General features: G+C 73.2%; 97 protein-coding genes, 1 tRNA gene, 1 rRNA gene, 1 other RNA gene and 1 riboswitch (1 of these 101 cut by a window edge). Of the genes, 29 read left to right on the top strand and 71 right to left on the bottom strand.

Annotated elements, in window-relative coordinates:
• From ACGF13_RS30035 to clpS, 6 genes are all read right to left on the bottom strand, one after another.
• Nucleotides 1–260 carry the 5' portion of a MoaD/ThiS family protein gene (locus ACGF13_RS30035; RefSeq protein WP_030257420.1) on the bottom strand. Its footprint begins 19 nt before the window's first position, so 260 of the gene's 279 nt are visible here — the first part of the coding sequence; it begins with the start codon at nt 258–260; its stop codon lies beyond the left edge, outside the window.
• A gap of 119 nt (nt 261–379) precedes the next feature.
• Nucleotides 380–499, bottom strand: a complete 120-nt coding sequence (locus ACGF13_RS30030; RefSeq protein WP_310593142.1) for a putative leader peptide — start codon at nt 497–499, stop codon at nt 380–382.
• Nucleotides 500–638: 139 nt separating this feature from the next.
• Nucleotides 639–1,070 carry a Mov34/MPN/PAD-1 family protein gene (locus ACGF13_RS30025; RefSeq protein WP_392881019.1) on the bottom strand — a complete coding sequence of 144 codons (432 nt, stop codon included), beginning with the start codon at nt 1,068–1,070 and terminating at the stop codon, nt 639–641.
• Between the two features lie 55 nt (nt 1,071–1,125).
• Nucleotides 1,126–2,577 carry an amino acid permease gene (locus ACGF13_RS30020; RefSeq protein WP_392881358.1) on the bottom strand — a complete coding sequence of 484 codons (1,452 nt, stop codon included), beginning with the start codon at nt 2,575–2,577 and terminating at the stop codon, nt 1,126–1,128.
• 242 nt (nt 2,578–2,819) lie between these two features.
• Nucleotides 2,820–3,395 (bottom strand): DUF2017 domain-containing protein, encoded by a 576-nt coding sequence (locus ACGF13_RS30015; RefSeq protein WP_392881017.1) that lies wholly within the window; start codon nt 3,393–3,395, stop codon nt 2,820–2,822.
• 129 nt (nt 3,396–3,524) lie between these two features.
• Nucleotides 3,525–3,818, bottom strand: a complete 294-nt coding sequence (gene clpS / locus ACGF13_RS30010) for an ATP-dependent Clp protease adapter ClpS (protein ID WP_049654313.1) — start codon at nt 3,816–3,818, stop codon at nt 3,525–3,527.
• Nucleotides 3,819–3,958: 140 nt separating this feature from the next.
• On the opposite strand from clpS, the gene ACGF13_RS30005 reads away from it, so the two are divergent.
• Together ACGF13_RS30005 and ACGF13_RS30000 are read left to right on the top strand one after the other, a co-directional pair.
• Entirely contained in the window at nt 3,959–5,293 is a 1,335-nt protein-coding gene (locus ACGF13_RS30005; RefSeq protein WP_392881015.1) for a nicotinate phosphoribosyltransferase, read from the top strand.
• 224 nt (nt 5,294–5,517) lie between these two features.
• Complete coding sequence (locus tag ACGF13_RS30000; RefSeq protein WP_392881014.1) at nt 5,518–6,108, top strand: isochorismatase family protein; 591 nt, start codon at nt 5,518–5,520, stop codon at nt 6,106–6,108.
• Nucleotides 6,109–6,154: 46 nt separating this feature from the next.
• On the opposite strand, the gene ACGF13_RS29995 is transcribed toward ACGF13_RS30000, so the two are convergent.
• Nucleotides 6,155–7,159 carry a hypothetical protein gene (locus ACGF13_RS29995; RefSeq protein WP_392881012.1) on the bottom strand — a complete coding sequence of 335 codons (1,005 nt, stop codon included), beginning with the start codon at nt 7,157–7,159 and terminating at the stop codon, nt 6,155–6,157.
• A 256-nt stretch (nt 7,160–7,415) separates the two neighbouring features.
• Here ACGF13_RS29995 and ACGF13_RS29990 point away from each other — a divergent pair, with 256 nt between their 5' ends.
• Together ACGF13_RS29990 and ACGF13_RS29985 are read left to right on the top strand one after the other, a co-directional pair.
• Entirely contained in the window at nt 7,416–8,105 is a 690-nt protein-coding gene (locus ACGF13_RS29990; protein ID WP_392881010.1) for a hypothetical protein, read from the top strand.
• 586 nt (nt 8,106–8,691) lie between these two features.
• A complete protein-coding gene (locus ACGF13_RS29985; protein WP_392881007.1) occupies nt 8,692–9,132 on the top strand; it encodes a hypothetical protein in 441 nt (146 codons plus the stop codon).
• Nucleotides 9,133–9,183: 51 nt separating this feature from the next.
• On the opposite strand, the gene ACGF13_RS29980 is transcribed toward ACGF13_RS29985, so the two are convergent.
• Nucleotides 9,184–9,756, bottom strand: a complete 573-nt coding sequence (locus ACGF13_RS29980) for a DinB family protein (protein WP_392881005.1) — start codon at nt 9,754–9,756, stop codon at nt 9,184–9,186.
• A 179-nt stretch (nt 9,757–9,935) separates the two neighbouring features.
• On the opposite strand from ACGF13_RS29980, the gene ACGF13_RS29975 reads away from it, so the two are divergent.
• Nucleotides 9,936–10,499, top strand: coding sequence for a GNAT family N-acetyltransferase (locus tag ACGF13_RS29975; protein WP_392881003.1), 564 nt, complete (start codon nt 9,936–9,938; stop codon nt 10,497–10,499).
• Here ACGF13_RS29975 and mycP read toward each other — a convergent pair.
• From mycP to ACGF13_RS29955, 4 genes are all read right to left on the bottom strand, one after another.
• Complete coding sequence (mycP, locus tag ACGF13_RS29970; protein ID WP_392881002.1) at nt 10,493–11,596, bottom strand: type VII secretion-associated serine protease mycosin; 1,104 nt, start codon at nt 11,594–11,596, stop codon at nt 10,493–10,495. The two genes, ACGF13_RS29975 and mycP, sit on opposite strands and share 7 nt — an antisense overlap.
• Nucleotides 11,597–11,775: 179 nt before the next feature.
• A complete protein-coding gene (locus ACGF13_RS29965) occupies nt 11,776–13,233 on the bottom strand; it encodes a WXG100 family type VII secretion target (protein ID WP_392881000.1) in 1,458 nt (485 codons plus the stop codon).
• A gap of 37 nt (nt 13,234–13,270) precedes the next feature.
• Nucleotides 13,271–13,720 carry a hypothetical protein gene (locus ACGF13_RS29960; RefSeq protein WP_392880999.1) on the bottom strand — a complete coding sequence of 150 codons (450 nt, stop codon included), beginning with the start codon at nt 13,718–13,720 and terminating at the stop codon, nt 13,271–13,273.
• Nucleotides 13,721–13,815: 95 nt separating this feature from the next.
• Entirely contained in the window at nt 13,816–14,529 is a 714-nt protein-coding gene (locus tag ACGF13_RS29955) for an endonuclease V (RefSeq protein ID WP_392880997.1), read from the bottom strand.
• Nucleotides 14,530–14,754: 225 nt separating this feature from the next.
• Here ACGF13_RS29955 and ACGF13_RS29950 point away from each other — a divergent pair, with 225 nt between their 5' ends.
• Nucleotides 14,755–15,027 (top strand): hypothetical protein, encoded by a 273-nt coding sequence (locus ACGF13_RS29950; RefSeq protein ID WP_392880994.1) that lies wholly within the window; start codon nt 14,755–14,757, stop codon nt 15,025–15,027.
• A 36-nt stretch (nt 15,028–15,063) separates the two neighbouring features.
• Here the strand turns inward: ACGF13_RS29950 and ACGF13_RS29945 are convergent, their stop codons facing one another.
• The gene (locus ACGF13_RS29945) at nt 15,064–15,831 is read right to left on the bottom strand and encodes an RDD family protein (RefSeq protein ID WP_392880991.1); all 768 of its coding nucleotides are present in this window, start codon (nt 15,829–15,831) and stop codon (nt 15,064–15,066) included.
• Nucleotides 15,832–15,905: 74 nt separating this feature from the next.
• Nucleotides 15,906–17,678, bottom strand: a complete 1,773-nt coding sequence (locus ACGF13_RS29940) for an RDD family protein (RefSeq protein WP_392880989.1) — start codon at nt 17,676–17,678, stop codon at nt 15,906–15,908.
• Between the two features lie 406 nt (nt 17,679–18,084).
• Between ACGF13_RS29940 and ACGF13_RS29935 the strand changes: the two genes are divergently transcribed.
• The gene (locus ACGF13_RS29935) at nt 18,085–18,501 is read left to right on the top strand and encodes an SsgA family sporulation/cell division regulator (RefSeq protein WP_392880986.1); all 417 of its coding nucleotides are present in this window, start codon (nt 18,085–18,087) and stop codon (nt 18,499–18,501) included.
• Between the two features lie 159 nt (nt 18,502–18,660).
• On the opposite strand, the gene ACGF13_RS29930 is transcribed toward ACGF13_RS29935, so the two are convergent.
• From ACGF13_RS29930 to ACGF13_RS29920, 3 genes are all read right to left on the bottom strand, one after another.
• Nucleotides 18,661–20,061: a glycosyltransferase 87 family protein gene (locus tag ACGF13_RS29930; protein WP_392880984.1), complete on the bottom strand. Its 1,401-nt coding sequence runs from the start codon at nt 20,059–20,061 to the stop codon at nt 18,661–18,663.
• 384 nt (nt 20,062–20,445) lie between these two features.
• Nucleotides 20,446–22,011 (bottom strand): sensor histidine kinase, encoded by a 1,566-nt coding sequence (locus tag ACGF13_RS29925; RefSeq protein WP_392880981.1) that lies wholly within the window; start codon nt 22,009–22,011, stop codon nt 20,446–20,448.
• Nucleotides 22,008–22,712, bottom strand: coding sequence for a response regulator transcription factor (locus tag ACGF13_RS29920; protein ID WP_392880979.1), 705 nt, complete (start codon nt 22,710–22,712; stop codon nt 22,008–22,010). The genes ACGF13_RS29925 and ACGF13_RS29920 overlap by 4 nt, the downstream gene beginning before the upstream one ends.
• Before the next feature lie 134 nt (nt 22,713–22,846).
• On the opposite strand from ACGF13_RS29920, the gene ACGF13_RS29915 reads away from it, so the two are divergent.
• Nucleotides 22,847–23,395, top strand: coding sequence for a hypothetical protein (locus tag ACGF13_RS29915; RefSeq protein ID WP_392880976.1), 549 nt, complete (start codon nt 22,847–22,849; stop codon nt 23,393–23,395).
• Between the two features lie 37 nt (nt 23,396–23,432).
• Here the strand turns inward: ACGF13_RS29915 and ACGF13_RS29910 are convergent, their stop codons facing one another.
• On the bottom strand, nt 23,433–23,996 hold the full coding sequence (locus tag ACGF13_RS29910; RefSeq protein ID WP_392880974.1) for a VOC family protein: 564 nt from the start codon (nt 23,994–23,996) through the stop codon (nt 23,433–23,435).
• 207 nt (nt 23,997–24,203) lie between these two features.
• On the opposite strand from ACGF13_RS29910, the gene ACGF13_RS29905 reads away from it, so the two are divergent.
• Nucleotides 24,204–24,770, top strand: a complete 567-nt coding sequence (locus ACGF13_RS29905) for an Lrp/AsnC family transcriptional regulator (RefSeq protein WP_392880971.1) — start codon at nt 24,204–24,206, stop codon at nt 24,768–24,770.
• A 152-nt stretch (nt 24,771–24,922) separates the two neighbouring features.
• A complete protein-coding gene (locus ACGF13_RS29900) occupies nt 24,923–25,693 on the top strand; it encodes an IclR family transcriptional regulator (protein WP_392880969.1) in 771 nt (256 codons plus the stop codon).
• Between the two features lie 59 nt (nt 25,694–25,752).
• Here the strand turns inward: ACGF13_RS29900 and ACGF13_RS29895 are convergent, their stop codons facing one another.
• The 3 genes from ACGF13_RS29895 to ACGF13_RS29885 form a co-directional block, all read right to left on the bottom strand.
• Nucleotides 25,753–26,559 carry a S16 family serine protease gene (locus ACGF13_RS29895; protein WP_392880966.1) on the bottom strand — a complete coding sequence of 269 codons (807 nt, stop codon included), beginning with the start codon at nt 26,557–26,559 and terminating at the stop codon, nt 25,753–25,755.
• A 38-nt stretch (nt 26,560–26,597) separates the two neighbouring features.
• A complete protein-coding gene (locus tag ACGF13_RS29890; protein WP_049654777.1) occupies nt 26,598–27,248 on the bottom strand; it encodes an IclR family transcriptional regulator in 651 nt (216 codons plus the stop codon).
• A 389-nt stretch (nt 27,249–27,637) separates the two neighbouring features.
• A complete protein-coding gene (locus tag ACGF13_RS29885; protein ID WP_392881355.1) occupies nt 27,638–29,470 on the bottom strand; it encodes a DEAD/DEAH box helicase in 1,833 nt (610 codons plus the stop codon).
• Nucleotides 29,471–29,781: 311 nt separating this feature from the next.
• On the opposite strand from ACGF13_RS29885, the gene ACGF13_RS29880 reads away from it, so the two are divergent.
• Nucleotides 29,782–30,207 carry an SsgA family sporulation/cell division regulator gene (locus ACGF13_RS29880; RefSeq protein WP_392880963.1) on the top strand — a complete coding sequence of 142 codons (426 nt, stop codon included), beginning with the start codon at nt 29,782–29,784 and terminating at the stop codon, nt 30,205–30,207.
• 76 nt (nt 30,208–30,283) lie between these two features.
• Here ACGF13_RS29880 and ACGF13_RS29875 read toward each other — a convergent pair whose 3' ends face one another.
• Genes ACGF13_RS29875 through ACGF13_RS29865 form a run of 3 tightly spaced genes read right to left on the bottom strand, consistent with a single transcriptional unit; the run spans nt 30,284 to nt 34,814 of the window.
• Nucleotides 30,284–32,854 (bottom strand): rhomboid family intramembrane serine protease, encoded by a 2,571-nt coding sequence (locus tag ACGF13_RS29875; protein ID WP_392880960.1) that lies wholly within the window; start codon nt 32,852–32,854, stop codon nt 30,284–30,286.
• Complete coding sequence (locus ACGF13_RS29870) at nt 32,851–34,176, bottom strand: alpha/beta hydrolase (protein WP_392880958.1); 1,326 nt, start codon at nt 34,174–34,176, stop codon at nt 32,851–32,853. The genes ACGF13_RS29875 and ACGF13_RS29870 overlap by 4 nt, the downstream gene beginning before the upstream one ends.
• The gene (locus ACGF13_RS29865) at nt 34,173–34,814 is read right to left on the bottom strand and encodes a class F sortase (RefSeq protein ID WP_392880955.1); all 642 of its coding nucleotides are present in this window, start codon (nt 34,812–34,814) and stop codon (nt 34,173–34,175) included. Before ACGF13_RS29865 ends, ACGF13_RS29870 begins: the two co-directional genes overlap by 4 nt.
• A 404-nt stretch (nt 34,815–35,218) precedes the next feature.
• Between ACGF13_RS29865 and ACGF13_RS29860 the strand changes: the two genes are divergently transcribed.
• Nucleotides 35,219–36,508 (top strand): hypothetical protein, encoded by a 1,290-nt coding sequence (locus ACGF13_RS29860; protein WP_392880952.1) that lies wholly within the window; start codon nt 35,219–35,221, stop codon nt 36,506–36,508.
• 3 nt (nt 36,509–36,511) lie between these two features.
• Here ACGF13_RS29860 and ACGF13_RS29855 read toward each other — a convergent pair whose 3' ends face one another.
• Entirely contained in the window at nt 36,512–37,951 is a 1,440-nt protein-coding gene (locus ACGF13_RS29855; protein WP_392880950.1) for an MFS transporter, read from the bottom strand.
• An 82-nt stretch (nt 37,952–38,033) separates the two neighbouring features.
• Nucleotides 38,034–38,348, bottom strand: a complete 315-nt coding sequence (locus tag ACGF13_RS29850) for a DMT family transporter (protein WP_392880948.1) — start codon at nt 38,346–38,348, stop codon at nt 38,034–38,036.
• A 44-nt stretch (nt 38,349–38,392) separates the two neighbouring features.
• Nucleotides 38,393–38,458, bottom strand: a riboswitch (guanidine-III (ykkC-III) riboswitch).
• A gap of 84 nt (nt 38,459–38,542) precedes the next feature.
• Between ACGF13_RS29850 and ACGF13_RS29845 the strand changes: the two genes are divergently transcribed.
• Nucleotides 38,543–38,614 (top strand) — tRNA-Cys (locus ACGF13_RS29845).
• Nucleotides 38,615–38,699: 85 nt separating this feature from the next.
• On the opposite strand, the gene ACGF13_RS29840 is transcribed toward ACGF13_RS29845, so the two are convergent.
• The 6 genes from ACGF13_RS29840 to ACGF13_RS29815 form a co-directional block, all read right to left on the bottom strand.
• Entirely contained in the window at nt 38,700–41,027 is a 2,328-nt protein-coding gene (locus ACGF13_RS29840; protein ID WP_392880946.1) for a xanthine dehydrogenase family protein molybdopterin-binding subunit, read from the bottom strand.
• Complete coding sequence (locus tag ACGF13_RS29835; RefSeq protein WP_392880943.1) at nt 41,024–42,286, bottom strand: 2Fe-2S iron-sulfur cluster-binding protein; 1,263 nt, start codon at nt 42,284–42,286, stop codon at nt 41,024–41,026. The genes ACGF13_RS29840 and ACGF13_RS29835 overlap by 4 nt, the downstream gene beginning before the upstream one ends.
• Nucleotides 42,283–43,149, bottom strand: a complete 867-nt coding sequence (locus ACGF13_RS29830) for an FAD binding domain-containing protein (protein WP_392881353.1) — start codon at nt 43,147–43,149, stop codon at nt 42,283–42,285. The genes ACGF13_RS29835 and ACGF13_RS29830 overlap by 4 nt, the downstream gene beginning before the upstream one ends.
• Before the next feature lie 302 nt (nt 43,150–43,451).
• A complete protein-coding gene (locus tag ACGF13_RS29825) occupies nt 43,452–45,062 on the bottom strand; it encodes a beta-N-acetylhexosaminidase (RefSeq protein WP_392880940.1) in 1,611 nt (536 codons plus the stop codon).
• A 91-nt stretch (nt 45,063–45,153) separates the two neighbouring features.
• Complete coding sequence (locus tag ACGF13_RS29820; RefSeq protein WP_392880938.1) at nt 45,154–45,432, bottom strand: DUF3039 domain-containing protein; 279 nt, start codon at nt 45,430–45,432, stop codon at nt 45,154–45,156.
• A 63-nt stretch (nt 45,433–45,495) separates the two neighbouring features.
• Complete coding sequence (locus ACGF13_RS29815) at nt 45,496–46,080, bottom strand: YqgE/AlgH family protein (RefSeq protein ID WP_392880935.1); 585 nt, start codon at nt 46,078–46,080, stop codon at nt 45,496–45,498.
• Between the two features lie 300 nt (nt 46,081–46,380).
• On the opposite strand from ACGF13_RS29815, the gene murA reads away from it, so the two are divergent.
• Nucleotides 46,381–47,721, top strand: coding sequence for a UDP-N-acetylglucosamine 1-carboxyvinyltransferase (gene murA, locus ACGF13_RS29810; protein ID WP_392880932.1), 1,341 nt, complete (start codon nt 46,381–46,383; stop codon nt 47,719–47,721).
• 73 nt (nt 47,722–47,794) lie between these two features.
• Here murA and ACGF13_RS29805 read toward each other — a convergent pair whose 3' ends face one another.
• The 8 genes from ACGF13_RS29805 to ftsE all read right to left on the bottom strand — a co-directional run bounded on the left by ACGF13_RS29805 (nt 47,795) and on the right by ftsE (nt 56,809).
• Nucleotides 47,795–48,079, bottom strand: a complete 285-nt coding sequence (locus ACGF13_RS29805; RefSeq protein WP_030242980.1) for an HU family DNA-binding protein — start codon at nt 48,077–48,079, stop codon at nt 47,795–47,797.
• A 508-nt stretch (nt 48,080–48,587) separates the two neighbouring features.
• Nucleotides 48,588–50,060, bottom strand: a complete 1,473-nt coding sequence (locus ACGF13_RS29800) for an NAD-dependent malic enzyme (protein ID WP_392880930.1) — start codon at nt 50,058–50,060, stop codon at nt 48,588–48,590.
• Between the two features lie 355 nt (nt 50,061–50,415).
• Nucleotides 50,416–52,719, bottom strand: coding sequence for a HelD family protein (locus ACGF13_RS29795; protein WP_392880928.1), 2,304 nt, complete (start codon nt 52,717–52,719; stop codon nt 50,416–50,418).
• A 152-nt stretch (nt 52,720–52,871) separates the two neighbouring features.
• Nucleotides 52,872–53,253, bottom strand: a transfer-messenger RNA (tmRNA) gene (gene ssrA, locus ACGF13_RS29790).
• Nucleotides 53,254–53,339: 86 nt separating this feature from the next.
• Entirely contained in the window at nt 53,340–53,816 is a 477-nt protein-coding gene (gene smpB, locus ACGF13_RS29785) for an SsrA-binding protein SmpB (RefSeq protein ID WP_045695776.1), read from the bottom strand.
• Nucleotides 53,817–53,880: 64 nt separating this feature from the next.
• Nucleotides 53,881–55,017 carry a S41 family peptidase gene (locus ACGF13_RS29780; protein WP_392880925.1) on the bottom strand — a complete coding sequence of 379 codons (1,137 nt, stop codon included), beginning with the start codon at nt 55,015–55,017 and terminating at the stop codon, nt 53,881–53,883.
• Nucleotides 55,018–55,130: 113 nt separating this feature from the next.
• Nucleotides 55,131–56,042, bottom strand: a complete 912-nt coding sequence (gene ftsX / locus ACGF13_RS29775) for a permease-like cell division protein FtsX (protein ID WP_392880923.1) — start codon at nt 56,040–56,042, stop codon at nt 55,131–55,133.
• A gap of 77 nt (nt 56,043–56,119) precedes the next feature.
• Nucleotides 56,120–56,809, bottom strand: a complete 690-nt coding sequence (gene ftsE / locus ACGF13_RS29770; protein WP_030059730.1) for a cell division ATP-binding protein FtsE — start codon at nt 56,807–56,809, stop codon at nt 56,120–56,122.
• Nucleotides 56,810–57,159: 350 nt separating this feature from the next.
• Between ftsE and ACGF13_RS29765 the strand changes: the two genes are divergently transcribed.
• Nucleotides 57,160–57,354 (top strand): hypothetical protein, encoded by a 195-nt coding sequence (locus ACGF13_RS29765; RefSeq protein WP_359904255.1) that lies wholly within the window; start codon nt 57,160–57,162, stop codon nt 57,352–57,354.
• 159 nt (nt 57,355–57,513) lie between these two features.
• Here the strand turns inward: ACGF13_RS29765 and prfB are convergent, their stop codons facing one another.
• The 3 genes from prfB to ACGF13_RS29750 form a co-directional block, all read right to left on the bottom strand.
• A complete protein-coding gene (gene prfB / locus ACGF13_RS29760) occupies nt 57,514–58,629 on the bottom strand; it encodes a peptide chain release factor 2 (RefSeq protein ID WP_392880921.1) in 1,116 nt (371 codons plus the stop codon).
• 116 nt (nt 58,630–58,745) lie between these two features.
• Nucleotides 58,746–59,999, bottom strand: a complete 1,254-nt coding sequence (locus ACGF13_RS29755) for a serine/threonine-protein kinase (RefSeq protein WP_392880919.1) — start codon at nt 59,997–59,999, stop codon at nt 58,746–58,748.
• Between the two features lie 268 nt (nt 60,000–60,267).
• The gene (locus ACGF13_RS29750; RefSeq protein ID WP_392880917.1) at nt 60,268–62,175 is read right to left on the bottom strand and encodes a protein kinase; all 1,908 of its coding nucleotides are present in this window, start codon (nt 62,173–62,175) and stop codon (nt 60,268–60,270) included.
• Between the two features lie 381 nt (nt 62,176–62,556).
• Between ACGF13_RS29750 and ACGF13_RS29745 the strand changes: the two genes are divergently transcribed.
• Both ACGF13_RS29745 and hemC read left to right on the top strand, forming a co-directional pair.
• Nucleotides 62,557–65,385 (top strand): FtsK/SpoIIIE domain-containing protein, encoded by a 2,829-nt coding sequence (locus ACGF13_RS29745; RefSeq protein WP_392880915.1) that lies wholly within the window; start codon nt 62,557–62,559, stop codon nt 65,383–65,385.
• A 741-nt stretch (nt 65,386–66,126) separates the two neighbouring features.
• Nucleotides 66,127–67,062 carry a hydroxymethylbilane synthase gene (hemC, locus tag ACGF13_RS29740; RefSeq protein ID WP_392880913.1) on the top strand — a complete coding sequence of 312 codons (936 nt, stop codon included), beginning with the start codon at nt 66,127–66,129 and terminating at the stop codon, nt 67,060–67,062.
• Here hemC and ACGF13_RS29735 read toward each other — a convergent pair.
• The 3 genes from ACGF13_RS29735 to ACGF13_RS29725 form a co-directional block, all read right to left on the bottom strand.
• Nucleotides 67,059–68,027: a hypothetical protein gene (locus ACGF13_RS29735; RefSeq protein ID WP_392880911.1), complete on the bottom strand. Its 969-nt coding sequence runs from the start codon at nt 68,025–68,027 to the stop codon at nt 67,059–67,061. The two genes, hemC and ACGF13_RS29735, sit on opposite strands and share 4 nt — an antisense overlap.
• A gap of 78 nt (nt 68,028–68,105) precedes the next feature.
• Nucleotides 68,106–68,657 carry a hypothetical protein gene (locus ACGF13_RS29730; RefSeq protein ID WP_392880908.1) on the bottom strand — a complete coding sequence of 184 codons (552 nt, stop codon included), beginning with the start codon at nt 68,655–68,657 and terminating at the stop codon, nt 68,106–68,108.
• Nucleotides 68,658–68,669: 12 nt separating this feature from the next.
• Nucleotides 68,670–69,083, bottom strand: a complete 414-nt coding sequence (locus ACGF13_RS29725) for an ATP-binding protein (RefSeq protein ID WP_392880905.1) — start codon at nt 69,081–69,083, stop codon at nt 68,670–68,672.
• 248 nt (nt 69,084–69,331) lie between these two features.
• Between ACGF13_RS29725 and ACGF13_RS29720 the strand changes: the two genes are divergently transcribed.
• The 3 genes from ACGF13_RS29720 to ACGF13_RS29710 all read left to right on the top strand — a co-directional run bounded on the left by ACGF13_RS29720 (nt 69,332) and on the right by ACGF13_RS29710 (nt 72,194).
• Nucleotides 69,332–70,522, top strand: coding sequence for a helix-turn-helix domain-containing protein (locus ACGF13_RS29720; protein WP_392880903.1), 1,191 nt, complete (start codon nt 69,332–69,334; stop codon nt 70,520–70,522).
• The gene (locus ACGF13_RS29715) at nt 70,519–71,094 is read left to right on the top strand and encodes an HD family hydrolase (protein ID WP_392880901.1); all 576 of its coding nucleotides are present in this window, start codon (nt 70,519–70,521) and stop codon (nt 71,092–71,094) included. The genes ACGF13_RS29720 and ACGF13_RS29715 overlap by 4 nt, the downstream gene beginning before the upstream one ends.
• Nucleotides 71,095–71,369: 275 nt before the next feature.
• Nucleotides 71,370–72,194, top strand: a complete 825-nt coding sequence (locus tag ACGF13_RS29710) for a hypothetical protein (RefSeq protein ID WP_392880898.1) — start codon at nt 71,370–71,372, stop codon at nt 72,192–72,194.
• A 5-nt stretch (nt 72,195–72,199) separates the two neighbouring features.
• Here the strand turns inward: ACGF13_RS29710 and ACGF13_RS29705 are convergent, their stop codons facing one another.
• The 16 genes from ACGF13_RS29705 to ACGF13_RS29630 form a co-directional block, all read right to left on the bottom strand.
• Nucleotides 72,200–73,126: a CU044_5270 family protein gene (locus tag ACGF13_RS29705; RefSeq protein ID WP_392880896.1), complete on the bottom strand. Its 927-nt coding sequence runs from the start codon at nt 73,124–73,126 to the stop codon at nt 72,200–72,202.
• Nucleotides 73,123–73,698 carry an RNA polymerase sigma factor gene (locus tag ACGF13_RS29700; protein WP_392880893.1) on the bottom strand — a complete coding sequence of 192 codons (576 nt, stop codon included), beginning with the start codon at nt 73,696–73,698 and terminating at the stop codon, nt 73,123–73,125. Before ACGF13_RS29700 ends, ACGF13_RS29705 begins: the two co-directional genes overlap by 4 nt.
• 198 nt (nt 73,699–73,896) lie before the next feature.
• Nucleotides 73,897–74,733 carry a hypothetical protein gene (locus ACGF13_RS29695; protein ID WP_392880891.1) on the bottom strand — a complete coding sequence of 279 codons (837 nt, stop codon included), beginning with the start codon at nt 74,731–74,733 and terminating at the stop codon, nt 73,897–73,899.
• 80 nt (nt 74,734–74,813) lie between these two features.
• A complete protein-coding gene (locus ACGF13_RS29690) occupies nt 74,814–75,614 on the bottom strand; it encodes a hypothetical protein (RefSeq protein WP_392880889.1) in 801 nt (266 codons plus the stop codon).
• 124 nt (nt 75,615–75,738) lie between these two features.
• Nucleotides 75,739–76,680, bottom strand: a complete 942-nt coding sequence (locus ACGF13_RS29685; protein WP_392880887.1) for an enoyl-CoA hydratase-related protein — start codon at nt 76,678–76,680, stop codon at nt 75,739–75,741.
• Nucleotides 76,677–77,948 carry a cytochrome P450 gene (locus ACGF13_RS29680; protein ID WP_392881350.1) on the bottom strand — a complete coding sequence of 424 codons (1,272 nt, stop codon included), beginning with the start codon at nt 77,946–77,948 and terminating at the stop codon, nt 76,677–76,679. Before ACGF13_RS29680 ends, ACGF13_RS29685 begins: the two co-directional genes overlap by 4 nt.
• Before the next feature lie 215 nt (nt 77,949–78,163).
• On the bottom strand, nt 78,164–79,543 hold the full coding sequence (locus ACGF13_RS29675; RefSeq protein ID WP_392880885.1) for a cytochrome P450: 1,380 nt from the start codon (nt 79,541–79,543) through the stop codon (nt 78,164–78,166).
• 71 nt (nt 79,544–79,614) lie between these two features.
• Entirely contained in the window at nt 79,615–80,205 is a 591-nt protein-coding gene (locus ACGF13_RS29670) for an ATP/GTP-binding protein (RefSeq protein ID WP_392880884.1), read from the bottom strand.
• On the bottom strand, nt 80,180–80,554 hold the full coding sequence (locus ACGF13_RS29665; RefSeq protein WP_392880881.1) for a DUF742 domain-containing protein: 375 nt from the start codon (nt 80,552–80,554) through the stop codon (nt 80,180–80,182). The genes ACGF13_RS29670 and ACGF13_RS29665 overlap by 26 nt, the downstream gene beginning before the upstream one ends.
• A complete protein-coding gene (locus tag ACGF13_RS29660) occupies nt 80,551–80,952 on the bottom strand; it encodes a roadblock/LC7 domain-containing protein (protein WP_392880879.1) in 402 nt (133 codons plus the stop codon). Before ACGF13_RS29660 ends, ACGF13_RS29665 begins: the two co-directional genes overlap by 4 nt.
• Nucleotides 80,949–82,214 carry an ATP-binding protein gene (locus tag ACGF13_RS29655; RefSeq protein ID WP_392880877.1) on the bottom strand — a complete coding sequence of 422 codons (1,266 nt, stop codon included), beginning with the start codon at nt 82,212–82,214 and terminating at the stop codon, nt 80,949–80,951. The genes ACGF13_RS29660 and ACGF13_RS29655 overlap by 4 nt, the downstream gene beginning before the upstream one ends.
• Nucleotides 82,215–82,657: 443 nt before the next feature.
• Entirely contained in the window at nt 82,658–87,604 is a 4,947-nt protein-coding gene (locus tag ACGF13_RS29650) for an NAD-glutamate dehydrogenase (RefSeq protein ID WP_392880875.1), read from the bottom strand.
• Between the two features lie 285 nt (nt 87,605–87,889).
• Nucleotides 87,890–89,515 (bottom strand): L-glutamate gamma-semialdehyde dehydrogenase, encoded by a 1,626-nt coding sequence (gene pruA / locus ACGF13_RS29645; protein ID WP_392881349.1) that lies wholly within the window; start codon nt 89,513–89,515, stop codon nt 87,890–87,892.
• A gap of 139 nt (nt 89,516–89,654) precedes the next feature.
• Complete coding sequence (locus ACGF13_RS29640; RefSeq protein WP_392880872.1) at nt 89,655–90,311, bottom strand: HAD family hydrolase; 657 nt, start codon at nt 90,309–90,311, stop codon at nt 89,655–89,657.
• A gap of 47 nt (nt 90,312–90,358) precedes the next feature.
• Nucleotides 90,359–90,868: a DUF6912 family protein gene (locus ACGF13_RS29635; RefSeq protein ID WP_392880869.1), complete on the bottom strand. Its 510-nt coding sequence runs from the start codon at nt 90,866–90,868 to the stop codon at nt 90,359–90,361.
• A 91-nt stretch (nt 90,869–90,959) separates the two neighbouring features.
• The gene (locus ACGF13_RS29630) at nt 90,960–92,147 is read right to left on the bottom strand and encodes a patatin-like phospholipase family protein (protein ID WP_392880866.1); all 1,188 of its coding nucleotides are present in this window, start codon (nt 92,145–92,147) and stop codon (nt 90,960–90,962) included.
• Nucleotides 92,148–92,482: 335 nt separating this feature from the next.
• Here ACGF13_RS29630 and ACGF13_RS29625 point away from each other — a divergent pair, with 335 nt between their 5' ends.
• Entirely contained in the window at nt 92,483–92,977 is a 495-nt protein-coding gene (locus ACGF13_RS29625) for an Rv3235 family protein (protein ID WP_392880863.1), read from the top strand.
• A gap of 101 nt (nt 92,978–93,078) precedes the next feature.
• Here the strand turns inward: ACGF13_RS29625 and secA are convergent, their stop codons facing one another.
• Nucleotides 93,079–95,841, bottom strand: a complete 2,763-nt coding sequence (secA, locus tag ACGF13_RS29620) for a preprotein translocase subunit SecA (protein WP_392880860.1) — start codon at nt 95,839–95,841, stop codon at nt 93,079–93,081.
• 257 nt (nt 95,842–96,098) lie between these two features.
• On the opposite strand from secA, the gene ACGF13_RS29615 reads away from it, so the two are divergent.
• Both ACGF13_RS29615 and ACGF13_RS29610 read left to right on the top strand, forming a co-directional pair.
• A complete protein-coding gene (locus ACGF13_RS29615) occupies nt 96,099–96,656 on the top strand; it encodes a GNAT family N-acetyltransferase (protein ID WP_392880857.1) in 558 nt (185 codons plus the stop codon).
• 76 nt (nt 96,657–96,732) lie between these two features.
• Nucleotides 96,733–97,938, top strand: a complete 1,206-nt coding sequence (locus ACGF13_RS29610) for a winged helix-turn-helix domain-containing protein (RefSeq protein ID WP_392880854.1) — start codon at nt 96,733–96,735, stop codon at nt 97,936–97,938.
• Nucleotides 97,939–97,971: 33 nt separating this feature from the next.
• Here ACGF13_RS29610 and ACGF13_RS29605 read toward each other — a convergent pair whose 3' ends face one another.
• On the bottom strand, nt 97,972–98,724 hold the full coding sequence (locus ACGF13_RS29605; protein WP_392880851.1) for a response regulator: 753 nt from the start codon (nt 98,722–98,724) through the stop codon (nt 97,972–97,974).
• Between the two features lie 225 nt (nt 98,725–98,949).
• The gene (gene hpf, locus ACGF13_RS29600) at nt 98,950–99,645 is read right to left on the bottom strand and encodes a ribosome hibernation-promoting factor, HPF/YfiA family (RefSeq protein WP_392880848.1); all 696 of its coding nucleotides are present in this window, start codon (nt 99,643–99,645) and stop codon (nt 98,950–98,952) included.
• 370 nt (nt 99,646–100,015) lie between these two features.
• Between hpf and ACGF13_RS29595 the strand changes: the two genes are divergently transcribed.
• Nucleotides 100,016–100,744: a ComF family protein gene (locus tag ACGF13_RS29595; RefSeq protein ID WP_392880845.1), complete on the top strand. Its 729-nt coding sequence runs from the start codon at nt 100,016–100,018 to the stop codon at nt 100,742–100,744.
• A gap of 93 nt (nt 100,745–100,837) precedes the next feature.
• Here the strand turns inward: ACGF13_RS29595 and ACGF13_RS29590 are convergent, their stop codons facing one another.
• The 3 genes from ACGF13_RS29590 to mtrA all read right to left on the bottom strand — a co-directional run bounded on the left by ACGF13_RS29590 (nt 100,838) and on the right by mtrA (nt 105,486).
• Nucleotides 100,838–102,727: an LpqB family beta-propeller domain-containing protein gene (locus ACGF13_RS29590; RefSeq protein WP_392880842.1), complete on the bottom strand. Its 1,890-nt coding sequence runs from the start codon at nt 102,725–102,727 to the stop codon at nt 100,838–100,840.
• Complete coding sequence (gene mtrB, locus ACGF13_RS29585) at nt 102,702–104,684, bottom strand: MtrAB system histidine kinase MtrB (RefSeq protein WP_392880838.1); 1,983 nt, start codon at nt 104,682–104,684, stop codon at nt 102,702–102,704. The genes ACGF13_RS29590 and mtrB overlap by 26 nt, the downstream gene beginning before the upstream one ends.
• A 124-nt stretch (nt 104,685–104,808) precedes the next feature.
• Nucleotides 104,809–105,486 (bottom strand): MtrAB system response regulator MtrA, encoded by a 678-nt coding sequence (gene mtrA / locus ACGF13_RS29580; RefSeq protein ID WP_030247322.1) that lies wholly within the window; start codon nt 105,484–105,486, stop codon nt 104,809–104,811.
• 298 nt (nt 105,487–105,784) lie between these two features.
• On the opposite strand from mtrA, the gene ACGF13_RS29575 reads away from it, so the two are divergent.
• The 5 genes from ACGF13_RS29575 (at nt 105,785) to ACGF13_RS29555 (ending at nt 111,335) form a co-directional block, all read left to right on the top strand.
• Nucleotides 105,785–106,966 carry a glycerophosphoryl diester phosphodiesterase membrane domain-containing protein gene (locus ACGF13_RS29575; RefSeq protein WP_392880835.1) on the top strand — a complete coding sequence of 394 codons (1,182 nt, stop codon included), beginning with the start codon at nt 105,785–105,787 and terminating at the stop codon, nt 106,964–106,966.
• A gap of 5 nt (nt 106,967–106,971) precedes the next feature.
• Entirely contained in the window at nt 106,972–107,685 is a 714-nt protein-coding gene (locus ACGF13_RS29570) for a DUF4129 domain-containing protein (RefSeq protein WP_392880833.1), read from the top strand.
• Nucleotides 107,682–108,908 (top strand): DUF4350 domain-containing protein, encoded by a 1,227-nt coding sequence (locus tag ACGF13_RS29565; RefSeq protein ID WP_392880830.1) that lies wholly within the window; start codon nt 107,682–107,684, stop codon nt 108,906–108,908. Before ACGF13_RS29570 ends, ACGF13_RS29565 begins: the two co-directional genes overlap by 4 nt.
• On the top strand, nt 108,905–109,915 hold the full coding sequence (locus tag ACGF13_RS29560; protein ID WP_392880827.1) for an AAA family ATPase: 1,011 nt from the start codon (nt 108,905–108,907) through the stop codon (nt 109,913–109,915). Before ACGF13_RS29565 ends, ACGF13_RS29560 begins: the two co-directional genes overlap by 4 nt.
• A 109-nt stretch (nt 109,916–110,024) precedes the next feature.
• Complete coding sequence (locus tag ACGF13_RS29555) at nt 110,025–111,335, top strand: DUF58 domain-containing protein (RefSeq protein ID WP_392880824.1); 1,311 nt, start codon at nt 110,025–110,027, stop codon at nt 111,333–111,335.
• Nucleotides 111,336–111,371: 36 nt separating this feature from the next.
• Here the strand turns inward: ACGF13_RS29555 and ACGF13_RS29550 are convergent, their stop codons facing one another.
• From ACGF13_RS29550 to rrf, 3 genes are all read right to left on the bottom strand, one after another.
• Nucleotides 111,372–112,529 (bottom strand): RNA polymerase sigma factor, encoded by a 1,158-nt coding sequence (locus tag ACGF13_RS29550; RefSeq protein ID WP_392881346.1) that lies wholly within the window; start codon nt 112,527–112,529, stop codon nt 111,372–111,374.
• Nucleotides 112,530–112,537: 8 nt separating this feature from the next.
• Nucleotides 112,538–112,945 carry a YciI family protein gene (locus tag ACGF13_RS29545; protein WP_392880821.1) on the bottom strand — a complete coding sequence of 136 codons (408 nt, stop codon included), beginning with the start codon at nt 112,943–112,945 and terminating at the stop codon, nt 112,538–112,540.
• Nucleotides 112,946–113,128: 183 nt separating this feature from the next.
• Nucleotides 113,129–113,215, bottom strand: a 5S ribosomal RNA gene (gene rrf / locus ACGF13_RS29540); the annotation flags it as partial.

The raw sequence follows: 113,215 nt of genomic DNA, 5'->3' as shown, positions 1-113,215 counted from the left end.
ACGGCGGGCAGGATGGTGACGCTGTCGCCATCGGCGAGGGCGGTGGAGATGCCCTCCAGGAAGCGGACGTCCTCGTCGTTCAGGTAGACGTTGACGAAGCGGCGCAGCTCGCCGCCCTCGACCAGGCGGGCGGCGATGCCCGGGTGGCGGGCGTCGAGGTCGGCGAAGAGTTCCCCGAGGTTGCTGCCGTTGCCCTCGACGGCCTTGGCGCCGTCGGTGTAGGTGCGGAGGATGGTCGGGATGCGGACCTCGATGGCCATGAGTGCGCTCCTGTGCGGGTCGTGGAGTGGGTGGGCCGCTGCGGACGCGGCAGGGCGGAAGGGTGCCCGGGGCTCGGCGTCGCCGGTGGGCGGCGGGCCCGGGTGAGGTGAAGCGGCTCTCAGCGCGAGCGCGCGGGCGTGCCGGGACAGATCGCACCGGCGTGCCGGCACAGGTCGATGTGCAGGCGCGCCACGAGGCGGGTGCCCGGGGCCTGAGTGCTCACATCGACGGAACGCATGGACTCATCGTATAGATTCCCGGGTCCGCTCCGACATGCCCGTCTCGGGATCCGGATGTTCCCGTTCCCAGGGCTGAGACGACGGCGGCCCGCCGCCCCCTCGGGAGGGGTCGGCGGGCCGGGTCCGCGGGCGGGCCGGTCAGGCCGGGTGGGCCTCGACGACCTGAACGTCTTCCTCTGTGATCTCGCCGTCCACGATGCGGAACGAGCGGAACTGGTAGGGGTCGTCCTCGCCGTTGCCCTCGGCGGTGGAGACCAGGACGTAGTGGGCGAACGGTTCGGAGGCGTAGCTCACGTCGGTGCGCGAGGGGTAGGCCTCGGTGGCGGTGTGCGAGTGGTAGACGATCACCGGCTCCTCGTCGCGGTCGTCCATCTCGCGGTAGAGCTTGAGCAGGTCGCCCGAGTCGAACTCGTAGAAGGTGGGCGAGCGGGCGGCGTTGAGCATCGGGACGAACCGCTCGGGTCGGCCGCTGCCGGCCGGTCCGGCGACCACGCCGCAGGCCTCGTCCGGGTGGTCGGCGCGGGCGTGGGCCACGATCCGGTCGCGGAGTTCTCGGGTGATGGTCAGCATGCGGCTCAGGATAGCCACGCCCCGGCGGATGGCCGCCGGGGCGTCCGGGGCGCGGTCAGTGGGTGTCCACGTTCCCGTCGCGGGCGTCCGCGGCGGCGCCGGCGGCGGGCTCCGGGTCCTGGACGCCGCCGCGCAGGGCCCGCGGGTCGCGGCGCTTGAGCACCTGGTAGCCGACCACCAGCAGCAGGGCCCAGCCCGGGAAGACGAACAGCGAGATCCGGTTGTCCCGGTCCAGGCCGATCAGCACCACGACCAGGGCGAGGAAGGCGAGCGCGGCCCCGTTGACCCAGGCGCCGCCGGGCGCCTTGAAGGTGGGCGGCGGCAGGTGGCCGGCCTGCCAGGCCCGCCGGTAGCGGATCTGGGAGATCAGGATCATCGCCCAGGTCCACAGGCCGCAGACCGTGGCGACCGAGGTGATGTACTCGAACGCCCGCGCCGGGACGAGGTAGTTGAGGACCACGCCGACGCCCATCAGCAGGCTGGAGACGGTGATCGCGAAGGCCGGGGTGCGGCGGGAGTTGAGCCTGGTGAGGCGCCCCGGGGCCTGGCCGCTCAGCGCGAGGTCGCGCAGCATGCGGCCGGTGGAGTACATCCCGGAGTTGCAGGAGGAGAGCGCCGCGGTGAGCACCACGAAGTTGATGATGCCGGCCGCCGCCGGGATGCCGATCTTGCCGAAGGCGGCGACGAACGGGCTGACGCCGGGCTGGAATTCGGTCCACGGCACGAGCGAGAGGATGACCACCAGGGCGCCGATGTAGAACAGCATGATCCGCCAGGGCAGCGTGTTGATGGCGCGCGGCAGGGTCTTCTCGGGGTTCTCGCTCTCGCCCGCGGTGACGCCGACGAGTTCGACGCCCAGGTAGGCGAACATCACGATCTGGAGGGTCATCACGGTGGAGCCGATGCCCTGCGGGAAGAAGCCGCCGTCCTGCCAGAGGTGGCCGAGTGACGCGGTGTCACCGGCCTTGCTGAAGCCGAGAGTCAGCACCCCGACGCCGATCAGGATCATGCCGATGATGGCGGTGACCTTGACCATGGAGAACCAGAACTCGATCTCGCCGAACAGCTTCACCGAGATCAGGTTGGCCGCGTAGAGCACGACCAGGAAGGTCAGCGCGCTGATCCACTGCGGTATGTCGGGCGCCCAGAACCGTACGTAGACGGCGGCGGCGGTGGTCTCCGCCATGCCGGTGACGACCCAGAACAGCCAGTACGTCCAGCCGGTCACGTAGCCGGCGAAGGGGCCGAGGAACTCCCGGGCGTACTCGGCGAAGCTGCCGGAAACCGGGCGGTAGGTGAGCAGTTCGCCGAGCGCCCGCATGATCACGAAGATCACCAGACCGGCGACGGCGTAGGAGAGGATCAGGCTCGGGCCGGAGCGGGAGATCGCGGTGCCCGCGCCGAGGAACAGGCCGGTGCCGATGGCTCCGCCGATCGCGATCATCTGGATCTGGCGGCTGCCGAGCCCGCGCTCGTAGCCCTCCGCATCCGGTGGATTGTCGACCATTTCGTCGTACAACTTCTCGGCCACTGTGCACCGTCCTGGTCGGTCTCGGGGGTGGAGAAGTCGTACCACGTGGGGTTCGGATAGCGGTGTCCATCTGAGCGTTATTTGAGCATGACCTGGTATGGTTTGCCCGATTTTCATAAGAAATGCCCCGGCCGATCGTCCATACTCTGGACAAAACGGCCGGGGCTTGCCCGGAATCGGGCAGGATCACTCCCCCAAGGGGGTCAGCCCGCGCGGAATCAGTCCGCCATGGCCTCCAGCAGCGACTCCTGCAGAGCACCCAGCCACAGGTACGCCATCACCAGCGGCTTGCGCTCGTCACCGTCCGGCAGCTCGTAGAGGCCGTCCTCGTCGTCCTCGGTGACCTCCAGCCGAACGCCGACGGCCAGCCGCAGGTCGTTCAACGCGCCCAGCCAGCGCAGGCAGTCGGGCACGGCCAGCTTGAGCACCCCGCCGCCGTCGCCGAGGCCGTCCAGCGCCCGGACGACGAACAGCGCGTCGTCCCGCTTGCGGGCCCGCAGGTCCAGCTCGGTGAAGCGGCGGAACTCCCCGGACGCGACCTTCGCCTCCTCGTCGCTCGGCTTCTCCGGGTCGCCGTAGGCGTCCGGGAAGAGCCGGGCCAGCACCGGGTCGGCGGGCGCCTCGGTCGGCCCCTCGGCGAACAGCGCGGCCAGCGGGTCGTCGCCGCCCCCGCCCGGGCCGGGGCCGATCAGCTCCAGCAACTGCACTTCCAGCGAGCGCAGGATGGAGGCCTCCCACTCGTCCAGCGCGATCGCCGCGCCGCCACCGCCGGTGCTCTCGAACAACCCAGCCATCTGTATCGGTCAGCCCGTCTTCGTCGTCTTCGGTCGTACGGCCGGCGGCCCGGCACCGATCGGGTCGGTACCGGCCGCCCGTGCCCGGTCGCGCCGGCGTCCGTCCCACCGGCACCGGTCGGCCCGGCGTCAGTCGTGCTGCAGCGTCGCCCAGAGGCCGTAGCCGTGCATCGCCTGGACGTCGCGCTCCATCTCCTCGCGGGAGCCGCTGGAGACCACCGCCCGACCCTTGGTGTGGACGTCCATCATCAGCTTCCTGGCCTTGTCCTTCGGGTAGCCGAAGTAGGCCTGGAAGACGTACTGGACATAGCTCATCAGGTTGACCGGGTCGTTGTGCACGATGGTCACCCAGGGCGTGTCCGGCTCGGTCACCGGTACCCCTTCGACCTCCGGGCGCTCGATCTCCACGGGCGCGACGCTCACGCCGGATCCTCCTCGCTGCACAGTCGTCCGTAACCCCTCACGCCCCATGCTGCCATCCGGGCGACACCCGGGCGATTCCGGCCCGGCATGCTCCACGAGAAATCGTCACTCTGACGCTAAGTGGTAGTAGCATCATCCGTATGGACGCCACTTCAGTGCGCGCGGCCGGCTCGACCGCGCTGCTCACCGACCGCTACGAGCTCACCATGCTGCAGGCCGCCCTGCGCAGCGGGGCCGCGCACCGCCGCTCCGTGTTCGAGGTGTTCACCCGCCGCCTGCCGAGCGGTCGCCGCTACGGCGTCATGGCCGGCACCGGCCGGGTGCTGGACGCCGTCGAGAACTTCCGCTTCACCACCCCCCAGCTGGACTGGCTGGCCGACCAGGACGTGGTCGACGAGGACACCCTGCGCTTCCTCGCCGACTACCGCTTCCGCGGCGACGTCCACGGCTACCCCGAGGGCGAGGTCTACTTCCCCGGCTCGCCGCTGCTCACCGTCGAGGGCAGCTTCGCCGAGGCCGTGATCCTGGAGACGGTGATCCTCTCGATCCTCAACCACGACTCGGCCATCGCCGCGGCCGCCTCCCGGATGACCGCCGCCGCCGGCGGCCGCCCGGTGATCGAGATGGGCGCCCGCCGGGCCCACGAGCACGCCGCCGTCTCCGCCGCCCGGGCCGCCTACGTGGCCGGCTTCGCCGCCACCTCCGACCTGGAGGCCGGCTTCACCCACGGCATCCCGACCACCGGCACCGCCGCCCACGCCTTCACCCTGGTGCACGACAGCGAGCGGGACGCCTTCAAGGCGCAGATCGCGTCCATGGGCCGGGGCACCACCCTGCTGGTCGACACCTTCGACCTGCGCGAGGCCGTGCGCACCGCGGTCGAGGTGGCCGGCCCCGAACTGGGCGCCGTCCGGATCGACTCCGGCGACCTCACCCTGCTGGCCCACCGGGTCCGCCGCCAGCTGGACGACCTCGGCGCCGACCGGACCAGGATCATCGTCACCTCGGACCTGGACGAGTACGCGATCGCCGCCCTGGCCGCCGCCCCGGTGGACGGCTACGGCGTCGGCACCAGCCTGGTCACCGGCAGCGGGCACCCGACCTGCGCGATGGTCTACAAGCTCGTCGCCCGCGCCGAGACCGACGGCGGGCCGCTGGTGCCGGTGGCCAAGCGCGCGGCCGGCGGCAAGACCAGCATCGGCGGCCGCAAGTGGGCCGCCCGCCGGCCCGACGCCGACGGCGCGGCCGAGGCCGAGGTGGTCGGCACCGGGCCCGTCCCGGAGGAGCTGCGGCCGCACCTGGTGCAGGTGCCGCTGGTGCTGGCCGGCGAGACCGTCGGGCGGGAGCCGCTGAGCGCCGCCCGCGACCGGCACGTGCGCGCCCGCGCCGCGCTGCCGCTGTCGGCCACCCAGCTGTCCAAGGGCGACCCGGTGCTGCCGACCGAACTGGTGCTGCCCGCCGGGCCGGCCCGCTGAGCCGAGCCCGGGGCCGGTCCGGCGTTCCGGCCCCGGGCGCCGGACCCGCCCCGGGGCTTCCGCCCCCGCGCGCCACTCCCTAGAGTCAGCCGTAGAGTTCCCCGAGTTCCCCCGGAGCTCCCCGAGGACCCCCCGCGCCCGGCACGGCCGGGCCGCGCGCTCCCGAGGGCTCCCCCACCGGGGCGCCGCCTCCCGCGGGCCCCCGAGATCCGAGGTTGCGAGCCATGTACCGGGCACTGATCGTCGTCGACGTGCAGAACGACTTCTGCGAGGGCGGCAGCCTGGCCGTCGCCGGCGGCGCCGAGGTGGCCGCCGCCATCACCGACCTGATCGCCGAGTCCTCCCCCGGCTACCGGCACATCCTCGCCACCCGCGACCACCACATCGACCCGGGCGCCCACTTCTCCGCCGAGCCGGACTACGTCGACAGCTGGCCGCCGCACTGCGTGGCCGGCACCGAGGGCGTGGGCTTCCACCCCAACTTCGCACCCGCCGTCATCTCCGGCGCGGTCGAGGCGGTCTTCGACAAGGGCGCCCACTCGGCGGCGTACAGCGGCTTCGAGGGGCTGGACGAGAACAACCGCGGTCCGGTGGAGTGGCTGCGCGAGCGGCAGGTCGACCGGGTCGACGTGGTCGGCATCGCCACCGACCACTGCGTCCGGGCGACCGCGCTGGACGCCGCCCGGGCGGGCTTCACCACCCGCGTGCTGCTGGACCTCACCGCCGGGGTCGCCCCGGAGACCACCGCCGCCGCGCTGGCGGAGCTGCGGGCGGCCGGGGTCGAGCTGGTCGGCGAACCGGTGGTGCGTCCGTAGCGGCTCCGGTGGACGCGGGCGCGGTGCCCGCGGAGCCGCCGTCCGCTCAGACCACCAGCAGCTCCACCACGTCCGTCCCGCCGGCCCGGTACGCCTCGCGCAGTTCGCCGCCGACCGCGTCCGGGTCGGCGGCCAGCCGCGCCCCGCAGACGTACACCACCCGGACGCCCAGGTACTCCATCCGCTGCCGGCCGCCGCGCACCCAGGCGGCCTCGCCCTCGCTCACGCAGCGCAGCTCCGGGTCCACCTCCACCGCGACGCCCCGCTCCGGCCAGTAGAGGTCCGGGACGGCGATGTAGGTGCCGCCGCCCATCCGCAGCTCCGGGGCGTTCAGCGGGGCGGGCAGCCGCCACTCGTCCACCAGCCGGCCCAGCCGCTCCAGCACCACGTCCCGTTCGGCGGCGAGGAGTTCGTCCAGCGCGGCCCGCACCCGGGGCTCGCGGGTCAACCCGGAGTCGGCCAGCTCGGTCACCAACTCCTGTACCGTGCAGCGGTTCCCGGGCCCGGCGACGGCCTCCCGCAGCACCGCGCGCACCGGCGCCGGGCCACCCGGCTCCGCCGTCCACTCGACCAGCGCGTCGGCGACCGCCCTGGCCACCGGCGCACAGGCCAGGCCGTGCACCGAGCGGGCCACCAACTCCCTTTCGGTGCGCCGGATCCGCACCCCGCCGACGTCCTTCAGCCGGCGCTGCCGGGGCACCAGGACGTCCACCCCGGTCACCGCGGGCAGCCGGGGCACGACGGTGAAGCCGTACAGCGCCAGCGCGGCCGCGCCGGTGATCACCGCGCCCTCCCCGCGGCCCTCCTGGCGCCCGTTCTGCGCGGCGTACAGCAGCGCGGCCCACATCCGCTGCTCGGGGGTGGGCTCGGCGGCCTGCAGCAGGTAGACCCTGGGCAGCATCCGCTGCCAGGGACCGCCCCGGCGGCAGTGCTCGGTGATGATCCGGGCCGGCACGCCCCGGGCGCGCAACTGACTCGCGGTGACGACGTTCTGCTGACGCTTCGCCAGGTCCTCCAGGGACGGCGGCGGGGACGGAATCCGGTAGCTCATGCCGACACCATCCCCAACCGCCAGGACCCGCGACCGGGACCCTGACGCACTGTTACTCAACCGTCGCGAAACCGGGATCAGCCCGCACTAAAGTCCTCATACCCTCACTCATTTGGAGTAATTGACGCTCATCAGGTTGTCATATGTGATCGAAAACGATCGCCGACCTGGTCGCCTGACCCAGAGTGACCAAGGGCATACGGCGAGGGACCCCCAAGGCGTCAATCCCGCCCCGGGGATTGCCTAGGCTTACGTCATGTCACGTGACGAGACCGCCGGCCTCCGCGCGGCCCAGCTCCGCCTCGGCCGCCTGCCCGGATACGTCCGCCGCCCGGACCCCGCCCGCCGCAGCGGCGAGAAGGGCCATACGTACAAGAAGGGCTGGGAGGTCCGCTTCACCGCCCGCAGTGAGGCCGAGATAGCAGAGATCCGCGACCTCGTGGTCGCCGCCGGGTTCGCCCCGGCCAGGCCCTTCTTCAAGGGCCACCAACTCATCCAACCCGTCTACGGCATGGCGGCCGTGCAGGCCTACCTGGCCGCTAGACAGGCAGCCGAGGAACACGCCGCCCGGGCCGCGCTCGGCCGCCGACGACGGGCGGCGGGACGGCCCGCCGGAACCCTCGCGGCCGGCGGCCTCACCCCCGGAACGCTGACCGGCGGCGGGCACGCCCCCGGGGGGCACGCCGCGGGTGGACACGCCCCGGGCACTCACGCCTCAGGCACTCATGGCGCGGGCACTCATGGCGCGGGTGGGCACTCCTCGGGTGCGGCGCACCGGCGCGAACGCGAGGAGGCCGCCGCCGGGGCGGCCGCGGCGGCTGCGGCCGCTGCCGCCACGGCGGCACAGGCGGCCCGACGGCGGGCCGTCGAAGCCTTCCCGACCCAGGTCGAACGGGACAGCGCCGCCGACCGGATCTCCCCCACGGAGGCCCGGACCACCTCCTGACGGGCAGTCGATCCGCCCGCCCCACCGCCCCGGCCGGTCCCGTCCAGACCGCCGGGGCGCGGTCGATGGGCGCGGCGAGCCCCGGCCCGCCGCCTCCGTGCCCGCCGTCCCGCGCACGCCGGCCCCGATGGGCGCCGTCCCCCGTGCGGTCGTCACCGCAGTGACGACCATGCCCCCGTCCGTGGTGATCTTCACGACGATCTCCGTGCTGATCGCGAGCGCGGTTGTGCGGGTGGTTGTGCGCGCACAGGTTCGCGCCCTGGGCGTGGACGCCAGCCTCCCCAGGCCCTACGGTGGCACATCAACTGCCTTGCAGCCATCGCCGTCCACACCCTCTGACCAGCCGCGACACGCTCGCACCTACGAGTCCCACGCCACTGCGCAGCCCTGCCCCGCCGGCCCTCGCCGGCCCCCCGCCCGGCCGTCCCGCCGCCTCGTCGCACCCGTTTCTCCACCGGAACCGGCCTGGCGGCGGCGGGTTCCGGGCATTCCATCGGATTGGTCACCCAGCGCACCGAGGGCCTACCGTAGAGTGAGCACAGATGATCGACCGTCAGAAACCCATCTCCCTTTTCGAGAAGCCGAGATGACCAACCGTCACGAGAGTCCCGCCGAGCCGCCCCCGGGGCCCGGCGAGCCGGCGGACGTACCACTGGAGTTCACCGCTTTCTGCGAACTCCACCGCCCCCGGTACCTCAGCTACGCGCACGTGTGGCTGACCGAGCACAGCGCCGCGACCGCCGCCGTCCAGCAGGCCTTCGCGGAAATCGCGGTGCTCTGGCGGGAGTTGATGGGCAGCTCCAACCCGACCGCGCACGCCTGGGATATCCTGCGCGGCACCGTCGCCGAACACAGCCGCCGGATGCCCGCCGACCGGGACCGCCACCCGGCCGACGACGACCTGGCGATCCTGCACTACGTCGTCGGCCTCGCCGCCCCCGAGATCGCCGACGTCATCGGCACCGACGCCGCCAGCGTGGCCGGGCGGCTGCGCCGCACCATGCTGCGCGAGGCCTCCGGCTGGTGACGCCGCGCCCCGGCCGCCGGCCGCGGCCCTTCCGCCAACCCCCGCCCGGTCTCAGACCCGCTCGCCCGTCACGTCGAACAGGTGGTGCACCGGGTCGTGGATCAGGTACCGGGAGAACGACTCGACCGTGAACCGCGCCCCGTCGCTGCGGTTCCCGGTCCGCTCCCACTGCGTACCGGCCACCCGCTCGAAGGCCGCGGCGAGCGTCTCCGCGGCCCGCGCCAACTCCCCGGCCACCACCCGCGGATCCTGCTCCCCGTAGCGCTCGGCGACGGCCGTCCCGTCCTGGTCCCAGTTGGGGAACAGCGGGTCGTCCCGGTCCAGCATCAGACCCAGCCGGACGTCGAACAGCCGGAAGACGTCCCGGACGTGGCACGCGTACTCCAGCGCCGACCACACCCCCGGCGCCGGCCGCCGGCGCAGCCCCTCCCCGTCCCCCGCCAGCACCGCCAGCCAGCCCTCCGCGTTGGCCCGGACCATCCCGGCGACGTCCTCCCGCACCACCCGCGGGGTGTCCAACCCGCAGTCGGGGCAGGGGCGTTCCAGCACCCAGGTCCAGTCCTTGGTGTCCGGGACGATCCCCGCGTCGACGGTGGCCCCCGGCGTGCTCTCAGAAGTACTCATGGGCCCAGCATCCCCGCCACCGGAGGACCCCACCAGCGGCATTGACGCCAGCCGTCGCCGAATTACTGCCACCCCGGCGCCCCACCCGGCGCACTCGCCCGACGCGCGCGCCCATCCCCACGCGCACTCCAGGACAAATACGTGGACGAACCGGAACCCGACCACCCATCCTGGGCACCATGACCGCCGATCTCGCCGCCCTCGCCGTCAAACCCACCCTGCACGGCCCCACCATCCGACTCGTCCCCCTCGACGAACGGCACACCGACCCGATGTGGGAACTCTGCGCCGACGAGGAGACCAACCGGCTCACCGGCACCCGCACCGCCTTCACCCGCGACCGGATCCACCACTGGTGCACCACCCGCGCCGAACAACCCGACCGCCTCGACCTCGCCGTCGAAGACCCCACCACCGGCCGCTTCCTCGGCGAAACCGCCCTCACCGACGTCGACCCCGACAACTCCTCCGCCAGCTACCGGATCGCCCTCACCCCGGACGCCACCGGCCGCGGCATCGGCACCGAAACCACCCTCCTGGTCCTGCGCCACGCCTTCGAGACCATCCGCCTCCACCGCGTCCACCTCGAAGTCTTCGAGTACAACGAACGCGCCGCCCACGCCTACCGCAAGTCCGGCTTCACCCTCGAAGGCCGCTCCCGCCAAGCCCACCACTGGGACGACCGCTACTGGGACGTCCTCCAGATGGCCGCCCTACGCACCGAATGGCTCGCCACTCACTGACCCCGCCGCCGCCCCCGCACCACGAGCACCACCACGAGCCCGACCACCAGTGCCAGACCACCCGCCGCCACCCCCACGACGGCCCCCATCCCGTTCCCGCTGCTACCCCCACCCTCAGCCCCGGGAGCAACAGCCTCCTCCGACGCCCCATCCGTCGGATCATCCGCTGGCGGCGCCCCCTGCGACTCCTTCCGCCCCACCAACGGATTCTCCCGAGGCCCGTCGTCCACCCCAGGATTCGCCTCCAGCGCCTTCCCCGGCGCCAGCACCCCGTACCCGTACCGGTCACTCGGCACCGCAGACCCGTCAACCGGAGGAGTGGCCGTCTTGATCAGCCGATTGACCACCTGCCCGGCCGACAGGTTCGGGTACTTCGCCCTGATCAACGCCGCGGTGGCGGACACGTAGGCGGTGGCGTCCGACGTGCCCTGGCCGATTCCGTAGCTCGACGAGGACTTCACCGACGAGTGGTAGATCTCAACGCCAGGAGCTGCCAGTGTGGTCTCGGGCCCTGGCGTCGCCTTCGCCCAGAGTTTCCCCTGTTCGTCAACCGCAGTCACCGCTACGACCCCCGGGAATGCGGCAGGGTACTCCACCGAAGTACCATCACCGTTCCCGGCCGCAGCGACAAGCACGACGTCCTTGGACACCGCGTACTTGATCGCATCGCGTGCCTGGGAATCAAGCCGCGAGTACCCGCCGAGCGACATGTTGATGACCTTCGCGCCCTTGTCGGTCGCATACCGAACAGCGAGTGCAATGTCCGACTGGTCGAGGTTCGGAGACTCCCCATTGGTCCTGATACGCACCGGAAGAATCCTGGCCTTCGGTGCGAGGCCCATCACCCCGGCCCTGTCTCCGTGACCATGCCCGGCAATGATGCTGGCGATTCCGGTGCCGTGGCCGAGATTGTCCACCCGGCCATCGGTCTTCGCCCCGGAGAAGTCGGTGCCTGACAGCACCTGTCCAGTCAGGTCCTGGTGGTCCTGCATCACTCCGCTGTCCACCACAGCGACAACGACGCCCTCGCCCTGACTCTGAGACCAGATCTTGTTCTCGACGTCAAAGGATCGGAGAGCCCACTGCGAGTCCCGCACCTGATCAGCCGCTACCGGTGTTGCGGCCACCCCCCAGAGCAGGGCTCCAGTAGTCAGCACACCAGCAACGCGTACCAGTCGGCCACTCGACACGTTCAACCCCAGTCAGCATTGCGCCCCCTAGGCTCTCCGTCCTGCGGGACAACAGATCCGTCAGTCCGCACGGCGGCGGAGATCAATCATTCCACCACGTTCGGGTTGGCGTTCTTGTCCGACTCCCAGGTCTCGGAATCCTCGACGAGATAGTCGGGGCGCTTCCCCTCATTCTTCTTGTTGCTGCCCCTGTGATGGGTGCCCGCTGCGCCCATCACAGGGCCCATCCCGCCCGTCGACCCGGCCACCGGTTCCCTCCTGACCCGGTTGCGAGCTCCGAGACCCGAACCGCCCTCAGTGAAGGCCTGCCGGCCGCTCTCGCGACCGCCGGAGCGACCGCTGCCTCCGACAACGCCACCGGTCTTCCCGGACGTACCGTCCCCGGCACGCACGTTCGGCGCGATGCGGCCACCCTGCTCGAAACGACCGACCACCGCCTCTTGCACACCGAAAGCCCGCCCCGAGCGCGGAGCCGGGCCGACCACCTCAGCCTCCCTGCCGGCCATGCTCTTGGGTCCGGAGCCCCGAACGGTCTCACCGTCCGCTCGACCCGGCATACCGACAACCGGTCGCGGGGTCCCGTTCGGTGAGCCGGGACCACCACCGGGTCCGGCGGGAAGCCCGCTGTTTGAAGGCGTGGTGACCGAGGTGTTCGGAGAGGGAGAGGTCGTGACAGCTGTGCCGTCGATCCCTGTACCAGCTCCGGCACCAACCCCCGACCCGGTCACCGGCTTGTTCGTGGGTGCGGCCCCGACCGACACTGCCGATGGCAGCGGTTTGGGCGCCGCTTGTACGGTTCCTCCCTTGATGCCCGAGTCAGTCGGTGCGGTCGCCCTCGCCACGCTGGCCCTTGGAGCGACCGATCGACCTGACGGTCTCCCAGCTGCGGCCCCGGAGGCGCCCTTTGCCGCAGGAGCTGTCCGTTCTCCGGTAGCCATCATCCCGGCCATCACAGCCCCTGCCGCCGCAGCCGAACCACTCGGGTCCTCCGCGTTGGGCGCATCGCGATCCTGGCCCCGAACCGGATCCGTAGGTGGCCTCTTCGCGTCGTACGGCGGTGGGGGCTTCAGGGCCGGGGTGGCGATGCGGTAGTGCATGGCGAGGGTCTGCATGATGGCGGCCGCTTCGGCCTTCTTGCGGTCGGCGAGGGGGATGTGTTCGTCGTCGTCGCCGAAGAGGGCGTCGCCGACGGTGTCCTTGACCTTGTCCCAGTTGCCGGGTTCCTCGGGCATGTCGCGTTTGGCCTTGGCCATGGCCTCGGAGGCGTTGTGGAGGATGTTGGCCGCGTCGTTGGCGTAGGCGGCGGCGTTGTTGATGCTGGCGGCCAGGGTGAGCATGCGGGTGTGGAAGGCGTCGCTGGTGGTGCCTTCCCAGGAGGTGGCGGCTTCGGTGCTGGCTTTGGTGAGGGTCTGGCGGATCTGCTTGAGGGTGTCGGCGGCCTTGCGCCAGGGGTCGCCGGCGGCCATCACCGCGCCGGGGTCGAGGGCCTGTGCCATCGTGCGGAGTTGGGCGTGGCTGTACTTGGTGAAGTCGGTGTAGACCACGGGCGGTCGGCCTCCGTTCGGTCCGGGCGGGCGCGGGTCAGACGGTGGCGTTGCCGCGGGTGGACGGGGTGCGGTTCTGCTGGGCCGCGGCCTGGCTGCTCGCGGAGGGGTGGGCGACGGACCAGCCGTCGTCGCCGACCTTGAGCTTGGTGGCGGCGTGCCGGTCCTGCTCCTCGTAGTTGACGGCGGTGAGGTCGGCCTTCTGCTGGGCCTCGTCCACGGCGTCCTGGAGCTGGTTGAGGACGTCGCGCAGCGCGTCTCGCATGGTGCCGTAGCGGCCGTGGATCTCGGTGGCCTCGGCGAAGGTCCCGAAGGCGTTCTTGCCGATGGCGCTGCGGCCGTGCGTGTCGGTGCCGTCGGCGTGCTTCTGGAAGTCGGCGAGGAGGAGCCGTACTTGGCCGGCGAAGGTGCGGAGCTGTTCGACTTCGATGCGGTAGCCCTGTCCGGCTCCGCCGGTGGAGCCGGTACCGGTGGTCCCTGTTCCCATTTCGGCGCCCCCCGTGCGTCCGTCCCTGGCGGTCGGGGCCGGGCCCCGGTGTCTCATGTCTAACACACCGGGTCCGAATCCGGCCCGGGGCTTGGTCAGTTCGCGTTCGTCCCCGTCTGTTGGGCGTCGGCGAGGGCGCGGCGGCAGAGGGAGTCGGCGTGCCGGGTGGTCTCGGGAAGGCGGTAGTGGCGGGCGAGGTCGAGGGTGGTGCGGACGGCGGTGTCGAGGCCGGTCCGGTGGCCGACGGAGACGAAGACGGGTTTCACGCCGGTCCTGGTGCGCACCGCGCGGCCGACCTCCTCGCCGGTGGCGGGGTCGGTGAGGGGCGTCCAGGAGCCGCGGGCCGCTTCGGGTGTGTGGTGGTCGAAGGTGAAGGGGGTCTTGGCGACGCCGAGGGTGCGCAGTCCGGTGAGGATGCCGAGGTGGCTGGCGAGGCCGAGGCGGCGGGGGTGGGCGAGGCCGTAGCCGTCGCAGACGACGGTGTCGGGGGTGTGGGTGAGTGCGGCCAGGGCGTCGAGGACGGCGGGGAGTTCGCGGAAGGCGAGCAGTCCGGGGACGTACGGGAAGGCGATCCGGCCGACGGCGGTGGCCTGTTCGACCACCTCCAGGGTGTCCTGGTCGAGGAGGACGGCGGCGGCGGCGACGAGGTCGCGGTCGTCGTCGTAGGCGACGTCGACGCCGGCGATGAGCGTGCCGGGGGCGGCGGGGTCGTGGCCCGGGTCGTCGTGGGCCTGGACGAGCGGGCGCAGCCGCTCCTGTTCGGCGAGTGCCTCGGCCTCGGTGGTGGGCCAGTCGGCGGGGATGGGCATGGTCGGTTCCCCCGGGTGGTGGTGGCGTGTGCGGTGACGCGTGGTGTCGACGGGTTTCGGTTCACCGTACCGACCGGGTCGGACGACCCCGGGGTGAGCCCGTGCGCCCCCTGTGCCCCCGCGTTCGGGGACTAGCCTGGACGTACCCGTCTCCCCGTGGGGTAGGACCACGGGATCCGGCACCATTCCCGCCCGTTCCCCCCGACGTGCGAAGGACCCCCCGCCATGCCGCGCCCCTCCGTCGCCCAGGCCTGCCTCGGCTCGTTCACCGTCGTCGCCTCCACGGTGGCACTGTTGGCCGTCTCGGGCGCCTCGGGCGTCCTGGCGGTCGCGGTGCTGGTGGGGTTCGCGCTGGCGCTCGGCACCGTGGTGACGGTGCTTTCGATGTCGGCCGCCGCGGCCAGGTCGGCCGCCGGGACGGCCGCTCCCGCGGATCCGGCCGGTTCGGCCGACCGCACCGCGGCCGCCGCCGGGCACGCGTACGCCCGGCAGCGCTGATCGGCCGCCGGGCGCGGGCGTGTCCTGTCGCTCCGCTCAGACTTCCGTGGTGACCACCACGGTCTTCGCGGCCTTGTCGTGCAGACACTGCCGGTAGGGCTTGTCGAAGACGCCGAAGAATCCGTCGACGATCCACCAGAGCGCGGCGCAGCAGATGACGGCCGGGAGGATGAAGACGGCGGCGCGGGTCCAGGCGGCGGACGGGGTGGGTTTGTTCCCGTCGACGAGCATGGCGACGCGGATCTTCATCGCCTTCTTGCCGAGGGTCTGGCCGTCCCGGCTGAGCATCAGGGCCTCGTAGACGAGGTAGATGGCGCAGCCGAGCCAGAACGCCTCGGTGGAGCCGTTGCGTGTGCTGAGGTCGACGAAGGGCCCCACGACGATGACTGCGATGACCTGCACCAGGATGTAGTCGATCAGCCGGGCGAGGATCCGTTTGGGCCAGGTGCCGAGCGGCGGCATGCCGGGGACGGGGCCGGCGCCGGGTGTGCCGTACGCGCCGGGTCCGTAGCCGGTGCCGTGGCCGGGCGGCGGCTGGTCGTACGGGGGTTGGCCGTAGGGGGACTGCCCGTAGGGGTCCTGACCGGGCGTCGGTTCGCCGTACGGGCTGCCGCCGTAGGTTCCCCGGTAGGCGCCGGGGCTGCCGGACTGGTCACCGGACTCGCCGCCGGACTGGCCGTTGGACGGGGTCGGGCCCGACGGCTCGCCTTCCGGCGTGCCGCCGCCCGGCTGCGGGGGCTGCTTGTCGAAGGAGGGCTTGCCGCCCCCCTCCGGCTGGGAGCCTGAGGGGTCGTGGGTGCTCATGTCCCCGAGTAGAACATCACGAATTCTCGATGTTCGGGACATTCTGTCCGTTTTGCACTGACCCCTGGCTGCCCTCAGCCGCGCACCACCCGGGTACGGGCCGCGCGGTCCTGCCAGCCCCGCCGGGCCGTCCGGTCGAACACCGGCCAGACCAGTCCGAGCAGCAGCACCGTGCCCAACTGCCGCACGACCCACCGGAGCAGCGAGCGGCCGAGGCTCAGCCTCGCCGCCCGGGCGGCCGGCGCGGCGGCGTCCACCACGCGGATCCGGGCCAGTCGTTTGCCGAAGGTCTGGCCGGTGCGGGCGACCGGCAGCACCTCGTAGAGCAGGCTGACGAACAGCAGGATGCCGAGCAGCACGGCGACCTTGCCCAGCACCACGTCGTCCACCAGCCAGACCTGGACCTGGCGCCGGGCGAGGACGCTGGCCATCCGGGCCTGGTCGACCTTCCGTTGGAGGTGGTCGGTCACCGAGCGGCCGAGCGGGATCCCGGCGGCGACCGCGACCACCAGCAGGACGGCGGTGTCCACCGCCCGCGCCGCCAGTCGGCGGCCGAGGCCGGCCGGCTCGGCGACCCGGGCGTTCCTGCCGGCCCGACGTGTCCGACCGGTCCGGCCGGCCCGAGCGCTGCCGGCGGCCCCGGCGGCCCGCGCGGCCCCGGAGGACGCGGGAACGGTGGCGGCGGAGGCCGAGGCGGACGGGCGGGGCTGGACGGCGATCTCGCGGAGCGTCCGCACGGCGGGCAGCGGAGTGACGGGCGCCGTCGCCGCGACCGCCGCCGTGGCCATGGACTTCGAGGCGGCCGCGACCGCGGTCGCGGTCGGCCCCGGTCCCGGGCCCGGAGGGGCGGCCGCCACCGCCTCTTCGCCGATCACCGGCACCGACCCCGAGGCCAGGACGGCCGGCACGGGCGCCTCCCGCACCGCGACCGCCACGACGGGAGCGCCGGCGGCGGCCAGTTCCGCGGCAGCCGGAGTGCGCTCGGGCTCCACACGCCCCTGCTCCACATCGAGTACCTCCGGAAGCACCCCCCAGGAGACCCAACGCGGTGCGTCGCCCGTGTCCATCAGGCCCCGCTGCGCCCGCGGATCGGCCTGCCAGCCGGATTCCCCGACACCCTGGAACGGGGCCGGGGAAGGGGAAGGGGAAGGGGAAGGGGAAGGGGAAGGCGACGGGGACAGGGGCGGGGCCGAGAAAGCGGCCGAAGCCTGGACCGGGACGGCCCCGGGCGGCTCGGCGCCGGCGAAGCCCGACGGCACCCCCGCGGACGACACCCCCACGGCCGATACCCCCACGGCCGGCATCCCCGCCGAAACTCCCGGCGACGCCCCCGGTCCGTCGACCGTCCGGAACACCGGCCCGCCGATCACCTCCGCCACCCGGGGCCCGAGCACGAAGGACGCCCCACCCGAGGTCTGGTCGAAGTACACCGGCCCGGTGTCGCCCCCACCCGCCGGCAGCCCGGCCCGCATCTCCGCCACCGACCCCGAGGCCACCGCCTCCGAGGCCATCGACCCCGAGGCCATCGATCCCGAGACCGCCAGTCCCGGGACCACCGGTTCCACGACCACCGGTTCCGGCACCCCGACCGCCCCCGGCAGCGCGGCCTCCGGCACCACCGGCGGCGGCACCACCCGCGCCGCCGCACCGCCCGGGGCGGGCCGCCGGGTCACGTACCGGGGCGGCTCCAGCACCTCTCCCCCGGCGGGCGCGGGCCGGCTGGTGCCGGGCACCCACGCCGCGCCGCCCCAGTACCGGACGTAGCCGGGGATGGACGGGTCGGGGTAGTAGCCGGGCTCGGGCGCGACGGCCGGGTCGCCGTCGGCGGCGAAGGGGCGGTCCGTCATGGGGGTCTTCTTTCCTGGCAGGTCCTGACGAGGAGGGTGCGGGCCGACCGGGCCCGACCACCGCAGACGCGTCCACCCGCGCGCACGACCCGGCGCGCTCCCGGCGGTCGGCGCGCGTGGGGGCACCTCCGGTGGGCGGAAAGTCGCCGGGCAGTCACAAAGGGTAGTACCTCATCGGAGCCGTGACGGAAAGTTCGCGATTCGCCGGACAGCGGAGGGCCGCTCAAGGTAGAGAACCAGGCGCACGGCGACTGCCCGCACGCCGTGTCATCCGCTGTTCACCACCCCTCACCGGACTTCCCGAAGAAATCCCGGAAACGTGTGTAAGAGCCGGTGCGGACCGCCCTCTCAAAGGTCACAGGGGCCCGAAGCCGGGCACAACCCGAAGACAGAGAGGAAGACGATCATGGAGCGTCCCGTCAGCGTCGTCGAGCACGAGCTGGAGCTCAACCTGGTGCTCTCGCCGGAGCACAGCGTCCCCGTCCCGGCCCGGCTTTCCTACGGCAGCCACGACCCGTACGCGGTGTACATGACCTTCCACCTGGACACCGGCTCCCCGGTCACCTGGGTGTTCGCCCGCGAGCTGCTCGTCGAGGGCACCTTCCGCCCGTGCGGCCAGGGCGACGTGCGGATCTGGCCGACCCGTTCGGGCCGGCGCAGCGTGCTCTGCCTGGCGCTGAGCTCGCCCGCCGGGGACGCGCTGCTGGAGGCCCCGCTGCCGGTCGTCGCGGCCTGGCTGGAGCGGGCGCACCGGCTCGTCCCGCCGGGCAGCGAGCTGGCCGCGCTGGACTTGGACGGCTCGCTCGCCGAGCTGCTCGCCTAGGCGTGCGCCGCAGCGTGCAGTGGCACGTACGGCAACACGAGCACGGGCGCGAGCGCGAGAACGAGCGGCGGGCTCGGCGGAAAACCCGGAAGGACCGGAACGACCGGAACGACCGGAAGAAGCAGGATCCAGGGAAGCAGGAGCGGCGCCCCCGCCGGCTCAGCGGGCCGCGGGGGCCTGCTGACGACCGCGGGCGGCGTCCGGGCCGCCGGCGTCCCGCTGTCCGGGCAGCCGCACCAGCGGCGCGCCGGCCGAGAGCCTTCGGGCCCTTATCCGGACGGCGGCGGCGAGCAGGAAGCAGAGTCCGACCCACGGATAGACCGAGGTCGGCAGCTGGCGCCAGAGCGGCATGTCGAGGACGGCCAGGCCGACCGGCTTCGCGGCCCACATCGCGAAGGACAGGAAGGCGACCAGCGTGGCCCAGAAGACGGCCCGCCAGCGCAGCCGACGGACGCCGACCGGGCGGGCGTGCTCGACCGAGGCCTCGGCGGCGAGCAGGACGAGCATCGGCACGCACCAGACCCAGTGGTGAGTCCAGCTGATCGGCGAGATCAGCACGGCGGTGACGGCGGCGCAGCAGACGCCCCAGGCCTCGGACCGGGGCAGCCAGCGGCCGCTGCGCGCGGCCCAGGCGGCGACGCCGAGACCGGCCAGCGCGACCAGGCCGGCTCCGACGGTGGCGACGGTGCCGGGGTCGGCCGAGTGCAGCAGGCGGGCGAAGGCGCCGCGCATCGACTGGTTGTCGACGATCCAGGTCTTGCCGACCCGGGAGGAGTCGTAGAGGTACTTGGTCCAGAAGCCCCAGGTGGCGTCGGGCAGGACGAGGGCGCCGAGCAGGAAGGTGCCGAGGAAGGTGAGGCCGGCCACGAAGGCGGCCCGGATCCGGCCGGTGATCAGCAGGTAGACCGCGAACAGGCCGGGGGTGAGCTTGATGCCGGCGGCGATGCCGATCGCCACGCCCTTGCTGCGCCGCCCGTCCGCACGGGTGAGGTCCCAGAGGATCAGGCAGGCCAGCGCGAGGTTGATCTGGCCGTAGCGGAGCGTGGTGAAGACCGGTTCGAGCCAGACCCCGAGGCCGGTCACCAGGATCACGCCGATCGGCCGCAGCTCGCGGCGCGGCCAGCCGACCAGCTTGAACGACAGGTGGGTCAGCAGGGCGAGCAGCCCGAGGTTGCCGAGAGTGATCGCCACCCGGAGGAAGGGGACCGGGAACCAGGTGGTCGGGACGAACAGCATCGCCGCGAACGGCGGGTACGTCGCGGGCAGGTTCCACTCGGTGACGCGCAGCGCGTACAGGTCGGTGCCGTCGGCCACGGCAGCGCCCTCGGCCCGGTAGACGATCATGTCCACCATCGAGGTGTGGACGAAGTGCCGGACCACCGCGTACACCAGCAGGGACAGCAGCGCCACGGCGGAGGCGGCCAGCAGCGGGCGGCGGGGGGCCTCGCGCAGCGCCCGGACGGGGGCACCGAGGGCCCGGCGCAGCCGGTCCGGCAGTGGGGCGGGCGAGGGGTCGGGTGCGGTCCGCACCGGGCTGCGCTCGTCTTGCACCGCTGTCACTGTCCACTCCGTCCACGGCTCGGCCAACCAGCGACGATACCGGATGCCGCCCGACTGGGATCGGACACGATCAACTACGCAGCGTGACGCGTCGCCTCTGACCGGCCCCGGCGCCGACCCGGGGGAAGGGCACACCGGTCGCCGTGGGGGTGACGGTCGGGGTGCGGGTCGGCGCCGGGGTGGTCGGGTGACCGGCACGACCGACGCTAGCCGCGGCCCGGGGCCGTGACCGCCGGGCTGAGCGAGGGGTAGAACTCCCTTAGGTCGCCGTTAAGGATGAGCCCGTACGAGAAGGACCCGCCCGACGCGCCCAGCCGCCCGGGCCGCGCCCAGCCGCCCCACCGCCCGGGCCGCTCAAGCCACCGCCGTCGCCGCGCCCTGCCGTCACTTCTGGAACAGCGCGCCCCGGGCCCGCCGCCGTCCGCCCCGCGCGGGCGGCGCCTCCTGCGGCCCGGTGCGCAGCCGCAGCCGGGTCTCGGCGCCGCCGAGCACCGCGGAGCGGCCGAGCACGACGTCCCCGCCGGTGGACTCGGCGAGCTTGCGGACGATGTCGAGGCCGAGGCCGGTGGAGCCCTCGCCGCCGTGTCCCTCGCCGCGTCTGAGGGCCGTGGCCGGGTCGCTGTACCCCGGTCCGGCGTCGCCGACCAGGACGATCACCGAGCAGCCGGTGGCCAGCACGTCGACCGAGAAGGCGGTGCCGACGGCGGTGTGCCGGAAGACGTTGCCGAGCAGCGCGTCGACGGCGGCCGCCAGGTCCCCGCGCTGGACGGGCACCGGCGCCGCCTGCTCGGCGCCGGCCAGCTGCCAGCGGCGCCCCTCGTCCTCGGCCAGCGCCGACCAGAAGGCGACCCGCTCCCGGATCACCTCGGCGGCGTCGCAGCCGACCGCGACGGCGGGCGCGTCCTCGGGGGCGCGGCGGGCCGAGCGGATGATCTGGTCGACCTCGCGCTCCAGTTGGGCGACCGCGTGCCGGGTGGCGTCGGCCGCGTCGCCCTCGCCGAGCGAGGCCGCGTTGAGCCGCAGCACGGTCAGCGGGGTGCGCAGCCGGTGCGACAGGTCGGCGGCCAGTTCCCGTTCCGCGGCGAGGAGTTGGACCACCCGGTCGGCCATGGTGTTGAACGCCTGGCCGGCCTCGCGCAGTTCCTCGGGGCTGCCCTCGACCTGCTTGCCCTCCACCGGGACCCGCACCGAGAGGTTCCCGGCGCCGAGCGAGCGGGCGGCGGCGGCGAGCTTGCGCGCGGAGGCGACGATGCGGCTGCCCATCCGGTCGGCGACCAGCACGGAGATGGCGACCAGGCCGAGCGCCACGGCGGAGAGCACCTGCCAGGCCGTGGCGACGCCCCTGGTGAGGTCGCTCTCGGCCACGAACACCTCGACCACCGCGGTCCGCCCGGTGTCCACCGCGACCGGCTGGAGCAGGGCGTACCCGCCGGCCACCTGCACGGTGAAGGAGCGGCCCTGCCCGCCGGCCGTGGCCACGTCGGCCGCCGCGGCGCGCCCCTCCCCCAGCATCGGCCCCCCGGGCCCGCCGACCGCGGCGGCCGCCACACCGGGACCGCTCGCACCAGGACTCCCCGCGCCCGGACTCGCAGCGGGACCACCCGCCCCGGCACCACCCGCCCCGGCGCCCCCGGCACCGCCGTCGTGGAGCGCGTCGCCGCCCCCCGCCCCGGCGGGCTGCCCGGCCGCCGGGAGGTGGACCGCCATCCGCCCCTGCCCGCCGGCGTCCGTGCTGGCCAGGGCCCGGGTGATCGCGTCCTCGTCCGTGGTGATCGCCAGCGCCGGTCCGAGCGCCGCGGCCTGCCGCTCGGCGGCGGTGAACGCCCGGTCCCGCGCGGTCTGTTGGACCATCATCCCGAGCGGGATCAGGAAGGCCAGCGCGACCATGGTGGTGCCGGCCACGGCGGCCTTGATCAGGGCCCAGCGCAGCGAGCGCCCGAACCGCCTCATGTCCGGTGCTCCGCCAGGCCCCCGGCGGCCTCCAGCCGGACCCCGACGCCCCGGACGGTGTGCAGGTAGCGGGGGTTGGAGGCGGTCTCGCCGAGTTTGCGGCGCAGCCAGGAGAGGTGGACGTCGATGGTCTGGTCGCCGCCGTAGGTCTGCTGCCAGACCTCGGCGAGGATCTCCTTGCGGGGCACCACCACGCCGGGCCGGGCGGCCAGGAAGGCCAGCAGGTCGAACTCACGGCGGGTCAGGTCGAGCGGCCGTCCGTCCAGCGCGGCCTCCCGCCGCTGGAGGTCGATGGCCAGTCCGCCGACCCGCAGCACCTGGGCGACGGGCGCGGCGCCGCCGCCGAACCGGCGCAGCACGGCGGTCATCCGGGCGCTGAGGTGCTCCCCGGAGAAAGGTTTCACCAAGTAGTCGTCGGCGCCGTCGTTGAGCAGCCGGATGATCTCGGCCTCGTCGTCCCGGGCGGTGGAGACGATCACCGGCACGTTGGTCAGGCCCCGGATCATCTTGAGCGCCTCGCTGCCGTCCAGGTCGGGCAGGCCGAGGTCGAGGATCACCAGGTCGCAGCCGACCTGGGCGACCTCCCGCAGCGCCTCCAGAGCCGTGCCCACGCTGCGGACCGCGTGACCGGTGTCGGTCAGGTGGCGGATGAGGGCGGAACGTACGAAGGGGTCGTCCTCGACCACGAGCACTGTTGCCATGGGCCTGCACGGTACGCCATCGCCGGTGAGTGGTCTGTACCTCGGGGGTGGGTCCGGACATTGTGCAACTGCCCTGCTGAATACCGGGGGTGCCGGTCTCCTTCCGAATGGAAATACGGCAGGATGTGCGGACGATGCGGAACGGACTGGTACAGCTCGGCGCCTGGGCGGCGGCCACCGGGGCGGCGGTGGCGCTGTCCTGGCTCGGCGTGCACGCGGTGCTGACCGGCGCCGCGTTCGAGCAGCCCACGGCGCTGCCGCTGCCCTCCCCGAAGGCCGACGGCACGCCGCACCCGGCGCCCGCCACCCCGGACCCGCCGCACTCCGCCGCACAGTCGACGCCCCCTTCCCCGGCGGCCTCACCGACCACCGCCGCCACCGCCACCACCCCGCACGGCCCGGCTCCCGCCACCACCACGGCGTCACCGACCCGCCGGCCCGCCCCCACCGCCACCACGACGTCCACGGTGAAGAGCTATCCGATCCCGGGCGGCAAGGTCGCGCTGGACCTGAAGCCGGACCGGGCCACCCTGGTCTCCGCCACCCCGGACCCGGGCTGGCAGATGCTGGTGTGGACGGACGGCCAGTGGCTGCGGGTCGACTTCGTCCGGGACACCGAGACCAACTCGGTCATCGCCTCCTGGAACGGCCACCCGCCGATCGTGGAGACGGTGATCCGCTGAGGCCCGCCTCTCGACGGTCCCGTCAGGCGTCAGGTCGTCAGAAGCCCTCGCACGGTACGTACCCCGGCAGGTACGGCCCCGCGTACCCCGCCCGGTCCACCAGCGTGTGCCTGGTCCCGCCCGGCACCGCGATGGTGGCCAGCACCACCGCGCCGTAGTCGTCCCGCGCCTCGTACGGCTCGGCCAGCGACAGCGCGCCCCGGTCCACCGCGTAGTCGTACGCGTAGTAGACGTCCGGCACGCTCACCGAGAGGTCCAGCACCCCGTCCCCGTGGCGGTCCAGATGTTCGGTCAGCTCCCGGCCGCGCCGGCCGGTGCTCCGCACCGGGGAGGTGAGCACGATCCGCGTCCCCGGTGCGGCGAGGACGTACGAGAGCGTCTCCGGCACGCCGGTCTCCGGCCCGGCGTACGCGGTGCAGCGCAGCCCGAGCGCGGCGCAGTAGCGGCGGGCCGCCCGCTCGGCGTCGGCGACCGCGAAGACCACCGCGTCCGCACGGCCCATCGGCAGCGGCCCCGCCTCCGCCGGGTCCGCTGCGAGGCCTGCCCCGAACGGTGCGAGGCCTGCCCCGAACAGGGCTGGTTCGGCGGCGGTGTCGGTCATGATGACTGCCCTCCCGGTTGGCGTACGGACCATCCTGGCCGCCCCGGCACCCGGGGGTGGGGCCCTGGGCGCGGGGGTGTGGCTGGAGGGTGGCGCCGGGCCGACCTGCGCGCAACTGTTCCGTTTCCTCCTGGTCAAGCTGTGCCCCGGAGCGGGAGAATCGGCCGCGCAGCTGTACAGAATGCCCACCCCAGGACGGTGCCGCGAATGCCCCCCGCCCACTCCCCGAACTCCCCGGGTTCCCCCGGCGCAGCCAACTCCTCCGCCCCGCAAGGGGCTTCCGCCGCCCCGCCGGTCAGCACCAACGACGCCATCGACCCGCTGGACGGCCGGCTGATCCGGCTGCTCGCCGAGGAGCCCCGGATCGGGGTGCTGGAGTGCTCGCGCCGGCTGCAGGTCGCCCGGGGAACCGTGCAGGCCCGGCTGGACCGGCTCCAGGCCAAGGGCGTGATCGGCGGCTTCGGCCCGGAGGTGGACCCGGCGGCGATCGGCTACCCGGTGACGGCCTTCGCCACCCTGGAGATCTCCCAGGGCCAGGGCGCGGACGTGCGGGCGCACCTGGCGAGCGTGCCGGAGGTGCTGGAGCTGCACACCATCACCGGGATCGGGGACATGCTGGTGCGGATCGTGGCCCGGTCCAACGCCGATCTGCAGCGGGTGATCGACCGGGTGCTGGGCTTCGACGGGATCGTCCGCTCGTCCACCGCGATCGTGCTGGAGAACCCGGTTCCGTACCGGATCCTGCCGCTGGTGGACCAGGCCGCCGCCGAGTAGGAGGGGAGACACGGCCCGACGCGCCGATTTGGCACATCCGTGAGGCGTCGGTGGCCGCAAGATTTATATATGAACGTTCTACTAACTCTCGCGCCGCCCTCCGGTCCGCTGAAACGCGTGCCGACCGAGCCCTCCCCCGGGTCGGCCCCCGCATGACGAACGCGGTCGCGGCCGACGGAACCGCCCCCACCCTCATCGCCTCCGCCCAGCGCGCCCTGCGCCTGCTGCAGGCGGCCGCCGGCTACCCCAAGGGCGCCACCGCCAAGCAGCTCGCCCGGGACACCGGCCTGGCCCTGGGCACCACGTACCACCTGCTGCGCACCCTGGTGCACGACCACTACCTGGAACGCCACAGCGGCCTCTACCTGACCGGCCCCGCGGTCGCCGGGCTGATCCGGTACGACGGTCCGGCGACGGGCCGGGCCCGGCTCAAGGCGCTGCTGGGCATGCTCGCCGACGAGCTGTCCGCCGCCGTCTACTTCACCTGGTACCGGCACGGCGAGGTGGAGCTGGTCGAAGCCGCCGAGGCCCCCGGCGCGCCGCTGATCGACCGGGCCGGCTTCCGGGCCGCCGCGCACGCCACCGCGGCCGGCAAGACCGTGCTGGCCCTGATGACCGCCGAGGAGCGCCGGGACCACCTGGCCCGCTACCCGATGGTGCCGTTCACCCCGTACACCCTGCGGGACCCGGCGTGCCTGCCGCTGCTGCCGCGCCAGGGCCCGCGCCGGGTCGTCCCGATCACCCAGTTCCAGGAGTACGAGATCGGCTCGGCCGGTGCGGCGGTGCCGATCGTCGCGGGCAACGGCATCGGCGCGATCTCGGTGTCCCTGCCGATGGCCCAGGCCCACCGGCTGGCCGGGATCGCCGCCCAGCTGCACACCCAGCTGGGCGACGACTTCGCCTCGGTGGCCTTCGGGATCTGACCGCGCCGGGGCCGGTCAGCCCCGGCGCCCCAGCGGGAACGGCCGGCCGTGGAGGACGGTCAGCAGGACGGGACGGTGCCGCCGCTCCTCAGCGCCTGGAGGGCGGAGACCGACTCCGCGAGGTTGCCGACCGGCACCAGGCGCAGCGACGCCGGGGTGTTCACCTTGGCGTCCGTGCACTCGTCCTTGGGCAGCAGGAACACCGTCGCGCCGTCCCGGGCGGCCGCCTGCGTCTTCAGGGGGACGCCGCCGACCGGGCCGACGGTGCCGTCCTTGTCGATGGTGCCGGTGCCGGCGATGGTGCGCCCGCCGGTGAGGTCGCCGCCCTTGCCGTCGCCGGCCAGCTTGTCGACGATGCCCAGCGCCAGCATCTGGCCGGCGCTGGGGCCGCCGACCGCCCCCAGGTCGATCTTGACCTTCACCTGGTCCGGCGACAGGTGGAGGTAGTCCAGCGCGGCCGCGGTGGCGGCGTCCTGCGACTCGGCCATCTGCTGGGCGGTCGCCTCGTCGGCCTTCGCCGGGTTGCTCTCCGGGTAGACCGTCTCGGTCGGGCGGACCGCCTCCTTCGGGTCGAACCACGCCTGCAGCGAGCGCCAGAAGGTGTTCTTCTGGCCCGGGTTGGTCGCCGTGATGGTGACCATCCGCAGCTCGCCCTCGGTGGTGCGCAGCGGCGCCCCGGTGATGGTGAGGACCGGCTTGTTCTCGTACGTGCCCAGGGTGTCCGCGGTCAGGCCCGGCCAGGTGACGGTGTACGGCAGCGGCACGAAGGCGGCCACGCCGAACAGCGCGGCGACCAGCACCCCGCAGAGCGTGAGCGCGCGGGTCCGCGGGGAGGTGAGGGCCTTGGTGAGCTTGGTCTCGGACACAAGGGGAATCCAAACACACCCGACGACCCGCGCGGGTGCTACCTCAGGGCGTCGGCCACCTCGGTCGCCGCCTCCACCACCCGGGGGCCGACCCGCTCGGGCACCATGCCGTTCAGCATCACCACGCCGACGCTGCCCTCGATGCCGCTGAGTCCGACCAGTGCGGCGGCCGCCCCGCTCGCCCCGGACTGCTCCTCCGCACGGGTGATGACGAAGCCCTGTTCGGGCCTGCGCTGGCTGGGGAAGGTGCGCGCCTCCAGGATCGCCCGGCCGGCCGCGCTCTCGGTGAGCGGGTGGCGCAGGCCGGTCCGGTAGGCGACGTGGAAGTCGGTCCAGCTGGGCTCGACCACGGCGACGGCCAGCGCCTCGTTGCCGTCCACCAGGGTCAGGTGGGCGGTGGCGCCGAGGTCCTCGGCCAGGCTGCGCAGGGCCGGGAGGGCGGCCTCGCGCAGCAGCGGGTGCACCCGGTGCGCGAGGCGCAGCACGCCGAGGCCCACCCGGGCGCGCCCGCCGATGTCCCGTCGGACCAGTCCGTGCTGCTCCAGGGTGGCCAGCAGGCGGTAGACCACCGTCCGGTTGACGGCCAGCCGGGCGGCCAGCTCGGTCACGGTGAGTCCGCGCTCGGAGTCGGCGAGGAGCTTGAGGACCCGGACGCCGCGGTCCAGGGTCTGGGAGGTCTCGGCAGTCACGACGGGCAATCCTTTCCGCGGCGCTCGCGGGGCGGGCGGCGCCGTTCCAAGGTCGGTGTCGCGCGCAGGTGGGGGTGGCCGCGCTCGGTCCGCACGGCGTCGTCCTTGACGCGTGCGGCCCTGCGACGCCGTCCCGTGGGGGTTGCCCGACGGAAGAGCGTGGGGGAAAGGTAGTGAAGGAAATGACGCGGCGGAAGTGGTTGTCCAAAATTCGGGCGTGATCGACTTCAACACCGCCTCGAATTCGGGACGAACCCCCGCGATTCGCCGGGTGCGCCGGGCCGCGGCCGCGCCCCCGGTCCGGTGACCGGACGCGCCGGAGCGAGCACCCCGGAGCGGACGCGGCGGAACGGGCGCGGCGGACGGAGCCGCGCCCGCTTCCGGCTCCGCTACCTGGCCCACTCCCGGATCTTCGCGATCCGCGCCTTGAGCTGGTTCGCGGTGGCCTGCGCGGTGAGCGGCCCGCCGCACTGGCGGCGCAGCTCGTTGTGGATGGTGCCGTGCGGCTGGTCGGTGCGGTGGTGCCAGGCGGCGACCAGCGCGTTCAGCTCCTTGCGCAGCTCCCGCAGCTCCTGGTGGGTGACCACCGGCCGCTCCTCGGCCGGCAGCTCCAGGAGGTCGGCCTCCTCGGCGGGCTTGGCCTTGCTGCGCTGGATCTGCCGGTGCTGGCGCTTCTGCAGCAGCATCTGCACCTGGTCCGGTTCCAGCAGGCCCGGGATGCCGAGGTAGTCCTCCTCCTCCTCGCTCCCCGGGTGGGCCTGCATGCCGAACTCCATGGCGTTGTACAGCACCCGGTCGAAGACCGCGTCGGAGCCCAGCGCCTCGTACGAGAACTCCTCGCCGCCGGCGCCGTCCGGCCCGTCGTTGGCCCGCTCGGCCTCGGCGAGCAGCCGGTCCTCCTCGTCGAAGAGGCCCTCGCCCTCCTTCTTCGGCCGGTCGAGCACGTGGTCGCGCTGGAGCTCCATCTCGTTGGCGAAGCCCAGCAGCAGCGGGATGGTCGGCAGGAACACCGAGGCGGTCTCGCCGCGCTTGCGGGCGCGCACGAAGCGGCCGACGGCCTGGGCGAAGAACAGCGGGGTGGAGATCGAGGTCGCGTACACGCCCACGCACAGCCGGGGCACGTCGACGCCCTCGGACACCATGCGGACCGCGACCATCCAGCGCGAGGTCCCCGCCGCGTAGTCGGAGATCCGCTTGGACGCCTCGGTCTCGTCCGAGAGCACCAGGGTGACCTTCTCGCCGCTGATCTCGCGCAGCATCTTGGCGTACGCCCGGGCGACGTTCTGGTCGGTGGCGATGACCAGCCCGCCGGCGTCCGGGATCGCCTTGCGGACCTCGGTGAGGCGCCGGTCGGCGGCCTGGAGCACCGCCGGGATCCACTCGCCCTGCGGGGACAGCGCGGTGCGCCAGGCCTGGGCGATCAGGTCCTTGGTCATCGGCTCGCCGAGCCGGGCCTCCAGCTCGTCGCCGGACTTGGTGCGCCAGCGCATGTTGCCGCTGTAGCTGAGGAAGATCACCGGGCGGACGACGTGGTCGGCCAGCGCGTGCCCGTAGCCGTAGGTGTAGTCGGCGACGGACTTGCGGATGCCGTCGCCGCCCGCCTCGTACGCCACGAACGGGATCGGGTTGGTGTCCGAGCGGAACGGCGTACCGGTCAGCGCCAGTCGGCGGGTGGCCGGTTCGAAGGCCTCGAAGCAGGCCTCGCCCCAGGACTTGGAGTCACCGGCGTGGTGGATCTCGTCCATGATCACGAGGGTCTTGCGGGCCTCGGTCCGGTTGCGGTGCAGCATCGGGTTCACCCCGACGCCCGCGTAGGTGACCACGATGCCGTGGTAGTCCCGGGACAGCGGCCCGGAGGAGTACGCCGGGTCCAGCCGGATGCCTATCCGCGCGGCGGCCTCGGCCCACTGCTTCTTCAGGTGCTCGGTCGGCGCGACGACGGTCACCTGCTGCACCAGGTGGTTGTGCAGCAGGTACGAGGCCAGGGTGAGCGCGAAGGTGGTCTTGCCTGCGCCCGGGGTGGCGACCGCGAGGAAGTCACGCGGCTGCGTCTCGATGTACTTATCCAGCGCGCCCTGCTGCCAGGCCCGCAGCTTGCCCGCGGTGCCCCAGGGGGCGCGGCCGGGGAAGGCCGGGGAGAGGTGGTGCGAGCCGGCGGGCGCGGCATGGCCGACGGATCGGACGGGGGCCTGCGACTCCGGTACGTCGGAGAACAGCGGCATCGAGGAGGCGGCGGCAGTACTCACGGTCTCCGAGGGGGATCATCGCAGGTCAGAGGCGGTTTTTCGGCCTCGCCCCGCGGTCGGGCGGCGATCGGACAACCCGCCCAGCGTACCGGCCCGGCGCCGTTCGAGCCTCCAGGCGGGGCTCCACGGCGGGCCCGCACGGCCGGAAATCGATGTGACCCGGATCACATCCAATACTCCGTGAAACCCGGTAAGCACCAGGCGCCCCGTGACTCTCACCAGGGTGAGGCCGCACCAACCCCACCTGCCGAAGCGCGGCCTCGCACCGAACCGAAGGGATCCCCCACGTGCGCACCGTCGAAGAGGCCGTCCAGGCCCGCCTGATCCTCTCCGCCCACTGCTCCGTCCGGCTGCGGGTGGTGCTCTCCTACCTGCCGGAGGACCCGCTGGCCGTCCGGATGGCCTTCCCCTCCGAGTTCTCGCTGGACGACCCCGCCGAACGCCGGGACTCCGAGGACATCGTCTGGATCTTCGCGCGCCAGCTGCTGTCGGCCGGCATCGAGCTGCCGGCCGGCGTCGGCGACGTCCACGTCCGGCCCGCGATCGGCCGGCGCACCATGGTCGAGCTGCGGGCCCCCGAGGGCACCGCGCTGCTCCGCTTCGACACCGCCGACCTGCGCCGCTTCCTGTGGCGCAGCCGGCTGCTCGTCCCCGAGGGCGAGGAGCACCTGCACCTGGACGCCGACCGCGCGCTCGCCCAGCTGCTCGGCTGACGGGCGGCCCGGCGCCACGGCCGGGGCAGCGGCGCACGGTCTCCCGGGTCCGGGGCCCGGGGACTGTGACCTCCGCTCAGCCCGAGAGCCTGCGCATCAGCCGCACGCCCTGGGCCGCCGTCAGGTGCGGCAGGTACGCCTTGCCGATCGCCCTGGTGATGCCGGGCAGCGCGGCCGGGTCGGGGTACGCCATGTACATCGGCCGGTACTCCGGCTGGAACTTCGCCTTGAACGCCAGCAGTGAGCGGAAGCCGTACACCGGCTCCAGCACCCTGCCCATCCAGTCCAGCATCCGCTGCAGCCCGGTGGGCTCCTCGTCCTGCCCGGTGCGGGCCAGCGGCGCGCCCGACAGCGACAGGAAGCGCGCGCCCTCCTCCTTGAACCCGAGCGCGGCCGAGGCGATCAGGAACTCGCTGACCCCGCGGAAGCCGTCCGAGCGCCGGCGCATGAAGTCCAGCGTCCAGCCGACCGGAACGCCGTCCTCGTACACCGGCATCCAGCTGGTCAGCCCGTGCACCACCCGTTGCTCGTCCACCGCGACCAGCACCCGCACGTCCGGGTCGTCCAGCTCCGCCAGCCCGCCGAGCGTGAAGCCCATCTCCGGCAGGCCCTTCTCGGAGACCCACTCCTCGGAGATCGCCCGGATCTGCTCCCGCAGCGCGAGCGGCGCCTCGTGGTACGCCCACCACTCCGCGGAGATGCCCTGCTTGCCGGCCTTGTTGAGGGCGGTGCGGATGTCCTGCCACTTGCGGCCGGTGAAGGCCAGCTCGGGCAGCGGCACCACGGTGTCCTCGGCGACCTGCACCGAGCGCCAGCCGAGCTGCGCGGCGGCGGCCCTGGTGTCGCCGCAGACGCTGTAGAAGCACGGCGTCCAGCCGCGCGCGTCGCAGTACCGGGCGAAGCCGGCCACCGCCCGGGCCCGGTCCTCCGGGGCGCCGAACGGGTCGCCGGTGGTCAGCGCGACGGTGCCCACCACCCGGTAGGCGACGGCCGCCCGGCCGCCCTCGTCGAACCAGTAGTGGTTGCCGTCCCAGGTGGCGATGAACGAGAGCGTCCCGCCGCCGTGCTCGGCCAGCAGCGCCCGTGCCCGGCCGGCCGCCGCCGCGTCGGTGTGCAGCACCGGACGGCGGAACACCGACAGCAGCACGGCCAGCGCGACGACCCAGAACACCAGCCCGCAGTACGTCTCCAGCAGGCGCGCCACCGGCCCGACCGCGATCGGGTAGTCCGGCAGCAGGTCGTTGTACGCGGGCGGCAGGAACTGGGCCGGCAGCCCGGCCACCAGCCTGCGGGCGGTCGCCCCCGGCTCGAACTCCCCGGCGACCAGCCGCCCGATCCCCACGTAGGCGGCCGCGGAGGCGAACGCCGCGCCGCCGAGCACCAGGGCGAGCCGGCGCACCGAGCGGCCGGACAGCCGCAGCGGGAACCGCTTGCGGGTGGCGACCAGCAGGACGGTGGTCAGCAGCGGCAGCAGCAGCGCCTCGACGAAGTACTGCACCACGTCCCGGCTGACCGGCCCGGCGTCCAGGTACAGCCAGCACAGCAGCGCCGCCCAGAGCAGCTCGGTGGCCACGGTGACCAGCCAGGCGAACCGCAGCCCCCGGCGCAGCCCCTCGGCGAGCACCAGCAGCAGCGCCGGGAACAGCGCGGCCATCATCCGGCCCGGGGTGTCGAAGATCCGGACGACGGCGTGCGCCCGGGCGCAGTCGTGCGCCGACAGCGCGCAGAAGTCGGCCACCTCGTCCGGGCTGAGCCGGTGCGAGAAGTACAGCTCGGAGAAGGTGTTGAAGGGCCCGCTGGCGTTGTCGTACAGCGAGGCGAGCAACGGCCCGAAGGCGGCGGCGACCAGGCAGAGCGCGACCAGCACCCGGGTCTCGGAGTGCGAGGAGCGGTGGGTGCGCAGGTGCGGGCGGCCCCGGCTGACCAGGGCGCCCAGGGCGAGCCCGGCCAGCGCGCCGGCGCACCGCTGGACGCTCTGCAGGTGGCCCACGTACAGCGTCATCACCAGCGGGACGAGCAGCACCAGCAGGTGCAGCCGGCGGCGCCAGAGCACGGTGAGCCGGTACCCGAGCACCCCGGCCAGCGCGAACGCGCCGACGCCCGGGCCGACCGAGATCTGGTCGGCCACCGAGGCGGTCCACTGCTCCCCCGCCGAGGAGCCGAAGGCGACCAGGGCGGTGCCCAGCAGGGTGCCGACGACCTGCCCGCCGACCAGCACCGCGAGGGTGCGCGGCCGCCCGAGCCGGTGCTCGGCGGCCGGGCCGACCAGGAGCAGCAGCAGGCTGGTGAACACGTACGAGCCGGTGCCCGAGCACCAGAGCATCGAGGTGACCGGCGCCCACCAGTGGCCCTCGGCCAGCGTGGACAGCCCGATCCCGGCCCGCTCGAGCAGCCGGTCGGACGGGCCGTGGCCCAGGCTGCCGGTGGCCGCGCCGAGCAGCCAGAGCCCGGCCAGCAGGGTCAGGGTCAGCGGCGCCGAGCGCAGCCGGGAGCCGAGCGCCCCGGCCGCCCGCCGGAGCTTCTGCGGGCCCGGTTCCGGCGTCCGGGTGACCGGGGCCCGGTCGGCGCCCCGTTCGGCGGCGCGCTCTGGCTCCGGCCCGGGCCCGCGGTGCTCGCCGACGGCGGCCAGCGCGGTCGCCCCGGTCACCGGGTCAGCCCGGTCTGTTGGGCGAGCCACGGCAGCTGCTGGCCGATGCCGGGCCGGAAGACGACCCATCCGTGGCCGCCCGGCATCAGATCGAACTTGGCCTTCATTCCGGCCGCCTGAGCGGCGTGGTAGACCTTCTCCATCTGTGGTCTGAACTCCTCGTCGGTCTCGCCGACGACCAACGCGACGTTGGTGTCCGGGAACTTCTTGCGGGCCATCACCTGGAGCGGATCGACCTCGTCGAACTTCTTCTCGTCACCACCGAACGCGGCCTTGACAGTCTGTTCCCGGCTGCCCAGGGTCGGTTCCTCCTGCCCGGACATGTCGAGGACGGTGCCGTAGACGTCGGGCGCGTTGACGCCGAGCTGGAGCGCGCAGGTGCCGCCCATCGAGGCGCCCCCGATCGCCCAGGCGGTGCGGCCGGTGGCGGCCTGGAGGTTCTGGTGGACCCACTCGGGGACGTCCACCGCGAGGTAGGTCTGGGCCTTGGCGATCTTGGAGTCGAGGCAGAGCGTGTTGGCCCAGGTCGAGCCGAGCTGATCGGGCATCACCACGATCGGCGCGAGGCCGCCGTGTTCCGCGGCGTAGGCGTCGAGCGTCTCGTTGATCTGGGCGGACAGCACCCAGTCCCCCGGGATGCCGGGCTGACCGGTGATCATCACGACCACCGGCAGCAGCGGCCGCGGGGTGGCCTGGTAGGCGGGCGGGAGGTAGACGTACGCGTCCCGGGCCTGGAAGCCCGACCTGGTGCCGGGGATCGGCACCACCGAGACGGTGCCCTTCGCGGGCAGGTCCGCCGGCGGCTTCCAGACCTCCTCCAGCGACCTGCCCGGCGGGGCGGTCACGGTCTGGCCCGCCTTGGTGGCGACCAGCCCGTCGGTCTTGGTCAGCCACGGCGCCAGCATCACGCGCCCGCTCGGGAACTGGCCGAAGCCGATGTTGACCTCGGAGGAGGACATCAGCAGCACCAGGCCGCTGAGGGCCAGCGCGCCGCCCCGGCGGCGCCAGGTGAGCCGCCGCATCCGGTAACCGGCCAGGCAGAGCCCGAGCAGGGCGACGGCTATCCACCAGGTGACGTACCGGGGCGTGCCCTCCGGGAAGGGGTGCCACCAGCCGTCGACCACGACGTCCAGCAGCCAGCTGAGCGCCGCGGCGGTGACCAGCGCGGCGGGCAGGCGGACCCGCCACCAGCTCCGGCCGCGGCCGACGGCGAGCGCGAACAGCGCCGCCCAGCCGGCCGTCAGCACGGCGTGCGGGATCAGGCCCTCGGTGAGCGGCCAGTCGATCGGATTCCAGCGGGAGGCAAGGGTCAACGTGCTCATGCGGCTCGGCCCGGCGGGGTGGTGTCGGCCAGGAAGCCGTAGGCGACGACGTTGCCGTCGTAGCCGTGCTCCTCGCTGTACGAGCCGCCGCAGGTGATCACCCGCAGCTGCGCGTCAGTGGCCTGACGGTAGACCCGATCGTCCGGGAAGTCCTTTCGGTCGTGCACTTCGATGGCGTAGAGCTGGTAGACGGCGGTGGCGCCGTCCGCCCGGGCGATCTCGATCCGGTCCCCCCGACGGAGCGCGCCCAGATGATAGAAGACCGCGGGGCCGGCCTTGTTGTCGACGTGCCCCGCAAGGATCGCGGTGCCGCGCTGGCCGGGGCTGGCCCCGCCGCGGTACCACCCCGCCAGGTTCCGGTCCCCCTCGGGAGGGGTCTGGAGGTGGCCGTCGGCGTCCAGTCCGAGCGCCGTGACCGGGGCGTCCAACCGCACCGCGGGGATGCGGATCCGGGTCGGCGCGGACGGGCCCAGCGGCGGGACGATCGAGACCGGCGCGATCCCGGCCCGGGCCTGGCCGGCCCCCGGCGCGGGCGGCAGCGACGGGCTTCCGCCGTGCAGCAGCCAGGCACCGAGCACCAGCGCGGCACCCGCCGCCAGGGTGCCCGGCCAGGGCCCCCCGCTCTGCTGGACGCCCACGGGCGCTCCCTTCTGCCGACGGAACCCCGCTTCCTGGGAGTTTCCTGGGAACAATTCAACCGGAACGGACTGTATGGCACGTCCATACGACGGTCGTACCGGCACCCGCCGATCGGCAGGGTTGATCGCCCTTTCCCTGCGCCTCGTGGGCATCCGGTAGCGGAGTGCGACGAACACCTTCCACACACGATCCCCCCGGGAACACACCCGACACGAGCTACCGACGGTTCAACGGACCCGATCGGTTGCGTCGTTCGAGCGATCGCTCACGACCGCCCGCTGCGCCTCTCCGAACGGCCCCGCCCTCGTGCCATGCTGACCCGGTTACGGTTCCCCACCCGTGTGTCCGACGGGACCGCGCACTCCAGCCCACCGCCCACCACCGCCCAACGAACGGAGTGACCATGGACGCCCTCTCCCGCCGCACCCTGCTGGCGGCCGGCGCCGCCACCGCCGCCGCCCTGGCGGCCGGCTGCGGCAGCAATCACGCCACCGGCGGAGAGCGGGCGACCGACGCCGCCGTCCCGGCCACCGGCGCGGCCGACGAGCAGGGCGCCGCTCCCGTCCCGGCCCCGGCCCCCGAGCAGCGGACCGTCGTGATCGGCGACGGCTCCACCTCGGACACCGGCGCCCAGCCGCACCAGCCCGTCGCCGAACGGCTGGAGCCCGGCCGGCGGCCGCCGCAGTTCGTGGTCTTCTCCTGGGACGGCGCCGGCGAGCTCGACAACGGCCTGTTCGCCCGCTTCCGCCGGCTGGCCCAGGAGCACGACGCGAAGATGACCTTCTTCCTCAGCGGCCTCTACCTGCTGCCCGAGTCCAAGAAGGAGCTCTACCGCCCGCCGCAGCACAAGGCCGGCGCCTCCGACATCGGCTACCTGAGCGACCAGCACATCCGCGACACCCTGGAGAACGTGCACGCGGCCTGGCTGGAGGGCCACGAGATCGGGACCCACTTCAACGGCCACTTCTGCGGCTCCACCGGCGTCGGCAAGTGGTCCCCGGAGGAGTGGGACAGCGAGATCCAGCAGGCGATGGACTTCGTGATGAACTGGCGCACCAACACCGGCTTCACCGACCTGCCGGCGCTGCCCTTCGACTACCGCAAGGAGCTGATCGGCAGCCGCACCCCCTGCCTGGAGGGCCAGCGCAACCTGCTGCCCACCGCGGTCGGGCGCGGCTGGCGCTACGACAGCAGCGGCAACGGCACCCAGGTGTGGCCGCAGAAGATCCAGGGCGGCGCGCTGTGGGACCTCCCGCTGCAGTCCATCCCGTTCCCCGGGCACACCTTCCAGGTGCTCTCGATGGACTACAACATCATGTACAACCAGTGCGGCCCCAACACCAAGGCCGACCCGGCGCTCCACCCCGGATTCCAGACCCAGGCCCGCGACGCCTACATGATGGGCTTCGACCGCACCTACAACGGGAACCGGGCACCGTACGTCATCGGCAACCACTTCGAGGAGTGGAACGGCGGCATCTACATGAACGCCGTCGAGGAGGTCCTCGGGGCCATCGCGAGCAAGCCCGAGGTCCGGCTGGTCTCCTTCCGGCAGCTGGTCGACTGGCTGGACGCCCAGGACCCGGCGGTGCTGCGCAAGCTCCAGACACTCGCCCCGGGCCAGGCCCCGGCCGGCGGCTGGGAGGCCTTCCTCGGCGCCCCGGCGGGGGCCGGAGCCCCCGCCGCCGGCTGACCGTCAGGCCTTCGTCCGCACCCGGCCGGAGAGCAGCGCGCCGACCAGAGCCACCCCGGCCATCGTCAGCAGGACCACCGCGAAGGCGCCGGGCGAGCCGGCCGCCCCGCCGCCCTCGTGGGCGGCGGCGAGCGAGCCGCCGCCCAGCGCCGCGAACATCACTCCGGCCAGGCCCGTCAGCAGCACGTTGCCCAGCGCGTCGCTCACCTGCAGGGCCGCCGAGTTGGCCCCGGCGTCCTCCGGCGTGGAGAGCTTCATCATCAGCACGCTGACGCTCGCGACCGCCAGTCCCATCCCGACGCCGCCGACGCCCCAGGCCACCGCGGCGGCCCAGGCCGGCACCGCCGGGAACAGCACCAGCGCGGCACCCGAGATCGCCACCGCCGTCAGCACGAAGCCGCCCCGGATCATCACCGCGCGGTAGCGCTCCGCCCCGGGCCGGCCCTGGAGCCAGGAGCCGAGCGCCCAGGTGAGGCCGCCGCTGGTCAGGGTCAGGCCGGCCAGCGTCGGCGAGAGCCCGCGCTGGGTGGTCATCATCAGCGGGATGAACGCCTCGGCCGCGAAGAACGCCCCCGCGGCCACCCCGCGCAGCAGGATCACGGCCGGCAGCCCGCGACCGGCCCGCAGGGTCCGCGCCGGCAGCAGTCCCAGGACGGCCGGCACGAGCAGCGCCGCCCCGGCGATCCCGGGGGCCAGGCCGATCAGGTCGCGCCGCTGGCCCGCGTACTGCAGCAGGCCGGCGCCGACCGCCGCCATCGCGGCCAGCAGGGTGCGACGGCGGTCGAAGGCCGCGCCCCTGACCACCGGGTGCTCCCGCTCCGAGCGGGCCAGCGCCGGGCCCATCACGGCCAGCGGCAGGAGGATCAGCACCGGCACGGCCAGGAACACCCAGCGCCAGCCCAGGTGCTGGGTGACGGCCCCGGAGACCAGCGGGCCGATGATCGAGGGCAGCACCCAGGCCGAGGAGAAGGCCGCGAACACCGCGGGCCGCAGCCGCTCCGGGTAGGCCCGGCCGACCACCACGTACAGGGCGACGATCACCAGCCCGCCGCCCAGGCCCTGGACGGCCCGCCCGGCCACGAACACCCACATCCCGGGTGCCGTCCCGGCCACCACCAGTCCGACGCCGAACACCGCGATGCCGCTGAACAGCGGCCGCAGCGGGCCGCTCCGGTCGCACCACTGGCCGGAGACGACCAGGGCGAACAGGGTGGTGGTGAAGTAGCCGGAGAAGGCGAAGGCGTACAGCCCGAGCCCGTGCAGCTCACGGGCCGCAGTCGGCATCGCGGTGTTGACGGCCGTCGCCTCGAAGGCGATCACCAGGACCACCGAGACGATCCCCAGCGTCAGCGCGCGGTAGCGGCCGCCGAGGACCCCGCCACCGGGGTCGTCGTCGAGGGGTATCGGTACGGGGTCGACCGAGGTGGGGGAGGCAGTGGTCATACGTATCATCGTAAGTGGCGTCTGCCTCGATGACCCCTGACCCCGGTCGGGGAACGACTCGGTCCCGAGGCCTAGGACGGGCTCAGTGGAGCACCTTCAGGCCCACCACGCCGGAGACGATCAGCAGCAGGCAGGCGATCCGGGCCACCGTCGCGGGGTCCCCCAGGACGGCCATGCCGTAGGCCGCGGTGCCGACCGCGCCGATGCCGACCCAGACCGCGTAGCCGGTGCCGATCGGAATGGTGCGCATCGCGTACGCCAGGCCGCCCATGCTGACCAGCAGAGCGACGCCGAAGACGACGCTGGGAACGGGACGGGTGAAGCCCTTGGAAGATTCCAGGGCGACCGCCCACACGGTCTCCAGGAAACCCGAGACGATCAGAACGAGCCAGGCCATGACGGTGATGCCTCCGCAGTCCACAGCGGCCGGATTGCCGCTGAACTGCGCCGTCTTGTCGTCACCGGGTACGACGCGCTCGTCCGGGGTGGCGGGAATGCCGCCACCGGTCTCCGACGGTAGCACACACTGCCATACAGAATTTACAAAGGAGCATTGACCCCGCTCCCCCGATCGGCCACCATGAATTCACTGGCCGTGTGCCCGAGTGGCTTAGGGAACCGTCTGCAAAGCGGTACACGCGGGTTCGATTCCCGCCATGGCCTCCCGGAAAAAGGAATTGCCGGTCGACTCCGAAAAGTCGGCCGGCAATTCCTTTTCGCCGCTCCCGGCATTTCCCGGGAAATCCGGTCAGGCCGTGACGGCGTCCTCCGCCCGGATCGGCAGCCGGCCGACCGGCAGGCCGGTGGCGGCGCGCACGGCCGCGGCGACGGCCGCCGGGGCGACCACCGCGGGGACGGCGCCGACCGCCTTGGCGCCGAACGGGGCCACCACGTCGCGCTCCTCCAGCAGAGCGGCGATCCGCACCTCCGGGGTGTCCAGCGCGGTGGGCAGCCGGTAGCCGGTGAGCGAGGGGTTCTGCAGCACCCCGCCCTCCGTCCGCAGGTCCTCCAGCAGCGCCAGGCCCACGCCCTGGGCCACCCCCGCCTCGATCCGGTCCTCGATCTGGCGCGGGTTCAGCGCCCGGCCCACGTCCTGGGCGACCGTCATCTCGACCACCCGCACGGCGCCCAGCTCGATGTCCACGTCCACCACGGCGCGCATCGCGCAGAACGAGATGGAGACGAAGGCGTCGCCCTGCCCGGCCTCGTCCAGCGGCTCGGTGGGGTGCGGGCGGCACTGCGCGGTGGCCCACAGCTCCTTGCCCTCCAGCGCCTCGGCGACCGGCATGCCGAGCACCCCGTCGTACGAGGTGATCTTGCCGTCGGCGATCTGGAGCAGCTCCACCGACATCCCGAAGTTCGCCGCGATCGGCTGCAGCAGCTGGTGGCGGACCATCAGCGCGGCCCGCTCGACGGCGCCGCCCGAGACCCAGGTGTGCCGGCCGCGGGCGGACGGCCCGGCGATCGACTGGTCGCTGTCGGCCGGCGCGATGTAGACCTCGCTGACGCCCAGTACGGTCTGCACGATCTGCCGGGCCAGCGTGGCGAAGCCCTGCCCGGCGTCGACCGCCGCGCAGATCACGGTGGCGTGGTCGCCGCTGACCCGCACGGTCGCGGTGGAGACCTCGTCCTCGCCCTCGGCGCCCAGCATGTGCACCATGCCGACGGCGTAGCCGATGCCGCGCCGCACCGCCGCCGGGTCGCCCGCGCCGCCGGGCCCGCCGGGCAGCAGCCACTCGGCGTCCGGGTCGTCCACCGGCAGGGCCGGCAGCGGCTCGGCCGCCACCGCGTCCAGCAGGGCGAGCACCGGCGCCGGGCAGGTGACGGCCTGTCCGGTGGGCAGCGGGTCGCCGGTGGACATCGCGTTGCGGCGGCGGATCTCCACCGGGTCCACGCCGATCCGGGCGGCCAGCTGGTCCAGCTGCGACTCGTACGCGAAGCAGGCCTGCAGGGCGCCCTCGCCGCGCATCCGGCCGGCCGGCGGGTTGTTGGTGCGCACCGCCCAGGCGTCCACGAAGACGTTCGGGCAGACGTACGGGCCGGCCGAGAAGGCCGTCGCGGCGGCCAGCGCCTCGGCGGAGACGTCCGCGTAGGCGCCGCCGTCCAGCAGGATCTGCGCCTCGACCTTCACCAGCGTGCCCTCGGCGTCGGCGTGGTGGCGGTAGCGCAGGAGCGCGGGGTGGCGCGAGGCGTGGGTGTGGAAGGACTCCTCGCGGGTGAGCGTCATCTTCACCGGACGGCCGGTGCGCAGCGCCAGCAGGGCCAGGGTGACCTGGAACGAGAGGTCCTCGCGGTCGGTGGTGGCGCCGGGCACGCCGGTGACCACCAGCCGGACCCGGTCCGGCTCCAGACCGAGGCAGGCGGCGGTGCGGTCGCGGTCGCCGTGCGGGTCGGTGGAGGACAGGTGCAGCTCCACGCCGCCGTCCGGGCGCGGCACGGCCAGCCCGGCCTCTGCGCCGAGCGGGGCCGGGTCCTGCCGGCCGACCTGGTAGAGGCCCTCGACGACGATCTCGCCGACCGCGTCCGGGTCCCCGGTGCGCAGCGGCAGGTGGCGGAACAGGTTGCCGTCCGGGTGCAGCGGCGGCGCGGTGAAGGCCTGCTCCGGATCGGTGACGGCCTCCAGCGGCTCGTAGTCGACCGCGATCAGCCCGACCGCCAGCCGGGCGGTGTCCGGGTGGTCGGCGGCGACCGCGGCGATCGGCTCGCCGTGGTGGCGCACCACGCCGGCGGCCAGCACCGGCCGGTCGGCGACGATCGGCCCGGCCGGGGCGCCGTCGGGGGTGCCGTCCGGGCCGGGTGGCAGGTCTGCGGCGGTGACCACGGCGTGCACCCCGGGCAGCGCCAGCGCGGCCGAGGTGTCGATGCCGCGGATCCGGGCGTGCGGGTGCGGCGAGCGCAGCACCGCGCCCCACAGCAGCCCCTCGGCCCACAGGTCGGCCGCGTACGGGTAGATGCCGAGCGCCTTGGGCAGCGCGTCGCTGCGCAGCGGGGAGCTGCCCAGGCCGATCGGCTCCGGTGCGCCGCCCTCGCCGCCGTCCTGCTGGAGTGCTGCGCCGATGTCGGTAGGCGACGTCATGATGCGTGGTCGTCCTCGGGGAGCCGGATGCCGTGGGCGGGGGTGGCGCCGTACGGGACTCCGGCCGGGGCGCCGCCCTCGGCCGGGGCACCGTGCGGGTGCGGGGCGGCGTACGGGGTGCCGTGCGGCGGCGTGCCGTCGTAGACGGCGCCGGGCAGCGGGGTTCCGTGCGCGGGGGTGGACTCGTAGACCGGGGCGTCGTACCCGGTGTCGTAGCCGCTCTGCTGCTGGTGGCCGTCCGGGAAGGGCAGGTGGGTGCCGTGCGCGGGGGTGGCCTGGTACGGCTGCTCGGGGTAGCCCTGGGGCGGGTAGTACACCTGGTCGTCGACGGCCTGGGCGGGGATGCCGTCCCGGATCGGGGCCAGCACGGTGGTGTCGTACACGCCGCTGTCGTACCCGCCCTGGGGGTCGCCGTAGGGCAGCCCGGCCGGGGCCTGGTCGAGGGGGTGCTGCTCGACGGCGGGGTGCTGCCCGACGAGGTGCCGCTCCGCGGGGTGCTGCTCCACGGGGTGGGCGACCGGGTGGGGCTGCTCGACGGGCTGCTGGGGAACGGCCTGCTGGGGGACGTGCTCGATCCAGGCCTCGGCGTCGGCGTAGACCGGCGGCTCGACGGCGTGCCCGGGTTCGACGGGCGCCTCCGCTGACGGCTCGGCGACCGGCTCGACCGGCGCCTCGGCGGCGGTCTCGACCGCCTCCCCGGCCTCCTCGGTGTCCAGCGCGCGGGCGTCCGCGACGGTCTGGACGGCGGCCAGCACGCCCCGGTAGCCGGTGCAGCGGCAGAGGTTGCCGCACAGCGCCTGGCGGGCCTCCACCTCGGTGGGCCGGTGGTTGCGCTGGAGCAGGTCGTGCACCGCCATCGCCATGCCCGGGGTGCAGTAGCCGCACTGGACGGCGCCGGAGGCGGCCAGCGCCTGCTGGACGTCGCTCGCGCCGCCGGCGGCCGACAGGCCCTCGACGGTGTTGATCTCGCTGTCGGCGGCCAGTGCCGCGGGCACCAGGCAGCCGGCCACCAGCTGGCCGTCCACCTGCACCGAGCAGGCCCCGCACTCGCCCTGCTCGCAGCCGTCCTTGGCGCCGGCCAGGCCGAGCCGCTCGCGCAGCACGTAGAGCAGGCTCTCGCCGATCCAGGCGTCGGTGACGGGCCGTTCGAAACCGTTGACCCGCAGCGTGTACGAGGCGCACGGGCGCAGCTCGCGGCTGACCTGCGGGGAGAGGCCGAGCGGGTCGGCGTCGAGGGTCTCGATGGGGTCTGTGGTCACTTCAGCGCCCTTCCCAGTGCCCGTCGGGCCAGCACCGATACGGTACGCCGCAGCCGAACGGCGGCCGCGGTCGGCCCCTCGGTCACGGCCTCCCAGGCGCCCTCGGCGCCGTAGTTGTCGGGGACGCAGGCACCGGCCACGTACTCGCCGAAGGCGGCGGTCGCGGCCGGGTCGATCTCCCGGCTGCCGTCCCAGTCGATGCAGCCGGCCACCCAGGCCTCGGCCTCGAGCGGGCGCAGCGGCACCGGCGCGACGGCCCCGACGGCGCAGCGCACCGAGCGCCGGGCCGGGTCGAGGACGAGGGCGACGGAGGCGGTGGCGCGGGCCGGGCCGCTGCGGCCGGTGGCCTTGAGGAAGACCTGCGGGGCGTGCAGCAGCGGGACGCGCACCCAGGTGAGCAGTTCGCCGGGGCGCACCGGGTCGAGTCCGGTGAGCAGGTGACTGACCGGCACCTCGCGGGTGCCCCCGGCCCGGGCCAGGGTGACGCTGGCCTCCAGCGCGGTGAGCACCGGGAGGGTGTCGCCCGCGGCGGCGGCGGTGACGATGTTCCCGCCGAGGGTGCCGACGTTGCGGACCTGCGGCGGGCCGGCCGTGCGGGCCGCGTCGGCGAGCGCGGGGATGAGCGCGGCGAAGTCGGGGCGGTCCATCCGGGCGTGGGTGAGTCCGGCGCCGAGGACGGCGGTGCCGCCGTCCTCGTAGCGCCAGCCGCGCAGTTCGGTGATCCGGCCGAGGCCGACCAGGGCGGCGGGGCGCAGTCGGCCGGCGTTGACGGCCTCCATCAGGTCGGTGGCTCCGGCCACCGGTACCGCGGCCGGGGCGGCGGCCAGCGCGTCGACGGCCTCGTCGAGGGAGGCCGGCAGCATGATCGTCCGGTTCACCTGGGTCCCACCGTGCTCCACTTGCTCATCGATCGCCTGCCGCCCGCCGGCCTTCGGCCGTGCCGTCCTGCGTCAGCAGCCCGGCCTGGCCCGTAGGGTACGGGCGATCGGGCCGGGTTGGGCAACTCTGGCACACAATGCTCGATGATCATCTCGGGACCGGTGAACGGGACTGCCCGATTGGGACTGATACCGGGCGGTATCTGCCCCGACCCGCTCCGGGCCAGGGCAGATGTTCATCAGTTCTTGACGTCGGATGACCGCTCAGAAGTTCCCGATGAGTAGGACTAGCGCACCGGCGGGGGGCCCTCGATCGGCCGGCCGGCCACTGAGGGCCAGCGCTGCCAGGGGTGCGGCCCGTCCGCCGGGCGGTACTCGACGCCGAGCGCGTCCAACACCTTCAGGTGGGCCGTCAACCGCTGCTCGAAACCGGCGTAGTCCCGCTCGGCCGGCGCGGCGGGCAGCTCGGACCAGGCGACCTCGGCGAAGGCGACCAGCCGGGGGAAGGCCCGGTAGTCGATGTCCCTGGCGCTGTCCATGAACTCGCTCCACAGGTTGGCCTGGGTGCCGATCACGTGCCGGGCGGCGGCCTCGTCCAGCTGCGCGGGGACCGGCTCGAACCGGTAGACGTCCTCCAGCGTGCGCACGAAGCCGACCGGGATCGGCTCGTCCGGTCCGTCCGCCTGCCGGTGGTCGAAGTAGACGTGCTGCTCGGGGCACATCACCACGTCGTGCCCGGCCTTCGCGGCGGCGATCCCGCCGCCGAAGCCGCGCCAGGAGGAGACGGCGGCGCCCGGGGCGAGCCCGCCCTCCAGGATCTCGTCCCAGCCGATCAGCCGGCGGCCGCGCTCGGCCAGCCAGCGGTCGAAGTGCCGGATGAGGTGGCTCTGCAGCTCGTCCTCGTTGGCCAGGCCCAGCTCGCGGATCCGGGCCTGCGCGGCGGCGCTGTCCTTCCACTGCTCCTTGGGGCACTCGTCGCCGCCGAGGTGGACGAACTCGGACGGGAAGAGCTCCAGGACCTCCTCCAGCACGCCCTCGAAGAAGCGCAGGGTCTCCTCCGAGGCGTTGAGCACGTTGTGACTCACCCCCCAGTCGGTCCAGACCCCGAGCGCGGCGGTGTCCACCACGTCGGTGTTGCCCAGCTCGGGGTAGGCGGCGACGGCGGCCTGGGTGTGGCCGGGCAGGTCGATCTCCGGGACGACGGTGACCCCGCGGGCGGCCGCGTAGGCGACGATCTCGCGCAGGTCGTCCTGGGTGTAGTAGCCGCCGTGCGGGCGGTCGTCGCGGCGCTGCCCGGCCCGGTAGCCGACCATCGAGCGGTCCCGCCAGGCACCGCGCTCGGTCAGCCTCGGGTAGCGCTTGATCTCGACCCGCCACCCCTGGTCGTCGGTCAGGTGCAGGTGCAGCACGTTCAGCTTGTGCGCGGCCAGCAGGTCGACGAAGCGCAGCACGTCCGACTTGGGCAGGAAGTGCCGGGCGACGTCGAGCAGCGCGCCGCGCCAGCCGAACCGGGGGGCGTCCTCGATGTCGGCGCCGGGCAGCACCCAGCCCTCGCGGCGCAGCGGCGACCGCCGGTAGGCGTCCGGCCCGAGCAGCTGCCGCAGGGTCTGCGCGCCCCACAGGGCGCCCGCCGGCCCTCCCGCGGCGAGCAGGGCGTGGCCGGGGCGCACCGTGAGCCGGTACGCCTCGGCGGCGAGCGTCGCGTCCTGGACCAGCTCGATGCCCGCGCCCGGCCGGCCCGGGCCGAGCGGCAGCCCGGTGGCGGCGGACAGGGCGGCCCGCAGCCAGCGCTCGGCGTCGGCCAGCGCGGGGGGTGCGGTCAGCGTCGTGGTGGCGTCGAGCGGATAGTCCTCGTCCGGGCGGCGGGCGGCACTCGAAGGTGCGGGAATGAGGTCCATTCCGACATCCTGCCCACGCCCGGAACGATTGGCATAGACCACCCAGGAAACCGGGTGCTATGCAAAACGGCGTCGCGCGGAGCGCCGCGGACTACTTGCCGTCGCCGTCGCCGCCCTGCGGCTTGCCGATGCCGTCGTAGATCTCCTTGCACATCGGGCAGACCGGGTACTTCTTCGGGTCGCGACCGGGCACCCACACCTTGCCGCAGAGCGCCACCACGGGAGACCCGGAGAGCGCGCTCTCCATGATCTTGTCCTTCTGGACGTAGTGCGCGAAGCGCTCGTGGTCGCCGTCCCCGTTGGACACCTGCGGGACGGGCTCGACCAGGGTGCCGGTGCCGAGGCCGCGCTCGGGCTCAAGAGTGCTCATGGGTGCCAAGTCTATGGGCGCCTCCGGAAACCCGGCCAGTGTCACCGCACCGGGCCGGTCGGCTCAGTTCATCGTCGGGTCGTCCGGGTAGGTCGCCAGCAGGGCGAGCGGGCCCCTCTGGCGGCGCAGCACCGAGCGCCACAGCCGCTCCGGCTCGGGGCTGGAGACGTCCCCGGGCTCGCAGTCCACCAGGTACCAGGCGCCGCTCTCCAGCTCCGCCTCCAGCTGCCCCGGCGACCAACCGGCGTACCCGGCGAAGATCCGCAGGCTGCCCAGCTCACCGGCCAGCACCTCGGGCGGCGCCTCCAGGTCCACCAGGCCGATCGCGCCGTGCACCCGGCGCCAGCCGAGCGGCTCGCCGGTGCCGGGCTCCCCTGGGGCCACCGCGAGGCCGAGCGCCGAGTCCAGCGCCACCGGGCCGCCCTGGAACACCACGGCGGGCTGTCCGACGAGTCTGTTCCAGCCGTCCAGCACGCTTCCCACCTCGACCGGTGTCGGCCGGTTGAGGACCACGCCGAGCGCCCCCTCGACGTCGTGGTCGAGGAGCAGCACCACCGCCCGCGCGAAGTTCGGGTCGGTGAGCAGGGGCGTCGCGACGAGCAGACTGCCGGTGTGGGACCGGCCTCCGTGCGATTGGGCCGCCGTCATGCCCACATGATCCCGCAGAACGGCACCGCTCGGACACCGCAACGCCCGGAAACCGGCCACCGCGACGAACACCCGTACGGCCGTACCGGGGGGCGGGCGCGGGCCCGGAGAGAGCACCATCACGGGAGAGGCTCACGGGAACCATCGGCGCGCCTACTACCATCTACGTCTGGTGGACGCCCTTCACGGTGCCGACTCGGTTTCGCCGGGGGTCCGAACGTGCCCGTACGACCGGTCCACCACCGGCTCTCTCCCGGAGCCCCTTTCCCCACCCCTCTGGCACCCCGGATTGCGAGAACGATGACCGACGACGTCCTGCTGGTCCATGGCGGAAACCCGCTCGAAGGCGAGATCCGCGTCCGCGGTGCGAAGAACCTGGTGCCCAAGGCCATGGTCGCCGCCCTCCTCGGGCAGGGCCCCAGCAGACTGCGCAACGTCCCGGACATCCGCGACGTCAAGGTGGTCCGCGGCCTGCTGCAGCTGCACGGCGTGACCGTGCGCACCGGTGACGAGGACGGCGAGCTGATCCTCGACCCCTCGCACGTCGAGAGCGCCAATGTCGCCGACATCGACGCACACGCCGGCTCCTCGCGGATCCCGATCCTGTTCTGCGGCCCGCTGCTGCACCGCCTCGGCCACGCCTTCATCCCCGGCCTGGGCGGCTGCGACATCGGCGGCCGCCCCGTCGACTTCCACTTCGAGGTGCTGCGCCAGTTCGGCGCCACCATCGAGAAGCACCCGCAGGGCACCTACCTGGTGGCCCCGCAGCGGCTGCGCGGCACCAAGATCGAGCTGCCGTACCCCTCGGTCGGCGCGACCGAGCAGGTGCTGCTCACCGCCGTCCTCGCCGAGGGCGTCACCGAGCTGCGCAACGCGGCCATCGAGCCGGAGATCGTCGACCTGATCTGCGTGCTGCAGAAGATGGGTGCGATCATCACGCTGGGCACCGACCGGACGATCCTGATCACCGGCGTGGACGAGCTGAACGGCTACAACCACCGCGCGCTGCCGGACCGCCTGGAGGCGGCCTCCTGGGCCTGCGCGGCGCTGGCCACCAAGGGCGACATCTACGTCCGCGGCGCCCGCCAGCTGGAGATGATGACCTTCCTGAACACCTTCCGGAAGGTCGGCGGCGCCTTCGAGGTGGACGACGAGGGCATCCGCTTCTGGCACCCGGGCGGCGAGCTCAAGGCCATCGCCCTGGAGACCGACGTGCACCCGGGCTTCCAGACCGACTGGCAGCAGCCGCTGGTGGTCGCGCTGACCCAGGCCACCGGCCTGTCGATCATCCACGAGACGGTGTACGAGTCGCGGCTCGGCTTCACCGGCGCGCTGAACCAGATGGGCGCGCACATCCAGCTCTACCGCGAGTGCCTGGGCGCCACCCCGTGCCGCTTCGGCGCCCGCAACTTCCTGCACTCCGCGGTCGTCTCCGGCCCGTCCAAGCTGATCGGCTCCGAGCTGGTCATCCCGGACCTGCGCGGCGGCTTCTCGTACCTGATCGCGGCGCTGGCGGCCGAGGGCACCTCGACCGTGCACGGCATCGACCTGATCAACCGCGGCTACGAGAACTTCATGGACAAGCTGCGGGACCTCGGCGCCCACGTCGAGCTGCCCAGCGAGCAGCTGGTCGAGGCCTGACGGTCCGGACACGACGGCGAGAGGCCGGGCTCCCCAGCGGGGAGCCCGGCCTCTCGGGCGTTCAAGGGGTGGCTCAGGCAGCGCCCTTGGCGGCTTCCTTCAGCTTGGAGCCGGCGCTCACCTTGGCGCTGTAGCCCGCGGCGATCTGGATCGGCTCGCCGGTCTGCGGGTTGCGGGCGGTGCGGGCAGCGCGGTGGGTGCGCTCGAAGGTCAGGAAACCGGGGATGGTGACCTTCTCGTCGCCCTTGGCGACGACCTCGCCGACGATCTCGGCGAAGGCGGCCAGAACGGCGTCGGCGTCCTTGCGGGTCACCTCGGCGCGCTCGGACAGCGCGGCCACCAGCTCACTGCGGTTCATGTGTACTCCTGTGGTCTGTTCGCTTGCGGTGCGCGGGGGCCCATCGGTGCTCCCACCGGGGGGCACCCGGATGGGCCGCAGGTCCGCACACTGTGCTCATGCAGGCAATGCGTGGTCGCAGGCCGGGTCCGCACCCGATGCCGCGCGCCGGAGCCGTCGAAGGCCCGCCCGCCCGCCTGGATACGAATCCTGCCCCGACCGGCCCCGAGAAAGCCAATCGGGCCCCGGCCCAGCCACCCGAACATCGCCCGCCCGTTGGAGGTGTGACGCTCCGTCGGCTCCGGCGGACCGGGCGCGGGCGGCGGTCGGGAGGACGCGCCGGAAGACCAGGGGGACGTTCCGTACTTGTCGGACACGCCTGCCCCGTGCAGGGCTACGGTACGCCCTACGACTGACAAGCCCAAACACGCCCCTCGCCCTTGTGTCGCAAGGGTTCGGGGCGGGCTGGACAGGTATGCTCACTATTCGTACATTTGAGCGATCTACGGCACGTCGCCCGATCCGGCCGTCAGAGCTTGACGGTGGGGAACGCGGAGGTGTCGAGGGTGCCGACGATGCCGGGGGTCGGACGGGCCGGCGCCGGGGCCTCCTGGGCCCCCGCGAGGGCCGCCTCGCGCACCGCGGAGGCGACGGTCTTGGCCACGTCCTTGTGGAACACGCTCGGGATGATGTAGTTGGCGTTCAGCTCGTCGGCGGCCACGGTGGTGGCCAGCGCCCGGGCGGCGGCGATCATCATCTCGGTGTTGACGGTGCGGCTCTGGGCGTCCAGCAGGCCGCGGAAGACGCCCGGGAAGACCAGCACGTTGTTGATCTGGTTCGGGAAGTCGCTGCGGCCGGTGGCGACCACGGCGGCGGTCTGCCGGGCGATGGCCGGATCGACCTCCGGGTCCGGGTTGGCCAGCGCGAAGACGATCGCGTCCTCGGCCATGGTGGCCAGGTCGTCGCCGTCCAGGACGTTCGGGGCCGAGACGCCGATGAAGACGTCGGCGCCCGCCACGGCCTCCTTGAGGGTGCCGGTGCGGCCCGAGCGGTTGGTGTGCTCGGCGATCCAGCGCAGGCTCTCGGTGAGGTCCTCGCGGCCCAGGTGGACCACGCCGTGCACGTCCGCCACGGTGGCGTGCTCGACGCCGGCCGCCATCAGCAGCTTGAGGATCGCGGTGCCGGCGGCGCCGGCGCCGGACATCACCACGCGGATGTCGCCGATCTCCTTGCCGACCACCTTCAGCGCGTTGGTGAGGGCGGCCAGCACCACGATCGCGGTGCCGTGCTGGTCGTCGTGGAAGACCGGGATGTCCAGGGCCTCGCGCAGCCGGGCCTCGATCTCGAAGCAGCGCGGCGCGGAGATGTCCTCCAGGTTGATCCCCGCGAAGCCCGGGGCGATCGCCTTGACGATGGCGACGATCTCGTCGGTGTCCTGGGTGTCCAGGCAGATCGGCCAGGCGTCGATCCCGGCGAAGCGCTTGAACAGGGCCGCCTTGCCCTCCATGACCGGCAGCGCGGCCGCCGGGCCGATGTTGCCCAGGCCCAGCACCGCCGAGCCGTCGGTGACCACGGCGACGCTGTTGCGCTTGATGGTCAGGCGGCGGGCGTCCTCGGGGTTCTCCGCGATCGCCATGCAGACGCGGGCGACACCCGGGGTGTAGATCATGCTGAGGTCGTCACGGTTGCGGATCGGCAGCTTGGAGGACATCTCGATCTTGCCGCCGAGGTGCATCAGGAAGGTGCGGTCCGAGACCTTGCCGATCGACACGCCGTCGATCGCGCGCAGCTTCTCGACGATCTCCTCGCCGTGCGCGACCGAGGAGGCCGCCACCGTGACGTCGATCCGCAGCGCCTCCAGGCCGGAGGCGGTGACGTCGAGACCGGTCACCGAGCCGCCGGAGGACTCCACGGCCGTGGTGATCGCACTGACGGCGTTGCCCCGGGCCGGGACCTCCAGCCGTACCGTGATCGAGTTGGAGACACTGGGCACCGTCGCCATCGACGCTTCCTTCTTCCGTCTGTCCCGCAGGCTCAACATTTTGTTGAAGGCATCGCCTACGCATGCTAGACCTCGATCGTCGCACCTTCCTGGGGGAAGCCAGAAATAACGTTCATTGAGTGTGCGGATCCGACAATCCCGTCCGGCGCCCTCGGTCTCCCCCGCTCACTCCTTGCCTCTCCCGGCCGATGCGTTACATTGGACAGGCACCGGCTCGATCCAAGCCCCCGGGCCCAACCTTCGTCCCTTCGAGGGACCACTTGCCGCGAGGCGAGCATGGCGGGTCGGTGTACTAAACGTCTGAAGGCCCCTCACCATCCGGTGGGGGGCCTTCTTCCGTGGGCCTCGGGAACCGTCAGCCGTGCAGCAGCGCGGGCACGCCGGCCGCGTCCGGCAGGTCGTCCGGTCCGGAGAGCACGGTCAGCCGCTGGGTCGCGCGGGTCAGCGCCACGTACAGCACCCGCAGGCCGGCCTCCGACTCGCCGGCGATGCCGGTCGGGTCGGCCACCACCGTCGCGTCGTACTCCAGGCCCTTGGCCTCCAGGCTGCCCAGCGCCACCACGCGCTCGCCCAGGCCCTCGGCCCAGCCGGCCGCCTCCTCCCGGCGGTCCATCGGCACCACGATCGCCACGGTGCCGTCCACCTCGGCCAGCAGCCGCTCCAGCTCGGCCCGGGCGGCCTTGCCGAAGGCCTCCGGCGAGGGGTCGGTGGTGGCCGCGAAGCGCGGCTCCACACCGACGTGGCGCACCGCGCTCGGCGACGGGGTGCCCGGCGCGGCCAGCGCCAGCACCTTCGCCGCGACCTCGGCGATCTCGGCCGGGTTGCGGTAGTTCACGGTCAGCGTGAAGCGGCGGCGCGGCTTGCCGGAGAGCACCTCGTCCAGCGCGGCCTGGGCCTCCTGCGGGAACGGCCAGGAGGACTGCGCCGGGTCGCCGACGATCGTCCAGGTGGCCATCCGGGACCGGCGGCCGATCATCCGCCACTGCATCGGGGTGAGGTCCTGCGCCTCGTCCACGATGACGTGCGCGTACTCCTTGCGCTCGACCGGCTGGCGGTCCCGCTGGCGGGTGCTGCGGTCGGCGAAGGTGGTGACCTCCTCCAGGCCGCTCAGCAGGTCCACCGCGTCCACCTCGCGGACCTTCGGGCGGGCCGGCTCGCCGAGCAGCACCTGGAGCTCGTCGACGAGCGCGACGTCGTGCGCGGACAGCGCGCCCTCGCCCCGCGCGGACAGGTGGCGCCAGGAGGCGGCCAGCAGCCTGGCCTCGTCCGGGGTGACGGCGCGGCGGGCGATCCGGTTGATGTGCCGGTGCTGGCGCAGCGTGCCGAGCACCCCGCGCGGGGTCAGCGCCGGCCACCAGGCGGCCAGGAAGTCCAGGAACGACGCCTCGTCCGAGACGTACTCGTCGAAGGACTCCTTCTCCTCCTGGCGCTGCTCCCGGGCGTAGTGGTCGGTGGGCTTCGGCAGGTCCCGGGTGACCTGCTGCCACAGGGCGTCCAGCAGCAGCCTGCGGGCGCGCGGGCGCAGCAGGTTCAGCGGGGTGCCGCCGGAGCCCACCACGTTGCCGCGCACGGCCTTCAGCCGGGAGGCGTCCAGCTTCAGCACCTCGCCGCGGGCGACGACCTTCAGCTCCTGCGGCGCGCCCAGCTCCAGCGCCGCGCGGGCGGCCCGGCGCAGCAGGTGCACCATCCGGGCCGAGCCCTTGACCCGGGCCGCCTCGGGGGTGTCGTAGGTGCCCGCCTCGATGCCGTCCACCAGCGAGCCGACCGCCCGGACGGCGACCTGGCCCTCCTCGCCCAGCGCGGGCAGCACGCCCTCGGTGTAGGACACCAGCAGCGGGGTCGGCGAGACCACCAGGATGCCCCCGGCGTAGCGGCGGCGGTCCTGGTAGAGCAGGTAGGCGGCGCGGTGCAGGGCGACGGCGGTCTTGCCGGTGCCGGGGCCGCCGGTGACCAGGGTGGCGCCCGCGGCGGCGGCGCGGATCACCTCGTCCTGCTCCCTCTGGATGGAGGAGACGATGTCGCGCATCGAGTGGCTGCGGGCGCGGCCCAGCGAGGCCATCAGCGCGCCGTCGCCGACCACGGCCAGCTCCTCGCCGTCCAGGGTCGGGGTGAGGTCGGGGCGCAGCAGGTCGTCCTCGACGCCGATCACCTTGCGGCCCTTGGAGCGGATCACCCGGCGGCGGATCACCCGGCCCGGCTCGACGGGGGTGGCGCGGTAGAACGGGGCGGCGGCGGGCGCGCGCCAGTCGATCACCAGCGGACCGTACTCGGCGTCCAGCACGCCGAGGCGGCCGATGTGGAGGGTCTCGGCGACGGCCGGGTCGGCCGGGTCGAGCGGGGTGTTCGACGGGATGCCGTGCTCCTCCGGCGCGTCGGCCCGCTGGAGGTCGATCCGGCCGAACAGGAAGTCCTCGAACTCGTTGTTCAGGCGCTGGAGGTGGGCGCCGGCGCGGTAGACCTGGGCGTCGCGTTCGGCGAGCGCGCCGGGGGTGCCGACCTGGACCCGCTTGGCGGCGTCCTCCAGGATGTACTCGGCCTCGGCGAGCTTCTCCTCCAACCGGTGGTAGACGGTGTCGAGGTGCTGCTGCTCACCGGCGATCTCGCGCGTGCGGACGGTCTCGTGATCGGCCGTGGGGGTGGTGTCCGTGTTGCTCTGCATGGCCTCGGTGGTTGCGGCGGAATCCGGCTCCGGAAAACGAGCGGACGGATGATCCTACGCCGCGACCCCCCGGCCGCGCTGCTCCGGAACGTACAAAAATCGAAGGCCGCCCTCCGCTGGAGCGGAGAACGGCCTTCGGTGTGAACATGGGGTGGTGGAGATGCCGGGAATCGAACCCGGGTCCAGTGGAGTTAATTCAGGGCTTCTCCGAGCGCAGTCCGCTGTGCTTTTCTCGGCCCTGGCGGTCACACGGACAAGCCGCCAACAGGCCCAGCTGCTGTTTGATTTCCCATCCGCCCTCGCAGCCCGGGCGGACGGTTGAGTTCCCTAGATTATGCCAGGGTCCGGGTCGGGAACCCCCCGGTCTGACACCCAAGCGCTATCGGTGCTTATTAGGCAGCGAGAGCGAACTGCTGGGAATCGCGCTTAGTGTTGGCGATTATTTTTTTGCGACACGTGGTTAACGAGATCATTGCCGCGTTCCTCGGCTCGCTTCCCCTGTTTCAACATCCCCTGTCGAAACCGATCATCCCCATGTTTTTTTGAGAAACAGCTCGGACGGTGATCGTCCGTGTTGCTTGCGCCATAGTACGCGAGGCGACGGGCGAGGGTCCAGCGGATTAACCCTGGCGTCGGCGTGCCGCCGCCACCGCGCGGGCCGTCTCGCGGGTGTCCTGCTTCTCGCGCAGCGTCTGGCGCTTGTCGTAGAGCTTCTTGCCGACCGCGAGCGCCAGTTCGAGCTTCACCCGGCCGTCCTTGAAGTACAGCGAGAGCGGGACCAGGGTGTGACCCGCGTCGCGGACCTTGGTCTCGATCTTGCGGATCTCCAGCTTGTGCAGCAGCAGCTTGCGCTTGCGCCGGGCCGCGTGGTTGGTCCACGTCCCCTGGGTGTACTCGGGGATGAAGACGTTGTCGATCCACGCCTCGTGGTTCTGGATGTAGGCGTAGCCGTCGACCAGGTTGGCCCGCCCCTCGCGCAGTGACTTGACCTCGGTGCCGGTGAGTACGAGGCCGCACTCGTAGGTGTCGAGGATCGTGTACTCGTGTCGCGCCTTCTTGTTCTGCGCGATCAGCTTCTGTCCGGTTTCCTTTGCCATAGCGCGGCCATTCTCGCACTTCGACGCCGGATCGGGCAGCTGCTTTAGGGCCGGGTGCCGGGCTTCAGGCGCGGGTGCCGAGCCCCGAGAGGACCCGCAGGGCGAGGGTGTCGGCCTCCTCGCCCGATCCCGCCGGGACGTCGGGGGTGAGGCCGGTGCCGTCCAGGGAGCGGCCGGCCGGGGTGTAGTAGCGGCCGACGGTCAGTTCCAGCACGGCGCCGTCGGCGAGCCGGCTGGGCTGCTGGACGGTGCCCTTGCCGAAGGTCCGCGAGCCCACCACCACGGCGCGGCTGCGGTCCTGGAGGGCGCCGGCCAGCAGTTCGGCGGCGCTCATCGTGCCGCCGTCCACCAGCAGCACCAGCGGGGTGCGCTGGTCGCCGCCGGGCGGGGCGGTCAACTCCCTGGTCCCGCCGCGCTCCTGGTACGAGCCGACCGCTCCGCCGTCCAGGAAGATCCCGGCGGTCTCGGCCGCCTCGTCGACCAACCCGCCGGAGTTGCCGCGCAGATCGAGCACCACGCCGGTGTGCGGGGCGCGCAGGGCGGCGCGCACCTGGTCGGCCACGCCGCTGGTGAAGGCGCGCACGGTCACCCGCAGCACGCCCTTGCCCAGCTGCTCCGCGGTGACCTGCCGGCTGTCCAGCAGCACGCGCCGCAGCCGCAGTTCACGCTCCTGCCCCTCACCGCGCCGGACGGCCAGGGTGACCTCGGAGCCGGCCCGGCGCTCCTCGCCCTGGCCGCGCAGCCGCGCGACCACCTCGGTGACCGGCAGGTGGTCGGCCTGGTCCCGGCCGATCCGCACGAGCCGGTCGCCGGGGGCGATCCCGGCCGCGGCGGCCGGGCCGCCCGGCGCGACCTGGGAGACCTCGGTGACGCCGTCCTGGCCGCGGCCGACCGAGAGGCCGACGCCCGGGTACCGGCCGTCCAGGCCCTGGCTGAACTCCGCGTACTCCTGGGCGCTGTAGTACGCGCCCCAGCGGTCGCCGCCGGCCGCCAGCAGGTGCTCGGCCTGCTGCTCGGACAGGGCGGCGCCGGCCGGGTCCGCCGGGAGCCCGCCGCCGGCCCGGACGGTGTCGGCGGAGGGGCGGTGCGGCGGGTCGCCCGGGTCGCCCCAGGCCCCGGTGGCCGCGCCGGCCAGCAGCACGGCGCCGAACACCAGGCTGAGCGCGGCCACCTGGCGGGCCCTGCGCGGAGTTTGCAGCATGGCACCGGAGTGTAGACACCGCTCCGCACGGGACGAACCGGAACGAAGGCCCCCGGAACGCCGACGGCCCCGGACGGCGCAGTGCCGTCCGGGGCCGTCGAGGCGGTCCGGGATCAGACCTTGAGGTACTTGCGCAGCGTGAAGAACGCCGCCACACCGGCCATGCCCATACCCACCACGATCAGCAGCGGTATCACCGCGAGCACCGAGCCGAGCCCGATGAAGTGGATGAACTGCACCCGGTCGGCCAGCCAGTTCTGGACGAAGAAGTGCCCGCCGAGCAGCAGCCCGGAGGCCATCACCGCGCCGAGCAGCGCCGAGAAGGCCGCCTCGGCGATGAACGGCATCTGGACGTAGAAGTTCGACGCACCGACCAGGCGCATGATCCCGGTCTCGCGCCGTCGGCTGTACGCCGACACCCGGACGGTGTTGACGATCAGCAGCAGGGCGACGAACAGCATCAGCACCATGATCACGAAGGCCGCCGTCTGGAGGCCGTTCAGCAGGCCGAACAGGTTCTCCAGGATCTTCCGCTGGTCCTCGACCGACTTGACGCCCGGCTTGCCGGCGAAGGCGCTCTGGATCACGTCGTACTTGGTCGGGTCGTTGAGCTTGACCCGCCAGGACTGCGGCATGGCGTCCGGGCCCAGGACGGAGATGAGCGGGTTGTCCGGGTTCATCTCCTTCCAGTGCTTGTACGCCTCGGCCGAGCTCTCGTAGGTCGAGGACTGGACCACCGAGGTCATCTTGTCCAGCTGGTCCTTGATGTCCTGGACCTGCTGGTCGGTGGCCGCGCCCTTGTCGCACTGGGGCGAGTTCCGGGCGTCCGCCTTGGTGCAGAAGTAGATGCTCACCTCGACCTTGTCGTACCAGTACCCCTTCATGGAGTTCACCTGGTCGCGGACCAGGAGCGAGGAACCGGCGAGGGCGAGGGAGAGCGCGACACTGACCACGACCGCGATGGTCATGGTCAGGTTGCGTCGGAGACCCACACCGATCTCCGACAGGACGAACTGGGCACGCATGCGGAAACAACTCCAGGGTCGGTACTGCTCTGGTCTGGCGGGCCGGGCCGACGGCCCTACGGGTCAGCGCCGGTCGGTCAGTGCTGGTACCCGTAGACGCCGCGGGCCTGGTCGCGGACGAGCAGCCCCTTGTCGAGCTCGATGACGCGCTTGCGCATCTGGTCGACGATGGCCTGGTCGTGGGTGGCCATCAGCACCGTGGTGCCGGTGCGGTTGATGCGGTCGAGCAGTTTCATGATGCCGACCGAGTTCTGCGGGTCGAGGTTGCCCGTGGGCTCGTCCGCGATGAGCAGCATCGGGCGGTTCACGAAGGCACGGGCGATCGCCACGCGCTGCTGCTCACCACCGGACAGCTCGCCCGGCATGCGGTCCTCCTTGCCGCCGAGGCCGACCAGCTCCAGCACCTCGGGCACCACCTTGTTGATGGCGCTCTTGGGCTTGCCGATCACCTCGAGGGCGAAGGCGACGTTCTGCGCGACCGTCTTGTTCGGCAGCAGACGGAAGTCCTGGAAGACGGTGCCCAGCTGGCGGCGCATGTGCGGCACCTTCCAGTTGGACAGCTTGCCGAGGTCCTTGCCCAGGACGTGCACCGCACCGGTGCTGGGGCGTTCCTCGCGCAGGCACAGGCGCAGGAAGGTGGACTTCCCCGAGCCGGACGAGCCGACCAGGAAGACGAACTCACCCTTCTCGATCTCCAGCGAGACGTTGTCCAGGGCGGGACGGTTCTGCTTGGGATAGGTCTTGGAGACGTTGTCGAATCTGATCACGGCTGCATCACGGAGGCCATCCTAGGCGGCGCCAGTCCTCGGTCGGTCCGCCCCGGAGGCCCGGCCCGGGGGCGGGCGAAAGGAGCGCAGAGGGCCGCTCCCGGACTCGGACCATACGCGAATCGGCGACCGGCCCGCAGGGACCGCCCGTGACAACGACCCGGCCATGGGAGAGAATGTCCGCTTATGCCCTGAATATCGGAGGGCATCTCACAGCCCGGGAGCCGGAACCGCCGGAACCTGGCAGAGTGGAGGGAGCGACCGTGTCACGGTCGCTCCCCCGTACAGGGCAGCGCATGGAACCAAAGCCCCGTCCGGTGCGTTGGCAATAGCAGCGAGGAGGAGATCGCATGACCTGCGACCATCTGGTGTGCGCCAACTGCAACGGCCGCGTCAGCGACGGGCGTTGCCCGGTGTGCCGGGCGAACCGGGCCCGGCTTCAGGAGCAGCAGAGCCCGTTCGCCGCGCTCTCCCCCGCGATGCTGCTGGCCCTGCTGGCCGGCCTGCTCGCGGTGGCGCTGATCGCCCGGCAGGCACTGGCCTGACCCTTCCGGACACACGGGAAGGCCCCCGACCGCTGCGGTCGGGGGCCTTCTGCGTCGTGCGGTGACTGCGCGGTGACTACTCGGCGCTGGTCTCGCGCTGCTTGCGCCAGCGGATGCCGGCCTCGATGCTGTGCTTGATTTTCATCGAGGCCGCAATCCTCACGCCTCGTTCGAGGTCTCGCGCTGCTTCCTCCAGCGGATTCCGGCCTCGATGAAGCCGTCGATGTCGCCGTCCAGCACGGCCTGCGGGTTGCCGGCCTCGAACGCGGTGCGGACGTCCTTCACCATCTGGTACGGGTGCAGCACGTAGGAGCGCATCTGGTTGCCCCAGGAGCTGCCGCTGTCCTTGAGCGCGTCCATCGCCGCCTTCTCCTCCTGGCGGCGCCGCTCCAGCAGCTTGGCCTGGAGGACGTTCATCGCGGACGCCTTGTTCTGGATCTGCGAGCGCTCGTTCTGGCAGGAGACCACGATGCCGGTCGGGATGTGCGTGATGCGCACCGCCGAGTCGGTGGTGTTGACGCCCTGGCCGCCGGGGCCGGAGGCGCGGTAGACGTCCACCCGCAGCTCGCCCTCGTCGATGTCGACGTGGTCGGACTGCTCGACGACCGGGAGGACCTCGACGCCGGCGAAGGAGGTCTGCCGGCGGCCCTGGTTGTCGAACGGGGAGATGCGGACCAGGCGGTGGGTGCCCTGCTCGACCGAGAGGGTGCCGTAGGCGTACGGCGCCTTCACGGTGAAGGTCGCGGACTTGATGCCGGCCTCTTCGGCGTACGAGGTGTCGTACACCTCGGTGGGGTACCCGTGCCGCTCGGCCCAGCGCAGGTACATGCGCATGAGCTGCTCGGCGAAGTCGGCGGCGTCCACGCCACCGGCCTCGGCACGGATGTTGATCAGCGCCTCGCGGGCGTCGTACTCGCCGGACAGGAGGGTGCGGACCTCCAGCTCCTCGACCGCCTTCTGGAGGGCGACGAGCTCGACCTCGGCCTCGGCGCGGGTGTCCGCGTCGTCCTCGGCCTCGGCGAGCTCGAACAGCACGCCCAGGTCGTCGATGCGGCCGCGAAGGCCCTCGACCCGGCGCAGTTCGCCCTGGAGGAAGGAGAGCCGGCTGGTCACCTTCTGCGCGTTCGCGACGTCGTCCCACAGGGTGGGGGCGGCTGCCTCCTCCTCCAGGACCGCGATGTCGGCCCGGATCTTGTCCAGGTCGAGGACGGCCTCGATCGACCCCATGGTCGTATCGAGGTTCTTGAGCTCTTCGGAAGGATCGACGGCTGCCACGCCCCCAGGGTAATGGTTCCGGCAGTGGTCATGACGACACCCCCGGTTTCCCCGGAGTCACGGGCGCGGTCACCGTCACCGTACGGATGCGGCCACGGGCTCGGCCGCGGCCGCGGCTACGGCGCCCGCGGGGCCGTGCCCGACACCGCCGGACGGGTCGGGTGGCCGCCGTCCGGGACGGTGGCCGCGAAGGCCGTCCAGGCCGCGGCGGCGCCCGCCAGCAGCAGCACGGTGGCGATCAGCACGGCCAGCAGCCGGCGGCGGCGCAGCAGGGCCTGGCGGTCCCGGCGGTGGCCCGGGGCGACGCGCTGGGCGCGGGACTCGAGCGCGTACGCGGCCAACTCGTCGGCGGACGGGCGGCGCAGGCTGGTGTGGGTGTCCCGGGTGGAGTCCGGGGCGGCGCCGGGCACCAGCGGGACGGCCGGGCCGCGGCGGCGCTTGTGGGTGCCGGGGGCGGCGTCGATCTCGGCGTAGACGGCCTCGCCGGGGCTCAGCTGCTCCTCGGCGGGGGCGCGGCCCTGGCCCGGCACGGCGAGCACCGGCAGGCCGGCCAGCGAGGGCAGCTGCTCGCGCAGCCGGGCGGCCAGCTCGGCGGCGCGCAGCCGGGACGCGGGGGCCTTGGCCAGGCACTCCGAGATGATCCGCCACAGCCCGTCCGGCAGGCCCGGGATCGGCGGGACCTGTTCGGTGACGTGCCGGCGCAGCACCGCGCCGGTGTGGCCGCCGCCGAACGGGGTGAAGCCGGCCAGCAGCTCGTACAGCACGGTGGCGAGGGCGTAGATGTCGACGGCGGCGCGCGGCTCCAGGCCCTCGATGATCTCGGGGGCGAGGTAGTCGGGGGTGCCGATGATCCGGGTGGCCCGGGTGCGGCGCGGGGCGTCGACCAGGCGGGCCACGCCGAAGTCGGTGAGCTTGGCGCGCGGGGCGCCGCCCGGTCCGGGGGCGGCGGCGAGGTCGAGCAGGACGTTCTCCGGCTTGACGTCGCGGTGGACGATGCCGGCGGCGTGCGCGGCGGCCAGGCCGTCGGCGACGTCGGCGATGATCGAGGCGGCGGTCTGCGGCGGCAGCGCGCCGTCCCGTTCCAGCCGGGAACGCAGGTCGGTGCCCTGGACGAGCTCCATCACCAGGGCGAGGTCGCTGCCGTCCACCACCATGTCGCGCACGCCGACCACCCGGGGGTGGTCGAGGCTGGTCAGCGCGGTGCGCTCCTGGACGAAGCGGCCGACCAGCACCTGGTCGGCGGCGAGGTCCTCGCGCAGCAGCTTGACCGCCACCGGGCCGTCGGGCCCCTCGCCGAGCCAGACCGTCCCGGCCGAACCCCGGCCGATCACCTGGTGGACGGTGTACCGGCTGCCGATCTTGCGTGCCAATGCTGCTCCGTGGGCGGCGCGGGAGCGCTCCGGGGGTCCGGCGCGCTCGGTGGGGCGGGACAACAGCGACCAACCTACGCGTCCGGAGGCCCCGCGGGGGCCGCCCGGGGGGCCCTGAGCGGGAGTCCCGGCCGAGAAATCTCTCGAATTGTCGACATAGCGTCAATATTGCCGTCCGGGACGGACCTGAGCCCGGATCGGCTCAGGGCCCGGCCCGGATCCGCGCTCGCGCCGGCCCGGATCCGCGTTCGCGCCGGTCCGGACGGCGCTACTTGCCGAAGAAGCTGTTCACCCAGCCGCTCGCCGAGTCGAACCAGCCCACGACGTTGTCCCAGTACTGCGGCAGCGGCGTGAAGTTCCACAGCGCCACCCCGGCCACGGCCAGCACCAGCAGCACCATCAGGCAGCCCTTGAGGCAGCCGAGCCCCGGGATGTACATCCGGTTGCGGCTGCGCGGGCGCGGCTCGCGGGCCGGCGCGGGCTCGCGGCGGGCCGGTGCCGGCGGCTCCTCGCGGCGCTGCGGCGGGGCCTCCCGGTACTGCGGCGCAGGCGGCTCGGCCCGGCGCGGCACCGGGGTGGGCGCGGGCGGCGGCGGGTAGCCGCGCTGCGACTGCCCGTACCCGGCGGGGGCCTGCCGGTAGCCGCCGGGCGGCTGCGGACGGCCGCCCTGGCCGGGCTGGCCGCCGCGCTGACCACCCTGACCGCCCTGACCCGCCTGGTACGGCGGCGGGGCCACCGGCGGGCGCTGGGCGTAGCCGGGCGGGGGCGGGGACTGGCGGTAGCCGCCGGGCTGCTGCGGCCCGGGGCGGCCGCCCGGGGCGCCCTGGCCGGGGTGGCCGCCCTGCCCGGGGTGCCCGCCCTGCCCGGCCTGGAACGGCGGCGGGGCGACCTGCGGCTGCGGGAGGTCCTCGTAGTCCTCCGGACCGAAGTAGCCGACCTGGGTCTGCTGGTTGCGGTCCCGCGCCGCGCGCAGCTGGGTCTGCCACGGGTGCGGCGCCTCCTCCTGCGGCGGCGTCGCGGGCGGGGGCGGCGGCACGGCGGCGGGCGGCATCACCCGGGTGCGGTCCGGGGCGCCCTGCGGGGGCGCCGGCGGCGGCTGGGTGCCCATCACCCGGGTCGCCGCGGCCGGGTCGTACTGCGGCGGGGTCGACGGCAGCACCTGGGTGTGGTCCTCGGCGCCCGGGGCCGTCGGCGCGGCGGCCATGGCGCCCGGCAGCGTCGCGGGCGGCAGCGGCGATCCGGTGGAGGGGACGGCGGTGGGCTGCGGGTCCGGCAGCAGCAGGGCGCCGACCGCCAGCGCCTCGTCCACCGCCACCGGGGAGGCGTGCACGCCGACGCCGGCCGCGACCACCCGCAGCGCGTGGGCCAGCGAGGTGGCGCCGGGCCGCTGGGCCGGGTCCTTGCGCAGGCAGCGCTCGATCACCGTCCAGAGCGGCTCGGGCATGGTGCTGGGCCGCTGCGGCTCCTGGGCCAGGTGCGCCTGGAGCACGGCGAGCGCGCTGTCGCCCTGGAACGGCTGGCGGCCGGTGACCAGCTCGTACAGCATGATCCCGGCGCCGTACACGTCCACCGCGGAGGTCTGCGGACGGCCCTCGGCGGACTCCGGCGCGACGTAGGCGGGGGTGCCGACGAACTCGTGGGTGCGGGTGACGCCCGGGGAGTCGGCGAGCCTGGCGATGCCGAAGTCGGTCAGCAGCGGGTGCATCCGCTCGGCGCCGTCCACCACGGTGGAGGCGAGCAGCACGTTGGCCGGCTTGAGGTCCCGGTGGACGATCCCGTCCGCGTGGCTGGCCGCCAGCGCGTCCGCGACCTGGGCCATCAGCAGGGCGCCCGCGATCGGGCTGAACGGGCCGTTGGCGCGCAGGTAGCGGGCCAGGTCGGGGCCCTCCACCAGGTCCATCACCAGGGCCAGCAGCTCGCCCTCGACGACCAGGTCGCGGACCCGCACGATGTTGGGGTGGGTCAGCCGCAGCAGCAGCGAGCGCTCGCGCAGGAAGCGCATCACCACGTCCGGGTCGGCGGCCAGCTCCTCGCGCAGCACCTTGATCGCGACCCGCTGCCCGGGCACGCAGCCCTGCACCTGGACGTCCTCGCGCACCACGCCGCGCCAGACGGTCCCGGTCGCACCCCGCCCGAGGGTCTCATCCAGCAGATATTTGCTGCCGACTGGCCGCACCTGTCGCACTCCTTGCCCTGCCGCCCGCGCGGGGCGCTCCTCCGCCGGTGCGGTGAGCCTGCCGGGCCCGTGTCTGCGGCCACTCTAACGGTGTCCGTTCGGGATTTCGGGGTGCTCGACAGGCCATCCGTACGGTCTGGGGAAGGGTTGGGGGAGATCCCCTAGGGAAGGTCCCGGGGCACTCCGCGAGGGGGCGGTCGACCTGACTCCCCGTCGCCCCCGCCACGGCGATGATCGCAAGATCGTCAAATCCGGTACGGTGCGCGGACCGTCCTCGACGGATGGCAGGATGGACACTCGCCACTCGTGTGGCCCAACGGTGCCCACGGCACCGGGCAGCGGTACCAGGCTTCACACCAGCAGAAGGGACCCGCGGGCGAGATGCAGATCCGGCTGACCGTCCTCCGACCGCGCAGCGGCCCGTCCGCCGCCGGCTCCGCCATCCCCTACGTGGACGTGCTGGTCACCGCGCCCGTCGGCACCGCGCTCGGCGCCATCGCGGGCGCGCTCGCCGGCGCCGTGGGCGTGCGCGGGCCCCGGGCCGCCACCCACGTGCACCTGTACGCCGGGGCGCACCGGGTCGACGAGCACACCCTGCTCGGCCACCCCCCGCTGCTCGACGGCGCCGTCCTCAGCCTGAACGAGCCCGACCCGACCGCCGACGACCCCGACGACACCCCCGCCGCCGCCGAGCTGCGCGTGGTCGGCGGCCCCGACGCCGGCGGCGTCCACCGGCTGCACGGCCGGGAGATCCGGGTCGGCCGCTCCACCGAAGCCGACGTCCCGCTCGACGACCCGGACGTCTCCCGGCTGCACCTCTCCCTGCACCTCGGCGAGGACGGCCGGATCTCCGTACGCGACCTCGGCTCCACCAACGGCACCACCCTGGACGGCCGGCTCGTCCCGCCCGGCCCGCCGGAGGCCGCCGTCCCGCTGGACCCCTGCGCCGTGCTGCGGATCGGCGAGTCCACCCTCCAGGTGACCGCCCCCGACCCGGCCGAGGCCGCCGGAGCCGTCCGCGCCGCCCTCCCCGACGGCCACGGCCACCTCCAGCTCGCCGCCGCCCCCGGCCCGGCCCGGCCCGCGCCGCCCGTGGTCGAGCCGCCCGCCGCCCCCGAACCGGCGCCCGGCCGCAGCCGCGGCCTGTTCTCCCTGCTGCCCGGCCGCGCCGCCGAGCCGCCCGCCCAGGAGAGCGCCGAACGCCACCACGCCGCGGTGCGGCTGCGCCAGACCGCCGCCCAGCGCGAACGCTGGCCCGACCTCGCCACCCTGCTGCTCAACGCCGTCGGCCCCGGCCCCCGGCTCTGGGAGCGCGGCCCCGGCCACCCCGACGCGCTCACCCTGCGCCTCGGCACCGCCGACCGCCCGGGCGGCCCCGGCACCACCCCCGGCACCATGCTCCCCGCCGTCCCCGTCACCCTCGACCTCCAGACCGCCGGCAGCCTCGGCCTCAGCGGCCCGCGCGAACGCCTGGACGCGCTCACCCGCGCCGTCGTCGCCCAGCTCGCCGCGCTGCACCCGCCGACCGGGCTCAGCCTGGTCGTGGTCGACGCCGACCCGGCCCGCACCGCCGAGGAACGCGCAGACACCTGGGCCTGGGCCCTGTGGCTGCCCCACCTGCGCCCGGTCGACGGCCAGGACTGCCGACTGCTGATCGGCCTCGACGACGAGCAGGGCACCGCCCGGCTGACCGAGCTCACCGCCCGGCTCAGCGGCCCCAGCGGCCTCGGCGGCCACCCCGCCACCGTCGTCGTGGTGAACGGCCGCCCGGCCGGTGAGGCCGCCCGACAGGCGCTCGACCTGCTGCTGCGCCAGGGCCCGGCGGTCGGCATCTTCCCGATCTGCCTCGCCGAACAGCCCGAGCTGCTCCCCCGCGGCCTCGGCGCCACCGCCCTGATCACCGGCGAGGTCGGCACCCAGCTCTCACTGGACCGCCCGGTCGCCCGCGGCCGGGAGACCCTGCACGAGGTCTCGCTGGACGCCGTCTCGGACGCCTGGGCCGAACGGCTGGCCCGGGTCCTCGCCCCGCTGCGCGAGGCCGCCCCGGCCGTCCGCGGCCCGCTGCCCGACGTCCTGCGGCTGCTCGACCTGCTCCAGCTCGACACCGTCACCCCGGCCAAGCTGTCCGCCCGCTGGGAGGCGCACGCCGGCGGCATCGGCGCCGCCACCGCCCTGCTCGGCACCACCCGGGACGAGCTCTGCACGCTCGACCTGGCCGACCCGGAACTCACCCTCCCCTCCCCCGACCCGGGCGGCCCGCACCTGCTGATCGGCGGCGCCCGCGGCTCCGGCAAGACCGAGCTGCTGCGCACCCTGGTCGCCTCGCTCGCCGTCTCCGAGCGGCCCGAGCGGCTGGCCGTCACCATCATCGAGGGCCGGGCCGTCACGGACGGCCAGGACGGACTGGACGGCTGCACCGAACTGCCGCACGTCACCGGCCGGGTCAACGCCGCCGCCGACCCGCGCGCCGCGCTGCTCGCGGCCGAGGCACTGGAGGACGAACTCGCCCTGCGGGAGCGGCTGTTCGACGGACTGGACTTCGCCTCCTGGCACGCCGCGCGCATCCTGGACGGGCAGAGTCTGGACGGGCAGGAGGCGCCGGCCGTACCGGTGCCCGTCGCCGTGGGCGGCGGAGCGGCCACGAAGCCCCGGATCATCCCGCCGCGCAGCGCCGAGCGCCCCCGCCCGACCGGCCCCGCGCCCGCACCCGCCCGGCTGGTCGTCGTGGTCGACGACTACGACGCACTGCTCTCCCCCACCTCCGCCGCCGGCCGCCCGCTCGCCCGCGCGCTGGCCGCCGTCGCCCGCCGGGGCGGGCCGCTCGGCGTCCACCTCGCCGTCGCCACCGGCCGTCCGGAGGACAGCGCCGGCACCGAGGTGGACGAGGCCGCGCTGCTCCGGATCGCCCTGCGCACCGACGACCCGGCCGACTCCGACCTGCTGATCCACCTCGGCGACGCGGCCGCCCTGCCCGAGGACACCCCCGGCCGCGGCTACCTCCGTCTGCCCGACGGCGGGGTCAGCGCCTTCCAGACCGCCCGGATCAGCGGCCGCATCCCGCGCACCGCCACCCTGCGGCCCACCGTCGTCGCCATAGATCCGCTGCAGCTCGGCGCCCCGCCGGCCCGCCGCCCGGTCCGCGAACTCGGCAACGGCCCCACCGACCTCGCCCTCCTCGCCAGCGCCCTCCAACGCGCCGCCGCCCGCTGACCCCCCGGCCCTCGCGCCCACCCCCGCGTCGGTCTGCGCCAAGGCCGGGGGCGGGCCCGCGCGCAAGCACACGGGCCCGCCCACACACTGGTTGCCCCACCCCTCCCAGGAACCCCAAGCAACGGCGGCCAAGCACCATTCACACCGGCTCCCAGCCCGTCGCGCTTCGGCCGGGCCGAAGCAGCGACGAATTGCCCGGTACGCCTCTCTTCTCTGGGTAGGAAGTCGGCCAGGCCGACTTCCTGTGCAGTCCGTGGGCGGGCCTGCCCACCCGTCCCACAACAACAAGGTGCGGGCGGCCCGGCTGTTCCTGGCCAGGCCGCTCGAAAGGGAGGTGAGCCGAAATGGCAGGAACAGGTTCAGTGACCGATCGATAAATGCGGGCGGGCTCGTGTGCAAGCACACGAGCCCGCCCGGAAAAGAGCTTGGGCGGCCCCGGCCACTGGCCGGGGCCGCCGAGCGCAGACCCAACCTCTGTCTTCGGCAGACGACGGAGGCGCCCACACGGGTGCCCGGGTGCCAGCTGATCGAGGGCCAAGCCGACTTGGGTGGATCAGGGGCCGGCGGATGTCTGCGCGAGTGGGATAGCCCGCCAGCCGGGGAGGCGTCGCCGATGCAGATGGGTTCGGGTGATCGGGGCGCCAGGGCACATTCCGAGTTTCCGACATAACGTCGGAAAACATGCGCTTTCGATGCGGGTAGCATGCGGTCAACATCTCGTCAGATGCTGGGAGTTGGCCTATGGACACACTGGTGGTGGGGTCGCGAGCCAGCCACCTGGCGCGGGCTCAGGTCAGGGAGTTCCTGGCACCGCTGCGGGAGCGCTTCCCCGACATGGTCTTCCGCCAGCGAGTGATCACGGAAGCCGGTGACCGGGACCGCAGGGCGGCCCTGAGGGACGTCTCGGAGCGCGGCGGCGGCTCGGCGTTCTCGGTGAACCAGGTGAACGCACTGCTGTCCGGCGAGGTCGACGTGATCGTGCACTCACTCAAGGACCTGCCGACCACGAACCCGCCCGGCCTGATCCTCTTGCCCCCACCCACCCGCGCGGACGTGCACGACGCACTGTGCGGCTCGACGTTGGCCGGCCTCCCGCACGGGGGCAGGATCGGCACGTCGTCGTCGCGCCGGATCTCCCAACTGCTGCACGTCCGCCCGGACCTGGTGCCGGTGGAGATCCGGGGGAACGTCCCGACCAGGCTCGGGAAGCTCAGGACGCAGCAGCTGGACGCCGTGATCCTGGCGGCCGCCGGGATCAAGCGACTCGGCCGCGGCGAGGAGCTCAGCGAGATCCTGCCGATCGGGCTGTTTCCCCCGTCGCCCGGGCAGGGCGCACTGGGTATCCAGATCCGGGAGGACAACAGGCTGGCCCGCGAGATCCTGGCCGGGTCCGGTGACCCGGTGACCGACGCGGAGGTGCGGGCCGAGCGGGCGATGCTGGCGGAGCTCCACGGCGGGTGCTCGGTGCCGGTCGGCGCGTTCGGCAAGGCCGACGGTGACGTGCTGGCCCTGCACGGGCAGGTCACCTCCGTGGACGGCAGGCGGCAAGTGGAGGCCAGCTGCTCCGGCCCACTGAGCGAGCCGGAGAAGCTGGGCGTTCAGGTGGCGGGCCTCCTGCTGGACCAGGGGGCGGAGGGCATCCTGGCGGAAGTCCGGCCGACCGTCGCCGCCGTTTAGGCGCGCAAGCGGGCCAGGTCCAGGGCCGCGTAGGTGATGATCCGGTCCGCTCCGGCCCGCTTGAGCATGGTGAACAGCTCCGCCAACGGACGGAAGTCCCGCTGTCCGGTCGCCGGGTCGAGCGGCGCCAGGCGCAGGTACTCACCGGAGACGGAGAACGGCATCAGCGGCGCCGAGGTGCGGCGCTTGAGGGCTGCGAGGATGTCCACGGACAGCATCCCGGGCTCGAGCAGCAGCATGTCCGCCCCCTCGTCGAGGAAGGCGAGTCCGGTGTCGGCGGCGGCCTCCGGGCTGCAGGGGCTGATCTGGAACGGGCGGCGGGCGCCGGAGGCGGGGGTGGCCCGCATGGTGGTGCGGTAGCCCTCGTAGAGGGCGGAGTCGAAGATCAGGTGCGGCATGGTTGCCACGTCCCGGTGACCAGCCTCGTCCAGGGCCTGCCGCATGGCCCAGGTGGCACCCCGGGTCATCGCGGCGGGGCCGACGATGTCGGCGCCGGCCCCGGCCTGGACGACAGCCTGGGTTGCGATCAGCGCGGCCGTCGCCTCCAGATCGATCCGGCCTCCGACGGTCAGGTGGCATTCGCCGGTGTCGGTGTGACCGCACAGGCAGTTCTCGGTCATCACCGCCATGCCCGGCTCGGTGTCCTTGATGGCGTGGATGGCCCGCACCATCAGGCTGTCCGACGCGATGGCGCCGCCGGCCTGCTGGTCGCGGTACAGGCTGTTGGCGAACACCTTCACCGAGCGGATGCCGACGGCGGCCAGGTCGCGTACGGTCTGCGGGATCTCGGTGACGGTGACGGTCGGCATCGGCCGGTCGGCGTTCTCGGCATTCTCTCGGACCAGCAGGACCATGCTCAGGTCGGCCGCCGTCAGTTCGGGGCCCTCCAGGAAACTGCGGACGGCCAGGCGGCCGTGGAGCCGGCCGGTGGCGGCATGTGCGGCGGTGTGCTGGGTGGTGGTCATCTCGTCCTCTCGGTCCATGGTGTGTGGCGCCGGGCGGGGTTTGCTGCGCAGGAAGTCGGCGGGGCCGACTTCCTGCGCTCATGGGTGGGTTGCGCGGGTGCGGCAGTGGGAGAGGGCGTAGGTGATGCGGCGGTCGGAGGGGACGGTGGTGGCGAGGAGTTCGCCGGCGGTGACGAGGGTGGCCCAGTAGAGGATGGGGTCACCGGTGCGGGGCAGGGGGCGGGCGGCGGCGAGGGAGAGGTAGGCGGTGGTGAGGTTGCCGGTGGTGAACCAGCGGTTGAGGCCGTGTTGGTGGCCGGGGCGGATGCCGCCCATGGCTTCCATGGCGACCAGGAAGTGTTCGACGACCGCGAGTTCGGTGTCGGTGAGGGACTTGGGGATGTCGAAGACGCCGAGGGCTTCGAGGAGTTCGCCGATGTCGTTCTCGGAGTTGGGGCGGGGGTCGGCGAGGAGGGCGTCGTGGCAGTCGGCCAGACGGCGGGTGGTCTCGGCGCGGGGGATGTCGAGGGCGAGACAGACGGCTCGGGCGACCGGCAGGGGGCGGTGGCCGAGGCGGGCGAGGAGGGCATACGTCGCGGCGGGAGTGGCGCCACGGGAGAGGGTGTGGCGGGCGAGGGTCGCGAGGTTCACGGCGATGGCCCTTCAGACGGCGGGGGCGATGAGGGCCCAGACGAACTTGCCGATGCCACAGGGGCGGGGGACGCAGCCCCAGCGTTCGGCGAGTTCGTTGACGAGGAACAGCCCGCGCCCGTGCTCGTCGTCGGGGGCGGCGGCGCGGACGGAGGGGCGGACGGTACTGGCGTCGTGGACTTCGAGGCGGAGGCGGGAGCTGACGAGGGCGAAGCGGACCTCGATGTGGCGGTCGTCGGGCGCGCCGGAGTGCTGGACGGCGTTGGCGAAGAGTTCGCACAGCAGCAGCTCGGCGGTGTCGCAGTAGCGGTCCCCGGAGGGCAGCCCGGAGAGGTAGGCCCGGAGCAAGTACCGGGCCAGGGGCGTCGATTCGGTCCGCGAGTCGAGGCGCGCGACGAACATGCGGGGGCGGCGGGAAGTGAGCATGGGAGTACCTCGAAGGGATGGGCGGGAGCATGCGAAGGAAACGCGACGTGCGCTGGGCCTGCTGTCAGTCGGGGTCGCCGCGCGGGGCACTACGGCGGGCGACGCCGTTGTTCGCAGAAGACCGAGCTGGTACTAGGCTTCCGCTGGCACCGGCGGTGCCGTAGTCACGAAGTTACGGTCGGTGAATCCAAGGTTCGACGGACTGCCAGTACGAGTCGCCGGGACGATCGAGGCCAAGGGGGCCTGGAATGGCTGGTCGGACGCCATCGAGGCGCACCGAAACACTGACTGACAGTCGGTCCGAGTCGCTGCCGGTCCCCGAAGGGGTGATTACCGGCTTCCTCTTGAAGGTGATTCGAGAGCAGATCCCGAGAACCCAGGACGAGTTGGCCGTAGACCTGGGCATCGACAAGAGCACTGTTCAAGGCTGGGAGTCCGGCCGCCGACCACTCTCCTCCACCCGGGCCGGGAACCTGGTGGTGCTGCGCCGCAAGCTGATCCTGATCGGCGCGCCGACCGGGCTGGTGGGCTTGATCGGCCTCGCAATGGATGCGGACTTCGTCCTCGGCGAGATACTGCGGTCCCGGCCCACGAAGGCCGAGGTTCTGGAACACCCGCTGGCCGGGTGGGTACTTACTCGGGACACCACACACATGATCGGCTGGGCCATCAGCGGGGTTCTGCCCGGCGTGGTGGCCGCCGAATTGCGCATCCCTGCGGCCAGACGTGGTCCGGTCGCCACTGCGCCGCTCCTCGGACGGGACGTGCGCTCGCGCTTTTTCGACAACCTCCGGCATACCGCGGACCTGGTGGAGGCCGGCGGTGAGGAGACCGCCCTACTCCGGAGGCAGATCTGGTACCTGTCTTCCTACGACCGAGCTCGCGACGTAGGCGAGTGGTTTGGCGGGATGCAGCGTAGGGGTCGAGTTCCGTCGGCCGGTTCCGGCTGGTCACCCCGCTGGGCCGAAGCGCGGTCGGTCGCGGCCGCACTGGCGCGACAAGGGGATCCCGAGCTACTCCGGGACTTCATCGCCCGCTCGATCACCGACAAGGACGACTTCGAGACCGCAAACCTGAACTACTGGGCTCACTGGCTCGGGCTCGACGCACGTCCTCAGACCAGCGACGACTTCATGGCCGAGCGGGACTACCCGGCATGGGACGCCTCCTCGCTCCTGCGACAGTTCGCCATCCGGCTGGACCGCGCAGGCGAGTACACCGACCTGTACGTCCATTCGATCTGGGCACTCATGCTCACTCGGCGCGGCCTGGCCGATGCGGACCCCCGTACAGCCCGTGACCTGGCCGCACGAGTGCGCGCCCTCCTTGATGGTGACGGCCTTTCACAGCAGTCCCGTCGAGAGCTGGAGTCTGTGCACTACGGTCTCCGGGTAAGCGGCTACAGCAACAACCGATCCAGCAGCGAAGGACAGCCATGACGGACGACAAGCAGCTGAGGGGTACCGCGAGCTACCTGTTCGAGGCGGGCATGCTCAAGCGGGCGAAGCGCCAGGGCTGGTGGATCGCCGGCGTCAAGGACCCCGAGTCGGTCGCGGAGCACTCGTTCCGGACGGGCATCATCGGCGCGGTGCTCGCGATGATGGAGGGCGCCGACCCGGCCAAGGTCGCCCTGCTGTGCCTCTTCCACGACACCCAGGAGACCCGGGTCGGCGACATCCCGCACGTCAGTCGGCGCTACCTCACCGCCGCGTCGAACGAGCGAGTGACCGCCGACCAGGTCAGCGCCGCTCACCCGGCCGTCGTTGCGGGACTCCAGGCCCTCGTGGAGGAATACGAGAACGCCGAGAACTTGGAAGTCACCGTCGCCCACGACGCGGACAAACTGGAGTGCCTCATCCAGGCCGTGGAGTACCGCGAGCAGGGCTACCAGAACGTCCAGCCGTGGATTGACAGCAGCCTCGGCAGCCTCAAGACCGAGTCGGCCCACGCCCTCGCCGAGGCTGCGCTGACCATGACGTCCCTGGAGTGGCAGAAGGTCTACCTCACGTGATGCTGCCGGCACTCGCCGGCTCCGTTCGTGGCCGACGGTCGGGCCTCGACCCTGTACCCGCAGATTTCGGCGCTAGCGATCGAACGCGCCCATCCTTGCCCGCTCCCGCCTCAGCCAGGGGTGGGGCGCACTTGATGCGGGGGGTGCGGCTTCGCACGGGAAAGGTTCGCACTCCATGTAGTCAGTGTGCTACTTTCCGCATCATCAACAGAACATAGGAGACCCCGGCGGTGGTGGAACACCCCGGGGTCGGGCACCAGGAGCAGACACTCCAGATGCAGATTCATCGTAGCGCTCACGCGCGCTCGTTCACCGTGCTTCCCAACGGCCTGTTGCAGGACCGTCGGCTCAGCTACACCGCCCGCGGCCTCCTCGCCGACCTCCTCTCCCGCCCCGACGGCTGGCGGGAGGACGGGCGGCAGATGGCGGACAGCAGTCCGCAGGGGCGGGGCGCCGTCCGGCGGGCGCTCAAGGAGCTGAAGGATGCCGGGTACTACCGGGTCGACACGGTCCGGCTGCCCAACGGCACCGTCCGGTCCGAGGCCCACGTCTTCGACACCCCGCAGTCCGCACCGGTTGTCCCCCGCCCGGCTTCCGGTGGGCGAGGGACCGGCGGCGCTGTCACCCCTCCCGTAAAGGACCCGGGGCAAGAACCCACCCTCCCGGATGAACGGACGCGGGCGGCCGTGGCCACCCTGTTCCGGGTGATCAGGCCCGAGCCCCGCCTGCGTCTCGGCGAGGCCGAGGCGCAGGCGCTGGCACCGCTCGTCACCCAGTGGCTGGAACGAGGCAGCAGCGAGGCCGAGTTGGCCCAGGCCCTGATCCCCGGGCTGCCGCAGCCGATGCACTGCCCGGCGGCGATCCTCCGGGACCGCCTGCGACGCAAGCTGCCGCCGGAGCGCCCCGAAGCCCCGCCCGCCCCGCCCGCCTCCTACGCCGAGTGCGGCCGCTGCCACGATCCGGTGCCCCGCCCCGGCATCTGCCGTACCTGCGCGGGCCTCGGCACGAGAACCGTCGCCGTGGGCAGCGGGGCCCGGGCCACCCCGAGGGGCGTGGCCCGGGCGCGGGCGGCGCTGCGCGGGCGGGCTCAGCCGGCCTGAGACCGTTACGGGCGGGTGCCGGGCTGGTCGACGACGGCGCGGGCGAGGACGGCCATCTGGGCCGTGATGTCGCCCTTCCTGAAGGTCGCGCCGTCGGTGAGGGCGACGACGCGCTCGCCGAGGAAGGTGTAGTCGGCGCGGTCGAAAATCCACTGGGACTCGACGTGCCCGCCGCCGTCCCGGCGCGCGACCGCGACGCCGGGGCGACCGGCGGAGTCGGTCACCTCGTCGATCACCGTGACGCCGGGGATCTTCGCGGCCGCCCGGTAGAGCGCGGCGCTGACGGCGGGTGGGGCGATCTGCTCGCGCAGGAGGTCGCCGATGGTCCTGAACGCCTCCTCGTCGGGGCCGGGCCCGTGACCTGCGGTATCGGCCTGGATCTTGGCCAGCAGCGCGTCCGGGTCGGTCGGCAGGGCGGCCACGTACGCGTAGCTGCCGAACCCGGAGTACGGCGCGGGTTCGGGCTCTCCGTGCTCGTCCCCTCCTCCGGGGTTCGGCAGATGCCCGTCCACGAGGAGCAGGTTCCGCTTGCTGCCGTCGACGGACTTCCAGACCTCCCGGGTCTGCGGCGCCTCGCCCTCCGACTTCGCCCACTCGTCCAGGCTCTTCACGTAGACGAACTGGTCCCCGCGTGCGGCCGGGGCGGGCGCCCATTCGGCGGCCTTCGCCGCGCGGTCCAGGACGACCGCAGCCACCGGTCGGCTGGAGTCGGAGCCCTGCCGCGGCTGCCCGCCGATCAGCACCAGGGACAGCGCCAGGCCGCCCGCCAGGGCGGGCAGGGCCACCCAGCCGAGCCGGATCCGCCGGGGCGTGGTCACCGGCCCACGCGCGAACTCGCTCATCAGGTGCCCCCGCAGCTGCCTCCGGCGGTGGGCGGAGAGTCCCGGCCCCGTGGGTACCAGCAGCAGCCGGGCGCGTTCGTCCTCGTTCATCGGGTCCTCCCCGGAGTCGTCGACCTGGCCGCTCCGCTGCGGCCACCCCGTACCTGTCCGGTGCCCGGGGGGAGTTCCCGCCCGCCCCGGAGCTCCTCGTCCGTCAGCGCGCGCAGCTTGGTACGGGCGCGCGAGAGCCGGGAGCGCACCGTGCCGACCGGCACACCGAGCGCCTCGGCCGCGCTCGCGTAGTCCAGACCCGCCAGGACACAGAGCCCGAACACCTCGCGCTCGGCCTTCCGCAGCCCGCCCAGCGCCCGCCGGACGGCGGCGAGCCGGGCGTCGTCGTCGAGCCGCCCGGCCAGCTCCTCGGCGAAGTCCGGCAGGACGCCCCGGTCGGGCAGCCGCGCCATCGCCGCCCGGTGCCGCCGGGCCGCCCGGGTCGTGTTGCGCAGGACGTGGGCGGCTATCCCGAACAGCCAGGGACGCACCGGCCCGTCGTCCTCCCGCAGCTTGCCGCGCAGGCGCCACGCTTCGAGGAACGTCAGCTGGACGACGTCCTCCGCGGCCGCCCGGTCCCCCACCACCCGCGCCGCGTACCAGTACAGGTCGTCCGCCGTCTCATCGAACAACTCCCCGAACGCCCATTGGTCGCCATTCCTCAGTCGGGCCCGCTGTGACAGTTCCACGCCCCCACCTGTCCGCACGGGCCTCCGGGTTCCCGCCGGAGTACGGCGGAGGCCCCGGCGAACCCAGTGGTTCGTCGGGGCCTCCAACGCGCATCGGACGGTCGCCCGGTCAGGCCGTCAGGCCGTCAGGCCGTCAGGCCGTCAGGCGCACTTGATCTCGCGGTTCACCGCGGCCATGCCGGTGACCTTGCCGGCGTCCACGGTGAACTCGTACTGCCAGCCCTGCTGTCCCTCGACCGGCATCACGTACTTGCCGCTCTTGGCCGACTGGAGGCCCTTGGCGCCGTACGCCTGCTGGAGCGCCTCCACGGTGGAGCCGGCGCCGAGGCCCTCGGCCGTCCTCGCCTCCGCCGGGGCGACCAGCTCACGCAGGCCCGTCGCCGCGAAGGAGACCCGCCCGGTGGTCAGGTAGGCCTTGTCCTTGGCCTCCTGCGCGAACCTCAGGTCGACCAGGGCCTGCGTCGCGTCCGCGATCAGCTTGGCCGCGTCGGCCGAGTCCCGGGCCCCGGCGGCCGAGCCGGCGGCGGCGGCCGCCGCGTCCTTGGCGGAGGCGTTCGGCGGTAGGGCGCCACCCGGGGCGGGCGCCTTGCCCGAGGCCGCGTCGGCCTTGGCGTTCAGATCCTTGTAGCGGGTCTCGGTGGCCGCCTCGGCGGCCATCCGGGCCGGGTCCGGCGCCGGGCCGCCCTTGTAGACGAAGTCCGTGCAGCCGTCGAGCAGCGAGACCGGCGCGCTCTCCAGGGCACCGGTGGCCAGCCCGGCGTCCTTGGCCATCCCGGGCTTCAGCCCCCGGTACCCGGCTGCCGCGAAGGCCTCCGGGCCCTTCGACGGGGACGCCGTCGCGGACGCCCCGGTGGCGGCGGCCCCCGCCTTCGCGGTGTCCTTCTCCCCGTCGGACGAGCAGGCCGCCGCTCCGGCGACCAGCAGTGCCACCGAGATGCCCACGCCCACCGCGCGGACCGAGGCTCGGTTCTTCCCCATGTCACACCCCCCACTTGATCGTTCGACGGTCACCGTACCGAGGGTGCGACCACGATCCACAACCGGTTTCCCGGGAGCGGTCAGGAGCAGTAGGTGTCGTGCTTGACCAGGGCGAGGGCGACGACCTTGCCCTCGGCCACGGTGAACTCGTAGAACCAGTCCGGGCCGCCGCCGTTCTCGGCCGGGAGTTCGTACGTGCCGCCCTCGGCCGGCTTCAGTTCCTTGCCCGCGTAGGCCTGCTTGAGCTGCTCCTCCGTCGAGCCGGCGCCGACGCCCTCGGCCGTCCTCGCCTCCGCCGGGGCGACCAGCTGGCGCAGGCCCTTGGTGCCGAAGTTGACCCGACCGGTGGCCCGGAAGGCCTCGTCCCTGGCCTTGCGAGCGGGCCCGACGAGGTCCAGGTCCTTGTCGAGCGCGGTGATCTCCTGCCGGTCGGCGGCGTCCTGCTGGAGCTGCTCCTGGAGGCGGGCGCTGTGCTCCTGCATCTCCTTCAGCGAGGCGCCGGGCGCCAGCGGCGGAATCGTCTTCCGCTTCGCCCTGATCTCGTCGATCCTGGCCAGCGCCTTGTCGGCCTTCGCGTGGACGTCCGCCTCGGTCGCCATCCGGGCCTGGTCCGGCGCCGGGCCGCCCTTGTACGCGTAGTCGGTGCAGCCGTTGAGGACGGAGACCGGCGCGCTCTCCAGGGCCCCGGAGGCGAGCGCCTCCTCCTTGGTCATCGACAGCTGCAGTCCCCGGTAGCCGCCGGCACCGAACGGCTGCGGCGGCGTGCTCGCCGCGGCGGCGCCGCCGCCCTTGTCCCCGTCGCAGGCCGCCACCCCGGCCGCGACCAGAGTCATCGTCAGAACCGCTATCGCCGCACGGGTGTTGCGCGTCTTCCCCACCACGATCCCTCCCCTTCGTCGATCGCACACAGTAGCGAAGTTCCGGGCGGGATTCACAATCGGTTACCGAAAGGGCGGAGGGACCCACGCCGGGGACGTGGGCCCCTCCCGTTCGTCCGACGACCGGTCAGTCGGCCGGAGGCCGAGCGCCGAGAGTACGGGTGTAGTGCGCGGCGGCGATGACCGAGGCCATCAGCTCGGAGTCCAGGACCGAGGCGTCGGCCAGCCGGGTGGCCGAGGCGTGCGAGGCGAGCAGCGTCTTGGTCACCCGCAGGGCGGCCTCGGGGCGGCGCGTGATGGGGCGGGCCCACTCGGCCACCGCCTCGTCCAGCTCCGGCTCGGCGACGACGCGCTGCAGGATGGCGAGTTCCCGCGCCTCCACCGCGCCGACCGGGCGGCCGGTGAGGATGATCTCGCGGACCCGGGCCGCGCCGACCTCGTGCAGCAGGCGGGGCAGCAGACCACCCCAGGCGACGGGCAGCCCCAGGGCCAGCTCGGGCAGCCGGAAGACGGCGTTGTCGGCGCCGACCCGCAGGTCGCAGGCGAGCGCGAGGGCGAAGCCGGCGCCGGTCGCCCGGCCCTGGACCCGGGCGACGGTGACGGCGGGGCTGTTGGTGAGGGCCTCGCAGACCCGGCGGGCCCGGTCCCCGTAACTGCGTATCCGGCCGCCGGTCGGGTCCTCGTCCAGGCCCGCGAAGAGCTCGTCGCGGTCGCCGCCGAGGCAGAAGTCCCGGCCGGCCGCGGACAGCACGATCACCCGCACGGCCGGGTCGGGTGCGGCGAGGACGGCGAGGAGCTCGTCCAGCATGGCCGAGGTGACGGCGTTGCCCGTCTCCGGGCTGTCCAGCTCGACGTGGAGCACCGCGCCCCGGAGCTCGGAACGGACCGTACGGGCCGGCGGCACCGGCTCGGGCGCGGCCACGAGTTCGGGGGCGACCACGGAAGCGACCACCGGCTCGGGGGCCGGCTCGGGCTGGGCGTACCAGGCGGTCGCCGCCGGAGGCTGCGGGACGTACGAGGGCTGCATCGCGTACGAGGGGTACCGGGGAGCCTGCGGAGAAACGTTCACGCGGCGACTCTCAGGGACGTCACCCGGTGGAACACCATCCGGGGCGCGTGCTCGGGCGGGCTCACCGCCCGCAGCGTCGGGAAGCGCTCCAGCAGCTGCCCGAGCAGGGCCCGCGACTCCAGCCGGGCCAGGCCCGCGCCGATGCAGTAGTGGGCGCCGCCGCCGAAGGTGAGGTGGGTGCCCCGGCGCAGCGGGTCGAAGGTGTGCGGGTCCGGGTTGCGGCGCGGATCGCGGTTGGCCGCGCCGTACATCACGTGGACCATGGTGTCCTTGGGGAGGAACACCCCGGCCAGTTCGGTGTCCTCGCCCGCGACGCGGCTGTTGACGCGGATCGGCGGGTCGTAGCGCAGCGCCTCGTCGATCACCTCGTCGATGTGCTCCGGGTTCGCCCGCAGCCACTCCCACCGGCCGGGTGTCCGCAGCAGCTGCCACACCAGCGAGGAGAGCAGCGTCGCCGTGGTCTCCAGCGAGGCGATGGTGACGAACATGGTGAGCTGGTAGACCATCCGGTCGGTGGCCTCACGGTCGGACTCCAGCGCGTCCCAGGTGCGGATCCAGCCGGCGATCACGTCGTCGCCGTCCTTCTCGCGGCGCTCCCGGACGAGCCGGGTGAAGTACTCGCGCAGCTCCATGGTGGCCTGCTCGGAGATCGCCAGCTGGCTCTTGGTGGGCAGCAGTTCCTGGGCGTGCACCTGGTTGTGGGTCATCGTCAGGATGTGCGGGTAGTCCGCCGGCGCGATGTCCAGCCAGCGCCCGATGGTGCCGATCGGCAGCTGCTCGCTGACCACGGAGGCGAAGTCCGCCTCGCCGTCGGTCCGTATTCGCTCGGCCAGGCGGTCGAGCAGCCCGGCGGCGTCGTCCTCGATGTCCGTCGCCATGGCCCGCAGGGTGTTCCGGTCGAAGAGGCTGCCGAGGCTGCGCCGCTGCCGGGTGTGCTCGGGGGCGTTGAGCCGGGAGAGCGTCCGGCTCATCTCCCGGGTGGCGACGGCCTCCCAGCGCTCCGTCCCGGTCTGCCGCTCCTGCCAGGCGAAGTCGGGGACGAGCCAGGTCCTGCCGCGCAGGACCTGGTCGCACGCCTCGTAGCCGGTGACCAGGTAGCCGCCCCAGGGCGCCGGGACGAGGTCACCGAGCGCCCGCAACTCGTCGTAGACCGGGCTCGGGTCGGCGAGCCCCTCGGCCGACCGCAGCCTGCGCAGCAGCGGGACGGCGGCGCGGCGGTCGGCCCTTCCGTCAGCTCGCTCCGACTCCGCGGGGCGGGCTTCCAACATGGCGGTCACACGGGCTCCTTCAACACGCGGGCGGGCAGTACGGCGGCGTACTACCCAGCAACAGCGCGCTCAAGCATCGATCCGTGTTGCCCCCGTCACGTACTGCACCGCCGTCGCACGTCGTTCACCCCGCGGTGACCGGACGGCTCCCGACGGCGCGGCGGGCCGGGACCCCGACCGCACAGCCGGAGCCCTGGCCGAACCCGAGGGACGTCTCAGAGCCGGAAGACGTCCAGGAAGGAGCTCCACCACCCCTTCTTCTGCGGGGACCGGGCCGGCGCGACGGCCTGCTGGTACGCCTGCGGCTGCTCGGCGCCGACCGGCGCCGGGCCCGGCACGGTGTCCGCGGCCGGGGCCGTCCCCACGGTGCGGGCGGCCACCGGGCTGAACCGCACCGGGAGCGAGACCAGGCCGCGCTGGAACGGGCCCGGGCGCCACTCCACGTTCTCCGCCGGCACCGCGAGCGTGACGTCCGGGAGCGCGTTGAGCAGGCACTCGATGGCGCTCAGGGCGATCAGCTGGGCCGGGGACTTGGCCGGGCAGGCGTGCGGGCCCGCACCCCAGGCAAGGTGGGCCCCCTTGCTGAGGGTCAGCCGGGCGTCGGTCAGCGCCGGGTCGCTGTTGGCGGCGGCGAAGCTGATCACCACCGGGCTGCCGGCGTCCATCGGGACGCCGCCCAGGTTGAGGTCCTGCATCGGGTAGTGCGTCGCGTAGTTGGCGATCGGCGGGTTGTTCCACAGCACGTCGTCGAGGGCGTCCTCGATGCGCAGCCCGGAGCCGCCCTCGCCGGACAGCAGCAGGAGCAGCGCGTTGCCTATCAGGTTGCGCTCGGGCTCGACGCCGGCGCCCATCAGCATGACCAGCTGGTCCTTGAGCTCCTCGTCCCGCAGGCCGGCCGGGTGCTGGATGAGCCAGGAGGTGATGTCGTCGCCCGGCTGGCGGCGCTTCAGCGCGACCAGGTCCATCAGGCAGGAGGTCAGCTCCTCGTTGGCCTGGATGACGTCGAGGCCGTCGAAGAGCGCGGACATGCTGCGGGTCAGCCGGTCTCCGATGTCGGCCGGGCAGCCGAACAGCTGGTTGAACAGCAGCAGCGGCAGCAGCTTGGCGTAGTCGTTGAGCAGGTCGGCCCGGCCCAGCGGACTGAACTGGTCGATCAGGTAGCCGGCGATCCGCTCGACGTGCCGGTTGAGCCGGCTGTCGTTGAGCCGCTCCAGGCTCTCGGTGACGGCCTTGCGCAGCCGCAGGTGCTCGGCGCCGTCCGTGAAGAGGCAGTTGGGCCGGTAGAACATCATCGGCAGGACGGGGCTGTCCATCGGCACCCGGCCCTCGTTCAGCGCCGCCCAGCGCCGCGAGTCCCGGGCGAACATCCCCGGGTTCTGCAGCACCCGCAGCGCGGCCTCGTGCGTGGTCACCAGGGTGGCGTCCACCCCCGGCGCCAACTCCACCGGCGCGGCCGGACCGTTGGCGCGCAGCCGGTCGTAGACCGCGCCGGGGTCGGCCGAGAACATCTCCCCGTAGAGCGGCGTGCTCACGCCGGCGTGCATCGGGCAGCCCGGCGGAGGCGACTGCGGGACGGGTCGCTGCAGAGATTCCATGGGTCGTTCCTTGGAGGTGGCCCCGGGCGGGTGCGGACCCGGGAGGGGTGAGGGGGGAGGCGTGGGGGAGGTCAGGAGGCCCGGTCGAGCAGGTGCCGGACGAGCGTCAGCAGCGCGTTGGCCGAGGAGCGCTGGTCCCGCGCGTCGCAGAACACCACCGGGGTGTGCGGCAGCAGGTCGAGCGCCTCGCGCAGCTGGTCCTCGGTGTAGTCGCTCTGCCGGTCGAAACTGTTGACCGCCACCGCGTACTCCAGGCCGTACTGCTCGATCAGGTCGATGACGGGGAAGGTGTCCGCGAGGCGGGTCGGGTCGGCCAGCAGCAGCGCTCCCAGCGCCCCCCGCGCCATGTCCTCCCAGAGCTGCATGAACCGCTGCTGTCCCGGCGTGCCGAACAGGTACAGCACGAGGTCGTCGCCGAGCGTCAGCCGGCCGAAGTCCAGGGCGACGGTCGTGGTCTTCTTGTCCGGTGCGCCGCGGAGGTCGTCGACGCTGACGGACGCCTGCGTCATGCTCTCCTCGGTGCTCAGCGGCGCGATCTCCGACAGGGCCCCGATGAGCGTCGTCTTGCCGACCGCGAAGTGCCCGACGACCAGGATCTTGACAGCGGTCGTCACCGCGCCCGGGACGTAGATGTCCTCAGGCGAACCGGCGTTGAAGTCCATGCAGTACCTTCTCTAGAAGTCTCGGGTCCGGGGCCTGGGCCGGGGGCGGGGCCGACCGGCGCAGCAGCCGTCCCTCACGGATCAGGTCCGTCAGCAACAGCCTCACGACCCCGACCGGCAGCTCCAGCCGGGCCGAGACCTCGGCCACCGAGAGGTAGCCGCCGGAGCACAGCTCCCAGATCGCCCGGGTCTCCGGGCTCGGCAGGCCGGGGAGGTCCTGCCCGGGCCCGACGGTGACCAGGGTGATCAGAGACAGGTCGTCCGCATTCGGTAACTCGCGCCCGCCGGTGATGACGTAGGAGCGGATGAACCCGCCCGTGACCCTCTGTTCCTCGCCGCCGGTCGTCATGAGCCGCTGTACGTGCTCTGGCGCGGTGCCGCCGACATCGCCCGTCCGAGTGCGCCCACCTGCTGCTGCATCCGGAAAGACATCGCCTCCATGTCGACGTCGGGGGCGGTGGAGGCGGCCAGGTACGCGCCGCTGCCGGCCGCGATCAGGAAGATCCAGCCGTGGTCGTACTCCAGCAGGGTCTGGCGCCAGACCCCGCCGCCACCGCCGACGAACGGGGCGACCGCGCGGCTCAGCGACTGCATCGAGCTCATCGCGGCGGCGTTGGTCTCCGCCTCGTCACGGCCGATCTCGCTGGAGCGCTCGAGCAGGAGGCCGTCGGCGGAGACGAGGATGGCGTGCCGGGCACCGGGTACCTGGAGTACGTCGTTGAGCACCCAGGAAAGATCACGGCTCACTGGATCTCGGTTCCTTCCGTGGTCATGGTGTTACGCCCGGACAGCGTGCCGCGCTGGAACGCGCCGAGGCGGGACGGCGTGTACTGGCCGGTGCTCCGCGGTTCCTCGGGCCTGCCCGGGTCCTGCGGGGTGGGGACGACCGACACGGGGCGCTGGCGGCGGCGCCGCGGCAGGCCGTCCGCGGTGGTCTCCGGTCCGGCCGTCGCCGCGTACGGCGCCGGCACCGGGGCCAGCGGAGCCGCCGGCTCGGACAGCGACACGAGCCGCTGGCCGGGGGCCTGCGCCCAGGCCTGCGCGGGCTGCTCCACCGGTGCGGCCTGGTAGTCGGTGTGCTCGGCGAAGGGCGGGGCCGCGACCTCGCTGCTGAGCAGCTCGGCCGGCAGCAGCACCACGGCCCGCACGCCGCCGTACGGGGAGACCGAGTCGACGGAGACGCGGAAGCCGTAGCGGGCGGCCAGCATGCCGGAGACGGCGAAGCCGAACTTCGGGGGGTTGCCCAGGCTGGTGAGGCTGATCGGCGCGCCCGGGTTCAGGAGCTGCGAGGCGCGGTCCTTCTCCTCCTGGCCCATGCCGAGGCCGGCGTCGTCGATGATCAGGCAGACGCCGGTGGGGACGGCCTGGACGCTGACCTCCACCGGGGTGTCCGGGGCGGAGTAGTTGGTCGCGTTGGCGAGCAGCTCGGACAGCACGACGGCGACCGGCTCGACGACCTTGCTGGCGAGCGAGACGCTGACCCGGGAGTGGATCCGCACCCGGTCGAAGTGCCGGATCCGGCCCTGGGCGCTGCGGACCACGTCGTAGACCGAGGCGACGCTCTCGCGGCGGCCGAGCCAGCCGCCGCAGAGCACCGCGATGCCCTGGGCGCGCCGGCCGAACTGGCTGTTGGTGTGGTCGACCGTCATCAGGTCGGCGAGGATCTGCGGGCTGTCGCCGTACTTCCGCTGCACCCTGTCGATGACGACCTGCTGCTCGTCGGCCAGGCCCTGCAGCGTCCGCATGGCCGCCTTGAGGACGGCCTTGGTGTCCTCCTCGGCGTCCCGTCGGACGGCCGACAGCTCGGACGCGTGCTGGCCCTGCAGGCGGTCGTGCAGCACGGCGAGTTCGTCGCGCTGCCGCTGGGCCGCGGCGCTCGCCTCCTCCAGGGAGGCGTTCTGCCGTCGCAGGGCGATGTTCGTCCTGCGTGCCTGGAGGGCCGCTCCGACGGCTGCGAGCATCACCACGATGAAGACCCAGAAAAAGGGTTCCTGCACAAATGACGTCATGAAACTCTCTTCAGGTGGCATCGCGTGGAGCCGGTCCGGGCCCCGAAGCGCGAATGGGACTGGCGGCCGGAACCTCCCCGAAAGGCACCTGATGTCACGTCACATCGAAGTGCGGTCCGGCACGAGACCTGCGGCAACGCCTATCGCGGAGTCAGCCTACTGCAACTCATGCCATGTCAGAACAGATGTCAAAAAGGGCAGTTGGGGCGAAATTCCACTACCCGCCGGGAACTCTGCCGCCAATTGGTGGAGTTTGTGATGCCGCGTTAACCACAGGGACACGTCCCCCGCACACCCCGGTTCACGCGCAGAGTGATTCGTTCGTCACCCTGTGGAATCCGGCAGCCGGTTTCCGGCCTTTCCGGCCGCGCCCGTTCTCCGGGGCCGCACATGCGGAAGGGGCCCGCGTCCGTGGACGCGGGCCCCTTCGGTGCAGCCGTTCGTCAGCGCATCGAACCGGTGCGCAGCAGGGTGCGGATGACACGCATCGCGACCGAGAGGCTGGACAGCTCGTAGTTGTCCGAACCCCTTATGTCGTCGAGGGTGGTCCGGGCGCGGTTCAGCAGGGTCGCGTTGAGGTCGGCCCAGGCGTTGTACCGCTCCTCCGGGGTGGCGCCCTCGGCGCCGCAGGCCAGGATGTCGGCGGTCAGCGCCGCGTGCGCCGCGAAGAGGTCCTCGCGGATCGCGGCCCGGGCCATCGACGACCAGCGGTCGGTGCGGGGCAGCTCGATGATGCGGTCGAGCAGGTGCGAGATCTGCAGCCGGTCGCCCAGGTCGTAGTAGAGGTCGGTGACCTCGGCGACGTCCTTGCCGGAGCGGTCCGCGACCTCGGCGATGTCCAGGGTCGGGAAGACCGAGGAGAGGCCGGCGATCCGGGTGGCCAGCTCCTCCGGCACCCCGGCCGCGGCGAGCTCGTCGTACACCGACTCGAACCAGGCCAGGTCCTCGCCGCGCAGCGGCTTGGGCAGCGAGGCCCAGACCTGGTTGACCCGGTCGTGGAAGAACTCGATGGTGCCGGCGATGTCGAGCGGCTGGCGGCGGTTGTTGAGCATCCACCGGGTGGCGCGCTCGACCAGGCGCCGCGAGTGCAGCCGCATCTTGGTCTGGACCCGGGCCGGGACCTTGTTGTCCAGGCCCTCGATCTCGGCCCAGATCTGCTCCAGGTCGAATACGGCCCGCGCGGCGGTGTGCGTCCGGGCGATCTCCTCGTAGGTCGCGCCGGTCTCCTCCTTCAGACGGAAGGCGAAGGTGCAGCCACCGCGGTTGATCGTGTCGTTGACGATCAGCGTGGTGATGATCTCGCGGCGCAGCGCGTGGTTGTCGATCGCGTCGGCGAACCTCGCCCGCAGCGCGCTCGGGAAGTACTCGTGCAGCGAGGCGCGGAAGAACGGGTCGTCCGGCAGCTCGGTGGCGAGCAGCTCCTCGGCCAGGATGATCTTGGTGTAGGCGAGCAGGACGGACATCTCGGGCTGCGAGAGGCCGCGGCCGTTCTGCTGGCGCTCACGGATCTGGCGCTCGGTGGGCAGGAACTCCAGCGCGCGGTCCAGCTGGCCGGCCGACTCGAAGCGGTTGATCATCCGGGCGTGCACGTTGACCATGCTGTGCGCCTGGGAGACGGCGTTGGCCAGCACCACGTTCTGCGCGTAGTTGTTGCGCAGCACCAGGTGGCCGACCTCGTCGGTCATCTCGGCCAGCAGGGCGTTGCGCTGCTTGACCGTCATGTCGCCCTCGGCGACGACCTGGTTGAGCAGGATCTTGATGTTGACCTCGTGGTCCGAGGTGTCCACACCGGCGGAGTTGTCGATCGCGTCGGTGTCGATCCAGCCGCCGGTGCCCTCGGGGCCGCCGGTGGCCGCGTACTCGATGCGGCCGAGCTGGGTGCAGCCGAGGTTGCCGCCCTCGCCGATGACCCGGGCCCGGACCTGCTCGCCGTTGACCCGGATGGCGTCGTTGGACTTGTCGCCGACCTCGGCGTTGGTCTCGGTGGAGGCCTTGACGTAGGTGCCGATGCCGCCGTTCCAGAACAGGTCGACCGGGGCCTGGAGCACCGCCCGCATCAGCTCGGCCGGGGTCAGCTTGGTCGCCTCGACGCCCAGGGCCGCCCGGACCTGCGGGGTCAGCTGGATCGACTTCGCGGTGCGGGGGTACACCCCGCCGCCGGCCGAGATCAGCGACTTGTCGTAGTCGTCCCAGGAGCTGCGCGGCAGGTCGAACAGACGACGGCGCTCGGCGTACGAGACGGCCGCGTCCGGGTTCGGGTCGAGGAAGATGTGGCGGTGGTCGAAGGCGGCGACCAGGCGGATGTGCTCGCTGAGCAGCATGCCGTTGCCGAAGACGTCGCCGGACATGTCGCCGATGCCGATGACGCTGAAGTCCTCGGACTGGGTGTCGACGCCGAGTTCGCGGAAGTTGCGCTTGACCGACTCCCAGGCGCCGCGGGCGGTGATGCCCATGCCCTTGTGGTCGTAGCCGGCCGAGCCGCCGGAGGCGAACGCGTCGCCCAGCCAGAAGCCGTAGGACTCGGCGACGCCGTTGGCGATGTCCGAGAAGGTCGCGGTGCCCTTGTCGGCGGCGACGACCAGGTAGGTGTCGTCCTCGTCGTGGCGGACCACGTCGGCCGGGTGCACGACCTCGCCGCCGACCAGGTTGTCGGTGATGTCGAGCAGCGCCGAGATGAAGGTCTTGTACGAGGAGACGCCCTCGGCCAGCCAGGCGTCGCGGTCGACCGACGGGTCCGGCAGCTGCTTGGCGACGAAGCCGCCCTTGGCGCCGACCGGGACGATGACGGTGTTCTTGACCATCTGTGCCTTGACCAGGCCCAGGATCTCGGTGCGGAAGTCCTCGCGCCGGTCGGACCAGCGCAGACCGCCGCGGGCGACCTTGCCGAAGCGCAGGTGGACGCCCTCGACCTGGGGCGAGTAGACCCAGATCTCGAACGCCGGGCGCGGGGCCGGCAGGTCCGGGATGGCCTTCGGGTCGAACTTCATCGACACGTAGGAGTGCCACTCGCCGGAGGCGGCGCGCTGGAAGAAGTTGGTCCGCAGGGTGGCCTTGATGAGGTGCAGGAAGGAGCGCAGGATGCGGTCCTCGTCCAGCGAGACGACCTCGTCGAGGGCGCCGGACAGCTCCTCCAGGATGCCCTCGGTCAGCTCCAGGGCACCCGAACGGTGGCTCGGGCTCAGCCGGGCCTCGAACAGGTTGACCAGCAGGCGGGTGGTGTGGGTGTTGTTGCGGAGCGCGTCCTCCATGTAGTCCTGGGAGAACGTGGAGCCCGCCTGGCGCAGGTACTTGGCGTACGCGCGCAGCATCATCGCCTGGCGCCAGGTCAGCCCGGCGGTCAGCACCAGCTCGTTGAAGCCGTCGTTCTCGGCCTTGCCGGTCCAGGTGGCGGCGAAGGTCTCCTGGAAGCGCTCGCGGGCCTCGTCGGTGAGATCGGTGGCCTCGCGCAGCTTCAGGCCGAAGTCGTAGACCCACGCGGTGGTGCCGTCGGAGCGGCGCAGCGCGTACGGGTGCTCGTCCAGCACCTCGACGCCCAGGCGCTGGAGCACCGGCAGGACCTCGGTGAGCGAGATCGGGCCGCCGACCCGGTAGATCTTGAAGCGGCGCTCGTCGTCGCCGGCGCCGACCGGCTGGTACAGGTTCAGGCGGAAGTCGCCCTCGCCGTGCAGCGACTCGATCTGCTTGATGTCGGCGACGGCGGTGCGCGGCGGGAAGTCGGCGCGGTAGCCGTCCGGGAAGGCGTTGGCGTACTTGTGGCCGAGCTCGGCGGCCTTCTCCTCGCCCAGCTCGGTGTGCAGCTGGTCGTGGAAGCCGTCCATCCAGAACCGGGCGGCCTCGGCCAGGCGGTTCTCGATCCGCTCGATGTCCGTCTCGGTGAGCTGCGGCAGCTCGGTGCCCGGGGCGACCCGGACCACGAAGTGCAGACGGGTCAGCACCGACTCGGTGGCGTACACCGTGTAGTCGATGGTGGCGCCGTTCAGCTCCTCCTTGAGGATGTCGGTGATCAGCAGCCGGATGCGCGTGGTGTAGCGGTCGCGCGGCAGGTAGATGAAGGCCGAGAAGTAGCGCCCGTACTCGTCCTGGCGCAGGAAGAGCCGCAGCTTGCGGCGCTCCTGGAGGTAGAGCACGCTCGTCGCGATGGAGAGCAGCTCGGAGGCCGGGGTCTGGAAGATCTCGTCCCGCGGGAAGGTCTCCATGATCTGGAGCAGGTCGCGGCCGTCGTGGCTCTCGCTGGAGAAGCCGGACTCCTCCAGGACCGCCTGGACCTTGCGGCGCACGACCGGGATGCGGGTGACCGACTCGGTGTAGGCGGCGGAGGAGAACAGGCCGAGGAAGCGGCGCTCGCCGATCGGCTCGCCGGCGGCGTTGAACTTCTTCACGCCGACGTAGTCCAGGTAGGCCGGGCGGTGCACGGTGGCACGGCTGTTGGCCTTGGTCAGGACGAGCAGCTTCTTCTCGTGGGCCTTGGCGCGCACCGGCGCGGAGAGCCGGCCGAAGGCCTCGCTGACCGCGTGATGGGCGTCGTCGTGGCTGTGCGGGTCGGAGCGCAGGATGCCGAGGCCGGTCCCGGCGACGGCCTTGAGGACCTCCTCGCCCTCGTGCTCGACCAGGTCGTACTCGCGGTAGCCGAGGAAGGTGAAGTGGTCGTCGGCGAGCCAGCGCATCAGCTCCCAGGCCTCGCCGACCTCCTGCTCGGGCAGGCCGGCCGGGGGCTCCTCGGCCAGTTCGTCGGCCAGGCGCAGGGCGCTCTCGCGCATCTTGCCCCAGTCCTCGACGACCTCGCGGACGTCGCCGAGCACGCGGCGCAGGTCGGCCTCGATGGAGCGCAGGTCCTCGCGGTCGGTCTCGCGGTCGATCTCGATGTGCATCCACGACTCGACGCTCGCGTCGGCGGGCCACTCGGTGCCGGCGGCCTGGCTGCGGGAGCAGGCGTCGACGTCCAGGATCTCCAGCAGCTTGCCGGTGATGTCACGGCGGACGACCAGCTGGGGGTGGATCACGATGTGGATCGCGCGGTCCTGGCGGGACAGCTCGTTGGTGACGGAGTCGACCAGGAAGGGCATGTCGTCGGTGACGACCTCGACCACGGTGTGGCCGCAGGACCAGCCGTTCTCCTCGACCGAGGGGGTGTGCACCCGCACCTCGGCGGTGCCCTGCGGGCGCTTGAGGCCCAGGCGGTAGTGGGAGGCGGCCGCGCCGTACACGTCGACCGTGTCGCGGTCGACCAGGTCCTCCGGCGCGGTGTGGAGGTAGTAGTGGTGCAGGTACGCGGTCAGAGCGCCGTTGCTCAGACCCTCCCCCGGCGCCGCTCCCCCCACCTGGCTGTTCTCAGCGGCTGCGGCTGCCTTCTTGAGCAGTTCGGCCTTGGCTGCGTCCAGCTTGGTCTGCATGACTTCTTGGCTCCTGTCGCGCGCCGTTGCGTGACTCGGTGGTGTGTGGATGTACACCGACGGGTCACCGCAATCCTGCCGCACCATCCGACTGAAAGGGGCTCATGGCACGCATGAAACGCCCGCCCAGCGGGTAGGACGACTCATTCGCCTTGCAAGCCACCCGACGACGCCAGCCAGCCTAACCGGATCAATCGAAGGTGGACAGGGACAGGTAGGCGCAAACCCACAGGAAGTCGCGTCCGTCCTGGACAGCATGTCCAAACCGGAGCCTGAAGTTCACTCTCAGCCCATGTGGGGGTGGCCGTGGTGGGTCGGAGGGACGAAGGTCTCCTTGATCGACCTCGCCGAGGTCCAGCGCAGCAGGTTCTGCGCGGCGCCCGCCTTGTCGTTGGTGCCGGAGGCCCGGCCGCCGCCGAAGGGCTGCTGGCCGACGACGGCCCCGGTGGGCTTGTCGTTGATGTAGAAGTTCCCCGCGGTGAAGCGCAGCTCCTCGACGGCCTGGGCGATGGCGTAACGATCCTGCGCGATCACCGAGCCGGTCAGCCCGTACGGGGCGCCGGCGTCGACCCGGCGGAGCACGTCGTCCCAGCGGGAGTCCTCGTAGACGTGGACGGCGAGGATCGGGCCGAAGTACTCGGTCCGGAAGATCTCGCCGCGGTGGTCGGAGGAGACCAGCACGGTCGGCCGGACGAACCAGCCGATCGCGTCGTCGTACTGCCCGCCGGCCGCCAGTTCGATCGTCGGATCGGCCTTCGCCCGGTCGATGGCGTCCCGGTTCTTCTCGAAGGCGCGGCGGTCGATCAGGGCGCCCATGAAGTTGGACAGGTCGGTCACGTCGCCCACCGCGAGCGCGTCCACCTCCGCCAGGAAGTCGTCCTTGATCCTCTGCCAGAGGCTGCGCGGCAGGTAGGCGCGGGAGAGCGCCGAGCACTTCTGGCCCTGGTACTCGAAGGCGCCGCGGATCAGCGCGGTCCTGAGGATCTCCGGGTCGGCCGAGCGGTGGGCCAGCAGGAAGTCCTTGCCGCCGGTCTCGCCGACGATCCTCGGGTACGCGCGGTAGCCGCCGATGTTGGCGCCGATGGTCTGCCACAGCGACCGGAAGGTGGCCGTGGAACCGGTGAAGTGCAGTCCGGCGAACGCCGGGTCGGCCAGCGCGACCGGGGAGACCTGGAGGCCGTCGCCGGTCACCATGTTGATCACCCCGGGCGGCAGCCCGGCCGCCTCCAGCAGCCGCATCAGGTGGTACGCGGCCAGGGTCTGGGTCGGCGCGGGCTTCCAGACCACGGTGTTGCCCAGCAGCGCGGGGGCGGTGGGCAGGTTGCCGGCGATCGCGGTGAAGTTGAACGGGGTGATCGCGTAGACGAAACCTTCCAGCGGGCGGTGGTCGGTGCGGTTCCACACGCCGGGCGAGGAGATCGGCTGGTCGGCCAGGATCTGCCGGGCGAAGTGGACGTTGAACCGCCAGAAGTCGATCAGCTCGCAGGCGGAGTCGATCTCGGCCTGCTGCGCGGTCTTGGACTGGCCGAGCATGGTGGCCGCGTTGAGCGTCTCCCGCCAGGGGCCGGCCAGCAGGTCGGCGGCGCGCAGGAAGACCGCCGCGCGGTCGTCGAAGGAGAGCGAGCGCCACTGCCGCCCGGCGGCCAGTGCCGCGTCCACCGCCGCCCGGGCGTCCTCCCGGGTGGCGTTGCCGAGCACGCCCAGCTTGGCGGCGTGGTGGTGCGGCTGGACGACGTCGATCCGCTCGCCGCCGCCGAAGCGCTGCTCGCCGCCGATGGTCATCGGCAGCGGGACCTGCTCGGCGGCCAGCTCGTCCAGCCGTCGCACCAGCCGGTCCCGCTCCGGGCTGCCGGGCGCGTACGCCCGCACCGGCTCGTTGACCGGGACCGGCACCTCGGTGACTGCGTCGATGGGCATGGCGGCTCCGTCCTGGCGGCTGGTCGGGTGTGACACCAGCCTGACCAGCCGGGGCCCGATCCGCCCGCTCAGACACGCGGACGGAGGACGTGGCGCCCGCCACGTCCTCCGTCCCCGGGCAGGCCCCGCGCGCTCAGCCGCTGATCCGGCCGGCCAGCTCCACCGCCTCGGCCAGGCTGTCCACCACCGGGACGCCGACCGGCTCCAGCTTCTCCCGAGTGTGCGAACCGCCGGTGTAGAGCACCGCGCGGGCGCCCGCGGCCAGCGCCGCCAGGGCGTCGTCCGCGGCGTCGCCGATCAGCACCGTACGGGCCGGGTCCACCCGCTCGCCGAGCGCGGCCAGGTGCCTGGTCAGGTGCTCCGCCTTCTGGCCGCCGGACGGGCCGCTGCGGCCGTCCACCCGCAGGAACCCGCCGGTCAGGCCGAAGGTGTCGACCAGCGGCACCAGCTTCTCGTGCTCGTACATCGACAGCAGCGACTGGCTGTTCCCCGCGTCCCGCCAGCCGTCCAGCAGCTCGCGCGCGCCCTCGGTCAGCCCGCAGGCCCGGCTGAGCTCCCGGTAGCGGTCGTGGAACGCGTCGTCGAGCCGCAGCCACTCCTCCGTGGAGGGCATCCGGCCGAGCAGGCGCTCGTAGAAGCGGGGGATCGGGATCTCGTACTGCTCGCGGTACTCCTGGAGGCTCATCGGCCCGACGCCGATGGTCGCGAACGCGGCGTTGCTCGCCCCGAGCACGGCCTCCATGTCGTGGAAGAGCGTGCCGTTCCAGTCCCAAACGATGTGAGTGCGCACGGGGTGAAACGGTAACCCGGACGGGCGACACGCCGACAGGGCGGAACTCACGCGAGCAGGGCGGGGATCTCCTGGGTCGCGTACCAGAGCAGGTCGTGGTCCTCGGCACCGTCCACGGTGAACTGGGCGTCCTGGTCGCCCGCGTCGGCCGCGGCCACCGCCGCCACCGCCGCGGCGACATCCGTGACCACCTCGTCGTCGGCCACGTCGGCGTGCACCGCGGCCGCCTTGGCCAGCCGCACCGGGCCGGCCAGCACCACCCGGCCGAGCGAGGCCTGGTCCTGGTACTCGTCACCCGGGAAGGGCCGCACCGACGCGTCGGCCACGTCCAGCGCCACCACGACCCGGCGGCACGGGGCCTGCGGGTCGGCGGCCAGCAGCCGCAGCGAGGACTGCGCGGCCCGGTTGAGCGCCGCGTACTCCAGCTCCTCCAGGTCGTCGCTGACGTACCACTCGCGCAGCGCGGGCGTCACGGCGTACGCGGCGGACTGCTCCAGGGCGCCGCCCTCGTGCGCCGCCGCCAGGCCGGTCAGGGTGGTGGGCACGTACACGCGCATCGGTGGCACTCTCCGGTTCGTCCAGCGGGGTTCGTCCAGCGGCACAGATTCTCCAGCGCCCCAAGAATAAGCGCCGCGGGGACGCCCGTGATCACCTCCGGTCCGGGGGCGGACGCTCACCGCTGTCGTGGAGCGCCTCCCGGCTGGTGCGCAGGGCACTCTCCAGGACGGCGCCGCGGCGGGCCGGGTCCATCATGTTCGGGCCCATCACCGCGAGGTCCGCCAGGGTCGGCGCGAGCAGCCGCACCCGGACGCCCTCGGCCCGCAGCAGCGCGGCCTCGCGCAGCAGCTGGCGGGTCACGGCGTGGCGGTAGCGGCTCACCAGCTGGGCGAGCACGCCGCGCGGGCGGTCCCGGGCGCGCCACTCGCGCAGGGCGGCCAGGGTGTCGCGGCCGGGCCCGCCCGGCCTCTCGCCCTGCTCCTCCTCCTCTTGCGCCCGCTCCTGCTCCTGCTCCTGCCGGGCGGCCCGCCCCGCCCCGCGGTCCAGCCGCAGGGCCATCGGGGCGAGCACGTACACCTCGTCCAGCCCCCGGCCGAGCATCAGGTCGGCGTTGGTAGCGGACCAGCAACCGCCGTCCACGTACGCCGAGCCGTCCAGCCGCACCGGCGCGAACCAGCCGGGGATCGCGCAGGAGGCCATCACGGCGTCGGGCATCGGGACGGCCGGGGCGCCCGGGTCGCCGAAGACCACCCGGCGGCCGCTGCGGTAGTCCACGGCCACCGCCCGCAGTGGCGATCCCCCGCCGCCGGGCTCCGGTGGCCCGTCCCCGTCGGGCGGCCCGTCGGGGACGAGCAGGCCGCGCACAAGCTCGCCGACCGGCGCCAGCGAGCCGCGGCCGTGCGGCGCGATCGCCGAGACCATGGTCAGCAGCGGGTACTCGCGCGGGTGCCGGACGGCGTCGCGCAGCAGGCCGGGCGAGCCGATCCCGGCCCGGGGGCGGGGCGGCAGCGCGCCGCCGACGGCGGAGTCGTAGTCGAAGGCCACCCCGGCCAGCGGGCCCTCGGTGATCGGCAGGCCGCGCTGGTGGTCGCGCAGCTGCTCGGGGCGGACGCCGCCGGCCAGCATCGCGGCGAGGACCGCGCCCGCCGAGGTACCGAGCAGGACGTCGGCCCCGTCGGACCGCCGTCCGGTGGCCTCCTCGACGGCGCACAGTGCGCCGACCGCCCAGGCCGCGCCGAGCATCCCGCCGCCGCCCAGCACCAGGCCGTACCGGGGAGCCCCCGCGGCGGGCGGGGCGGTGCCCGCGGCCGCCGGGGCCGGCGTCACCCGTGTCGTCATACCGGCCGCCCCTCGTCGTGGGAGCCCGGCCGTCCGCTCCCGGTCAGGCTCCGATGGTGCGCGCCGGGCCGGTACGGCGCAATGCGGCGGCCGGGCGCCGCCACCCGGTCCGCCCAACCGGAGCGTCCCCTTTAGGACCGTACGGCCCGTCCCCGCACGTCAACCGGGCGCCCGCGGACGGCCCGTCCGCCCCGTCGCCGCACTGGCCGCCTCACCCGGATAGGTGAATTCGAAAGCCCGCCCCCACCGGCCCGGAAACCCGTTGCCGCCGCACGCGGGCCGCCCCCAGCCTGATCCCGTCCGTACCCGCACCACCCAGTCCAGGAGCCGCCCCCGTGACCGTCCGCTGCACCGCCCAGCCCACCGCCCGCCTCGGCTCCGACCTCGACGCCCGGATCACCGCCCACCCGCACCGCCGACCGCGCGGCGCCACCGGCTGCGACCCGGCCGGCCGCCGACCGCGCCACCCGCGCTCCGCCTGCACCGGCGCGCCCGCGCCCGGGCCCGACCCCGGCGCGCTGGCCGCCCGCTTCGCCCACCGGCTGGTCGAGGTGCTCACCGGCGCCCGGCCCTCCGGCCAGCTGGTGCGGCACACCAGCCTGGCCGGCTACGGGCAGCTCGCCTCACTGGTCCGGGCCGGCGCCCTGCGCCGCGGCGGCCCCGCCGACCGCCCCCGGCTCGGGCCGGTGCACGACCGCTCGCCCTCACCGGACGCGGTCGAGGCCTGCGTGCGGGTCGACCTCGGCCGGCGGCACCACATGGTGGCCTTCCGGCTGGAGCAGCGCGGCCCGGCCGGGCAGTGGCAGTGCACCGCCGTGGAGGCCCGGTGAGCACCCCGTCGCACCCCTGGCGGTACGGAACGGCGCAGGGCGCCGTCCCGGTCCGGGAACGGCGCCCTGCGTGGCGTCCTGACTGGTGTCCGGCGGCCGGCTCAGCCCTTACGGCGGCGGCCCTTGGCCGACTTGGCGGCCTTGCGGCGCTCGGCGCGGGTCAGCCCGTCACCCTCGTCCTCCGGCGCGAGGTCCTCGAAGTCGCCCTCGATGACACCGCCGCCGACCTCGTCCGAGGGGGCCGTGTAGTGCAGCCGCTGCGGCTTCGGGGCCTCCAGGCCCTTGGCCTTGATCTCCGGGCGGGCGGCGTCCTTCTCCAGCTTGTCGAGCACCACCTGGGCGTCCTCGACCGGGACCTCCTCGACCTGCTGCTCGACCTGGACCTCCAGGTTGAACAGGTAGCCGACGGACTCCTCCTTGATGCCCTCCATCATCGCGGTGAACATGTCGAAGCCCTCGCGCTGGTACTCGACCAGCGGGTCGCGCTGCGCCATGGCCCGCAGGCCGATGCCCTCCTGGAGGTAGTCCATCTCGTAGAGGTGCTCGCGCCAGCGGCGGTCCAGCACCGACAGCACGACCCGGCGCTCCAGCTCGCGCATGATCTCCTCGCCCAGCTGGTCCTCGCGGGCGCCGTACTGCGCCTGGATGTCCTCCTGGATGGACTTGATCAGGAGCTCGGGGCTCAGCCCGGCCCGGCCGCCGGCCTCGTCCTCCAGCTCGTCCAGGTCCAGGGTGACCGGGTAGAGCTGCTTGAGCGCAGTCCAGAGCTTGTCCAGGTCCCAGTCGTCCTCGTAGCCCTCGCCGGTGGCCGCGCGGACGTACGCCTCGACGGTGTCGTCCATGAAGTGGCCGACCTGCTCCTGGAGGTCCTCGCCCTCCAGCACCCGGCGGCGCTCGCCGTAGATGACCTCGCGCTGGCGGTTGAGCACCTCGTCGTACTTGAGGACGTTCTTGCGGATCTCGAAGTTCTGCTGCTCGACCTGGGTCTGCGCGGAGGCGATGGCGCGGGTGACCATCTTGGACTCGATCGGCACGTCCTCGGGCACGTTCGCCATCGAGAGCACGCGCTCGACCATGCCGGCCTTGAACAGGCGCATCAGGTCGTCGCCCAGCGACAGGTAGAAGCGGGACTCGCCCGGGTCACCCTGACGGCCGGAGCGGCCGCGCAGCTGGTTGTCGATCCGGCGGGACTCGTGCCGCTCGGTGCCGAGGACGTAGAGGCCGCCGGCCTCCTTGACCTCGTCCTGCTCGGCCTTCACCGAGGCCTTGGCCTTCTCCAGCGCGGCCGGGAAGGCGGCCTCGTACTCGTCCGGGGTGTCCGTCGGGGTCAGCCCGCGCTGCGCCAGCTCGGCGGCGGCCAGGTGGTCGGAGTTGCCGCCCAGCATGATGTCGGTGCCGCGACCGGCCATGTTGGTGGCAACGGTGACGGCGCCCTTGCGGCCGGCCTGCGCGACGATCTGCGCCTCGCGCTCGTGGTGCTTGGCGTTCAGCACCTCGTGCGGGATGCCGCGCTTGCGCAGCTCCTGCGACAGGTACTCGGACTTCTCGACCGACACGGTGCCGACCAGCACCGGCTGGCCCTTCTCGTGCTTCTCGGCGATGTCCTCGACCACGGCGGCGAACTTGGCCGGCTCCGACTTGTAGATCAGGTCGGGCTGGTCGATGCGCAGCGGCGTCTTGTTGGTCGGGATCGGCACCACGCCGAGCTTGTAGATCTGGTGGAACTCGGCGGCCTCGGTGGTGCCGGTACCGGTCATGCCCGCGAGCTTGTCGTACAGGCGGAAGAAGTTCTGCAGGGTGATGGTGGCCAGGGTCTGGTTCTCGTTCTGGACCTCCACCCCCTCCTTGGCCTCGATCGCCTGGTGCATGCCCTCGTTGTAGCGGCGCCCGGCCAGGATGCGGCCGGTGTGCTCGTCGACGATCATGACCTCGCCGTTCATCACGACGTAGTCCTTGTCCCGCTTGTACAGCTCCTTCGCCTTGATGGCGTTGTTCAGGAAGCCGACCAGCGGGGTGTTCACCGACTCGTAGAGGTTGTCGATGCCCAGGTAGTCCTCGACCCGGGTGACGCCCTCCTCGAGGATGCCGACGGTGCGCTTCTTCTCGTCGACCTCGTAGTCGCGCTCGATCTTCAGACGCATCACCAGCTTGGCGAAGTCGGCGTACCACTTCGTCGCCTGGTCCGCCGGGCCGGAGATGATCAGCGGGGTGCGGGCCTCGTCGATCAGGATCGAGTCGACCTCGTCGACGACCGCGAAGTTGTGGCCGCGCTGGACGAGCTCGTCCTGCGACCAGGCCATGTTGTCGCGCAGGTAGTCGAAGCCGAACTCGTTGTTGGTGCCGTACGTGATGTCCATCCCGTACTGGCGCTTGCGCTCGACGGGCGTCATGCTGCCCAGGATCACGCCGACTTCGAGGCCCAGGAAGCGGTGCACCCGGCCCATCCACTCCGAGTCGCGCTCGGCGAGGTAGTCGTTGACGGTGATCAGGTGGACGCCCTTGCCGGTCAGCGCGTTCAGGTACGCGGGCAGGGTGCCGACGAGGGTCTTGCCCTCACCGGTGCGCATCTCGGCGACGTACCCGTAGTGCAGGGCGGCGCCGCCCATCAGCTGGACGTCGTAGTGGCGCTGGCCGAGCACGCGCTTGGCGGCCTCACGGACGGTGGCGAACGCCTCGGGGAGGATGTCGTCCAGGCTCTCGCCGTCCGCGAGCCGCTGCCTGTACTCGTCGGTCAGTGCGCGCAGCTCGGCGTCGGTGAGGTTGACGAAGTCCTCTTCGATGGAGTTGACCTGGGCGGCAATCCGCTGCAGCTTGCGAAGGATCTTGCCCTCGCCGGCGCGCAGGATCTTGTCGAAGACGGACACGTGAGCGGGCTCCTTGCCTGTATTGGCACTGGACGACTGCACGGCGGGTCCACCCCACCGCACGGGCCATCGTATGCGAGGAGTCCAACCCCCCGGGAGGTGCGTCAGCACGGTATTCCCGTGTCACCCGCGCGAGCACATGGCCAGATAGCACCGTCCACCGGGACAAATCGGTCGGCGGGTCGGAGAGTTGGCCCCCTGCGGGACCGGCCGGATATTCGGATGCCCGCTTTCCGGCACCGGCGAATAATCCGTTCATGGAAGAAACCAGTACCGAAGCTGTCACCCTCACCACCGAGCGGCTCGTCCTGCGGGCCCCGCGGGAATCGGACATCGACGCGGTCTTCGCCGCCTGCCAGGATCCCGAGATCCAGCGCTGGACGGTCGTCCCCTCGCCGTACCGGCGCGAGGACGCGGAGTTCTTCGTGCGCGATCTCGCGATCGACGGCTGGCGCACCGGAGCGAACCGGATCTGGTGTGTGTTCGAGCGCGAGTCCGGCGCTCTGGTCGGCTCCCAGGGCCTCGTCCTGCGCCCCCAGGACCCGGGCTGCGCCGAGATCGGCTGGTGGGCCGTGAAGGAGTTCCGCGGGCGCGGCTACACCACCGAGGCCGCCCGCGCCGTCTCCCGCTTCGGCCTGCGGGAGCTCGGCCTGCGCCGTCTGGAGTGGCAGGCCTACGTCGGCAACGAGGGCTCCCGTGCGGTCGCCGGGAAGGCCGGCTACCGCTTCGAGGGCACCCTGCGCTCGTACGCGGAGCAGCGCGGCGTCTTCCACGACGCCTGGATCGCCTCCCTGCTGTCCTCCGACCTGGACTGAGCCCGCGGCCCACGGCCCCCGCCCCTCGGCCCGATCCGGGCCCGCGCTGTCGGTGCCCCGGGCTACGCTCGCCGGCATGACCGCCGCCCCCCGCCCCGCCCCCGTCACCGTGCTCAGCGCGGACGACGCCCGCCGGATCGCGCTGCGCGCCCAGGGCCTGCTGGGCGCGCCCGACCGCCGCGGCGGGGTGCGCGGAGTGCTGCGGCACCTGGGCGCCGTCCAGCTGGACACCATCTCGGTGCTGGCCCGCTCGCACGAGCTGGTGCCGTACGCCCGGCTCGGCGCGGTCGGCCGCCCGGCCGTCGAGGCGGCGTACTGGGGCGGCGGCACGACCTTCGAGTACTGGTCGCACGCGGCCTGCATCCTGCCGGTCGAGGAGTGGCCGCTGTTCGCCTTCCGGCGCCGCCGCTACCGCGACCGCGGCCACCTCTGGGGCGGCCGGGTCGAGCCCGGGACGTACCGCGCCGTGCTCGACAAGCTGCGGGCCGAGGGGCCGTTGACCTCCACCGAGCTGGGCGGCGCCAAGAAGACGGCCGAGTGGTGGGACTGGTCCGACACCAAGATCGCGGTCGAGCGGGCGCTGGCCTTCGGCGAGGTGGTCTGCACCGAGCGCCGGAGCTGGAAGCGGGTCTACGCACTGGCCGAACAGGCCGTCCCGGACGCCCTGTTCGGGCAGGACCGGTCGGACGAGGAGTGTGTGCGCACCCTGGCCGCCCAGGCCGGCGCGGCCCTCGGCGTGGCCACCCGGGCCGATCTGCTGGACTACCACCGACTGCGCGCCGAGCAGTTGGACCCGGTGCTCGCCGACTGCGGGCTCGTCCCGGTCGAGGTGGCCGGCTGGGGCCCGGACGGCGCCCCGGCCCCGGCCTGGGCCGACCCGGCCGCCCTCGCCACCGCCCCGCGCGGGCGCCACCGCACCACGCTGCTCTCGCCGTTCGACTCGCTGGTCTGGGACCGCCCCCGCACCGAGCGGATCTTCGGCATGACGCACCGGCTGGAGGCCTACACGCCCAAGCACAAGCGGGTGCACGGCTACTTCGCGATGCCGCTGCTGACCGGCGGCCGGTTGGTCGGCCGGGTCGACCCTGCCCGCGAGGGCCGCACCCTGGTCGCCCGGCAGGTCTCGCTGGACGGCCGCGGGAGCGGCGCCCGGCACCTCGATGCGCTCGCGACGGCACTGCGCGAGGCGGCCTCCTGGGTCGGCTGCGACGAGGTGCGGGTCGGGGCGCTGCACGACGAGCGGCTGCGCCCCGCCCTGGAGAAACTGCTGGCGGACCGCTAGGACCGCCGGCAGCACCCCCAAGTCCCGCCCGGCTCACCCTATTTCGAGGATCTTCTCCCGCATCGCGTACACCACGGCCTCCATCCGGGAGTGCAGCTGGAGCTTCTCCAGGATGTTGCGGACGTGGTTCTTCACGGTGTTCTCGCTGATGAACAGCTCCTTGGCGATCTCCCGGTTGTTCATGCCGGTGGCCACCAGCTTGAGCACCTCCAGCTCCCGGTCGGTGAGCCGGGGCGCGGGCACCAGGTCCCGGTCGTCGGAGCGGCGCTGGATCATCGACTTGAACTCGGTGAGCAGCTTGGAGGCCATCGAGGGGCTGATCTGCGACTGCCCGTCGGCGACCGCGCGGATCGCGGTGGCGACCTCGTCGGTGGAGATCTCCTTGAGCAGGTAGCCGGTGGCCCCGGCCTTGATCGCCTCGTAGAGGTCGGCCTCCTCGTCGCTTATCGTCAACATGATGATCTTGGTGCTGGGCGCCACGTCCTTGATCGCCGTACAGGCCTCGATCCCGCTGCGGCGCGGCATCCGGACGTCCATGAGGATGATGTCGGGCAGCAGGTCGGCGGCCTTCAGCACGGCCTCCGCGCCGTCCCCCGCCTCGCCGACGACCTTGATGTCCGGCTCCTCCGCGAGGACGATCTCCAGCCCCCGGCGGAACAGCGCGTGGTCGTCCACCACCAACACACGGATCGGCTCACCCCGGTGCGGCTCGTACGCGGGCTCGTCCTCCGCCCCCGACGGCAGCCCTGGCCCGACCCCGGGCCCCAGCCCGAAGTGATCCCCCATCCGCTCCTCCCCCTTCGCGGGTCGTCGTGCGCCAATCATTCCACGCTCCGACACCGCCACGGTCACCCTCCGATGCCGATTCCCCCGCATCGGGTGACCCCTGCGCCCGGGACGCGGCCCCGTTCGCGACGCCCCTCCCCGGACGCCGAACCGCCGCGCCCCCGAACGCCGGTGACCCCGGCGGCCACGGCCGCCGGGGTCACCCCTCCATCGCTCCTCGGACGGTCAGTCCTCCTCGTCGGACCCGCCGATCGCCCCGCCCGCCCCGCCGCCCGGCCCGGCCGCGAGGTCGGTCTGCAGGTGGATGACGCCGTAGTGGTAACCGTGCCGGCGGTAGACCACGCTCGGCAGGCCGCTGTCCTTCTCCACGAAGAGGTAGAAGTCGTGGCCGACCAGCTCCATCTCGTAGAGCGCCTGGTCCAGCGCCATGGGGGCGGCCGGGTGCGTCTTCTCCCGGACCACCAGCGGGCCTTCGCCCTCCACTTCCAGGGATCCCATCATGGTCTTGCGGACGGCGCCGTTCGTCGCGCCCTCCGGCGCCGTCGTGTCCGGCAGCGCGGCCAGGGCCGCGGTCGCCGCGGCGACGCTGATCGGGGTGCGGCCGTTCGCGCCGCCCTTGTGCACCCGACGCCGGTCCGCGGACTTGCGCAGCTGCGCGTCGAGCTTCGCCGAGGCCAGGTCGAGCGCCGCGTACGGGTCAGCGGCGGCGGCTTCGGCCCGGATGACGGGGCCGCGGCTGCGGAGAGTGATCTCCACCCGATCGGAGCGGTCGGCCTGCCGCGGATTGTGCTCCTTGGACACCTCGACGTCGAGGCTGATGGCCTTGGCGTCGAACTTCTGGACCTTCTCCAGCTTCTCGGCCACGTGCTCGCGGAACCTCTTGGGCACCTCGGTCTTGCGGCCCTTGACGACGATGTCCACGCAGAACTCCGATCCCTCGTGCTGACGCCGATCCGGGTGCTACCGGACCGGACTGAGACCCAGCTGGACCAGCCCATCCACTGCCGGCCCCCCGCCCCCCGCCGCCAGCGGCGGGAAACGACTGGCCCTCACCTCACTTCCTCCCCACCAGGGACGGTTGAAACCCCCTGGGCCTTATCGAACACCTCACACGGGTTTTTCGCCTCCTCAGCCGATAAGGAGGGTATGACCCGATAATGCGGTCGGGCGGTCAAGCTGGTGCACCCTGTCTACCCTCTGGCGGATGAAGTATGGGTAAATACCTCGACAACGCCCCCCATACGGCGCATTGTGTGCTGACTCTCCGTGTCTGCCGCCGCCAGGAGCAGCCGTGCCGCCGTCCCCCACCCCCACCCGTCCGCCGTCCGCCCAAGGGCCGTTCGGCCACGCGCTGGCCGGGCTGCTGGACGTCCTGCTGCCCGCGGACTGCGCCGGCTGCGGCAGCGAACGCACCCAGCTCTGCCCGGCCTGCCGGCGCGCGCTGGCCACCGCCCGGCCCGCCCCCACCCTGCTGCCCTGGACGCACGCGGCCGCGCCGTACACCGACCCGGTCCGCCAGTTGCTGCTCGCCCACAAGGAGCGCGGCGCGCTACGGCTGGCCGGGCCGCTGGGCGAGGCCCTCGGCCGGGCGGTGCGCTCCGCCCTGGGCACTCGGGCCGGGGCGGCTCCGCTGCTGCTGGTCCCGATGCCCTCCGCGCGCTCGGCCGTCCGCGCCCGCGGACACGATCCGACGCTGCGGCTGGCCGGGGCGGCCGCCCGCTCGCTGCGCCGGTCCGGCCTGGACGTCCGGGCCGCCCCGCTGCTGCGGCACGCCCGGCCGGTGGCCGACCAGACCGGGCTGAACGCGGCCGAACGGCGCCGTAACCTGCACGGCGCGCTCACCGTGCTGCCGCGCGCCCGGACCGGGCCGACGGGCCTGGCCGGCCGTCACCCGGTGCTGGTGGACGACCTGGTGACCACCGGTGCCAGCCTCGCCGAGGCCGCCCGGGCACTGGCCGACGCCGGGCTGCCGGCCCGGGCCGGCGCCACGGTCGCGGCCACCGTGCACCCGGCGGGCTGACCACCGCCGCGGCCGAGGCCTGCCCGGGCGAGCCGACGGCCCCTCCCGGACGCGCCGTCAGCAGGGCGGCGCGCCATCAGCCCGCGCGCGCCGTCAGCCCGCGTAGAGGAAGGACCGGGGCTTGTCGATCAGCGAGGCTTCCCGCCACTGGTGGTTGACCAGGCGGAAGGCCTTGAGCTCGCTCGGCTTCCCGTCCGTCTGCTTGACCTCGCCCATCGCGAGCACCGGCGGCGTCTGGGTCAGGCTGTCCGCCCGGGACTCCGAGGCCGCGACGGTCTGCATGGTCTCGGCGCTCTGCAGCTGGGTGTCCGTGCTCTGCGAGCCGTCGGTGCTGATGTAGTACAGCTGCTGGGTCCGGTCGGCCTCCTTGCCGAGCACCACCAGCTGGTCGGCCTCCGCCCAGGACACCGAGGCGACGTCGGTGAGCGTCGGGGCGGCCTGGCGCAGCCCGGTGATCTTCACGGTGGGCGCCTGCGGGGTGCCGCCGTGCACCACGAGTCCGAACCGCAGCGAGCGGCTGGTCACCCCGGGGGTCTTGAGCACCAGGGCGACCCGGACACCGTCCGAGGCGATCTTCATCCCCTGCACGGTCTGCCCGGTCAGCAGCCCCTCGACCGGCACGGTGTACGACTTGGCACCGCGCACCATCACCACCCGGGGACCCTGCTTGTTGCGGTCCACCACCCAGAGGTCGCCGCGGCCGTCCCAGCTGGGCGAGGCGAAGCCGTCCTCCTTGTCGCCGCCCTTGGCCGGCGAGGTGAGCACCGGCTCGCCCATGGCCACCGTGCTGTCCGACAGCGGCAGCGAGTAGACCTGGTGGCCGTCCTCGCTGATCGCCGCGGCCTGGGTGCCGCTGCGGCTGACCGCGAAGGCGCCGAGTGGCGGCTTGGTGTTCGACTGCGGCTTGCCGAGGATGCCGCGGACCGGGTCTCCGGGGCGTCCCTCGTCGGTCGCCACCAGGGCGCCGTCGGCACGCTGGTAGTACTGCGTCGCGGACGACGGCCCGACCAGGGCACCGGGGCCGACGAGCGGCTCCTCGCCGCGGCGGACGGTGCAGGACCCGCGCTGCCCCTTCAGCTCCAGCTTGTCGAGGCCCTTGCCCTGGTCGGCGAGGGTGTAGAAGAGCTGGTTCGCCATCCGCCGGCAGGCCGTCGTCTCGCCGAGGTCGGTGGAGCCGAGCTGCACGTGGGCGGTCTTGCTGTCGTCGATGGTCACCCGCTCGACCCGGACACCGCTCGGGAACGCCGTCCGGACCGACGCCTGCGAGAGCCATGTCGAGGGCCCGTCGGCCACCGCCTGGGCCGCCGAGGTCAGCGGGTCCGTCCGGCGCCGCAGGTAGATCGGGTCGGCGACCAGCACCTCCTGGCCGGCGTTCCCGGAGGCCGCCGCCGACGAATCGGGCATGGTGTAGAAGAACCGCTCGACCTGCCGGAAGCTGTTCCGGAAGTTGGTCTCGTTCATGATCACGCCGGGCGGCAACTTGTCGATCCGCCACTCGCCGTCCTTCCGGACGAAGGTGAAGGGCGACGAGACGTTGTTCTGCCCGGTGACCAGGTCGAACGAGTGCTTCTCGTCGACGCTGGCGACCAGTTGTCCGGTCACCGACACCGAGACCGTGTCCGCGTCGGTGACGTCCGGGACGTCCGGGATGGTCGTGGACGAGAGCACCCGGAGCTCCGCCTCCGGCTTCCACTCCGCGGCGGCGCTCTCGGTGAGGTACTTGCGCGCGGTGTCGTACCCCTCGTCGGCGGTCACCGCGTCCAGGAACCCGGTCAGCAGCTCGCGCGGCTTGGCGCCCTTCCCGGGCGCCACCGGGTAGACCCGGGCCTGGAGGTTCTTGTCCGCCGAGCCCTGGGACAGCTCCACCTTGGTGATGCCGCCGGAATCCGGCATCGCCGCGCAGCCGCTCGCCACCAGGGCGCCGAGCAGCCCGCCGACCGCAGCGAGGAGCCGCGGCTCAGTCCTGTTGCTCGTCCTTCGCACGCTGCGACCCCTCCGCGTCCGTCGTCCCGCCCGTCACGTCCGGCTCCGCCGTCCGCTGCGCCACCGACGGCCGTCCGGCCGTCGGGTCCACCATGACCTGGGCGCCGGTGGCCCCGTACCCGGCGGCCGTCCGCACGTCCGAGGGGTCCGCGCGCGGTCCCTCGGGCATCCGGCGCCGGCCCAGCCCGGGGCCGATGTTCAGCACCCCGCCGAGCCCGCTGCCGAGGCTGCTGCCCGCGCTCTCCGGCGTCTCCGCCTGCTCGTCGACGACGGCCGACGCCGTGGCACCGGACGGGCTGATCGCCCGCCGGTACGGCGTGCCCTGCGCGCCCAGCCCCCGGTTGTTGCGGGAGTCCTCCGGCTCCAGCCGGAACGGCGCCCGGGTGATCTCGCCGCCGCGGGTGCGCGGCAGGGTGAGCCGGAAGTGCGAGCCGCCACCGGGCTCGCCCCAGGCCTGGAGCCAGCCGCCGTGCAGGTGGGCGTCCTCGACGGCGATCGACAGGCCGAGGCCGGTGCCGCCGGTGGTCCGCACCCGGGACGGGTCGGCCCGCCAGAAGCGGTGGAACACCCGGGACGCCTCGCCCGGCTTGAGGCCGATGCCGTAGTCGCGCACGCCGACCGCGACCGCGCCGTCCGCCGAGCCCAGCCGGACCACCACGTCGCGGCCCTCGCCGTGCTCCAGCGCGTTGACCACCAGGTTGCGCAGGATCCGCTCGATCCGGCGGGAGTCCACCTCGGCCAGCACCGGCTCGCCGTCGCCGCGGATCACCACGGCGCTGCCCTTGGCCTGCGCCAGCGGGTCGGCGGCCTCGACCACCCGGGCGACGATCTCGCGCAGGTCGACCGGCTCGGCGTCCAGGATCGCGGCGCCCGCGTCGAAGCGGCTGATCTCCAGCAGGTCGGCGAGCAGCGACTCGAAGCGGTCCAGCTGGCCCTGCAGCAGCTCCGCCGAGCGGGCCGCCATCGGGTCCAGGTCCTCGCGGCTGTCGTAGATGAGGTCCGCGGCCATCCGGACCGTGGTCAGCGGGGTGCGCAGCTCGTGCGAGACGTCCGAGACGAACCGCCGCTGCACCCGGGACAGCTCCTCCAGCTGGCGGATCTGCGCCTGGAGGGCGTTGGCCATCCGGTTGAAGGACTCCCCGAGGCGGGCGATGTCGTCCGTCCCGGTGACCTTCATCCGCTCTTCCAGGTGCCCGTCGGCGAGCCGCTCAGAGATCCCGGCGGCCATCCGGACCGGGGTGACCACCTGGCGCACCACGACCCAGGCGATGCCGCCCATCAGGATCACCACGAACACCCCGGCGGTGGCCAGGGTGCCGGTGACCAGGTTGAGGGTGTCGGTCTCCTGGCCGAAGGAGAACACGTAGAACATCTGGTACGGCGTCCCGGCCGGGCCGTCGAACTGCATGCCGAGGGCCAGCCCGGGCTCGGACTTGACGTCGCTCCCGGGTGATCGGTAGATCCGGGTCGGCTGGTCGAACATCTGGTTGGGCTCGGCGAGCAGCTTGGCCCGCAGGGAGTCCGGGATGCTGCTGGGCTGGATGTCGCCCGAGTAGCGCGGCGCGAAGCCCGCGGTGTCGGGGACGACGGCACCGGTGCCGGGGGCCATCGCGATCACCGAGTAGACCGTCTGCCCGCTCCCGGCCAGGTCGTTGACCTGCCGCAGCAGCCAGGTGCCGACCTCGCCGACCGTCGGGTCGGCGGTGCCCCGCAGCTTCTGGTCGTTGGCCTCGTCGATCTTCTTCTGCTCGACCTGGAAGCCGATCCGGGCCTGCGCGCGGGCGGCGTCCGTCTTGGTGCCGAGCAGGCCGTTGCGCACCTGCGCCACCACGACCACGCCCAGCACCACGACGACCGCGATGGACGCCAGCAGGGACACCGCGACCACGCGCAGCTGGATCGACCGGCGGTACAGCGCGGCCACCCGGTGCGTGGGGCGGCGCAGCTGACGCTTCACCAGTGCGGCCACCGCGGAAGGGCCCCGTCGGCGGCGGGTGGTCGAACTCAGAACGTCGCCGCGCACGGCCCCGGCCCCGTCGGTCGCGGAACCCGACGGGGTGTCGTCTGCCCGGTCCGTCACGTCAGCTGGGTCCGGCCTTGTAGCCGACGCCACGGACGGTCACCACGATCTCGGGGCGCTCCGGGTCCTTCTCGATCTTGGACCGCAGTCGCTGCACATGGACGTTGACCAGGCGGGTGTCCGCCGCGTGGCGGTAGCCCCAGACCTGCTCCAGCAGCACCTCGCGGGTGAACACCTGCCAGGGCTTGCGGGCCAGCGCGACCAGCAGGTCGAACTCCAGCGGGGTCAGCGGGATGCCCCGGCCGTCCCGCTTCACCGAGTGGCCGGCCACGTCGATCACCAGGTCGCCGATGGTCAGCTGCTCGGGCGTGGGCTCCTCGGCGCGGCGCAGCCGGGCGCGCACCCGGGCCACCAGCTCCTTGGGCTTGAACGGCTTGGTGACGTAGTCGTCAGCGCCCGACTCCAGGCCCACCACGACGTCGACCGTGTCGGTCTTCGCGGTCAGCATCACGATCGGGATGCCGGACTCCGCCCGGATCTGTCGGCACACGTCGATGCCGTCCCGGCCTGGCAGCATCAGGTCGAGCAGGACGAGGTCGGGCTTGGTCTCCCGGAACGCTGCTAGCGCCCTGTCCCCATCCGCGACGAAAAACGGCTCAAAACCCTCACCACGCAGCACGATGCCGAGCATCTCGGCCAGTGCGGAGTCGTCATCAACGACGAGGACGCGTCCCTTCATGCGTCCATCTTCTCATTACCGGATTGTGACCTGCCGCACAGCAGTGCCAATGCTCCAGAACGGCCAACTCCCCCACCGGTGCATTCCGGCCATACCGGGCGAATGTGCCCGCCGGGACGGCCCGCGGCCCCTCGCCGACCCCGCCTCGGCCCCCCACCCGGCACGGCACGGAGGACCGTTGCCGATCAGCAACCGGATCGCCATGGGGCCGAATTCCGGCCCCATGGCACGATGGGCGCTGCGCGCGGGCGGAAGATCCGTTCGCAGTCGCGCCCGTGACGCCCTCCGAGGAGCAGTGATGACCGACACCCCGGGCTGGGCCTCGCCCAGCTCGTCCGAGCCGCCCCGCGACGACGCCCGGCCCCCGGCCGACGCGCCCGCCGCCGTGCCCGGGCCGTCGGCACCACCGCAGGCCACCCCCGGCTGGACCGGCCCGACCGGCGCCCCCGGACCGCAGTGGGGGCAGCAGTGGGGGCAGCAGCCTCCCGGCGGCCACCGCCCGTACGGCTGGGGCGCCCCGGCCGGCCCCAAGCCCGGCGTCATCCCGCTGCGCCCGCTGAGCTTCGGCGAGCTGCTGGACGGTGCCGTCACCACCGTGCGCCGGCACTGGCGCACCGCGCTCGCGCTCTCGCTCGGCCTCGCCGTGGTCGCCCAGGCCGGCAACGTCCTGGTCAACCTGCTGGTCAAGGGCAAGACCGGCGAGGCCACCCAGAGCCTGCGACTGCTGGCAGGCCTGCCGCTGGAACTGCTGCTCAACGTGATCGCCACCGCGCTGCTCACCATCGTGGTCAGCCGCGCCGTCCTCGGCCGGTCGGTGACCGCCGGGGAGGCCTGGCGCGACGCCCGTCCCCGGCTGCTGCAGCTGCTCGGGCTGACCCTGCTGACCGCGCTGATCGGCCCCGGCGTGACGCTGCTCGGCTTCACCCCGCTGCTCGGCTACCTCGCCGCCGGCCAGGACACCCCCGCGATCGTCGGCCTGCTCACCCTGGTCGGCCTGCTGACCGTGCCGGTCGCCGTCTGGCTCTACATGCGCTTCAGCCTCGCCGCCCCCGCCCTGATGCTGGAGAAGCAGGGCGTGCTGACGGCGATGTCACGCTCGTGGCGCCTGGTCCGCGGCGCCTGGTGGCGGGTCCTCGGCATCAACCTGCTGGGCCACGTGCTGGCGCTCGTCGTCGCGATGGTCGTCGTGGTCCCGTTCCAGTTCCTCGGCCTGGCGCTGGGCTTCGAGAGCCTCAACGACCAGGGCCTGCCCGACAGCGCCGACCGCGGCATCGCCATGGTGCTGCTGCTCGCGGTCGCCGGGATCATCGCCGGCACCTTCACCACCCCGTTCATCGCCGCCGTCGGCGTGCTGGTCTACATCGACCAGCGGATCCGCCGCGAGGCCCTGGACATCGAGCTCGCCCGCGCGGCCGGCCTGCCCGAGCACGACGGCACCGGCCGGGGCGGACCGGGCGACCCGAGCCTGGCGAGGCGCTGAGCCGGATGCCTGACTGGGGGGAAGGGCTCCTCGCCGCGGGCGGCGCACCGGTCACCGTGCCACGGGACCCGGCGCGCGAGGCCGCCCGCGACGAGCTGCTCGACGCGGAGTACCACAAGCACGACCCGTCCGTCCTGAAACGGATCACGGACTGGGTCTACGACCACATCGCCAGGGCGCTCGACAGCATCTCCGGCGGCGGCGCCACCGGCACCACCGGACTGATCCTCTTCCTGATCGTCGCGGTGCTGATCGGCGCCGCGCTCTGGTGGCGCCTCGGCGCGCCCCGCCGCGCCGCCCGCACCGTCCAGGACGTGTACGGCGCCGACGGCCCGCGCAGCGCCGACCAGTACCGGGCCGACGCCGCCGCACACGCCGCCGCCGGACGCTGGACCCAGGCCGTCCGCGAGCAGATGCGCGCCCTGGTGCGCGGCCTGGAGGAGCGCACCCTGCTCGACACCCGCCCCGGCCGCACCGCCGACGAGGCCGCCGTCGAGGCCGGCCGGGCACTGCCCGAGCACGCCGCCGCGCTGGCCGCGGCCGCCCGGACCTTCGACGACATCGCGTACGGCGAGCGCACCGCCGACCAGGACGCGTACCGGCTGCTGCACGAACTCGACCGGACGCTGGAGCGCACCCGCCCGGTCCTCACCCCCGACGCCGCTGGCGCTCCCGCGTCGACCCCGGCCCCGGCCTCGACCCCGGGAGGAGCGGCATGACCGGCACCGTCCCCGCCCCCGAAGCCACGGTCCCCGGAACACCCGCCGGCGCCCCGACCAGCCTCTCCCCCACCGCGCGCGGCCTGTGGCGCCGCTCCCGCTGGTACCTGGCCGTCCTCGCCGCCCTGCTGATCGGCGCCGCCGCCGTGTCCAGCCTCGGCGAGGACCGCCGCTACCCGCCGCTGGACCCGCGCTCGTACGACCGCGACGGCACCCACGCCGCCCTCGCCCTGCTCGAACGCCAGGGCCTCAAGGCCGAGTTCACCACCGACCCGACCACCGCCCCGGCCGGCCAGGACACCCTCGTCCTGCCCGAGCCCGACCTGCTCAGCCCCGCCCAGCTGCGCGCCGTCGCCGCCGCCCGGCACCGGCGGCTGGTGCTGGTCGCCCCCGGCCCGGCCGCGCTCACCACGCTCGCCCCCGGCATCCGGCTGTCCGACGACGCGGGCGGACCGCCGTACGCCGCCGTCCGCTCCACCCCCGCGGAGTGCTCGCTCACCGAGGCCGTCCGGGCCGGCAGCGCCCAGCAGGGCGGCATGCTCTACACCAGCGGCAGCCGCGGCGAAGGCTGCTACCCGCGCGGCCACGGCTACCCGCTGGTCAGCCTCCCGGCCGCCGACGGCGACCGCGACGTCATCGTGCTCGGCAGCGGCAGCTTCCTGCACAACAGCGAACTGGCCAAGGACGGCGACGCCTCCCTCGCGCTCGGCCTGCTCGGCTCGCAGCCCCGCCTCACCTGGCACCTGCCCGACTACTCCGCCCCCGTCCCCGACGGCGCCCGCACCAGGACCTTCGAGGACTACCTGCCGAGCGGCTGGGGCTGGGCCACCCGCCAGCTCGCCGTCGCCGCCGTGCTCGCCGCCCTCTGGCGCGGCCGCCGGCTCGGCCCGGTGGTCAGTGAGAACCTGCCCGTGGTGGTCCGCGCCGCCGAGACCACCGAGGGCCGCGCCCGCCTGTACCGCCGGGCCAAGGCCCGCGGCCGCGCCGCCGAGGCTCTGCGCTGCGCCACCGCCCACCGCCTCGCCCCCGCCCTGGGCGTCCCGCTCCGGGCCGGCGCACCCGACCCCGACGCGCTCTGCGTCGCCGTGGCCGACCGGCTGCCCGACCGGCCCGCCGGGGACGTCCGGGCCCTGCTGTACGGCCCGCCCCCGACCGACGACGCCGCGCTGCTGCGGCTCGCCGACGACCTCGACGCCCTCGAAAGGCAGGTACGGAACCCGTGACCGACCAGGCAACCGCCCAGCTGCGCTCCGTCCCCGGCACGGCACCCGCCACCCCCGCCACCGACCCGCGCGCCGCGCTGACCGCCCTGCGCGCCGAGATCGGCAAGGCCGTGGTCGGCCAGGACGCCGCCGTCACCGGCCTGGTCGTCGCCCTGCTCTGCGGCGGCCACGTGCTGCTGGAGGGCGTCCCCGGCGTCGCCAAGACGCTGCTGGTGCGCACCCTGTCCACCGCGCTCAGCCTGGAGACCAAGCGCATCCAGTTCACCCCCGACCTGATGCCCGGCGACGTCACCGGCTCGCTCGTCTACGACGCCCGCACCGCCGAGTTCTCCTTCCAGCCCGGCCCGGTCTTCACCAACCTGCTGCTCGCGGACGAGATCAACCGCACCCCGCCGAAGACCCAGGCCGCCCTGCTGGAGGCCATGGAGGAACACCAGGTCACCGTGGACGGCGTACCGCGCGCGCTGCCCGTCCCGTTCCTGGTCGCCGCGACCCAGAACCCGGTCGAGTACGAGGGCACCTACCCGCTGCCCGAGGCCCAGCTGGACCGCTTCCTGCTCAAGCTGATCCTGCCGCTGCCCGACCGCGACCAGGAGTTCCAGGTGCTCTCCCGGCACGCCGCCGGCTTCGACCCGCGCGACCTCGGCGCGGCCGGCGTCCGCCCGGTCGCCGGGCCCGAACACCTCGCCGCGGCCCGCGAGCAGATCGCCCGGCTGACCGTCTCCCCCGAGATCCTCGCCTACATCGTCGACCTCTGCCGGGCCACCCGGCAGTCCCCGTCGCTGTCCATCGGCGTCTCCCCGCGCGGCGCCACCGCCCTGCTCGCCGCCTCCCGCGCCTGGGCCTGGCTGGCCGGCCGCGACTACGTCACCCCGGACGACGTCAAGGCGCTCGCCCTGCCCACCCTGCGGCACCGGGTCGCGCTGCGCGCCGAGGCCGAGATGGAGGGCGTCACCGCCGACTCCGTCATCCAGGCCGTCCTCGCCCAGACCCCCGCGCCGCGCTGACCCCGGCGTACCCCGCCGCACCGCACCACCGCCCCCGTTCCGGCCCTCCGGCCGACGGACTTTCGACTCACCGGTCCCAGACCCACGGGCTTCCGAAGGAGCGCACCGCATGGCCCTCACCGGGCGAACCGCCCTGCTCGCCGCACTCGGCGCGCTCGTCGTGGGCCTGCTGCTGCCGTCCTGGACCGGGATCGGCCTGGTCACCGGGGCGGTGCTGATCGCCGTCGTGGTCGACCTGGTGCTCGCCGCCCCCGTCCGCGGCCTGCGGTTCGGGCGGGGCGGCGACACCACCGTCCGGCTCGGCGAGCCCGCCACCGTCGAACTGACCGTCACCAACCCCTCCGGGCGGCTGCTCCGGGGCCTGGTGCGCGACGCCTGGGCCCCGTCGGCCTGGCGCCCCGGCACCGCCGAGACCGCCTCCCGGCACACCCTGGCCCTCCCCGGCGGCGAACGGCGCCGGATCACCACCGTGCTCGCCCCCACCCGCCGCGGCGACCACCACGCCCACCGGGTGACGGTCCGCTCGCTCGGCCCGCTCGGCCTGGCCGGCCGCCAGGGCTCGCACCTCGTCCCCTGGACGGTCCGCGCCCTGCCCCCGTTCGCCAGCCGCAAGCACCTGCCCTCCCGGCTCGCCCGGCTGCGCGAACTCGACGGCCGCACCTCGGTGCTGACCCGCGGCCAGGGCACCGAGTTCGACTCCCTGCGCGAGTACCTGCCCGGCGACGACGTCCGCTCCATCGACTGGCGGGCCAGCGCCCGCCGCAACACTGTCGCCGTCCGCACCTGGCGCCCCGAACGCGACCGGCACATCCTCGTCGTCCTCGACACCGGCCGCACCTCCGCCGGCCGGGTCGGCGACGCACCCCGCCTGGACGCCGCCCTCGACGCCGCCCTGCTGCTCACCGCCCTCGCCACCCGGGCCGGCGACCGGGTCGACCTGCTCGCCCACGACTCCCGCAAGCGCGTCGCGGTCGCCGGCAGCTCGGCCCACGAGGTGCTGCCCGCGTTCACCAACGCGATGGCCGGCCTGGAACCCGCGCTCCACGAGACCGACATGCGCTCACTGGTCGCCACCGCACTCAAGATGGCGCCGCACCGTTCGCTCATCGTGCTGCTCACCGGCCTCGACGCGGCCCCCGTCGAGGACGGCCTGCGCCCGCTGCTGCCGATGCTCACCAAGCGCCACGAGGTCGTCCTCGCCTCCGTCGCCGACCCCCAGCTGGACGTCCTCACCGCCGGGCGGGGCACCCTGGAGGCGGTGTACGGCGCGGCGGCCGCCGAGCAGACCCGCGCCGACCGCCGGGCCACCGCCGAGCGCCTCACCCGCCACGGCGTCACCGTGCTGGACGCCCCGCCGGCCCGGATCGCCCCAGCCCTGGCCGACACCTACCTCGCGCTGAAGGCCGCCGGCCGGCTCTGAGGGCCGCCGGTCAGCCTGAGGGCCCCGACAAACCCATCAGTCCGTCCGACGTTCCTTCAGGCCCGTGTTCAGCCGGGCGGCCTGACGGGTCAGATGGTCACGCTCGGCGAGCGTGGGGGCCTTGTGCGCCGCCACCGCGTACAACCGGGCCGCCATCGCCAGGTCCCCGTCGCACTCGTGGAGGTACGCCGCCACCGCCGCGTACCTCGGCAGCGCCTCGTCCAGCTCCGCGAGCTCCCTCAGCCCGGCACGCGGCCCGTCCGCCTCACCGACCGCCACCACACGGTTGAGCCGCACCACCGGACTCCCGGTCAGCCGGACGAGCTCGTCGTACCACTCGACGATCTGCACCCAGTCCGTCTCCTCGGCGGTCGGTGCGTCGGCGTGCAGCGCCGCGATGGCCGCCTGGGCCTGGAACTCGCCCAGCCGGTCCCGGGCCAGCGCCGCCTGGAGGATCCCGATGCCCTCGGTGATCAGCCCGGTGTCCCACCGGCCGCGATCCTGCGCGGCCAGCGGCACCAGCGCACCGTCCGACGCCGTCCGGCCGGCCCGTCGGGCGTGGTGCAGCAGCATCAGGGCCAGCAGTCCGGCCACCTCGGGGTGGTCGATCACCGCCGCGAGCTGCCGGGTGAGCCGGATGGCCTCGGCCGCGAGGTCGACGTCCCCGGAGTAGCCCTCGTTGAAGACCAGATAGAGGACCCGGAGCACGGTGGCGACGTCTCCCGGCTGATCGAACCGGACCCCGGAGACGGTGCGCTTCGCGCGGCTGATCCGCTGCGCCATGGTCGCCTCGGGCACCAGGTAGGCCCGGGCGATCTGGCGGGTGGTCAGCCCTCCCACGGCCCGCAGGGTCAGCGCCACCGCCGAGGAGGGCGTCAACGACTGGTGGGCGCACAGGAAGTAGAGCTGCAGCGTGTCGTCCACGGCGGCCGTGGGCCCGGGCTCCGGCTCCCGGTCCACCAGGTCCTCCCGGCGCCGGCGGGCGGCGTCCGACCGGGTCGCGTCCAGGAACTTGCGCCAGGCCACGGTGACCAGCCAGCCCTTGGAATCGCGCGGCTGCTCGGCGGGCCAGAGCCGCACCGCCTCGACCAGCGCCTCCTGCACGGCGTCCTCGGCCGCCGCGAAGTCTGCTCCGCGGCGGACGAGGACGCCGATGACGCTCGGGGTGAGGCTCCTCAGCAGGGCCTCGTCCATCGGAGCGGTCACTCCGTGATGGTCGGCGGCATGGCCAGGAACGGCCGCAGTTCCAGCCACTCGTGGATCGGCTTGCCGCCGGCCCCGGGGGCGGCCGACAGCTCCCCGGCCAGCTCGACGGCGCGCTCGTAGCTGTCCACGTCGATCACCATCCAGCCGGCGATGAGGTCCTTGGTCTCGGCGAACGGACCGTCGGTGACCGGCGGCCGCCCCTCACCGTCGTACCGGACCCACGTCCCCTCCGGCGCGAGCGCCTGACCGTCGACGAACTCGCCGGTCTTCTCCAGCCGGTCAGCGAAGTGCTGCATGTACGTGATGTGCGCCGTGACCTCCTCCGGCGTCCACTGGTCCATCGGCACGCAGTTCACCGCGTCCGGGGCACCCCGGTAGTGCTTCAGCAGCAGGTACTTGGCCATCGTCTTCTCCTCGGTCCTCGGAGCCGGTGCGCCCCATTGTGGGCTGCTCGCACCCCGGGGACGGTGCCAGGCACGGGTTCTCGACATGGCCGGCCAAGATCTTTTCGACCCTCTGCCGCCGGTTGGGTCCGGAAATGCGAAAAGCCCCTGATCCGAATGGATCAGGGGCTTTTCGGAAGAATTGTTCGGCGGCGTCCTACTCTCCCACAGGGTCCCCCCTGCAGTACCATCGGCGCTGTGAGGCTTAGCTTCCGGGTTCGGAATGTAACC

The sequence above is a fragment of the Kitasatospora sp. NPDC048286 genome, from assembly GCF_043201735.1.
In the GTDB taxonomy this organism is placed as follows: Bacteria; Actinomycetota; Actinomycetes; order Streptomycetales; family Streptomycetaceae; genus Kitasatospora.
The sequence above is the reverse complement of the archived record's forward strand: the minus strand, read 5'-3'. Positions and strand labels throughout refer to the sequence as shown.

What these genes read in the sequence shown, in the direction of transcription:
- ACGF13_RS30030 (WP_310593142.1), bottom strand. Translation starts at nt 499, where the DNA reads ATGCGTTCCGTCGATGTGAGCACTCAGGCCCCGGGCACCCGCCTCGTG.
- ACGF13_RS29745 (WP_392880915.1), top strand. Translation starts at nt 62,557, where the DNA reads ATGCAGATCCGGCTGACCGTCCTCCGACCGCGCAGCGGCCCGTCCGCC.
- hemC (WP_392880913.1), top strand. Translation starts at nt 66,127, where the DNA reads ATGGACACACTGGTGGTGGGGTCGCGAGCCAGCCACCTGGCGCGGGCT.
- ACGF13_RS29695 (WP_392880891.1), bottom strand. Translation starts at nt 74,733, where the DNA reads ATGGGGAAGAACCGAGCCTCGGTCCGCGCGGTGGGCGTGGGCATCTCG.
- ACGF13_RS29855 (WP_392880950.1), bottom strand. Translation starts at nt 37,951, where the DNA reads ATGACCACTGCCTCCCCCACCTCGGTCGACCCCGTACCGATACCCCTC.
- ACGF13_RS29860 (WP_392880952.1), top strand. Translation starts at nt 35,219, where the DNA reads ATGGACGCCCTCTCCCGCCGCACCCTGCTGGCGGCCGGCGCCGCCACC.
- ACGF13_RS29710 (WP_392880898.1), top strand. Translation starts at nt 71,370, where the DNA reads ATGCAGATTCATCGTAGCGCTCACGCGCGCTCGTTCACCGTGCTTCCC.
- ACGF13_RS29945 (WP_392880991.1), bottom strand. Translation starts at nt 15,831, where the DNA reads ATGAGCACCCACGACCCCTCAGGCTCCCAGCCGGAGGGGGGCGGCAAG.
- ACGF13_RS29990 (WP_392881010.1), top strand. Translation starts at nt 7,416, where the DNA reads ATGTCACGTGACGAGACCGCCGGCCTCCGCGCGGCCCAGCTCCGCCTC.
- ACGF13_RS29795 (WP_392880928.1), bottom strand. Translation starts at nt 52,719, where the DNA reads ATGCAGAGCAACACGGACACCACCCCCACGGCCGATCACGAGACCGTC.
- ACGF13_RS29725 (WP_392880905.1), bottom strand. Translation starts at nt 69,083, where the DNA reads ATGCTCACTTCCCGCCGCCCCCGCATGTTCGTCGCGCGCCTCGACTCG.
- ACGF13_RS29800 (WP_392880930.1), bottom strand. Translation starts at nt 50,060, where the DNA reads ATGGCGACGGTGCCCAGTGTCTCCAACTCGATCACGGTACGGCTGGAG.
- ACGF13_RS29935 (WP_392880986.1), top strand. Translation starts at nt 18,085, where the DNA reads ATGGAGCGTCCCGTCAGCGTCGTCGAGCACGAGCTGGAGCTCAACCTG.
- ACGF13_RS29735 (WP_392880911.1), bottom strand. Translation starts at nt 68,027, where the DNA reads ATGACCACCACCCAGCACACCGCCGCACATGCCGCCACCGGCCGGCTC.
- ACGF13_RS29720 (WP_392880903.1), top strand. Translation starts at nt 69,332, where the DNA reads ATGGCTGGTCGGACGCCATCGAGGCGCACCGAAACACTGACTGACAGT.
- ACGF13_RS29985 (WP_392881007.1), top strand. Translation starts at nt 8,692, where the DNA reads ATGACCAACCGTCACGAGAGTCCCGCCGAGCCGCCCCCGGGGCCCGGC.
- ACGF13_RS29940 (WP_392880989.1), bottom strand. Translation starts at nt 17,678, where the DNA reads ATGACGGACCGCCCCTTCGCCGCCGACGGCGACCCGGCCGTCGCGCCC.
- ACGF13_RS29900 (WP_392880969.1), top strand. Translation starts at nt 24,923, where the DNA reads ATGACGAACGCGGTCGCGGCCGACGGAACCGCCCCCACCCTCATCGCC.
- ACGF13_RS29565 (WP_392880830.1), top strand. Translation starts at nt 107,682, where the DNA reads ATGACCGGCACCGTCCCCGCCCCCGAAGCCACGGTCCCCGGAACACCC.
- ACGF13_RS29610 (WP_392880854.1), top strand. Translation starts at nt 96,733, where the DNA reads ATGACCGCCGCCCCCCGCCCCGCCCCCGTCACCGTGCTCAGCGCGGAC.
- ftsX (WP_392880923.1), bottom strand. Translation starts at nt 56,042, where the DNA reads ATGCGTGCCCAGTTCGTCCTGTCGGAGATCGGTGTGGGTCTCCGACGC.
- ACGF13_RS29545 (WP_392880821.1), bottom strand. Translation starts at nt 112,945, where the DNA reads ATGGCCAAGTACCTGCTGCTGAAGCACTACCGGGGTGCCCCGGACGCG.
- ACGF13_RS29655 (WP_392880877.1), bottom strand. Translation starts at nt 82,214, where the DNA reads ATGACGTCATTTGTGCAGGAACCCTTTTTCTGGGTCTTCATCGTGGTG.
- ACGF13_RS29550 (WP_392881346.1), bottom strand. Translation starts at nt 112,529, where the DNA reads ATGGACGAGGCCCTGCTGAGGAGCCTCACCCCGAGCGTCATCGGCGTC.
- ACGF13_RS29715 (WP_392880901.1), top strand. Translation starts at nt 70,519, where the DNA reads ATGACGGACGACAAGCAGCTGAGGGGTACCGCGAGCTACCTGTTCGAG.
- ACGF13_RS29975 (WP_392881003.1), top strand. Translation starts at nt 9,936, where the DNA reads ATGACCGCCGATCTCGCCGCCCTCGCCGTCAAACCCACCCTGCACGGC.
- ACGF13_RS29575 (WP_392880835.1), top strand. Translation starts at nt 105,785, where the DNA reads ATGACCGACACCCCGGGCTGGGCCTCGCCCAGCTCGTCCGAGCCGCCC.
- ACGF13_RS29960 (WP_392880999.1), bottom strand. Translation starts at nt 13,720, where the DNA reads ATGGGAACAGGGACCACCGGTACCGGCTCCACCGGCGGAGCCGGACAG.
- ACGF13_RS30025 (WP_392881019.1), bottom strand. Translation starts at nt 1,070, where the DNA reads ATGCTGACCATCACCCGAGAACTCCGCGACCGGATCGTGGCCCACGCC.
- ACGF13_RS29805 (WP_030242980.1), bottom strand. Translation starts at nt 48,079, where the DNA reads ATGAACCGCAGTGAGCTGGTGGCCGCGCTGTCCGAGCGCGCCGAGGTG.
- ACGF13_RS29830 (WP_392881353.1), bottom strand. Translation starts at nt 43,149, where the DNA reads ATGCTGCCGGCCTCCCTCGACGAGGCCGTCGACGCGCTGGCCGCCGCC.
- ACGF13_RS29670 (WP_392880884.1), bottom strand. Translation starts at nt 80,205, where the DNA reads ATGGACTTCAACGCCGGTTCGCCTGAGGACATCTACGTCCCGGGCGCG.
- ACGF13_RS30005 (WP_392881015.1), top strand. Translation starts at nt 3,959, where the DNA reads ATGGACGCCACTTCAGTGCGCGCGGCCGGCTCGACCGCGCTGCTCACC.
- ACGF13_RS30020 (WP_392881358.1), bottom strand. Translation starts at nt 2,577, where the DNA reads ATGGTCGACAATCCACCGGATGCGGAGGGCTACGAGCGCGGGCTCGGC.
- ACGF13_RS30015 (WP_392881017.1), bottom strand. Translation starts at nt 3,395, where the DNA reads ATGGCTGGGTTGTTCGAGAGCACCGGCGGTGGCGGCGCGGCGATCGCG.
- ACGF13_RS29825 (WP_392880940.1), bottom strand. Translation starts at nt 45,062, where the DNA reads ATGGACCTCATTCCCGCACCTTCGAGTGCCGCCCGCCGCCCGGACGAG.
- ACGF13_RS29840 (WP_392880946.1), bottom strand. Translation starts at nt 41,027, where the DNA reads ATGACGTCGCCTACCGACATCGGCGCAGCACTCCAGCAGGACGGCGGC.
- ACGF13_RS29555 (WP_392880824.1), top strand. Translation starts at nt 110,025, where the DNA reads ATGGCCCTCACCGGGCGAACCGCCCTGCTCGCCGCACTCGGCGCGCTC.
- ACGF13_RS29815 (WP_392880935.1), bottom strand. Translation starts at nt 46,080, where the DNA reads ATGACGGCGGCCCAATCGCACGGAGGCCGGTCCCACACCGGCAGTCTG.
- ACGF13_RS29950 (WP_392880994.1), top strand. Translation starts at nt 14,755, where the DNA reads ATGCCGCGCCCCTCCGTCGCCCAGGCCTGCCTCGGCTCGTTCACCGTC.
- ACGF13_RS29615 (WP_392880857.1), top strand. Translation starts at nt 96,099, where the DNA reads ATGGAAGAAACCAGTACCGAAGCTGTCACCCTCACCACCGAGCGGCTC.
- ACGF13_RS29650 (WP_392880875.1), bottom strand. Translation starts at nt 87,604, where the DNA reads ATGCAGACCAAGCTGGACGCAGCCAAGGCCGAACTGCTCAAGAAGGCA.
- ACGF13_RS29570 (WP_392880833.1), top strand. Translation starts at nt 106,972, where the DNA reads ATGCCTGACTGGGGGGAAGGGCTCCTCGCCGCGGGCGGCGCACCGGTC.
- smpB (WP_045695776.1), bottom strand. Translation starts at nt 53,816, where the DNA reads ATGGCAAAGGAAACCGGACAGAAGCTGATCGCGCAGAACAAGAAGGCG.
- ACGF13_RS29980 (WP_392881005.1), bottom strand. Translation starts at nt 9,756, where the DNA reads ATGAGTACTTCTGAGAGCACGCCGGGGGCCACCGTCGACGCGGGGATC.
- ACGF13_RS29605 (WP_392880851.1), bottom strand. Translation starts at nt 98,724, where the DNA reads ATGGGGGATCACTTCGGGCTGGGGCCCGGGGTCGGGCCAGGGCTGCCG.
- ACGF13_RS29995 (WP_392881012.1), bottom strand. Translation starts at nt 7,159, where the DNA reads ATGAGCTACCGGATTCCGTCCCCGCCGCCGTCCCTGGAGGACCTGGCG.
- ACGF13_RS29705 (WP_392880896.1), bottom strand. Translation starts at nt 73,126, where the DNA reads ATGAACGAGGACGAACGCGCCCGGCTGCTGCTGGTACCCACGGGGCCG.
- ACGF13_RS29885 (WP_392881355.1), bottom strand. Translation starts at nt 29,470, where the DNA reads ATGCCGCTGTTCTCCGACGTACCGGAGTCGCAGGCCCCCGTCCGATCC.
- ACGF13_RS29955 (WP_392880997.1), bottom strand. Translation starts at nt 14,529, where the DNA reads ATGCCCATCCCCGCCGACTGGCCCACCACCGAGGCCGAGGCACTCGCC.
- murA (WP_392880932.1), top strand. Translation starts at nt 46,381, where the DNA reads ATGACCGACGACGTCCTGCTGGTCCATGGCGGAAACCCGCTCGAAGGC.
- ACGF13_RS29910 (WP_392880974.1), bottom strand. Translation starts at nt 23,996, where the DNA reads ATGACCGACACCGCCGCCGAACCAGCCCTGTTCGGGGCAGGCCTCGCA.
- ACGF13_RS29850 (WP_392880948.1), bottom strand. Translation starts at nt 38,348, where the DNA reads ATGGCCTGGCTCGTTCTGATCGTCTCGGGTTTCCTGGAGACCGTGTGG.
- ACGF13_RS30000 (WP_392881014.1), top strand. Translation starts at nt 5,518, where the DNA reads ATGTACCGGGCACTGATCGTCGTCGACGTGCAGAACGACTTCTGCGAG.
- ACGF13_RS29675 (WP_392880885.1), bottom strand. Translation starts at nt 79,543, where the DNA reads ATGGAATCTCTGCAGCGACCCGTCCCGCAGTCGCCTCCGCCGGGCTGC.
- ACGF13_RS29915 (WP_392880976.1), top strand. Translation starts at nt 22,847, where the DNA reads ATGCGGAACGGACTGGTACAGCTCGGCGCCTGGGCGGCGGCCACCGGG.
- ACGF13_RS29920 (WP_392880979.1), bottom strand. Translation starts at nt 22,712, where the DNA reads ATGGCAACAGTGCTCGTGGTCGAGGACGACCCCTTCGTACGTTCCGCC.
- ACGF13_RS29820 (WP_392880938.1), bottom strand. Translation starts at nt 45,432, where the DNA reads ATGAGCACTCTTGAGCCCGAGCGCGGCCTCGGCACCGGCACCCTGGTC.
- ACGF13_RS29635 (WP_392880869.1), bottom strand. Translation starts at nt 90,868, where the DNA reads ATGCGCGTGTACGTGCCCACCACCCTGACCGGCCTGGCGGCGGCGCAC.
- ACGF13_RS29765 (WP_359904255.1), top strand. Translation starts at nt 57,160, where the DNA reads ATGACCTGCGACCATCTGGTGTGCGCCAACTGCAACGGCCGCGTCAGC.
- ACGF13_RS29630 (WP_392880866.1), bottom strand. Translation starts at nt 92,147, where the DNA reads ATGACGACACGGGTGACGCCGGCCCCGGCGGCCGCGGGCACCGCCCCG.
- ACGF13_RS29925 (WP_392880981.1), bottom strand. Translation starts at nt 22,011, where the DNA reads ATGAGGCGGTTCGGGCGCTCGCTGCGCTGGGCCCTGATCAAGGCCGCC.
- ACGF13_RS29680 (WP_392881350.1), bottom strand. Translation starts at nt 77,948, where the DNA reads ATGTTGGAAGCCCGCCCCGCGGAGTCGGAGCGAGCTGACGGAAGGGCC.
- ACGF13_RS29780 (WP_392880925.1), bottom strand. Translation starts at nt 55,017, where the DNA reads ATGCTGCAAACTCCGCGCAGGGCCCGCCAGGTGGCCGCGCTCAGCCTG.
- ACGF13_RS29870 (WP_392880958.1), bottom strand. Translation starts at nt 34,176, where the DNA reads ATGAGCACGTTGACCCTTGCCTCCCGCTGGAATCCGATCGACTGGCCG.
- ACGF13_RS29665 (WP_392880881.1), bottom strand. Translation starts at nt 80,554, where the DNA reads ATGACGACCGGCGGCGAGGAACAGAGGGTCACGGGCGGGTTCATCCGC.
- mtrA (WP_030247322.1), bottom strand. Translation starts at nt 105,486, where the DNA reads ATGAAGGGACGCGTCCTCGTCGTTGATGACGACTCCGCACTGGCCGAG.
- ACGF13_RS29905 (WP_392880971.1), top strand. Translation starts at nt 24,204, where the DNA reads ATGCCCCCCGCCCACTCCCCGAACTCCCCGGGTTCCCCCGGCGCAGCC.